At 31.2% G+C, this 115,343-nt stretch carries 86 protein-coding genes and 1 rRNA gene (1 of these 87 running past the window's edge); 46 read left to right on the forward strand and 41 right to left on the reverse strand.

Going from position 1 to position 115,343, the window contains the following annotated elements; genetic code table 11:
• From rrf to bioB, 4 genes are all read left to right on the forward strand, one after another.
• A 5S ribosomal RNA gene (gene rrf / locus QVZ41_RS11495) occupies positions 1–84 on the forward strand; the annotation flags it as partial.
• 176 nt (positions 85–260) lie between these two features.
• Positions 261–839, forward strand: coding sequence for a MarC family protein (locus tag QVZ41_RS11500; protein WP_302884730.1), 579 nt, complete (start codon positions 261–263; stop codon positions 837–839).
• Positions 840–904: 65 nt separating this feature from the next.
• The gene (locus QVZ41_RS11505; RefSeq protein ID WP_302884731.1) at positions 905–2,062 is read left to right on the forward strand and encodes a beta-ketoacyl synthase N-terminal-like domain-containing protein; all 1,158 of its coding nucleotides are present in this window, start codon (positions 905–907) and stop codon (positions 2,060–2,062) included.
• 50 nt (positions 2,063–2,112) lie between these two features.
• Positions 2,113–3,225, forward strand: coding sequence for a biotin synthase BioB (gene bioB / locus QVZ41_RS11510; RefSeq protein WP_302884732.1), 1,113 nt, complete (start codon positions 2,113–2,115; stop codon positions 3,223–3,225).
• A 49-nt stretch (positions 3,226–3,274) separates the two neighbouring features.
• Here bioB and QVZ41_RS11515 read toward each other — a convergent pair whose 3' ends face one another.
• Positions 3,275–4,816 carry a glycerol-3-phosphate dehydrogenase/oxidase gene (locus tag QVZ41_RS11515; protein WP_302884733.1) on the reverse strand — a complete coding sequence of 514 codons (1,542 nt, stop codon included), beginning with the start codon at positions 4,814–4,816 and terminating at the stop codon, positions 3,275–3,277.
• Between the two features lie 130 nt (positions 4,817–4,946).
• On the opposite strand from QVZ41_RS11515, the gene dnaE reads away from it, so the two are divergent.
• Complete coding sequence (gene dnaE, locus QVZ41_RS11520; protein WP_302884734.1) at positions 4,947–9,440, forward strand: DNA polymerase III subunit alpha; 4,494 nt, start codon at positions 4,947–4,949, stop codon at positions 9,438–9,440.
• Positions 9,441–9,479: 39 nt separating this feature from the next.
• Here dnaE and gldJ read toward each other — a convergent pair whose 3' ends face one another.
• On the reverse strand, positions 9,480–11,192 hold the full coding sequence (gene gldJ / locus QVZ41_RS11525; RefSeq protein ID WP_302884735.1) for a gliding motility lipoprotein GldJ: 1,713 nt from the start codon (positions 11,190–11,192) through the stop codon (positions 9,480–9,482).
• 137 nt (positions 11,193–11,329) lie between these two features.
• Between gldJ and porU the strand changes: the two genes are divergently transcribed.
• From porU to QVZ41_RS11540, 3 genes are all read left to right on the forward strand, one after another.
• Positions 11,330–15,193, forward strand: a complete 3,864-nt coding sequence (gene porU, locus QVZ41_RS11530; RefSeq protein ID WP_302884736.1) for a type IX secretion system sortase PorU — start codon at positions 11,330–11,332, stop codon at positions 15,191–15,193.
• Positions 15,194–15,218: 25 nt separating this feature from the next.
• Positions 15,219–16,313: a type IX secretion system outer membrane channel protein PorV gene (gene porV / locus QVZ41_RS11535; RefSeq protein WP_302884737.1), complete on the forward strand. Its 1,095-nt coding sequence runs from the start codon at positions 15,219–15,221 to the stop codon at positions 16,311–16,313.
• 68 nt (positions 16,314–16,381) lie between these two features.
• A complete protein-coding gene (locus tag QVZ41_RS11540; protein ID WP_302884738.1) occupies positions 16,382–17,452 on the forward strand; it encodes a 3-oxoacyl-ACP synthase III family protein in 1,071 nt (356 codons plus the stop codon).
• A 3-nt stretch (positions 17,453–17,455) separates the two neighbouring features.
• Here the strand turns inward: QVZ41_RS11540 and tsaD are convergent, their stop codons facing one another.
• Positions 17,456–18,478 carry a tRNA (adenosine(37)-N6)-threonylcarbamoyltransferase complex transferase subunit TsaD gene (tsaD, locus tag QVZ41_RS11545; RefSeq protein ID WP_302884739.1) on the reverse strand — a complete coding sequence of 341 codons (1,023 nt, stop codon included), beginning with the start codon at positions 18,476–18,478 and terminating at the stop codon, positions 17,456–17,458.
• A 120-nt stretch (positions 18,479–18,598) separates the two neighbouring features.
• Here tsaD and QVZ41_RS11550 point away from each other — a divergent pair, with 120 nt between their 5' ends.
• The 5 genes from QVZ41_RS11550 (at position 18,599) to QVZ41_RS11570 (ending at position 26,569) form a co-directional block, all read left to right on the forward strand.
• A complete protein-coding gene (locus QVZ41_RS11550) occupies positions 18,599–22,924 on the forward strand; it encodes a translocation/assembly module TamB domain-containing protein (RefSeq protein WP_302884740.1) in 4,326 nt (1,441 codons plus the stop codon).
• 42 nt (positions 22,925–22,966) lie between these two features.
• Positions 22,967–23,875 (forward strand): sugar phosphate nucleotidyltransferase, encoded by a 909-nt coding sequence (locus QVZ41_RS11555; RefSeq protein WP_302884741.1) that lies wholly within the window; start codon positions 22,967–22,969, stop codon positions 23,873–23,875.
• Between the two features lie 157 nt (positions 23,876–24,032).
• Complete coding sequence (pfkA, locus tag QVZ41_RS11560) at positions 24,033–25,019, forward strand: 6-phosphofructokinase (RefSeq protein WP_302884743.1); 987 nt, start codon at positions 24,033–24,035, stop codon at positions 25,017–25,019.
• A gap of 46 nt (positions 25,020–25,065) precedes the next feature.
• Positions 25,066–26,061, forward strand: coding sequence for a type I glyceraldehyde-3-phosphate dehydrogenase (gap, locus tag QVZ41_RS11565; protein ID WP_073119708.1), 996 nt, complete (start codon positions 25,066–25,068; stop codon positions 26,059–26,061).
• A gap of 145 nt (positions 26,062–26,206) precedes the next feature.
• Entirely contained in the window at positions 26,207–26,569 is a 363-nt protein-coding gene (locus QVZ41_RS11570; protein ID WP_302884744.1) for a methylglyoxal synthase, read from the forward strand.
• Between the two features lie 33 nt (positions 26,570–26,602).
• Here QVZ41_RS11570 and QVZ41_RS11575 read toward each other — a convergent pair whose 3' ends face one another.
• Genes QVZ41_RS11575 through truA form a run of 4 tightly spaced genes read right to left on the reverse strand, consistent with a single transcriptional unit; the run spans position 26,603 to position 31,801 of the window.
• Positions 26,603–28,900 carry a transglycosylase domain-containing protein gene (locus tag QVZ41_RS11575; protein ID WP_302884745.1) on the reverse strand — a complete coding sequence of 766 codons (2,298 nt, stop codon included), beginning with the start codon at positions 28,898–28,900 and terminating at the stop codon, positions 26,603–26,605.
• A 9-nt stretch (positions 28,901–28,909) separates the two neighbouring features.
• Entirely contained in the window at positions 28,910–29,290 is a 381-nt protein-coding gene (locus QVZ41_RS11580) for a Rid family detoxifying hydrolase (RefSeq protein WP_302884746.1), read from the reverse strand.
• Complete coding sequence (locus QVZ41_RS11585) at positions 29,290–31,062, reverse strand: ABC transporter ATP-binding protein (protein WP_302884747.1); 1,773 nt, start codon at positions 31,060–31,062, stop codon at positions 29,290–29,292. Before QVZ41_RS11585 ends, QVZ41_RS11580 begins: the two co-directional genes overlap by 1 nt.
• Positions 31,049–31,801, reverse strand: a complete 753-nt coding sequence (gene truA, locus QVZ41_RS11590) for a tRNA pseudouridine(38-40) synthase TruA (protein WP_302884748.1) — start codon at positions 31,799–31,801, stop codon at positions 31,049–31,051. The genes QVZ41_RS11585 and truA overlap by 14 nt, the downstream gene beginning before the upstream one ends.
• Positions 31,802–31,911: 110 nt before the next feature.
• Between truA and QVZ41_RS11595 the strand changes: the two genes are divergently transcribed.
• Entirely contained in the window at positions 31,912–32,406 is a 495-nt protein-coding gene (locus QVZ41_RS11595) for a metallophosphoesterase family protein (RefSeq protein ID WP_302884749.1), read from the forward strand.
• On the opposite strand, the gene QVZ41_RS11600 is transcribed toward QVZ41_RS11595, so the two are convergent.
• Positions 32,403–34,178 carry an AMP-dependent synthetase/ligase gene (locus QVZ41_RS11600; protein ID WP_302884750.1) on the reverse strand — a complete coding sequence of 592 codons (1,776 nt, stop codon included), beginning with the start codon at positions 34,176–34,178 and terminating at the stop codon, positions 32,403–32,405. The two genes, QVZ41_RS11595 and QVZ41_RS11600, sit on opposite strands and share 4 nt — an antisense overlap.
• 56 nt (positions 34,179–34,234) lie before the next feature.
• The gene (locus tag QVZ41_RS11605) at positions 34,235–35,179 is read right to left on the reverse strand and encodes a LysR family transcriptional regulator (RefSeq protein WP_302884752.1); all 945 of its coding nucleotides are present in this window, start codon (positions 35,177–35,179) and stop codon (positions 34,235–34,237) included.
• 115 nt (positions 35,180–35,294) lie between these two features.
• Between QVZ41_RS11605 and QVZ41_RS11610 the strand changes: the two genes are divergently transcribed.
• Positions 35,295–35,762, forward strand: coding sequence for a Dps family protein (locus QVZ41_RS11610; protein ID WP_302884753.1), 468 nt, complete (start codon positions 35,295–35,297; stop codon positions 35,760–35,762).
• Positions 35,763–35,834: 72 nt separating this feature from the next.
• Here QVZ41_RS11610 and QVZ41_RS11615 read toward each other — a convergent pair whose 3' ends face one another.
• From QVZ41_RS11615 to QVZ41_RS11640, 6 genes are all read right to left on the reverse strand, one after another.
• On the reverse strand, positions 35,835–36,806 hold the full coding sequence (locus tag QVZ41_RS11615) for a transketolase family protein (RefSeq protein ID WP_302884754.1): 972 nt from the start codon (positions 36,804–36,806) through the stop codon (positions 35,835–35,837).
• 63 nt (positions 36,807–36,869) lie between these two features.
• Positions 36,870–37,445, reverse strand: a complete 576-nt coding sequence (locus QVZ41_RS11620; protein ID WP_302884755.1) for a Maf family nucleotide pyrophosphatase — start codon at positions 37,443–37,445, stop codon at positions 36,870–36,872.
• Between the two features lie 14 nt (positions 37,446–37,459).
• A complete protein-coding gene (locus QVZ41_RS11625) occupies positions 37,460–38,308 on the reverse strand; it encodes a geranylgeranylglycerol-phosphate geranylgeranyltransferase (protein WP_302884756.1) in 849 nt (282 codons plus the stop codon).
• Complete coding sequence (gene smpB, locus QVZ41_RS11630; RefSeq protein WP_302884757.1) at positions 38,309–38,764, reverse strand: SsrA-binding protein SmpB; 456 nt, start codon at positions 38,762–38,764, stop codon at positions 38,309–38,311.
• Positions 38,765–38,775: 11 nt separating this feature from the next.
• Entirely contained in the window at positions 38,776–39,216 is a 441-nt protein-coding gene (locus QVZ41_RS11635) for a hypothetical protein (RefSeq protein WP_302884758.1), read from the reverse strand.
• A gap of 39 nt (positions 39,217–39,255) precedes the next feature.
• On the reverse strand, positions 39,256–39,891 hold the full coding sequence (locus tag QVZ41_RS11640; RefSeq protein ID WP_302884760.1) for a nitroreductase family protein: 636 nt from the start codon (positions 39,889–39,891) through the stop codon (positions 39,256–39,258).
• A 214-nt stretch (positions 39,892–40,105) separates the two neighbouring features.
• On the opposite strand from QVZ41_RS11640, the gene QVZ41_RS11645 reads away from it, so the two are divergent.
• A complete protein-coding gene (locus tag QVZ41_RS11645) occupies positions 40,106–41,497 on the forward strand; it encodes an MFS transporter (protein ID WP_302884761.1) in 1,392 nt (463 codons plus the stop codon).
• A 621-nt stretch (positions 41,498–42,118) separates the two neighbouring features.
• Complete coding sequence (locus QVZ41_RS11650) at positions 42,119–43,750, forward strand: ABC-F family ATP-binding cassette domain-containing protein (protein ID WP_302884762.1); 1,632 nt, start codon at positions 42,119–42,121, stop codon at positions 43,748–43,750.
• 54 nt (positions 43,751–43,804) lie between these two features.
• On the opposite strand, the gene QVZ41_RS11655 is transcribed toward QVZ41_RS11650, so the two are convergent.
• The 6 genes from QVZ41_RS11655 to QVZ41_RS11680 all read right to left on the reverse strand — a co-directional run bounded on the left by QVZ41_RS11655 (position 43,805) and on the right by QVZ41_RS11680 (position 55,417).
• Positions 43,805–49,135, reverse strand: a complete 5,331-nt coding sequence (locus QVZ41_RS11655) for a GEVED domain-containing protein (protein WP_302884763.1) — start codon at positions 49,133–49,135, stop codon at positions 43,805–43,807.
• 509 nt (positions 49,136–49,644) lie between these two features.
• The gene (locus QVZ41_RS11660; protein WP_302884765.1) at positions 49,645–51,138 is read right to left on the reverse strand and encodes a flotillin family protein; all 1,494 of its coding nucleotides are present in this window, start codon (positions 51,136–51,138) and stop codon (positions 49,645–49,647) included.
• Positions 51,139–51,142: 4 nt separating this feature from the next.
• Entirely contained in the window at positions 51,143–51,709 is a 567-nt protein-coding gene (locus tag QVZ41_RS11665) for a serine protease (protein WP_302884766.1), read from the reverse strand.
• A 75-nt stretch (positions 51,710–51,784) separates the two neighbouring features.
• Positions 51,785–54,040, reverse strand: a complete 2,256-nt coding sequence (locus tag QVZ41_RS11670) for an FdhF/YdeP family oxidoreductase (RefSeq protein ID WP_302884767.1) — start codon at positions 54,038–54,040, stop codon at positions 51,785–51,787.
• Between the two features lie 50 nt (positions 54,041–54,090).
• Positions 54,091–54,480 (reverse strand): SMU1112c/YaeR family gloxylase I-like metalloprotein, encoded by a 390-nt coding sequence (gene gloA2 / locus QVZ41_RS11675; RefSeq protein WP_302884769.1) that lies wholly within the window; start codon positions 54,478–54,480, stop codon positions 54,091–54,093.
• A gap of 13 nt (positions 54,481–54,493) precedes the next feature.
• Positions 54,494–55,417, reverse strand: coding sequence for a LysR family transcriptional regulator (locus tag QVZ41_RS11680; protein WP_302884770.1), 924 nt, complete (start codon positions 55,415–55,417; stop codon positions 54,494–54,496).
• A 121-nt stretch (positions 55,418–55,538) separates the two neighbouring features.
• Between QVZ41_RS11680 and QVZ41_RS11685 the strand changes: the two genes are divergently transcribed.
• Complete coding sequence (locus QVZ41_RS11685) at positions 55,539–56,501, forward strand: sodium-dependent bicarbonate transport family permease (protein WP_302884771.1); 963 nt, start codon at positions 55,539–55,541, stop codon at positions 56,499–56,501.
• A gap of 90 nt (positions 56,502–56,591) precedes the next feature.
• Here the strand turns inward: QVZ41_RS11685 and QVZ41_RS11690 are convergent, their stop codons facing one another.
• The 3 genes from QVZ41_RS11690 to clpB all read right to left on the reverse strand — a co-directional run bounded on the left by QVZ41_RS11690 (position 56,592) and on the right by clpB (position 60,300).
• Positions 56,592–57,230 carry a peroxiredoxin gene (locus tag QVZ41_RS11690; protein WP_302884773.1) on the reverse strand — a complete coding sequence of 213 codons (639 nt, stop codon included), beginning with the start codon at positions 57,228–57,230 and terminating at the stop codon, positions 56,592–56,594.
• Positions 57,208–57,597, reverse strand: a complete 390-nt coding sequence (locus QVZ41_RS11695) for a gamma-glutamylcyclotransferase family protein (RefSeq protein WP_302884774.1) — start codon at positions 57,595–57,597, stop codon at positions 57,208–57,210. The genes QVZ41_RS11690 and QVZ41_RS11695 overlap by 23 nt, the downstream gene beginning before the upstream one ends.
• A gap of 114 nt (positions 57,598–57,711) precedes the next feature.
• Positions 57,712–60,300 (reverse strand): ATP-dependent chaperone ClpB, encoded by a 2,589-nt coding sequence (gene clpB, locus QVZ41_RS11700; protein ID WP_302884775.1) that lies wholly within the window; start codon positions 60,298–60,300, stop codon positions 57,712–57,714.
• Positions 60,301–60,561: 261 nt separating this feature from the next.
• Here clpB and ytxJ point away from each other — a divergent pair, with 261 nt between their 5' ends.
• Together ytxJ and QVZ41_RS11710 are read left to right on the forward strand one after the other, a co-directional pair.
• On the forward strand, positions 60,562–60,930 hold the full coding sequence (gene ytxJ / locus QVZ41_RS11705) for a bacillithiol system redox-active protein YtxJ (protein WP_302884776.1): 369 nt from the start codon (positions 60,562–60,564) through the stop codon (positions 60,928–60,930).
• Positions 60,931–61,042: 112 nt separating this feature from the next.
• On the forward strand, positions 61,043–61,411 hold the full coding sequence (locus QVZ41_RS11710) for a toxin-antitoxin system YwqK family antitoxin (RefSeq protein ID WP_302884777.1): 369 nt from the start codon (positions 61,043–61,045) through the stop codon (positions 61,409–61,411).
• Between the two features lie 327 nt (positions 61,412–61,738).
• On the opposite strand, the gene QVZ41_RS11715 is transcribed toward QVZ41_RS11710, so the two are convergent.
• Complete coding sequence (locus tag QVZ41_RS11715) at positions 61,739–62,542, reverse strand: Cof-type HAD-IIB family hydrolase (protein WP_302884778.1); 804 nt, start codon at positions 62,540–62,542, stop codon at positions 61,739–61,741.
• Positions 62,543–62,818: 276 nt separating this feature from the next.
• On the opposite strand from QVZ41_RS11715, the gene glyA reads away from it, so the two are divergent.
• Complete coding sequence (gene glyA, locus QVZ41_RS11720) at positions 62,819–64,093, forward strand: serine hydroxymethyltransferase (protein ID WP_302884779.1); 1,275 nt, start codon at positions 62,819–62,821, stop codon at positions 64,091–64,093.
• Between the two features lie 50 nt (positions 64,094–64,143).
• Here the strand turns inward: glyA and QVZ41_RS11725 are convergent, their stop codons facing one another.
• Positions 64,144–64,308: a hypothetical protein gene (locus tag QVZ41_RS11725; RefSeq protein ID WP_302884780.1), complete on the reverse strand. Its 165-nt coding sequence runs from the start codon at positions 64,306–64,308 to the stop codon at positions 64,144–64,146.
• 816 nt (positions 64,309–65,124) lie between these two features.
• Here QVZ41_RS11725 and QVZ41_RS11730 point away from each other — a divergent pair.
• Positions 65,125–65,751, forward strand: a complete 627-nt coding sequence (locus QVZ41_RS11730) for a Crp/Fnr family transcriptional regulator (RefSeq protein WP_302884781.1) — start codon at positions 65,125–65,127, stop codon at positions 65,749–65,751.
• Positions 65,752–65,807: 56 nt separating this feature from the next.
• On the opposite strand, the gene serB is transcribed toward QVZ41_RS11730, so the two are convergent.
• On the reverse strand, positions 65,808–67,049 hold the full coding sequence (serB, locus tag QVZ41_RS11735) for a phosphoserine phosphatase SerB (protein WP_302884782.1): 1,242 nt from the start codon (positions 67,047–67,049) through the stop codon (positions 65,808–65,810).
• 168 nt (positions 67,050–67,217) lie between these two features.
• Between serB and QVZ41_RS11740 the strand changes: the two genes are divergently transcribed.
• The 11 genes from QVZ41_RS11740 (at position 67,218) to QVZ41_RS11790 (ending at position 85,253) form a co-directional block, all read left to right on the forward strand.
• Positions 67,218–68,942, forward strand: coding sequence for a SulP family inorganic anion transporter (locus QVZ41_RS11740; protein ID WP_302884783.1), 1,725 nt, complete (start codon positions 67,218–67,220; stop codon positions 68,940–68,942).
• Between the two features lie 63 nt (positions 68,943–69,005).
• Entirely contained in the window at positions 69,006–70,418 is a 1,413-nt protein-coding gene (locus tag QVZ41_RS11745) for an MBL fold metallo-hydrolase (protein WP_302884784.1), read from the forward strand.
• Positions 70,419–70,426: 8 nt separating this feature from the next.
• Complete coding sequence (locus QVZ41_RS11750; RefSeq protein ID WP_302884785.1) at positions 70,427–70,804, forward strand: rhodanese-like domain-containing protein; 378 nt, start codon at positions 70,427–70,429, stop codon at positions 70,802–70,804.
• A 152-nt stretch (positions 70,805–70,956) separates the two neighbouring features.
• Complete coding sequence (locus tag QVZ41_RS11755) at positions 70,957–73,746, forward strand: helix-turn-helix and ligand-binding sensor domain-containing protein (protein WP_302884786.1); 2,790 nt, start codon at positions 70,957–70,959, stop codon at positions 73,744–73,746.
• 367 nt (positions 73,747–74,113) lie between these two features.
• Positions 74,114–77,170 carry a SusC/RagA family TonB-linked outer membrane protein gene (locus QVZ41_RS11760; protein ID WP_302884787.1) on the forward strand — a complete coding sequence of 1,019 codons (3,057 nt, stop codon included), beginning with the start codon at positions 74,114–74,116 and terminating at the stop codon, positions 77,168–77,170.
• Between the two features lie 11 nt (positions 77,171–77,181).
• Positions 77,182–78,660: a RagB/SusD family nutrient uptake outer membrane protein gene (locus QVZ41_RS11765; protein ID WP_302884788.1), complete on the forward strand. Its 1,479-nt coding sequence runs from the start codon at positions 77,182–77,184 to the stop codon at positions 78,658–78,660.
• 70 nt (positions 78,661–78,730) lie between these two features.
• Positions 78,731–79,351, forward strand: coding sequence for a glycosyl hydrolase family 16 (locus tag QVZ41_RS11770; protein ID WP_302884789.1), 621 nt, complete (start codon positions 78,731–78,733; stop codon positions 79,349–79,351).
• Positions 79,352–79,382: 31 nt separating this feature from the next.
• Positions 79,383–80,858 carry a hypothetical protein gene (locus QVZ41_RS11775; RefSeq protein ID WP_302884790.1) on the forward strand — a complete coding sequence of 492 codons (1,476 nt, stop codon included), beginning with the start codon at positions 79,383–79,385 and terminating at the stop codon, positions 80,856–80,858.
• Between the two features lie 106 nt (positions 80,859–80,964).
• Positions 80,965–82,059, forward strand: a complete 1,095-nt coding sequence (locus QVZ41_RS11780; protein ID WP_302884791.1) for a family 16 glycosylhydrolase — start codon at positions 80,965–80,967, stop codon at positions 82,057–82,059.
• Between the two features lie 160 nt (positions 82,060–82,219).
• On the forward strand, positions 82,220–84,502 hold the full coding sequence (gene bglX, locus QVZ41_RS11785) for a beta-glucosidase BglX (RefSeq protein WP_302884792.1): 2,283 nt from the start codon (positions 82,220–82,222) through the stop codon (positions 84,500–84,502).
• A complete protein-coding gene (locus QVZ41_RS11790) occupies positions 84,495–85,253 on the forward strand; it encodes a glycoside hydrolase family 16 protein (protein WP_302884793.1) in 759 nt (252 codons plus the stop codon). The genes bglX and QVZ41_RS11790 overlap by 8 nt, the downstream gene beginning before the upstream one ends.
• Positions 85,254–85,257: 4 nt before the next feature.
• Here QVZ41_RS11790 and QVZ41_RS11795 read toward each other — a convergent pair whose 3' ends face one another.
• Entirely contained in the window at positions 85,258–86,916 is a 1,659-nt protein-coding gene (locus tag QVZ41_RS11795) for an RluA family pseudouridine synthase (protein ID WP_302884794.1), read from the reverse strand.
• A gap of 47 nt (positions 86,917–86,963) precedes the next feature.
• Positions 86,964–87,842 (reverse strand): sterol desaturase family protein, encoded by an 879-nt coding sequence (locus QVZ41_RS11800; RefSeq protein WP_302884795.1) that lies wholly within the window; start codon positions 87,840–87,842, stop codon positions 86,964–86,966.
• A gap of 113 nt (positions 87,843–87,955) precedes the next feature.
• Between QVZ41_RS11800 and QVZ41_RS11805 the strand changes: the two genes are divergently transcribed.
• Together QVZ41_RS11805 and QVZ41_RS11810 are read left to right on the forward strand one after the other, a co-directional pair.
• Positions 87,956–88,504 carry a YeeE/YedE family protein gene (locus QVZ41_RS11805; protein WP_302884920.1) on the forward strand — a complete coding sequence of 183 codons (549 nt, stop codon included), beginning with the start codon at positions 87,956–87,958 and terminating at the stop codon, positions 88,502–88,504.
• 12 nt (positions 88,505–88,516) lie between these two features.
• The gene (locus QVZ41_RS11810; protein ID WP_302884796.1) at positions 88,517–88,930 is read left to right on the forward strand and encodes a DUF6691 family protein; all 414 of its coding nucleotides are present in this window, start codon (positions 88,517–88,519) and stop codon (positions 88,928–88,930) included.
• A gap of 42 nt (positions 88,931–88,972) precedes the next feature.
• Here QVZ41_RS11810 and QVZ41_RS11815 read toward each other — a convergent pair whose 3' ends face one another.
• Positions 88,973–89,854: an alpha/beta hydrolase gene (locus QVZ41_RS11815; RefSeq protein WP_302884797.1), complete on the reverse strand. Its 882-nt coding sequence runs from the start codon at positions 89,852–89,854 to the stop codon at positions 88,973–88,975.
• A gap of 7 nt (positions 89,855–89,861) precedes the next feature.
• On the reverse strand, positions 89,862–90,527 hold the full coding sequence (locus QVZ41_RS11820; protein WP_302884798.1) for an NUDIX hydrolase: 666 nt from the start codon (positions 90,525–90,527) through the stop codon (positions 89,862–89,864).
• Positions 90,528–90,698: 171 nt separating this feature from the next.
• Here QVZ41_RS11820 and QVZ41_RS11825 point away from each other — a divergent pair, with 171 nt between their 5' ends.
• A complete protein-coding gene (locus QVZ41_RS11825; RefSeq protein WP_302884799.1) occupies positions 90,699–92,183 on the forward strand; it encodes a xylulokinase in 1,485 nt (494 codons plus the stop codon).
• An 11-nt stretch (positions 92,184–92,194) separates the two neighbouring features.
• Positions 92,195–93,526: a xylose isomerase gene (xylA, locus tag QVZ41_RS11830; protein WP_302884800.1), complete on the forward strand. Its 1,332-nt coding sequence runs from the start codon at positions 92,195–92,197 to the stop codon at positions 93,524–93,526.
• A gap of 131 nt (positions 93,527–93,657) precedes the next feature.
• On the opposite strand, the gene rlmF is transcribed toward xylA, so the two are convergent.
• Positions 93,658–94,506, reverse strand: coding sequence for a 23S rRNA (adenine(1618)-N(6))-methyltransferase RlmF (rlmF, locus tag QVZ41_RS11835; RefSeq protein ID WP_302884801.1), 849 nt, complete (start codon positions 94,504–94,506; stop codon positions 93,658–93,660).
• A gap of 174 nt (positions 94,507–94,680) precedes the next feature.
• Between rlmF and QVZ41_RS11840 the strand changes: the two genes are divergently transcribed.
• The 3 genes from QVZ41_RS11840 (at position 94,681) to QVZ41_RS11850 (ending at position 97,241) form a co-directional block, all read left to right on the forward strand.
• Positions 94,681–95,253, forward strand: a complete 573-nt coding sequence (locus QVZ41_RS11840) for a YceI family protein (protein ID WP_302884802.1) — start codon at positions 94,681–94,683, stop codon at positions 95,251–95,253.
• Positions 95,254–95,257: 4 nt separating this feature from the next.
• Positions 95,258–96,538, forward strand: a complete 1,281-nt coding sequence (locus tag QVZ41_RS11845; RefSeq protein ID WP_302884803.1) for a hypothetical protein — start codon at positions 95,258–95,260, stop codon at positions 96,536–96,538.
• A 103-nt stretch (positions 96,539–96,641) separates the two neighbouring features.
• Entirely contained in the window at positions 96,642–97,241 is a 600-nt protein-coding gene (locus QVZ41_RS11850) for a hypothetical protein (protein ID WP_302884804.1), read from the forward strand.
• A 3-nt stretch (positions 97,242–97,244) separates the two neighbouring features.
• Here QVZ41_RS11850 and QVZ41_RS11855 read toward each other — a convergent pair whose 3' ends face one another.
• Complete coding sequence (locus QVZ41_RS11855; protein ID WP_302884805.1) at positions 97,245–98,057, reverse strand: DUF1853 family protein; 813 nt, start codon at positions 98,055–98,057, stop codon at positions 97,245–97,247.
• Between the two features lie 107 nt (positions 98,058–98,164).
• Between QVZ41_RS11855 and QVZ41_RS11860 the strand changes: the two genes are divergently transcribed.
• From QVZ41_RS11860 to QVZ41_RS11885, 6 genes are all read left to right on the forward strand, one after another.
• Positions 98,165–98,845 carry a response regulator transcription factor gene (locus QVZ41_RS11860; protein ID WP_302884806.1) on the forward strand — a complete coding sequence of 227 codons (681 nt, stop codon included), beginning with the start codon at positions 98,165–98,167 and terminating at the stop codon, positions 98,843–98,845.
• Positions 98,842–100,212 (forward strand): sensor histidine kinase, encoded by a 1,371-nt coding sequence (locus QVZ41_RS11865; RefSeq protein WP_302884807.1) that lies wholly within the window; start codon positions 98,842–98,844, stop codon positions 100,210–100,212. Before QVZ41_RS11860 ends, QVZ41_RS11865 begins: the two co-directional genes overlap by 4 nt.
• A 69-nt stretch (positions 100,213–100,281) precedes the next feature.
• Positions 100,282–101,580: a TolC family protein gene (locus QVZ41_RS11870; RefSeq protein WP_302884808.1), complete on the forward strand. Its 1,299-nt coding sequence runs from the start codon at positions 100,282–100,284 to the stop codon at positions 101,578–101,580.
• 27 nt (positions 101,581–101,607) lie between these two features.
• The gene (locus tag QVZ41_RS11875; RefSeq protein WP_302884809.1) at positions 101,608–102,714 is read left to right on the forward strand and encodes an efflux RND transporter periplasmic adaptor subunit; all 1,107 of its coding nucleotides are present in this window, start codon (positions 101,608–101,610) and stop codon (positions 102,712–102,714) included.
• 3 nt (positions 102,715–102,717) lie between these two features.
• Entirely contained in the window at positions 102,718–105,816 is a 3,099-nt protein-coding gene (locus tag QVZ41_RS11880) for an efflux RND transporter permease subunit (RefSeq protein WP_302884810.1), read from the forward strand.
• A 2-nt stretch (positions 105,817–105,818) separates the two neighbouring features.
• Entirely contained in the window at positions 105,819–106,820 is a 1,002-nt protein-coding gene (locus QVZ41_RS11885) for a bile acid:sodium symporter family protein (RefSeq protein WP_302884811.1), read from the forward strand.
• 205 nt (positions 106,821–107,025) lie between these two features.
• Here QVZ41_RS11885 and QVZ41_RS11890 read toward each other — a convergent pair whose 3' ends face one another.
• The 8 genes from QVZ41_RS11890 to QVZ41_RS11925 all read right to left on the reverse strand — a co-directional run.
• A complete protein-coding gene (locus tag QVZ41_RS11890; protein WP_302884812.1) occupies positions 107,026–107,706 on the reverse strand; it encodes an SIR2 family NAD-dependent protein deacylase in 681 nt (226 codons plus the stop codon).
• Positions 107,707–107,780: 74 nt separating this feature from the next.
• Positions 107,781–109,232 carry a 23S rRNA (uracil(1939)-C(5))-methyltransferase RlmD gene (rlmD, locus tag QVZ41_RS11895; protein ID WP_302884813.1) on the reverse strand — a complete coding sequence of 484 codons (1,452 nt, stop codon included), beginning with the start codon at positions 109,230–109,232 and terminating at the stop codon, positions 107,781–107,783.
• 52 nt (positions 109,233–109,284) lie between these two features.
• Positions 109,285–109,743 (reverse strand): TspO/MBR family protein, encoded by a 459-nt coding sequence (locus QVZ41_RS11900; RefSeq protein ID WP_302884814.1) that lies wholly within the window; start codon positions 109,741–109,743, stop codon positions 109,285–109,287.
• Positions 109,744–109,770: 27 nt separating this feature from the next.
• Complete coding sequence (locus QVZ41_RS11905) at positions 109,771–110,343, reverse strand: YdeI/OmpD-associated family protein (RefSeq protein ID WP_302884815.1); 573 nt, start codon at positions 110,341–110,343, stop codon at positions 109,771–109,773.
• Positions 110,344–110,356: 13 nt separating this feature from the next.
• Positions 110,357–111,751, reverse strand: coding sequence for a TolC family protein (locus tag QVZ41_RS11910; protein WP_302884816.1), 1,395 nt, complete (start codon positions 111,749–111,751; stop codon positions 110,357–110,359).
• The gene (locus tag QVZ41_RS11915; RefSeq protein ID WP_302884817.1) at positions 111,751–113,136 is read right to left on the reverse strand and encodes an HlyD family secretion protein; all 1,386 of its coding nucleotides are present in this window, start codon (positions 113,134–113,136) and stop codon (positions 111,751–111,753) included. The genes QVZ41_RS11910 and QVZ41_RS11915 overlap by 1 nt, the downstream gene beginning before the upstream one ends.
• A gap of 4 nt (positions 113,137–113,140) precedes the next feature.
• Positions 113,141–114,772: a peptidase domain-containing ABC transporter gene (locus QVZ41_RS11920; protein WP_302884819.1), complete on the reverse strand. Its 1,632-nt coding sequence runs from the start codon at positions 114,770–114,772 to the stop codon at positions 113,141–113,143.
• 312 nt (positions 114,773–115,084) lie between these two features.
• Positions 115,085–115,343 carry the 3' portion of a hypothetical protein gene (locus QVZ41_RS11925; RefSeq protein ID WP_302884820.1) on the reverse strand. Its footprint extends 134 nt past the window's final position, so 259 of the gene's 393 nt are visible here — the last part of the coding sequence; its start codon lies off the right edge, out of view; it ends in the stop codon at positions 115,085–115,087.

Here is a 115,343-nt window from a genome sequence, read left to right on the forward strand (position 1 = left end):
ACCTCTTCCCATTCCGAACAGAGAAGTTAAGCCTATTAGCGCAGATGGTACTAGCATTGCTGGGAGAGTATGTCATCGCCTTTTTTTAGAAACCTCATTCATTAAATTGAATGAGGTTTTTTTGTGTCTTTTTTTTGGTGAAGAACTTCCTTAATTAAAGGAGTATAAAAACATATTAGTTAAAATATTTATGATGATTATCTCATGAAATAACTTTGTTTATATTTAAAGATGTTTATTATAAACTGTAAATTTACATCATGAATTTACAGTTTAATTTTAGAGAAATTATTACCGCAACGATGATTCTTTTTGCCGTAATAGATATCATAGGAAGTGTTCCGATTATTATAAGTTTGAGAAAAAAAGTTGGACATATACAGTCTGAAAAGGCTACAATCGTTTCCTCTTTGATTATGATTTTGTTTTTGTTCTTAGGAGATGAAATTTTGAGCTTGATTGGTGTTGATGTTAATTCTTTTGCTGTTGCAGGATCTTTTATTCTCTTTTTTTTAGCGATAGAAATGATATTGGGAATTACTATTTTTAAAGATGAAATGACAGAGTCAAGTTCCATTGTTCCACTAGCTTTCCCTTTAATAGCAGGAGCAGGTACCATGACAACTTTAATTTCTTTAAGAGCTGAATTTGCCGTAGAAAACATTATTATAGCGATACTTATTAATAGCATTTTTGTCTTTTTCGTACTAAAAACTTCTCAGAAAGTAGAAGACATACTAGGTGGTGTTGGCTTAAATGTGTTAAGAAAAGTATTTGGAATAATCCTTTTAGCAATTGCTGTAAAATTATTTACAGGAAATATCAATCAGTTGTTTTAAGACTCATTTTATATGAGTTTATATTACCAATAAATGAATTGCTTTTTTTGAGCTAAAATTTACAGATGAATATTATATCAATTACCGGTTATAGTTCTATTTCTGCCTTGGGTAACTCCTCAGAAAACATATGGAATTCGTATAAAAAGGAAAATCACTTATTAACAAATATTCATCAAAAAAATGTTGAAGGATTAGTTAGTAAATTATCATATGTAATAGAAGATGAGATTCAATCTTTAAAAAAATCAAATTCCAAATATCAAGCTTTAGACAAATCGGTTTTGATGGCTATTTACGTTGGAAGAATAGCTGTTAAGAATGCTAATTGGGGAAACGATTCAGTTTTTGGAATTAATATAGGATCTTCTAGAGGAGCAACAGGATTGTTTGAAGAGTTTTATGATGATTTTTCTAATAATGAACTAGGGAAAACACATCCATTAACATCACCTACAACTACATTAGGGAATTTATCTACATGGTTAGCGGATGATTTGCAATCTACAGGACCAACTATATCACATTCTATAACTTGCTCAACAGGACTACATGCAGTATTAAATGGAGTTGCTTGGATTAACTCAGGAATGTCTGAAAGGTTTATGGTAGGAGCAACCGAAGCTCCTAATACCGCTTTTACAATTGCACAGATGCAAGCGATTAAAATATATACTGACAATAATAATGAATATCCTTGTAGAGCATTAGACTTTAATAAAAAGAGAAATAGTATGTGTTTAGGTGAAGGAGCTGCTGTTTTTTGTTTAGAAGCAGGTGTCAAAGAAAATGCATTGGCTTTTATTGAATCAGTGGGATATGGTACAGAAAAATTAGAACATAATGTTTCTGTAACTGAAGAGGCAGAATGTTTTCAAACTTCGATGAAGATGGCTATAAAAGATATTGACGGAGAGATTGATGTGATTGTGATGCATGCACCAGGAACAATAAAAGGGGATTTATCTGAGATGAAGGCTATTGAAAAAGTTTTTGGAAAAGAAATTCCTGCTTTTACCTCTAATAAATGGAAAATAGGACATACTTTAGGAGCTTCAGGGTCTTTAAGTATGGAATTGGCTATATTGATGTTGCAAAAACAGGAGTTTATAGGAATTCCCTATTTAACTGATTTAAAACTACCTAAAAAAATAGAACGTATTATGGTGAATGCTGTTGGATTTGGAGGGAATGCAGTGAGCATTGTTTTAAAGAGAAATTAGCTTTAAAGAAGCATTTTTTAGTACTTTTACCAGATCAATAAATGAAACTTATGAGTGAAGTAAGACACAATTGGACAAAGGAACAAATCCTTGAAATATATAATAAACCTTTAATGGAGCTTTTATATGAGGCTGCAACAATACATAGATTACACCATGAACCAAATGAGGTTCAGGTATCCACTTTACTATCTATTAAAACGGGTGGTTGTTCTGAAGATTGTGGATATTGCCCGCAAGCAGCTCGTTATCATACTGATATTGAAGGAAATGATTTAATGCCTGTACAGCAAGTAAAAGCACAAGCTTTGAGAGCAAAAGCATCTGGATCTTCAAGAGTTTGTATGGGAGCATCATGGAGAAATGTTAAAGATGGACCTGAGTTTGATGAAGTTTTAGAAATGGTTAGAACTATTAACAAACTTGATATGGAGGTTTGTTGTACCTTAGGTATGGTGACAGAAAATCAGGCAAAACGTTTGGCAGAAGCAGGTTTATACGCTTATAATCACAATTTAGATTCCTCAGAAGAATATTATAAAGAGGTTATTTCTACAAGAGGATATCAAGATAGGTTAGACACGATTGATAATGTTCGTAAAACAAATGTAACAGTCTGTTCAGGAGGAATTATAGGAATGGGAGAATCTATAGAAGATAGAGCAGGAATGTTGGTTGCTTTGTCCTCTTTAAATCCACAACCAGAATCTACACCTATTAATGCATTAGTAGCAGTAGAAGGAACTCCATTAGAAGATCAAAAACCAGTAGAAATTTGGGATATGATTCGTATGGTGGCAACCACAAGAATTGTATTGCCAGAAACTCAAGTAAGATTGTCGGCAGGTAGAACACAAATGAGCCAAGAAGGACAAGCATTTTGTTTCTTTGCAGGTGCAAATTCTATTTTTGCAGGAGATAAATTATTAACAACCCCAAATCCTGATGTAAATGAGGATATGAAGTTGTTTGAAAAGTTAGGGTTAAAAGCGATGAAGCCTTTTACTAAAAAGGTACAGCCTAAATCGGTATCTGCAGAAGAGTCAGAATATCAAGCTTTAGGTGAAAATCCAAAATGGACCAGACCTGAACACAAAATTGCTAAAAACGAAGAAGCCAAGCAAAAAGCAAAAGAAATTAGAGCTGCTGAAAAAGCAGAATAATTTTTTGAAAATAGATTAAAAAAGCTCCTAGAATTTTCTAGGAGCTTTTTTATTTTAGGAGATATTGTTGTGCTAATTTTTTAAAATCAATAATTTGTTTTTCTTTCCATTCCGTACTTTTATTGAGTTCTTTTTGAAGGAGATTTCCAACAATTTCAGCAGATTCAATACTTGCTTGAGCATCTAAAAATAACAAACGAATTCTTCTAGATAATACATCTTCGATTGTTTTGGCATCTTCTTTTTGAACTGCCCAAACAATTTGAACCTTTAAATATGGATGATTAGGATGAATCTTTTCTTTTAATTCAGGGTTAGAAGAACAAAGTCTCTTCATAAGTTTTTCATCAGTACCATAAATAGCCAAAGGATTGGTTTCAGATTTTAATTTTCTGTGTCCATGAATGTTTAGAAATTCAGTTTCAGATTTCACAAAAGGAAGTATGGTAACCATGGTTACTTTGTCAACAACATCTTCTGCCATTTTTCTGTAAGTAGTCCATTTTCCTCCCGCTATACTTACCAATCCACTTTTGCTTACTTCAATAACATGTTCTCTAGATATTTCGGCAGTATCTTCAGCATTTCCACTTTTTACTAATGGACGTAATCCTACAAAAACACTTTTCACATCTTTTTTAGAAGGATTTTTTGTTAAATATTTTGCTGTATGAGTCAATAAAAAATCAACTTCTTGTTCTTGAGGTAAAGGTTCAGAAGAAAACTCCGTTACAGGAGTATCAGTAGTTCCAATCAGAATTTTATCATGCCAGGGAACAGCAAACAAAACCCGACCATCATCGGTATGAGGAATCATAATAGCAGTATCTCCAGGAAGAAATTCTTTATCTAAAACAATATGAACTCCTTGACTACTAGTCATGATTTTATGAATAGTTTTTTGATCTTTTTGTCTAATCGTATCAGAAAAAACACCGGTAGCATTGATGACAGATTTTGCGGTTATGGTATATTTCTCAGAAGTAAATACATCTTGAATAATAGCCCCATTAATTAAACCATCTAAATTTTTTTGGAACTCTAAAAACTGAGTATAATTTAATACTGTTGCTCCTTGTTCTTTGGCTGTTTGCATCATGTTAATAAGCAAACGTGTGTCATCAAACTGACCATCGTGATAAATGACTCCGCCACGTAAACCTTCTTGTGTTACGGTTGGGATATATCCAATGGTTTCTTCTTTGGAAATCAATTCAGAGTCTCCAAAACCTTCTTTTCCAGCTAACCAATCATATAATTTTAATCCAATTCCATAAAATGGACTTTCCCACCAGTCGTAAGTAGGAACCACAAATTTTAAATCGTGAACAATATGTGGAGCATTTCTTTTTAAAATAGCACGTTCTTTTAAAGCTTCTAAAACCAAGGAAAAATTCCCTTGTTGTAAATATCTAACCCCACCGTGAACCAGTTTGGTACTTTTACTAGAAGTTCCTTTACCGTAATCATCTTTTTCAACTAATAAAGTCTTGTAACCTCTAGAAGCAGCATCAATAGCAACCCCAATCCCCGTTGCACCTCCTCCAATAATTAAGATGTCCCAATGTGTATTTTCAAGTTTTTCTTTCATAGTGAATATCTGTGATGATTGATTTAAATATAATATAATTTTAAGTTGATAACTATTTTGTTTGTAAGCGATATCAATAATATTTTACGTGATATATTTTGTATTTTTAAAACTTCCCAAAATAAACTAGATGTATTTAATTTTTGATACCGAAACAACAGGTTTACCTAAGAGTTATAAGGCTCCAATGACTGATATTGATAACTGGCCTAGGTGTATACAAATAGCTTGGCAGTTACATGATGACATGGGACGTGTTATAGAACACGATAATTTTATGGTACAACCAGACGGCTTTAATATTCCGTTTGATTCTGAAAAAATCCATGGGATTTCTACTGAGTTGGCTCAAGAACAAGGAATTTCTTTACAAGAAAGTTTAGAACGTTTTAATGCTGTTTTAGGAAAGACAAAATTTTTGGTTGGTCAAAATGTTACGTTTGACGTTAACATTATGGGAGCTGAGTTTATCAGAGCTGGAATTACGCCAAATTTTAAAGCATTTGAATTTGATAGTTTTGATTTAGAGGAATATAATTTTACATCAAAAGTTCCCAAAAACAGACCCATGGCTATTGATGATTTATCTGAAGAAGATAAAAATATGCTTGGAATTTTGGATACTTGTACCGAGGTTACAGCAAGTTTATGTCAACTACCTGGAGGAAGAGGGGGAAAGTTTAAATTACCTACATTAACAGAATTACATCATTATTTATTTGGAGTTGGTTTTGGAGAAGCCCACAATGCAACTGCCGATGTAGAAGCAACAACACGTTGTTTCTTTGAATTGATTAGAAAAGAAGTTTTTACCAAAGAACAATTAGAGGTTTCTTCAGCATATTTTACAGAATTTAAAACTGTAAACCCAAAGCCTTTTGAAGTCATAGGTTTAAAACATTTAAACTTAAAAAAGGAAAGTGATAAAATCAGAAAACGCCAATCTGAACAAGCAGGAGCAAAAGGAAAAGGTGTTAATGTAAAAGAAAGTTTAGCCAAGTTAGAAGAAGTTTCTTTTGCACATTTACATAACCATACACAGTATTCAATTTTACAATCTACAATAGAAATTGGGGCTTTGGTAAGTAATGCAGGAAAACATAAAATGTCTGCTGTTGCCATGACAGATACTGGAAATATGATGGCTGCTTTTCATTTTACCAATGCCGTGGCAGGTTATAATAGCGGTGTGCAAAGTAGAAAGGTCGAAGCTGAAGAAAAAGGAGAAACTTTTGACGAAAGAGAATTAATACCTATTGTAGGGTGTGAGTTTTTTGTATGTGAGAATCATTTAGATAAAACTAAAAAAGATAACGGTTATCAAGTAGTTATGCTTGCCAAAAACCGAAAAGGATATCAAAATTTAGCAAAAATGTCTTCTACAGCTTTTGTTGATGGTTTTTATTATGTACCAAGAATTGACAGAAAAGTTATAGAGCAATACAAAGAAGATGTTATTGTTTTAACAGGGAATTTATATGGTGAAATTCCAAGTAAAATTTTAAATGTAGGAGAAAAACAGGCTGAAGAAGCTTTGTTATGGTGGAAAGAACAATTTGGAGATGATTTATATATTGAAATCATGCGACATGGTCAGGAAGATGAAAATGTTGTAAATAAAGTATTGTTAAAGTTTGCTAAAAAATATGATGTAAAAATTGTAGCAACAAATAATACTTTTTACATAGATCAAGAAGACGCCAATGCACATGATATTTTATTATGTGTAAAAGATGGAGAAAAACAAGCCACTCCAATAGGTAGAGGAAGAGGATATCGCTATGGTTTACCAAACGATCAATATTACTTTAAGAGTCCCGAAGAAATGAAGGAACTTTTTGTTGATATTCCTGAAGCTATTAGCAACATTCAAGAATTGGTTGATAAAATTACGCCTTTTACTTTGGCAAGTGATGTATTACTACCTGCTTTTGATATTCCAGAAGAATTTAAAGATCCTAAGGATTTAGAGGATGGAGGAAAAAGAGGGGAAAATAATTTTTTAGGTCACTTGGTTTATGAAGGAGCTAAAAAAAGATATGGAGAAATTACTCCTGAAATTAAAGAACGTTTAGATTTAGAATTAGATGTAATTGCCAAAACAGGATATCCAGGATATTTTTTAATTGTAGAAGATTTTATTCGAGCTGCCAGAGATATGGGAGTTTCTGTAGGTCCCGGTCGTGGTTCTGCTGCGGGTTCGGTAGCTGCTTACTGTTTGTGGATTACCAATATAGATCCTATTAAGTACGATTTGCTTTTTGAGAGATTCTTAAATCCAGAACGTGTATCCATGCCCGATATTGATATCGATTTTGATGATGAAGGTCGTGGGAGTGTTATAGATTATGTAATTAAAAAATATGGAGCCAATCAGGTAGCACAAATCATTACCTATGGTACCATGGCAGCAAAATCATCGATTAGAGATACTGCTAGGGTTTTAGATTTACCATTGTTTGAAGCAGATAGAATTGCCAAGTTGATTCCAAATATGAAGCTCAAAAAAATCTTTGGAATGGATGATAAAGAATTATCCTCAAAATTACGTTCCGAAGAAATGGATATGGTGAATGAGCTAAAACGAATTTCTGATGGTGTTGGGTTAGAAGCTGAAACCGTTAATAAAGCAAGAGTTTTAGAAGGTTCTGTTCGTAATACTGGTATTCATGCTTGCGGGGTAATTATTACTCCAGATGATATTACAAAGTTTGTTCCTGTAGCTTTAGCCAAAGATTCTGACATGTATGTTACTCAGTTTGACAACTCGGTAGTAGAAAGTGCAGGACTGTTAAAAATGGACTTTTTGGGTCTAAAGACCCTGACTTTGATAAAACATGCTTGTAAAATTGTAAAAGCCAGACACGGTGTAGATTTAGATCCCGAAAGTTTTCCTATTGATGATGTAAAAACATATGAGTTGTTCCAAAGAGGAGAAACCGTTGGTATTTTCCAATATGAATCTCCAGGAATGCAAAAATATATGCGTGAATTAAAACCGACAGTTTTTGCGGATTTAATTGCGATGAATGCTTTGTACAGACCAGGACCTTTAGAATATATTCCAAACTTTATTGATCGTAAACACGGACGTGAAGAAATTGTGTACGATTTACCAGACATGGATGAGTATTTGGCCGAGACTTATGGAATTACGGTCTACCAGGAGCAGGTAATGTTATTGTCCCAAAGTTTAGCAGGATTTACCAAAGGTCAAGCCGATACCTTGCGTAAAGCCATGGGTAAAAAGCAGATTGCTGTACTAGCCAAAATGAAACCTTTGTTTATTGAACAAGCTGCTGCCAAGGGATATGATCCTGTTAAATTAGAAAAAGTATGGAAAGACTGGGAAGCTTTTGCTTCGTATGCTTTTAACAAATCTCACTCAACTTGTTATGCATGGATTGCCTACCAAACGGCATACTTAAAAGCACATTATCCAGCAGAATATATGGCATCAGTGTTGTCTAACAATATGAATGACATCAAGCAGGTAACCTTTTTTATGGAAGAATGTAAGCGTATGGGGTTAACCGTTTTAGGGCCAGATGTAAATGAATCTTATGCTAAATTCTCTGTAAATGATGAAGGAGCTGTTCGTTTTGGAATGGCAGCTATTAAAGGAGTTGGTGGAATAGCTGTTGATGGAATTATCAGAGAAAGAAAAGAAAATGGACCTTTTACTTCAATTTTTGATGTAGCCAAACGTGTAGATTTAAGGACTTGTAATAAAAAAGCATTCGAAGGTTTGGCCTTGGCAGGAGGATTTGATTCTTTTGGAAATGTTCATAGAGCACAGTTTTTTGCTACTGATGAAAAAGGGATGACTTTTTTAGAAAAAGCGATGAAATTTGGTCATGCTTATCAAGAAAGTATGAATTCGTCTCAAGTGTCTCTTTTTGGAGAAGCTTCGGATGTTCAATTACCAGAACCTTTAGTTCCTCCTTGTGAAACATGGGGAACAATGGAGTTACTCTCTAAAGAAAAAGAAGTTGTAGGAATTTATATATCGGCTCATCCTTTAGATGATTATAGGAATGAAATGAAATTTACCAATTGTGGTGTGAGTATGTTTAAAGAAGATTTAAAAAATCATGTTGGGAAAAACTTTTCATTTGCTGGTATTTTAACAAGTGCAGAACATAGAATTGCTAAGAATGGAAATGGATGGGGATCTTTTGTTATTGAAGATTATACAGATTCACATGAATTTAGATTGTTTGGTGAAGATTATATGCGCTTTCAACATTTATTAGTTCCTAATTCATTTTTATATTTAAGTGGAACTATACAAAGAGGATGGATGCAAAAAGACGGTAGTGTTGGGGAGCCAAGAGTTAAGTTTTCGGACTTTTCTTTACTGTCAGATGTGATGGATAAAAAGTGTAAAAAGATCACCTTTAAATTAAGGTTACACGAAATTAGAAAAGAACGAATAGAACAACTAGAAATGTTGTTGTCTGGTTTTACAGGAGAGGGAGCTAAACAAACTGTTGGTTTTAATTTGATTTCAGATAAAGATAAAATTGACCTTGAAATGCCTTCGAGAACTTACAAGTTAAATATGAATACAGAGCTATTCGATTATTTAGATAAAGAGGGTTTTGAATATAAGTTAAACTAAAAAAAGCGTTTGCAACTTGCAAACGCTTTTTTTAGTTTTTTAATAAGATATATTAAAAGGAGATCTTCTATCTTTTTCATGAGTTTCACCGACCATGCTGAGTACACATCTAAATCCAATATAATTGGTAGACATATATTCCTCTAAATATCTTCTTTGACTAGGGTCTAACCAATATTCTCTATCTTTCCAAGATCCACCTTTATAGACTCTAGAGTAATTGGTAATTAAAGTAGTTCTTTTTTGATCATCATATTTGTATTCTACTTTACCAGTTTCCTCATTGATTGTTGGAGGTAGTAATATTGGAGCATTATACATTCTCTTTCTATTCTCATCATTTTGAGCATAATCTCTGCTTGAAGCTCTATCACCGTTAGCATAGTCTCTATTATCTGCTTTTTGATAATTAAGATTTAAATATACATCGTTATCTGTAATCTCTTCTTTTAGAATTTGCCCAGGCAACACCGAAGGAACTACTTTTCCATTAGGAAGAGTGTCGTATACAATATCATTGAACGAAGCTACAATTACGTTTCCATTTTCATCTAATTTCGGTTTACGATAAATGTTACCTCTAGCGTAATTAAAATCATTTAATTCAGTATCAATAGTTGGTCTATAAACATCAAAAACCCATTCGGCAACGTTACCTGCCATATCATATAAACCAAAGGCATTAGGAGGAAAACTTCTTACAGGCGTTGTAATGTCACCTGTGTCCGAACTCCAACCGGCAATACCACTATAATCTCCATTACCTTGTTTAAAATTGGCATGTTGAGTGTAATATTTGCTTTGTTCATCTCTAGTAGATTCACCTCTCCATGCATATTTTTTTCTACCTCTAATAGAATTCTCATAACGATTTTCTACATCAGCCTTGGCAGCATATTCCCATTCAACCTCTGTAGGTAATCTAAAATCAGGAGAAGGAGATTGTCTATTGATGTTTAGTTTGTTATTTTTTGAGTTGCTAGGAGTTGTATTAATGGTTATAGAATCATTACCATTGTATTCTTCTTCATTAGAATTTGTTACATAATCTGAATAAATAGATTTGTTTCCACCAAATAAGAGATTAGGGTTAGCTTCAAAAACCTCTTTATCAAAATGATTTCTTCCTTCTACAGAAACAGCACCATTGTTATATAGTGGTTTTAAAATACCTTCATCAACTAGCCTTTTTTCAGCAATTCTATCGGTTCTCCATTTACAATAATCATTTGCCTGTAGCCAACTAACTCCAACAACAGGATATTCCTCGTAAGCTCTGTGTCTTAAATAAGTTTTAGGTAAATTACCATCGCTACCTAAAGGATTTCTCCAAACTGTAGTATCTGGTAGGGCAGCAGTATAAATATGCTTGTATTTTGGGTTGTCTTCAGGAAAAACTTTAGCCAGCCAATCAAGATAAATTACGTATTCTTTATTAGATACTTCAGAGTCATCCATATAAAAACTTTGTACATGTACATTTCGGGGTTTATTATGAATGCCACCCATAACATCTTGTTGGGTTTGTCCCATTACAAATTGTCCTCCTTCTATGCTTACCATAGCAGGTGGTATTTCTTGTTCAACTACTTCTGAAAGTCTTGTTAAACCTCCATATTCAGGATTGCTAAAGTCGTATCCAATATTTTCGGAGTACCTGTCTGAACCAAAATCACGTTGTTGGTTAAAACAACTTGTCATAATAAGAATTACACCACTGTAAATCAATGATGTTTTTATGATTTTTTTCATATAAAAAGCGGTCTCTATCATGTTAATTCCCTCGCAAGATATCATATAATACTTAATTACACAATTTAATTATAACAACAAATATCATATAGGTAACAACGTGTAAATTGTTATATTCGTACAATAATTTGCTAAAAATGAAGCTACAATATTTAATCTTTTTTTTTCTAGGGACTTTTTTAATGTCTGCTCAAGAGAATTTAACGTTTTCTGTTGAATGGAATCAACGATATGAGCCTACTATTAATAACAATATTTGGACAGGAAATGATGTTTTTCTTCAGAATGATTTTATTCCATTATATATAAAACAATGGAAAAAGGATAAACCGGGAGAACTTAACAATATCAATTTCACAAACATTGTAACTAAGAGAGTTGTTGCTAATGCTTTGGGAGGAATAGATATAAATTCATTGCCTATTAGTTTTAATCCATCCTTAAAAATTGTAAAAGAGAGGGCAAATGAATATTACAGTATTCAAGCAAATGCAATATACAAGAATACAAAAGGAGAGGTATTCCAAATACAATCTTTTCAGGTGTCTTATGACTTGAATACTACAAGTAAACAAACATCAAACTATAGAATATCGCAAGAAAACGCAGTTTCAAATTCTGTATTAAGTACCGGAACTTGGTATAAAATTGCCATTGATAAAACGGGGGTTTTTAAAATTGATGCGGCATTTTTAAAATCTATAGGAATTGAAACATCATCTTTAGACCCTAAAAAAATTAGAGTTTTTGGAAATGGAGGAGCAATATTACCAGAGATACTTAGTAAACCAAGGAAAGAGGGCTTGACAGAAAATGCTATATACGTAGCTGGTGAGAATGATGGTGTTTTTAATGACAATGATTATGTATTGTTTTATGCTCAAGGACCAATATCATGGGACTTAGAAAGTAGAACAGATATTACTCATAAACAAAATATTTATAGTGAATATGCCTATTATTTTATCAATGTAGATTCTGGAACAGATGGAAAAAGGATTGCAAATGCAGCAACAGTTAACAATCCTAAAACCATTGATGTTACAACTTTTACTGACTACAAATTACATGAAAAAGAATTGTTCAATTATATTCGAGTAGGTAAAAAATGGTTTGGAGAAAACTTCACGGTTAACAATCAACAAGATTTTACATTTAATTTTCCAAACATAGTTAATTCTCAGTCAGTAATAGTAAATGGTAATTTTAGCGCTAAGTCTGCAAGTACTTCTTCAATTTACACAGTTTCTTATAACTCTATAAATGTATTAAACTCAACTATTTCTTCTTCTGGTAATTTTGCTTTTAGAGATACTAAAAGTTCAGGAAGTTTTATGCCAATATCTGATGATATCACTTTAAACGTTCAATGGAATAGTAATGGAGATTTTTCGGCATTGGCTTATTTAGATTATTTGGAAGTTATAGCAGATAGAACTTTAACAGCTACAGGAAAACAGTTTGGATTTGTAAACTTTGATTCTAAAACATCAGGAGAAGTATTAGAATATCATTTAACCAATGATACTGAAATTGATTTTGTTTGGAATGTATCAGATCTTACAAATGTTAAAAGAATAGTTGATACAGATGTAAATACAACAAATTTTAAATTTAAGGAGTTAACTGATGGGGTTTTAGATAAATATCAAATAGTAAAAACGTCAGATGCATATGCTCCTATAAAATTAAGTAGTAGCTCTAATGTTGTGAATCAAAATTTACATGCTCTTCAAGATATTCACTATGTGATAGTGACCAAAAAAGATTTCATTAACGAGGCAAATAGATTAAGAGATTATCATAGGAACAATACGCCAATATCAGAAACAAATTCAGAAAAAATAAAAGTTGAAGTGGTAGATGTAGATCAGATTTATAATGAATTTGGGTCAGGAGCTCCAGACATTACTGCTATTAGAGATTTCGCAAAGTATTTATACGACAATAGTAGTTCTGAAGAGATGAAGCTTAAGTATTTATGTTTATTTGGAGATGCTTCTTTTGATTATAAAGGAATTACTTATAAAGAAACTCAAGTAGTTCCAACTTATTTGTCTACGGTTAGTAATAGTTTGTCAAATTCTTATAGTTCAGATGATTATTATGGTTTTTTAGACGCTAGTGACAATACTCAAGACAATGGGGAATTACAAGTTACAGGTAAGTTAGATATTACTACAGGAAGAATTCCTGTAGGATCTATTACAAAAGCAAACCAATATGTCTCAAAATTATTGAACTATTATTCTACTAAATCTAGAGGCAATTGGAAAACTAAAATAACTCTTTTGGGAGATGATGGACAAGAAGGTTCAGATCAATCTTTGATTAAATATTTAGAAGATTCTGCTTTAAAGATAGAAGCTAATAATCCTAATTTAAATTTATCAAAGTTATATACCGATGCTTTTAAAGAAGAAATTACCTCTGGAGGTGGAAGATATCCAGAGATTACCAAAAAATTTAGAGAGTCATTTAATACAGGCTCGTTAGTTATCAATTATTTTGGACATGGAAATAATTTTAACTTGGGTCAGGAAACTTATTTAGACATTGCGGCTATTAGAAGTTTTAGAAACTTAAATAATTTGCCTTTATTTATTACGGTAACTTGTGACTTTTCAAGATTTGATGATCCCACAATTTTATCTGGAGGTGAAGAATTGATAGAAGGTGCTTATGGTGGAGCTGTAGCGATGATTACCACAACAAGAGAAATCTCAATTTTTGCAGGAAATAGTATCAATAAAAACTTAGCAGACTACTTGTATTCTTTTGATGGAAAAACAAGAACTGCTGCCGAAGCATTGAAAGATGTTAAAAACAATGTTGGATTAAGTAATGAATTTTTTGTGTATTTTTTTGGAGATCCAGCGATGAACCTTTCTTTGCCTAAAGAAGGAATTGAAATTAGTAAAATAGAAAAATATGTAACAGATCCTGTTTCAGAAGAGGTTTCCTTACAGAATGTAACAGAACTAAATGCTTTGTCTAAAGTTAAGGTTACTGGGAGTATAAAAGAAGCAGGAAATGTTTTATCAGATTTTACAGGAACATTATCAGTCACTTTATTTGATAAGGAAATAGATAGAAAAACATTGTTAAATGAAGGATCTGGAACTGTTGTGAATTTTAAATCTTTAGAAAGTAAAGTTTTTGTTGGTGAAGCATCGGTAAAAAATGGTAAATTTTCTTTTGATTTTATTTTGTCTAAAGATGTTAGTGTTTCTCCTGAAAATGCAAAATTTAGTTTTTACGCAGCATCAGATACAAAAGAAAGAATAGGAAGTGATTTTAATTTTAAGGTAGGAGGAATTGATCCTCAAGCACCAGAAGACAACATACCTCCTGTTATCCAATTATATATGGATGATGAAACTTTTGTTGATGGTGGAAATACAAGTACTACGCCTAAATTGCTGGCTAAAATACAAGATGAAAGTGGAATTAATACTTCTTTAAACTCTATAGGACATAATATCACCGTTGTGATTGATGGAGATTTAGCAAATCCTATTTCTTTAAACGAATTTTATACTACTGAAAAAGATGATTTTACCAAAGGGATTGTATCCTACAAATTACCTGAATTATCTACAGGAAATCATACTATTACATTTAAAGCTTGGGACACATACAATAATTCATCAACCCAAACGTTAAGCTTCTATGCTCAAGAAGATAAAGGATTTCAATTAAGTAGGGTTTTAAATTATCCTAATCCATTTATCAATCATACAGAGTTTTGGTTTAAAAATAATAGACAAGGAGATCCTATAGAAATTACCGTTCAAATTTATACTTTGTCAGGGAAATTAATCAAAACCATTCATACCTCTGATAGCAATGTTGATGAGATATCAAGAGTGGTTACATGGGATGGAAAAGATGATTTTGGAAACAAACTAGGAAAAGGAGTATATGTTTATAAATTAACTGTAAAAGAAATAATCACAGGTCAATCGGATGAAAAGATTGAAAAATTAGTAATATTGTAAAAACTAGAATAACTATATGAATTTTATGAAACTAAAAAGTCACTATACTTTGCTGTTAGCCGTTTTAGGATTTCAGACATATGCTCAAAACAACACGATTACAACAGTAGCACCATTTTTAAATATTGTTACAGATGCTAGAGCAGCAGGTATGGGAGACACAGGAGTTGCAACAACTGCCGATGGAAATGCAATTTATCACAACGCCGCAAAAATGGTGTTTCACAAAAAAGAAGTAACAGTAGCCGTAAACTATACCCCATGGTTAAGAAATTTAACAGATGATATTTATGTTGGAAATTTAAGTTACCAACAAAGAATTGATGAAAGAAGTGCTTTTGGGGGAGGAATCAAATATTTTAATTATGGTGAGGTACAAATAAATGACGGATCTAATTCAGCATCTACTACAGCCTCTCCTTATGAATTAGCCATTGATGGAGCTTATTCGTTAAAATTGAGTAACAACTATTCTATGGCTGTTGCCTTAAGATATATTCGTTCTGATTTAACTATTTCAGGAACAAACCTTAATGATAATGAACCAACCAATGCTTTTGCAGTAGATATTTCAGGATATTACATGTCAGATGAAATGGCTTTTGATGGATTTAATGGGGTTGCCAGAGCCGGTTTTAACATTAGTAATGTTGGACCAAAAGTAACCGTTTTATCAGGAGAAGGATTTTTACCCACCAATTTAAAACTAGGAGGTGGTTTTGATTTTATTGTTGATGATTTTAATCAATTAGGGGTAACCTTAGAATTCACCAAACTTTTAGTGCCTGCAGTAGGAGGTGAAGATCAAAACTTTTTACAAGGAATGTTTGGATCTTTTTCTGATGCACCAGGAGGATTTAAAGAAGAATTACAAGAAGTAACTATTGGTATTGGAGCAGAATATTTGTATAACAATGCTTTTGCCTTTAGAGCAGGATATTTTAAAGAAAACGAAAATAAAGGAAATAGAAACTTTTTTACATTAGGAGCAGGTTTTAAAGCAAGTTCTTTTAATGTTGACCTTTCTTACTTAGCAAGTAACGCTGTTGTAAACAATCCACTAGAAAACACGCTTAGATTCTCTATATCTTTTGATTTAGGGGATATTTACGAGTACTAATCATAAAAATATATTTACATTTGAACCGGCGTTATTTTATAACGCCGGTTTTTTGATATTTATAGCGTATGTATAAAAATGTAATCATTACAGGTACAGGTAGTGCCATTCCTAATAAAGTAGTAAAGAATAACGATTTTAATAACCATGTTTTTTTAAATGAAGATGGAACTTTATTTGAAAAAGAGAATGGAGAAATTATCGATAAGTTTCAGGCTATTACAGGAATTGAAGAAAGGAGATATGCCGAAGACAACATTAATACATCTGATTTAGCATCAGAAGCTTCCTTAAAAGCTATTCAAGCAGCAAACATCAACAAAGAACAGTTAGATTTAATTATTGTAGCTCATAATTTTGGAGATGTAAAAAAAGGAAGTATTCAAGGAGATTTTTTACCAAGTATTGCAACTAGAGTTAAGAACAAGTTAGGAATTCAAAATCCTAATTGTGTGGCTTATGATATTTTATTTGGATGTCCTGGTTGGGTTCAGGCCATGATTCAAGCCAATCAAGCTATAAAGGCAGGTGAAGCAAAAAAAGCGTTGATTATTGGAGCAGAAACTTTGTCAAGAGTGGTCGACAAAAGTGATAGAGATAGCATGATTTTTTCTGATGGGGCAGGGGCGACTATTATAGAACTCATAGAGGAGGATAAAGAAAGAGGGATTTTAAGTACCGCAGCTCAAACCTTCGCCATAGAAGAAGCAGGATATTTATATTCGGGTGCAACTTATAATAAAGATCAAGACCAAGATATTAATTATATTAAAATGTTAGGTCGTAAAATATATGAGTTTGCTTTGGTAAATGTTCCAGCAGCCATTAAAGTAGCCATGGACAAAAGAGGTTTAGATATTGATGATATCAACCAAATATTTTTACATCAAGCCAATGAAAAAATGGATGAAGCGATTGTAAAAAGATTATACAGATTATACAGAAAGCCTGTTAAAAAGAATGTGATGCCTATGTCTATTCAAAAACTTGGAAACAATTCTGTAGCTACAGTTCCAATTTTATATGATATGGTTTTGAATAATCAAGTAAAAAATCATACAATAGCAAAAGATGATATTGTAATTTTTGCATCTGTAGGAGCAGGGATGAACATCAATGCAATTATTTATAAATTGTAAAATTTAAGAGTTTACTTTTAATCTAGGGTTTGCAGTAATACTTTGGTCATCAAACAAACCTAATCTATATTTTTGATAAGCAGTTACAGCAATCATGGCTGCATTGTCTGTAGTATATTCAAATTTAGGAATGTAAGATTTCCATCCAAAATGCTTTTGAGCATCAGTAAGACGTTTTCTTATTTCTGAATTAGCAGAAACACCTCCTGCAATGGCTACTTGTTTAATTCCCGTTTCTTTTACTGCCTTTTTTATTTTATCCATTAAAATTTCTGCAATCGTGTTTTGAACACTAGCACAAATATTTTCTAGGTTTTCTTCGATAAAATTAGGGTTCTCTTTTACTTCTTTTTGAATAAAATATAAGATGGCAGTTTTTAATCCACTAAAACTAAAATGATGTTCTTTTACTTTGGGCTTAGAAAAGGTATAAACAGCTTTTCCAGTTTTAGCATATTTATCAATTAAAGGACCTCCTGGGTAAGGCAAGCCTAAAATTTTTGCAGTTTTGTCATAAGCTTCTCCAACAGCATCATCAATGGTTTCTCCTAAAATTTCCATGCTAAAATAATTACTGATTTTAACAATTTGTGTGTGTCCACCACTAATGGTTAAACATAAAAATGGAAATGTAGGTTTTTGCTCGCTAGCATCATCAATAAAATGAGCGAGAATATGAGCCTGCATATGGTTAACGCCAATTAATGGAATTTCTAAAGCCAAAGCCAAAGACTTTGCAAAAGAAGTCCCTACTAATAAAGACCCCATTAATCCAGGTCCTTGTGTAAACGCAATAGCATTTAATTGTTCTTTGGTTATATTAGCTTGTTTTAAAGCGGTTTCTACTACAGGTAAAATATTTTGTTGGTGCGCTCTTGATGCTAATTCGGGAACCACTCCACCATATTTTGAATGTACTTCTTGATTGGCTACAATATTAGAAAGAATCTGTTCGTTACATATTACAGAAGCACTGGTGTCATCGCAAGAAGATTCTATTGCTAAGATGTAGGTTTTATCAAGCATAATTACAGTTTAATTAACTAATTTAGTGGCACAAATTTAACGTTTATAAAAACAATAATAAAAATACTCGGTCGATTTTTACTTGCAGTGGTTGCCCTACTACTTTTGCTAGTTATTTCCTTGCAATTTGGTAAAACACAACTATTGATTACCGAGCGTATTTTTAAATATTTAGAAGATGATTTTGATGTTTCTTTTCAAGTAGAAGCTATTAAAATTAATCCTTTTGGAGAGTTTGAAATCCATAACTTTATAATTAGAGATCATCATCAAGATACTTTAATTTACGCTCAAGATACCAAAGGTAGATTGGTAGATTTACATAATCTTAAAAATAAAATTCTTTCTTTTGCTGATGTAGAAGTTATTAATGGAGGTGTGAATGATATTATTTATCCAGGAGAAGATTCAGGAAGTTTAAGCATTTTTTCTTCTAAGTTTGGTAAAAGCAAAAAAGGTTCTAAACCTTTGGTGTTAAAATTTAATGAAGTTTTAACCACCAATTTAGGATACTCGTTAACCAAGAATGATGATTATGTTGTTGATTTTAACAAAGTATCGGGTCATATAAAAACATTAAAAATTAATGGTCCTGACGTAGAAGTATTAACGGACTCGTTAAGTTTTGAAGATGTTTATAAAATAAAATATCAAAAACTAGAAACAGATTTTAAATATTCTCTGTCGAAAATGAGTTTTGATAAAACCCATATTCTTACAGATCATTCAGATTTATATTTAGATGTAGTGTTTAGTTATACCCCATCTGACTTTTCAGATTTTGTGTCAAAAGTAAATTTAAAAGGTGCTGTTCATCATGGAGAAGTTTCTTTAGAAGATATTGATAAAATTTATCCTCATTTTAATCATTACGAAAAAATAGATATTAGTTCAAAAGTTGAAGGAACACTAAATAATTTAAGATTGACCGATGCTAAAATGATTTCTAGAAATGAATCTTTAATTTTAGAAGGAGATTTGTTTTTAAAAAACAGTATTGATGATAGAGAGAATTTAAGGTTTAGAATTAAAAACGGAAATGTTGATTTAGTTCCAGAATATTTAAAAAAAATTGTTCCAGATCTTTATACTAGCAGTTTGCCAGAGGATTATGTAGGAATTAAAAAGTTAAATTTTCTTGGAGATTTAGAGGTAAGCTTAAAAAAATTAATTGTTAAAGGATTGGCTAAAACCAATATAGGAAACATTAATTTAGATGGTTTTATTAACAAACTTGATACACCTGATAAATACTTAGATGTATTAGTTTCTGATGGTTTTGTTCCGGAATTAAAACAAATTGAAGGATTAAAAAACATTAAATTTAAAGGAAAAGTAAAAGGAAATATAAGTCAAAAAAACCTAGATGTAAATGCAAAATTAGATTTTAGGAATTTGATGTATAAAAAACTAAAATTATCAAAATCAAACATAGATTTTCACATAGATAAAAATTCCTTTATTGCAGATTTTGAATCAAAAGACACTTTGCTAACATTTAAAACCAAAATCACTCAAAATAAAATCAATAAAAAAGAGGAATACAATTTTGATTTAGAAGTTACCAAAGCTAGGATAAGCGATCTTTTTCCAGAAGGGAATCACTATCAAAAAAATGTTACAGGTTCTGGTCAATTGACATTAATAAACAAACCAAACGAATTTTCTGTAAAAGGTTTAATTTCAGGATTGTATGTGGAAACGCCAAAAGATTCGCTAAAGTTAAGCGATATGAAAGTATCGTTACAGTCTAATGGTAAAAACAAAAATATTCTTATAGAGTCAAAAGACATTCTAAGTTTAGAAGGGGAAGGAGAATTTAATTTTGAAGATTTAAAAGTATTGGCAGAAAATGCACTTTACAAATTTATTCCAGGAACCTTAATTAGATCAGAAATAGCTAACCAAACATTGGTTTTTAAAATGCAAGTTTATCCAACTATTGTAAAGGTTTTTACAGATCAGTTTTGGTTAGATAATAATTTAACCATGTCTGGAGTATTAGATGCCAAAGGAGATAAAGGAGCTATTTACGCCAAAGTTCCATCTATTAGTTCAAAAGATTTAAAAGTTGATAATCTTGAGGTAACATTAGACAATTCAAATCTATGGATTAATTCTAATATTTCTATTCAGAAATTTAAATTTAAAAAACAAATTTACGAAGATTTATCTCTTTTAGGTAAAAAGGTAAATGATACACTTTTTGTTAGATCTAATTTTCAAAGTGATAAAATTAACAACCGAGCAGTATTTTATTTAACAACAGAAGATAAAGCAGTTTCTTTAGGAATTGAAAGTGTTTATTTTAAGTATTTAAATTCCTTGTGGGTTAACTTAGAAAATAAACGAAACAAAATACATTATAATTACGAAACAGGAGATTGGGCATTTCACGAAATTTCTTTTGCCAACGGAGAGCAAGAGTTTGAGTTTGATGGAACGGTAAAAAAAGACCATTCAAAAAACTTAAAGCTAACTTTAAAAAATATCAATTTAGAAGAAAATCTTCCAAGTATTGATAGTTTAAATGTTGGAGGAATAGCCAGTGGAGAAGTGTTTTTTAAAGAAAAAAACACCTTGTTAAAACCTAATGGTTCTTTAAAAGTAGAAAAGTTAAAAATCAATGGAATTGATTATGGAAACTTGGTAACGAGCATTGATCCTAATGATAAAAAATTAGGATATAATTTAAACTTTAATATTAGTAATCAAGATACTCAAAATATTGATGCTAGTGGAGAAATTATAGTAGATGAAAACAATTTTGGAGATTCTAAAATTGATTTAAAAGTGAATTTAAACAACTTAAGACTAGCCTCTTTAAGTCCTCTTGGACGAAATGTACTTTCGGCCATTAGAGGAAAAGCCAAAGGAAGTTTTACGGTAATCGGAAGTTTAAATGATTTTAATAGTTATGGAACTATTGATTTAAAAGGAGCAGGATTAAAATTTCCTTATTTAAACGTAGATTATAATTTTGTAGGTGATACAAAAATAGGCATTCAAGGAAAGAAATTTGTCTTTAATAAAATAGCTCTAAAAGATGCTATTTATAATACAGACGGGATTTTAGAAGGGGAAATTAATTACGATAAATACAACAATTGGAATTTAGATTTAAAAATTGATAGTAAGAATTTATTGGTTTTAAATACGGAACAAGAAGAAGATTCTAAATATTACGGAACTGCTTTTATGGACGGATTTGCCACAATTATTGGACCTACTACAGATTTAGCTATTAATGTATCAGGAACTACTTTGCCAAACACAAAATTTGTGCTTCCTATTAGCGATGTAAAGCAGGTTGAAAGCAATAGGTTTATTTACTTTAAAGAATCTGAAACAGATGAAGAATCAGAAGTAATTAATACGGGGACTATAGGAGGAATTACAGTTACATTAAATTTAGATATTACCAAAGACGCTTTGGGAGAAGTGGTTATTGATCAAACCTCAGGGAGTTCACTACAAGGTAGAACTGATGGAAGATTGTTGATTGACATAGACAAATTGTTTAACATTAGAATGTATGGCGATTTGGTGGTAGATGAAGGGCTCTATAATTTTAGATATGGTGGTTTTGTAAACAAACCTTTTGTGGTAAAAAAAGGTGGAACCGTATCGTGGAATGGAGATCCTTATAAAGCTGAATTAAACATAGAAGCGATTCATCATGTAAAGGCAAATCCAAAAGTACTTTTAGAAAGTTTAACTGTAAACCGAAAAATAGATGTTGATTTAATTACCAAGGTTACAGGAGAATTATTTAATTCTAATCAAGAATTTATCATCACCATTCCCAATGCCAGTTCAACTGTTTCTTCAGAGTTAGATTTTAAATTAAATATTGATGAGAATTCTAAAATGAGACAGTTTTTTTCACTATTGGTAACCAAGAATTTTTATGATGAAAACAACATCAACAATACAAGTTCTGTAATTACCAATACTACGTCTGAAATTATTTCAAATGCAGTAACTCAAATTTTTAATAAAGAAGAAGATAAGTTTCATATTAATTTTGGTTATACCTCAGGAGAAACCTCTAATGTAGAAGATCTGGCTATAGATGATCAAATTGATATTGGAGTGGCTACAGAAATTAATGATAGGGTTTTAATTAATGGTAAGTTAGGAGTACCCGTAGGAACAAAAACACAAACGGCAGTTGTTGGAGAGGTAAAAATTGAATTTTTGATAAACAAAGACGGTTCTTTACGTTCTTCAGTTTTTAATAGACAAAATGAAATTCAATATTCTGAAGAAGAACAGGGGTATACCCAAGGAATAGGATTAAGTTATCAGATAGATTTTAATAATTTAACCGAAATGTTACAAAAAATAGGACTTAAACAGAAGAAGAAAGAAAAGGCTAAAAAAGAAGAAGAATTTGAAATTACAGATGATAAATTGTTCTATATACTGCCAGATTTACTATAAAAGTCATATTTTTATCGACCTAATAAAACTTAACTCAAAAAAATGAATACATATACTTTGGTAGTGCTAGCTGCCGGAATGGGAAGCCGTTACGGTGGATTAAAGCAAATGGATACCATGTCTGAGGAAGGAGATACTATTATAGATTTTTCTATATATGATGCCATACAAGCAGGATTTACAAAAGTTGTATTTATTGTAAGAGAAGATTTTATAAAGCAATTTAAAGACATTTTTGATAAAAAATTAGCAGGAAAAATAGAGGTAGCCTATGTATGTCAAGAAATAGATAAAGTTCCAGCTGGCTACCCAATACATCCAGAAAGATCAAAACCATGGGGAACAGGTCATGCTTTATTAATGGCTAAAGATGTAGTAAAAGATAATTTTATAGTTATTAATGGTGATGATTTTTACAGCAGAGAAGCTTTTAAAAGTATTATAGGAGAGTTATCGACATTAGATAAAAATTCCTACAATATGTGTATGGTAGGCTATAGTTTAGACAAAACAATTTCAGACAATGGATATGTTTCTAGAGGTCAATGCTATGTGAATGAGAACCATGAGTTAACAGACGTAATAGAAAGAACTCACATAGAAAAAGTAGGAGAGAACATCATTAGAAAAGATGACGAAGGAAATTCGATAATTATGAAGGATGATACTATTGTTTCTATGAATTTTTGGGGATTTACACCAAAGTTTTTAGAAATTTTAGAGCAGGATTTTGAATATTTTATGAATGAAAGATCTGCTGAATTAAAAAGTGAATTCTTTATTCCTACAGTAGTTAGTAACGTAATACATGCTAATAGAGGAGTTGTAAAAGTACTAACCTCGGAGGCAAAATGGTATGGAGTAACTTATGCTGAAGACAAGCCTGTAGTTACAAAAGCCATTACAGAATTAAAGGAAAAAGGAGTTTATCCTAAACACCTTTGGTCTTAGAAAATAAGAATTATTTAATATAAAAGGAGTTGCTATTAAAAAGACTTTTTTAACTTTAAAAACTACAAAAATGCTCTATATCGTTTTCGTATTTAAATCTCAGCAAAGTTAATCAAGCCTGAATAATTACTACTTTTATGCATTATAAAATAATAATATGAGTACTAAAGTAACTAAAATAGCCGTAATGACTTCTGGAGGTGATGCTCCAGGTATGAATGCTGCGGTAAGAGCTGTTGTAAGAGCCTGTGTATTTAACAATATTGAATGTATGGGGGTTTTAAGAGGTTATCAAGGTTTGATAGATAACGAATTAATTCCTTTAGACTCTAGAAGTGTTAGAAATACTATTAGTAGAGGAGGTACTTTTTTGCAAACAGCACGTTCTGCAGCGTTTAGAACTCCTGAAGGTAGAGAGCAAGCTTATAAAAACTTTAAAGCAAACGGATTAGATGCTTTGATTGTTATTGGAGGTGATGGTTCTTTTACAGGAGGGATGATCTTTAATAAAGAATTTAAAGTTCCTGTCATTGGAATTCCTGGTACTATTGATAATGATATTTATGGAACTCAATTTACCTTAGGGTACGATACGGCTTTGAACACAGTTGTAGAAGCGATTGATAAAATTAGAGATACTGCATCTTCTCACAACAGATTGTTTTTTGTTGAAGTAATGGGACGTGATGCTGGATTTATTGCATTAAATGCAGGTATTGGAGCTGGAGCCGAAGAAATTTTAATTCCTGAGGAAAATTTAGGAATTGAAAGGTTGGTAGAGTCTTTAGAGAATAGTAAAAAATCTGGAAAAACATCAAGTATTGTTGTCGTTGCTGAAGGAGATAAGACAGGAAAAGGAGTTTTTGAATTAAAGGACTATGTTGAGAAAAATATGCCTGAATACGATGTACGTGTATCTGTATTAGGTCACATGCAAAGAGGAGGTTCTCCATCATGTTTTGATAGAGTATTGGCTGGTAGATTAGGAGTAAAAGCTGTAGATTTATTGTTAGGAGGACAATCAAACTTAATGGTTGGTATTAACAACAACGAAATTACGGCCATCAATTTAGAAAAAGCAGTAAAATTACACCACGATATTAACATGGACTTGTTAAGAGTGGCAGATATATTAAGTATCTAAACAAATTAAGAATAAACAAATTAATTAAATATATAATTAAATTATCATGGTAAAAATCGGAATTAACGGATTTGGTAGAATTGGTAGATTTGCATTCAGATCTGCAGTAGCAAGAGAAAACGTACAAGTTGTTGGTATCAACGATTTATTAGATGTTGAATATTTAGCTTACATGTTAAAGTATGATTCAGTTCACGGAGAATTTAAAGGAACTGTTGAGGTTGTTGATGGAGCTTTAGTTGTTAATGGAAATACAATCAGAATTACTGCTGAGCGTAACCCAGCTGACTTAAAGTGGGATGAAATTGGAGCTGATTATGTTATTGAATCTACAGGATTCTTTTTAACTAAAGAAAAAGCACAAGGTCACTTAGATGCAGGAGCTAAAAAAGTTGTTTTATCTGCACCATCTCCAGACGCACCTATGTTTGTAATGGGAGTTAACAACACTGAATTAAAAGCTGATGAGACTATTTTCTCTAACGCTTCTTGTACTACTAACTGTTTATCTCCTATCGCTAAAGTATTAAACGATAACTGGGGAATTTCTGAAGGGTTAATGACAACTGTACACGCTGCAACTGCAACTCAAAAAACTGTTGATGGTCCTTCTATGAAAGACTGGAGAGGTGGACGTTCTGCAATTCACAACATTATTCCTTCTTCTACAGGTGCTGCTAAAGCAGTAGGAAAAGTAATTCCTGCATTAAACGGAAAATTAACAGGTATGGCATTCCGTGTTCCTACTATGGATGTTTCTGTTGTTGATTTAACTGTAAAGTTAGAGAAGCCTGCAACTTATGCTGAAATTTGTGCTGCAATGAAAGCTGCCTCTGAAGGAGATATGGCTGGAGTTTTAGGATACACTGAAGATGCTGTAGTTTCTCAAGATTTCGTAGGTGATACTCGTACTTCTGTATTTGATGCATCTGCTGGTATCGCTTTAAACGATAACTTCGTAAAAGTTGTTTCTTGGTACGATAACGAAATTGGTTATTCTACTAAGATTGTTGACTTAATTGAATACTCTGCTTCTTTATAAGCATTAGATATACATTAAAAAAAGCCTCGTTTCTTAACAGAATCGAGGTTTTTTTATGAATTGATTTATAACAGTTTTATCACTGAAAATTAATAGAGGTTTCTTTTTATAGAAATTGATATATTGCAAGTATAAATATAGAATTATGGAAATAGCAATTATAGCTCATGATGGAAAAAAAGCTGATATGGTTCAGTTTTTAATGGAGCATAAAGAATTATTAAAAGCAAAAGGAATCAACTTGATTTCTACAGGTACTACAGGTTCAAAAGTAGAAGCTGCAGGATTAAATGTACATAGATTTTTATCTGGACCTTTAGGAGGTGATGCACAAATAGCAGCAAGAGTTGCAGAGGGAAAAACAGGAATGGTAATTTTCTTTAGAGATCCTTTAGAAAAGCATCCACATGAACCAGACATTTTTATGTTGATGCGTTTGTGTGATGTGTACAATGTACCTTTAGCAACCAATCCGGCTACGGCAGGTTTATTGATAAAATCAGTATAACAAAAAAGCTCAGTTTTTAACTGAGCTTTTTTGTTATTCAATGCTATCTTTTTCTTCTTCTCCTTCTTCTCCTTCTTCTCCTTCTTCTTCTTTGTTACCACCAAAGAGTCTCGTAAAAAAGTTCCCTTTCTTCTTTTTCTTTTTATCAAAAAGATCAAATATTTTTTCAAAGGTGTTTTCTTCTCTATAGAATTCACAATCACAACTACTTAGAATATCTTCATCAAATGCTGGAAACCCTGCCGATAACTGTTGGTTGATATTTGTATCTTCATAGTTTTTAGAGACGATGCCACCAATAATTGGCAAAGCAGCTACAGAGCCACCACCTATTTTTGAAGGTAAATGGATGCTAGGATATTTACAACCTACCCATGAACCAATAATAATGTCAGAATTAAAACCGATAAACCAAGAATCACTATAATCTTGTGAGGTTCCTGTTTTTCCTGCCCAATCTCCTTTAGCTCCGTATTGAGATTTTAATCTAACAGCTGTTCCTTTATCAACCACACCTTTTAGTAAAAGTTGCATGGTTTCCATGGTTTTTATATCTAAAACAGGTTCTTTTTCTTCTTGACTATCTTTGTGCTGATAAATAATATTCCCTTTTGCATCTTTAATTGCAGTGATATAATATGGATCTACTTTGTATCCTCTAGTCGCAAAAGGAATATAGGCGTGAACAATGGTTTGTAATGAATAATTAGTTGTTCCTAAAGCTGTTGAAGGGACTCTTTTTAATTCTTTATCTAATCCTAATGCGCTAGCAGTTTCTTGCAATTTATCAGCTCCTACTTTAAAATAAGTAGCTACGGTAGGTACATTTACACTTTTGGCTAAAGCTCCTACCATAGTGTAATATCCTCCATCTGAATGATCGTAGTTTTCAGGTTTCCAATCGTCATAATCCGTGTAGGTTTTTACTTCGTTGTTAATCCAATCACAAGGTTTTTCACCGTCTTCTAAAGCAGCTGTGTAAACAATAGGTTTAAAAGTAGAGGCTACTTGTCTTTCGCTAGTAATTAAGTTGTAGGGTAAAAATTCAAAATTATTTCCTCCTACGTAAATTTCTACGGCACCATTGTGAGTATTCACCCCATAAATAGCAGTATTAATCATTTTAAGATAATGACCAATAGAATCTAATTCTGAGTAATTGTTGTCTTTGTCTTCCCAGTTAAATATTAATCTTTTTTGTTTGATGTTACTACTATCTTTAATAGCAGCATTACTCAATCCAGCATTTTTATAACGCTTGTATTTTCTTGTTTGTTGCCATTCTTTCTGAATAATATTTTGGATGTTCTTTTTGTATTTAAGAATATTCCAATAGGAGTCCATTGATTTTTGCAATTTAATCAAGTGAGCTTTTCTTGTTTCTAAAGCAGTTTCTTGTAAAGCAGAAACTAATGTGGTCTCAATAATCAATCCATCATTTTCTATTTCCCATGCACTACCATCTTTCTTCTCAAAGTCTTTTAAAATTAGATCTGCCTTGCTTCTTACTTGTTTTAAAAAATACCCATTTGGATTTTCTATCACCAAGTTACTGTACTGAATGTTTACAGAATCTTTGCTGTGTTTTAAATACTCATCATCATTTAAAAAACCTGCTTTTTTCATTTGAAACAAAACGGTGTTTCTTCTTTTAAAAGCATGATCTGGGTGTTGTCTAGGGTTGTAATAAGTGTTGGCTTTTAACATCCCAACCAAAATAGCGGATTGTTCTAGATTAAGTTTGTTTACAGGAACTGAAAAATAACGTTGTGAAGCAGATTCAATTCCATAGACACCTTCTCCAAAAGGTACAGTATTAAAGTAAAGAGATAAGATTTCTTGTTTGGTGTAAATAGACTCTAATCGGTTGGCTAAAATAGCCTCTTTGGTCTTGTTTACAGGCATTGAAAGTATCCCAAAATCTTTTCTTTTAAATAAATTTTTTGCCAATTGTTGAGAGATGGTACTACCTCCACCAGATGAAGCATCTCCTAATAATATTGTTTTAAACAAAACCCTAAGCATAGCCACTTTATCTATACCATTGTGTTCGTAAAAACGAGCATCTTCAGTAGCAATTAAAGCATTGATTAAGTTTTTAGGTAATTTTTTAAAAGCCACATTGGTTCTATTGGTATGAAAAAATTTACCAATAATTTTATCATCAGCACTATAAACCACACTGGCTTGTGCTTGTTTAATTTCTGTTAATTCTTGTTTGTTAGCAATAGGTCCAAAAGCTCCAATGTAAACCAGTCCTATAAAACTGGCAATTCCCAAGGCTCCTAAAAAAACACTAAAAACAATAAAAATGATGAGTTTACGTATCATGTTGGTTGTTTATATATGTGCAATTACAGATATTTCAACAGATACATTTTTAGGTAATTTGGATACTTCTACACATTCTCTGGCGGGAGCTGTCATTTCATTAAAATAGGTAGCGTATACTTTATTCACATCTGCAAAATCATCCATATTAGCTAAAAATATTGAAGCTTTTACGACATTTTCAAAAGTAGCACCAGCTTCTAATAAAATTGCTTTGATGTTTTTCATGACTTGATTTGTTTCAGCTTGAATATCTTCTGTCACAAAACTTCCCGTTTTAGGATCTATAGCAATTTGACCGGAAACATATAAAATTCCGTTAATAGCTACAGCTTGGTTGTAAGGTCCTACAGGTGCAGGTGCATTTACGGTTTGAAATATCTTTTTCATTATGAGGCAATTTGTTGGTTAGCGAATTGTTTGTCGTATAAATTTTTATAAAAACCATCAGTCGTATTCAGCAATTCTTGATGTGTTCCTTCTTCTACAATATGTCCTTGATCTAATACAATTATTCTATCAGCATTTTTTACAGTTGCCAAACGATGAGCAATTACAATACTGGTTCTTCCTTGGGTGATTTTATCAATGGCAAACTGAATCATTTGTTCTGAATGTGAATCAATAGAAGAAGTGGCTTCATCTAAAATTAAAATACTTGGATTAGATACATAAGCTCTTAAAAAAGCAATTAATTGTCTTTGTCCAGAAGAAAGCATCACACCACGTTCTTTAACATTGTATTCAAACCCACCAGGTAAACTTTCTACAAATTCTTCAATTCCAATTTGTTTGGCAGCATTTTTAATTTCTTCCAAAGTAATTTCTTCTTTTTGTAAACTAATATTGTTTTTAATGCTATCAGAAAATAAGAAAACATCTTGTAAAACAATGGCAATTTCATTTCTTAAAAAGTTTAAATCATAGTCTTTAATTGGTGTTCCATCTATCATAATAGTTCCACTATCAATATCATAAAAACGATTGATAAGGTTTATTATTGTTGATTTACCTGCTCCTGTAGCTCCAACAATCGCAATGGTTTCTCCTTGTTTTACGTTAAAGGAAATTCCTTTGAGTATTTTTTCATCTTTTAAATAACTAAAGATAACATCTTTAAAATTAATATCTCCTTTGATGTTTTTAGGTTTAAAAGTTCCTTGTGCATCAATATGACTTTTGGTATCCATAATTTCAAACACTCTGTCTCCTGCTACCATTCCCATTTGTAAGGTGGTAAATTTATCGGCTATTTGTCTTAAAGGTCTAAATAGCATTTCTGTCATCATAATAAAACCAATAATTTCTCCTGCAGTAACATTGTTGCTTTCAGCCAATTCTTTACCTCCAAACCATACAATTAAGCCTACAGCAATGGATGATAATACTTCTGCAATAGGATAAAATATAGAGAAATACCAAACTGTTTTGATGTGAGCCGTTCGGTGTTTTTTATTGATGTCTTGAAACTTTTGATATTCAATATCTTCTCTGTTAAAAAGCTGTACAATTTTCATTCCCGTAACTCTTTCTTGTACAAAACCATTTAAATTGGCTACTTGAATGCGTACTTCTTGAAAAGCGGTTTTAATAGCTTTTTGAAAAACTTTGGTAGCATAAATTAAAACAGGCAATACCACAAATGCTATCAATGCTAGCTTCCAGTTAATTACAAGCATTACTACAGCAATGATGAACATTTTAAGAATATCATTGACAATCATAAACAAACCTTGACTAAAAAACTGTGCAATGGTTTCTACATCAGATACTACACGAGTCACCATTCTACCAACCGAAGAGTTGTTAAAGTAGGCCATGTTAAACCTTAAAATATGTTTAAAAAGTTTGGTTCTAATATCTTTAATAACACTTTGTCCCAAAACATTGGCTAGGTATATAAAACATAGTTGAAGTAAAACCTCTGCAATAAGAGCAACCAAAATAACAATCACAAAGTTTAAAAAACCTTCTTCGGTTTTTGTGTAAACATACCTATCAATTCCATTGATAATTAAGTAAGGTCTAACTGCAGAAACAGCTGCCAATAAAATGGAAAATATAGCGGTAAAAATAAATAATCCTTTGTATGCCATGGCATAACTCATAATTCGACTAAAAATATTTACGTCGAGTACTTTTATTTTTTTATTCGTTGACATTCTTGATGTTTTCAGGGTATATAATTTCAGTTAAAAATAGACCGTGGGCTGGGGCAGAGGCACCTGCATTAGATCTTTCTTTACTGTTAATAATTTCTTTAATAGTTTCGGGCATTATTTTACCAAGTCCAACTGCATATAATGTGCCAACGATGGCACGAACCATGTTTCTTAAAAAACGATCTGCAGAGATGTGAAATACCAATTGATTTCCGTTTAAAACAAATTCTGCTCTGGTAATATCACAATTATAAGTTCTTACATCTGTTTTAGATCTAGAAAAACATTTAAAATCAGTAAAATCTAATAAATATTTAGCGGCTTGATTCATGGCATCAATGTTTAATTGTTGATTTATTTGCCATTCCGTATCAGTCGTAAAAGGACTTTTACCTAACAATATTTTGTATTCGTAACTTCTTTTAATAGCATCAAAACGGGTGTGAGCTTCTTTGTTTACTTGAAATATTTTATGAAATACAATATCATCGGGTAATAAAGCATTGATTTTATAACAATAAACTTCGGAGTCTAGTTCTAGTTCTGTATCAAAATGAATAAACATTTGAGAGGCATGTACTCCTGCATCGGTTCTACCAGCAGCAACTATTTCTATTGGCTTTCTTAAAATTGTAGAAAGGCTTTTTTGTACCACTTCTTGTACACTAATGGCATTTGGTTGTATTTGCCATCCGTGATAATTTTTACCTAAATAAGAGAGTTCTGCAAAGTACCTCAATTGCTTGTTTTTTTAGAGTATAAAGGTATTGAATTATGGGGTTACAATCAACACAAACTATGAAGTAAGAAAGTGGATGAAATTGAATAAAAATATCGATTTTTGTAAGTATGAAAATATTATTACTTTCTGATACCCATAGTTTTTTAGATGATACAATTTTAAAATATGTAAAATTAGCAGATGAGGTTTGGCATGTAGGAGATATTGGAGAAATAACGGTGACAGATGCGATAAAAAAACTAAAGCCTTTACGAGCTGTTTATGGTAATATTGATGGGACAGAAGCTAGAGCAGAATTTCCTTTAGACAATCGTTTTGTAATTGATGGACTTGATGTTTGGATGACTCATATTGGGGGATATCCTAATAGATACAATTTGAGGATTAAAGAAATGATAAAAGAAAACCCACCAAAATTATTTATTAGTGGGCATTCACATATTTTAAAAGTTCAGTACGATCAAAAATTACAATTGTTACACATGAATCCTGGAGCAGCAGGAAAACATGGATTTCATCAGGTGAGAACTATGTTGCGTTTTGAAGTTTTAAAAGGAGAAATAACCAATTTAGAAGTGATAGAATTAGGAAAACGTGCTTAACGAATTCCGTATATTTTTTGATACAAATCTTTATAAATTTCTAAAACTATTTTACGTTTAACCTTCATTGTAGGAGTTAAATGACCTCCATCAATACTCCACTCATCAGGGGTTAACTCAAATCTTTTGATTTGTTCCCAATGTCCAAATTTTTGATTGCAAACTTGTATTTCTTGATGTATTCTATCAATTACCAAAGGATTTAGAATTAGTTTTTCATTGGTTTCTACTCCCTCTATATTTTTAATTTTACACCAGTTACGCATAAAATCAAAATTAAGTTGAATAAGGGCTGCTGGCATTTTTTCACCTTCTCCAATGACCATGATTTGTTCTATAAACTTAGATTGTTTTAAATCATTTTCTAACAAAGTAGGTACAATGTATTTACCACCAGAAGTTTTAAAAATTTCCTTTTTACGATCGGTGATTTTTAAAAAACCTTCACTATCCAACTCTCCAATATCTCCTGTATGAAAATAATCGCCTGTCATTACACTTTCTGTTTTTTCAGGATCTTTAAAATATCCCAACATTACATTAGGTCCTTTGACTAAAATTTCACCATCATCGGCAATTTTTACTTCTACGTTATCAATAGGTTTTCCTACAGTTCCAATTTTAAAGGCTTTGTTTTTAATGTCGTTTACTGCAATTACAGGAGAAGTTTCGGTTAATCCATATCCTTCTAAAATGGTCATTTCTGCAGCAGCAAAAACTCTAGCCAATCTAGGTTGTAAGGCAGCGCTACCAGAAACTAAGGTGCTTAAATTTCCGCCCAAAGCTTCTCTCCATTTACTAAAAATTAATTTTCTAGCAATTTTTAATTGAAATTCGTACCACCAACCATTGGCACCAAAAGGCTCATATTTTAAACCAAGGTCTACAGCCCAATAAAATAAAGCTTTTTTTATTCCTGTTAATTCATGACCTTTTGCATAAATTTTATCGTACACTTTTTCATATAAACGAGGAACTCCCGTCATAATATTTGGCTTGATCTCTTTTAAGTTATCACTAACTTTTTCAATAGATTCTGCAAAATAAATTTCAATACTTTCATATAGATATAAGTATAAAATCATTCTTTCAAACACATGACAAACAGGTAAAAAACTCAAAGCTTTGGTTTTACCTCTTTCCAAAGGCATTCTAGGAGAACTGTCTATGGTGTTAGAAACTAAATTTTGATGACTCAACATCACACCTTTAGGTCTTCCAGTTGTACCTGAAGTATAAATAAGCGTTGCTAAATCATTGGTTACAATGCTATTTTTTCTTTCTTCTAATAATAAATCTTTGTTAGAATTTTTACCAGACTCAATAATTTCTATCCAGTTTTTAACATCTTTAATTTCATCAAAAGAGTACACTTCTTTGATTGCAGTTTTGTCCTTAATAAGGTTTATTTTTTCTAATACTTCAGTATCAGAAACAAAACAATAGATAGCACCAGAATGATTTAAAACATATTCATAATCATTGGCAGAGATAGTAGGATAAATAGGAACACTTTGTGCACCTGTTTGTAGAATTGCCATGTCTAGAATATTCCACTCTGTTCTGTTATTAGATGAAATAATTGCAATTTTATCATTTTTTTTAATTCCTAATTCTAACAGTCCTTTTGAGGCATAATGATACTGTTCAACAAATTGTTGAGTAGAAATAGAAACCCATTCACCATTGTATTTTGTGGTGAATGCTTTTTTTAACGGTAGATTTTCTAGTTGATATATTGGAAAATCAAAAATCCTAGTTACAGATTGCATTATTTATAATTTAATAAGGTATTTTAAGATATAAAATTAAAATATGATAAACAATATTAATTTACTGATTTTAAAGGACTGATAATATCTACATCAGTAAAGGCAATAAGTCCTCTAATAACTCCTGATACTTCGTCTTTTAAAGCATTTATAAGTTGTAGCTTTAGTTCAGATTTATGATAAATCATGCTAACTTCTCTTGCAGGATAAGGTTTTTTAAATTCTCGAATTAATTTTTTGTCTTCATCACTTAAATCTAAAGAGTGTAAATAGGGCAAAAGGGTCATTCCCATTCCTTCTTTAGTTAGTTTAATTAAAGTATTAAAACTACCGCTTTGCAAGGCAAATTGCTTTTTGGTATTAGGACTTAGAGAGCTACAAATATTTAACACACTTTCTTTAAAACAATGTCCGTCTTCTAACAACAACAAATCGTCTAAACTTAGGTCTTGAGGATCTAAGAATTTATCATTATACAATCTATGATTTGGGTTAACCAAACCAATAAAAGGCTCGTAATATATAGGAGATTCTACAATACTATCATCATTTAAAGGAGTTGCAGCAATGGCTGCATCTAAATATCCATCTTTCAGTTTTTGAATGATTTCTGCAGTAGTCAATTCGTTAATAACCAATTCTACTTTTGGATATTTTTTATTAAAGTTTTTAAGAAACAAAGGCAGTAAACTAGGCATGATGGTTGGAATGATTCCAATTCTAAATTCCCCACCAATGTATCCTTTTTCTTGGTCTACAATATCAGTAATCCTATTACTTTCATTTACAATAATTTTAGCTTGTGCTACTATTTTTTTACCAACATCAGTCAATTCAATAGGTTTTTTATTTCTATTAAATATTTGAATATCTAAAGATTCTTCTAACTTATGTATTTGCATACTTAATGTAGGTTGGGTCACAAAACAGTGCTCTGATGCTGTGGTAAAATTTTGATATTTAGCTACTGCTAAAACGTATTTTAATTGAGTAATGGTCATAAAAACAGAATGTGTATCGATATTATTTATAAATATATTAAAATTATCAATTATAATTATGGATTTAACTTCTTAATTCCTCCTAATTTTGGAACATAATTAAAAATCATATATAATGAAAACATTAGTAGGAATTGAAACAAAGAGTGCAAATATAATCATTGACAATCTAAACGATTTATTAGCAAATTTTCAAATTCATTATCAAAATTTAAGAGGATTACATTGGAATATTAAAGGAAAAAACTTTTTTGAATTACATGTAAAGTTTGAAGAATATTATACAGATTCTCAATTAAAAATTGATGAGATCGCAGAAAGAATTTTAACTTTAGGAGGAACACCATTACATACTTTTACCGATTATTTAGAAGTTTCTAAAATAGGAGTAGGTAAGAACATTACCAATGATGTGGAGGCTGTAAATTTAGTAGTAAAAGGCTATAAACAGTTATTGGAAATTGAAAGAGAATTATTAGTTGTTTCTGATGAAGCAGATGATGAAGGAACCAATGCTATGATTAGTGATTTTGTGAGCGAGCAAGAAAAAACTTTATGGATGTTAAATGCTTGGTTAGGGTAAAATATAATCTATCATAAAATAAAAAAGGCATCCAATTTGGATGCCTTTTTTATAATGATTGATAAAAAAAAACTAGGTTCTTTTAATCGCTTTTTTAGATGCAGCAACAATTGCAGTAGCATTTAAATTGTATTTTTCCATTAATTGAGCAGGAGTACCAGATTCTCCAAAAGTATCTTTAGTACCCACAAACTCTTGTGGAGCTGGATTGTTTAGTGCCAATGTTCTAGCAACACTTTCTCCTAAACCACCAATAATATTGTGTTCTTCAGCAGTAACAACACATCCAGTTTTAGCAACAGACTTTAAAATCAATTCTTCATCTAAAGGTTTAATGGTGTGTATGTTAATTACTTCAGCAGTAATACCTTCTTTTTCTAATGCTTCAGCAGCTTGTAAAGCTTCCCAAACCAAGTGTCCTGTTGCAACAATTGTTACATCATTTCCTTCAGTCATTTGAATACCTTTACCAATCACAAATTTATTTTCGTTTTCAGTATCAGTAAACTTAGGCATAAAAATAGGCACTACAGGTCTACCAAAACGTAAGTAAACAGGTCCTTCATGTTCTGCAATTGCAATAGTAGCAGCTTCTGTTTGATTAAAGTCACAAGTATTGATTACTGTCATTCCAGGAATCATTTTCATCAATCCTATATCTTCTAAAATTTGGTGAGTAGCCCCATCTTCTCCAAGTGTTAAACCAGCATGAGAAGCACAAATTTTTACGTTTTTGTCAGAATAAGCAATAGACTGTCTAATTTGATCGTAAACACGACCCGTAGAGAAAGCAGCAAAAGTTCCAGTAAAAGGAATTTTTCCTCCAATAGTTAAACCAGCAGCAATTCCCATCATGTTAGCTTCTGCAATACCAATTTGGAAAAATCTTTCAGGATTTTCTTTGATAAATTCATCCATTTTTAATGAACCAATTAAATCGGCACATAATGCTACTACATTAGGATTTGTTCTACCTAAATGAGCCAAACCAGTACCAAAACCTGAACGAGTATCTTTTTTCTCTGTGTATGTGTATTTTTTCATTTTACAGTTCTAACATTTAATTGTCGGCAAAAGTAATAATTTTATATGGTTACAGGAATTATATTAAAAGTTTTTAAGCTCTTTATATAACTTTTGCACAGGTAAGCCTACTACATTTGCATAACTACCTTCAATTTTGGTAACGCCAATCATACCAATCCATTCTTGAATACCATAACTACCTGCTTTGTCAAAAGGTTTGTAGTTCTCTATGTAGTAGTTAATTTCTTTTGAAGTTAGTTCTTTAAAATATACCGTAGTTTTGTCTGTAAATACTTTGGTTTTTTTAGTAGTGGCAATACAAACAGAGGTAATTACTTCATGACTGCTGTTAGATAACTCTTCTAACATTTTAAAAGCATCAAGATTATTCTTGGGTTTTTCAAGTGCTTTGTTGTTAGACCACACAATAGTGTCGGCAGTAATTAGTAATTCATCATCTGCTAAATGAATGGCATTCGATTTAAACTCAGCTAAAAATTCAGTAATTTCTTCTGCTTTAAAATGGTGAGGATAAATTTCCTGACTATCTATTGTTCTGCTTTCAAATGGAATGTTTAAATCTTTTAAGAACTGCTGTCTTCTTGGTGATTTAGAACCTAAAATAACCTTATAGTTTTTAAGAATATCTAATAGCATGTATGTTGTTTATGTTAAGTAAAAAGTATGGTAAAAATTCCAAAGGCTATAATAAATTTAAGAATCTTACTAATTTTTGAAAAATCGTGTTTTTTCTGAATCTTTTTTAAGATAACAAAAATATAAGATAGTGGTAGTATTAATGTGATAAAAATGTAAATTTTGAATAGCATTTTATCAGATAGATATAATAATATCATTAAACAAGCAATAGTAATAAAGGTAATTATTCTTGCGATGTTCGAAGTACGTTTACTACCAATTAAGATAGGAAGTGTGTTTAGGTTTGCTTTTTTATCACCTCTCATATCTTCGATATCTTTAATAATTTCTCTAATCCAGTTTATTAAAAAAGCAAACAAAGCAAGAATGCTTATGATATGTTGTTGTTCTAATGAATTAGGAATTAAAATGATAAAAAACAATAAAGAAAAACTGGTAAAAGAAGCTATAAGGATGTTTCCAATAACAGGAACTCCTTTTAAGTATTTACTATAGAGGTATAATAAAATCATGACAGGAACTCCGTATATACAAAAGATATAATTTTTAAGGAGTAGACTAGCCCAAACAACAAATACAATACCGATGAAGTTGAAGGCGTAATAAGTGAAGTAACTTTTTTTTACAGAAATTTTGGTGCCTACAATTAATTTGTGGGGTTTGTTAATTTCATCTGGAACAACATCAAAAATATCGTTAATGATATTTCCTCCTGCTGCAAAACAAAAAGTACAGATGAGGTAAAAAAATACAGGTAAGGTAAGTTGATTAAAAGAATAGATACTCCAAATAATAATGACTTGACAAATACTAATTAAGACCAGGTTTTTCCATCTTATTAATTGGAGTATAGCAATCATTTAGTAAGCTTTTTTAACTCTGTCTAATGATATTTTGTTTTCTCTATCTTTAATAGTTTGTCTTTTATCATATAATTTTTTACCCTTACATAGCGCAATTTCTAATTTAGCCAAACCTTTGTCGTTTAAAAACATTTTTAGAGGTACAATGGTCAATCCACCTGCTTGTACTTCTTTGTTCAGTTTTTTTAACTCCTTTTTATTTAAAAGTAATTTACGAGAACTCTTGGGCTTATGATTATACGCGTTTCCATATAAATATTCTTCTATAAACATATTGATGGCAAACAATTCTCCCTGATCATTAAATTCACAAAAGCTATCTGTAATTCTAGCTTTACTCAATCTAATAGATTTAATTTCGGTACCTGTTAGTACAATTCCAGCTACGTATTTATCAAGAATCTCATATTCAAATCGAGCTCTTTTGTTTTGTATGTTTATTTTTTTTTGCATGAATTTTTTAGTTATAATTCGTTAATTCTGTAACGAATGTTAAGCCCAAACCTTAAAATATCAATAGAGGTTTTGGTAATGATATTTAATTGTGGTCTCCAATCTAAACCAAAGGTGATTGGTGTGTTTTTTAAAAGATATTCTACTCCAGTTTCTCCATTCACTCCTAATATAAAAGGATCTCCTATAAAAGTACCAATTCCTACACCAAAATAATATTGAAAACTAGGATTATTTTCGTTAAGTGGTTTTACTTTAAAATCATAAAGTAAATTGGCTCCAATTCCATTCCCAAAAGTAATATCTCCATGTAATCTGGTTTGGTCGTCAAAGTTTACAATTCCGTCAACAGCAACATTACTGTCTCCAAAACTCCCTAGTCTAACTCCTATTTCTTGAGAAAATAATTGAGTGCTAAGCACAAAAAACAAAATGGTAATTATCTTTTTCATGTTTATTTTTTTGAGTTGCGCAAAAATACAAGTTTAGATTTAGATACTAACAAAAGTACTAAAGTCTTTAATGTTTCCTTGTTGATCTCTCCAAGCTCCTGTAATTTGTGTAGAACCCTCTATGTTGTTTTTATTAAAAATAAAAATACTGCCTAATAATTGTTCGTTTATAGGAATGTTAAGAAGTTTTTTAAAAGCCTTTTCTCTTAAACTACCGCCACTAGACCAATAAGTTTCATAGTTTTTTTCAGTAGTAACTAATAGTAAGTTTTGAATGGCAGCACTTGTGGCAGCAATATGTTCTATGTTTTTTTGATTCAGTTGAATCTCATCATTTTCTAAAGGTTCTGGAATCCAAGTTGCTTGAATTAATGCCGAAGCAGTGTTTAGCATTTGTACAATTTTACCTCCATCTATATTATTGTCTTTATAATAATTAGCCAAATCTCTACAAGTTTTAGTGTCTAGTATATAAAATCTCCATGGAGCTACAGATTTTAATTGATGAGTATCAATGGCTCTTTTATTTGCTGGATAGTGAAAAGGAGCTTTACCTGCATAAGCAATGATTTCTTCTAAGTCAGAAATAGAAATTTCGGTATCAGTAATTGCTTTAGGTTCATTGCTTAAAACTTTTAAAGTTCTTCTTTTATGTATAATGTTCTTGATAGACATAGATTTTGTTTATTAATATGAATGATAATGAAAAATAATTAATAATTAAAGAATTCAAAAAACTGTTTTTTAGTAGTTTTTGGTTTGTTTCACCTAGGTAATTTCGATTTTTTTAAATAATTATAAGAATGATTTTTTTTTGTCTTAATAAATCACGTATATTTGCAGGTATAAATACGTAGTTTTATACGTATTTGTTTTAGAATAAATTATTATGTCAGTATCATTAAAATCAACAAAATTAGATTTATTTAATTTTAAAAGTAAGCCAATTCAAACTTTCTGGATCACCTCTATAGCATTTTTTATGTGTTTCTTTTCGTGGTTTGGAATCGTACCATTTATGCCATTTGTAGTAAAAGATTTAGGCTTAACCCCAGATCAAAAATGGAACTCAATCATCTTAGCAGTTACAGGAACTGTTTTTGCTCGTTTGTTAATCGGTAAATTATGCGATAAATATGGACCTCGCTTATGTTACACTTGGTTATTAATATTAGGGGCAATTCCCGTTATTTTAATAGGTTTGGTGCAAACACCATTACAGTTTTTAATTTGTAGATTTTTAATAGGTTTTATTGGGGCTTCATTTGTTATCACACAGTTTCATACTTCTATTATGTTTGCTCCCAATATTGTAGGTACAGCCAATGCGACTTCTGCAGGATGGGGAAATTTAGGAGGTGGAGCTAATCGTTTAGGAATGCCATTAATTGCTGCAGGTGTGATTAGTTTTGGCGTTGCTGAAACAGAAGCGTGGAGGTATTCTATGATTGTTGCAGGAAGCATCTGTTTTTTAATGGGATTGGTTTATTACTTTTTTACACAAGATACTCCGGAAGGAAATTTTAAAGAATTAAAAGCATCGGGTGATATGCCAGAGCTTAAAAAAGATGAAGCTGGGTTTATGGTCGCTGTTAAAGACTACCGTGTTTGGATTTTATTTTTAGTATATGCAGCTTGTTTTGGAATGGAGTTAACAGTGTATGGTACAATGGATGATTATTTACAAAACACCTTTCAGTTAGAAAGAGTTACGGCAGGAAACCTAGTATTGTCTTTTGCTTTAATGAATATTTTTGCAAGAACTTTAGGAGGTTTCTTCGGAGATAAGTTTGGAAAGTTAAAAGGTTTAAAAGGTAGGGTGCTTTTTTTAGCTGTTATTTTAACTATAGAAGGGGTGATGTTAGCAACTTTCTCAGGATCTCAAAACTTTATCGTTGCTTTTATTTTCTTAATCTGTTTTAGTTTGTCTGTACAAATGGCAGAAGGAGCAACTTTTTCTGTAGTCCCTTTTATCAATAAAAAAGCTATTGGATCTATTAGTGGTATAGTTGGAGCAGGAGGAAATGTAGGAGCTTTTTTAGCGGCTATTTTATTAAAATCTAAATCTGCTATTGCGGAAAAAGAAGCCATCATGGCAACCCAAGGAGCAGCTAAAGAGGTTATTAAATTAGCACAATCCGCAGCCTCTTCTAGCGCAGTATCAAGTGGTTATTTTATCATTGGTGTTTTGGTGGTCATCACTGCTTTAATAGCTTTAACTATTAAGTTTTCTGAACAAGATGAATTGGCAGTGGTACCAAATAATGTAAAAACAGCATAGTATATAATAAACCAACTAAACTATATTTTTTCAACCCTTGATTTAATTTTAAATCAAGGGTTTTTTATGCTGATGAATAAAAGATAGGTATTGAATTAAGAATAATCTAAAAAAAACAAACTTATTCTTTGGTGTAACTATATTTATTACTTAGTTTTGCAGGTATAAATACGTAGTTTGTTTGCGTATTTGTGTTTTGGTAAATCTTTTAAATTTTTACTAAAAATTACCTGTAGAGTGTTGTGTATTATTAAACAAGCAAACGTAAAATAAAGAATTGGGAGGTTTTTTAAATATTTGTTAGTTATGTAATAGTGTTAAAACTATTATATATCAATATTGGATTAGGTTGAACACATCGCAAGTTGATAATTTTTTAAGTTTTATTTTCATGATAGAGTTTAATTTATGTCATAAAACATCAACGCTTTGCAGGTTTATTAAATTGTATTATCCTATGCTTATGTACTTAAGCTAGTTTTAATAGTTTCTAGTTATCTCTTGCCATTTCAATAGTCAGGAATGGCAAGTATTTAATTTATTTCACGTATAAAATAGAGTAGCCCTAGACATTAGTCTGGGGTTTCTTTTTTGTATTTTTGTGCTTTTAAAAAACTTTTTATGATTTCTGTAGATAATTTAGCTGTTGAGTTTAGTGGACATACCCTTTTTAGTGATGTTTCATTTGTCATCAACGAAAATGATAAAATAGCCTTGATGGGGAAAAATGGTGCTGGAAAGTCAACCATGATGAAAATTATTGCAGGAATGCAAACACCTACTCGAGGAGGAATCCGTTGTCCTAAAGATACTGTTATTGCATATTTACCTCAGCATTTGTTAATGGATGATGATTGTACAGTAGTAGAAGAAGCTTCAAAAGCTTTTAAAGAGGTTTTTGAAATGAAAGCTGAAATGGAAGATTTGAATAAGCAGTTAGAAACCAGAACTGATTATGAATCTGACGAATACATGAAAATCATAGAACGTGTATCGGACTTAGGTGAGAAATATTATGCTTTAGAAGATGTTAATTTTGAGGCAGAAGTAGAAGTTGCTTTAAAAGGATTGGGATTTACTCAAAACGATTTTAATAGACCTACTTCAGAATTTAGTGGGGGGTGGAGAATGCGTATTGAGTTGGCAAAGATTTTATTAAAAAAGCCAGACTTAATTCTGTTAGATGAGCCTACCAACCACGTAGATATTGAATCTGTAATTTGGTTAGAAAATTTCTTGCTAAACAAAGCAAAAGCAGTGATTGTAATTTCTCACGATAAGGCTTTTGTTGATAATATTACCAATAGAACTTTAGAAGTTTCTATGGGGAAAGTTTATGATTACAAAGCAAATTATTCTCATTATTTAGAGTTGAGAAAAGAACGTAGAGCCAATCAACAAAAAGCCTATGATGAGCAGCAAAAAATGATTGCTGATAATAAATCATACATAGAGCGTTTTAAAGGAACTTATTCTAAAGCTTCTTCGGTTGCTTCAAGAAAAAGAATGTTAGAAAAGTTAGAACTTATAGAGGTTGATGAAGTAGATACTTCTTCTTTAAGATTGCGTTTTCCTCCCTCTCCACGTTCTGGTGATTATCCAGTAAAGGTCGAGAATATGAGTAAATCTTATGGAGATCATGTAATCTTTAAAGATGCCAACATGGCTATTGCCAGAGGAGAGAAGGTAAGTTTTGTGGGGCAAAACGGTCAAGGAAAATCGACCATGATTAAAGCAATTATGGGGCAAATAGATTTTGAAGGTTCTTGTGGTTTAGGTCATAATGCTAAAGTTGGATATTTTGCTCAAAACGAAGCATCTTTGTTAGATAATGATTTAACCATTTTTGAAACGGTTGACAATGTTGCAGTAGGTGATATTAGAACTCAAATTAAAAACATCTTAGGTGCCTTTATGTTTAAAGGTGATGATATTGAGAAAAAAGTAGGAGTGCTTTCTGGAGGAGAAAAAACACGTTTGGCCATGGTAAAGTTGTTATTAGAACCTGTGAATGTTTTAATACTAGATGAGCCTACCAACCATTTAGATTTACGTTCTAAAGATGTGATCAAAGAAGCATTACAAAATTTTGATGGAACCTTGATTTTGGTTTCTCATGATAGAGATTTCTTAAAAGGATTATCAGAAAAAGTATATGAGTTTAAAGAAAAAAGAGTGGTGGAGCATTTTGAAACTATTGATGCTTTCTTGGAAAGAAATAAAGTGGAGAGTTTAAAAGAAATGGATTTGTAATTTCTGAATAATCAATATAAAAAAGCACCTCAATTGAGGTGCTTTTTTTATGTTTTAAGATTTCTTTTGAATGTATATCTTTTTAGAAATTTCTCCTTTATCAGTATAAATTTTCAGAATATAAATATTTGGAGCGATATTACTTTCTAAGTTTATGTTAATGTTTTTCTCATCAGTAAAGTCTGACCAACTATTTGTTTTTTGACCAACAATATTAAACAGCACTATATCATTAATTTTTAAAACTCCATCATTTTGTATGATAATACGATTGCTTTCTGAAAGATACTTTGTATATATTTTGTATGTATTCAATTCATCAACATTAAGAGCTTTACCTTCTTTGAAAGCAAGAACAAATCTATCGGTGTATGTTCCTTCTATTAAATTAAGTGTTGCTTGTTCATTACTTATTAATTGGGTTACCTCTGTGTTTTTATCTTTCAGATAAACATTTCTATTTATGTTTTGCCATTCATCAATACTAATTTTAATCTCACCATCATATCCCATTACAATTTCTAAAGGAACTTCTAGTTCATCATTAATTTCTTGAACACCAGCAATTGCATATTTTTTTTCATCATTAGGAAATTTCCAATAAATATCTGTTTTTCCGTCATTATATGACTCTGAATCATAGCCAGGATCATAGGCAAAAGAATTATTTTGGTTAAAAGAAACTCCTATTTGTCTGTGTAGGTTTTTATCATCAATATTCTTGAAATTCATTCCTAATTTGATAATAGGTAGGTTGTTCTCTTCATTTTTATGTTCTATAATTGGTAGGATTTTAGAAGTCTTAGCAGACATACTACTAATGTCTTTTCCCGCTGTTTTAAAGAATACAGATTGAGTGCCTTCTGTAATATATTCTCTTTGGCTATTATTAAATGTAAGGGTTCCTCCATCAGCATCACCTTGTACAAAAAAAGCTTGCCCCACAGGTATGTATGCTTCTGGGGTTGTATAGGTTCCGTTACCTAAGGTTGGAGTTCCATTATTTTCATTGTTGTTTGTAGCCACTTGATCTGCTGCTAATCCCATGGTTTTGTTTCTAGTAGCATAACCACCAACATAGCCTGCGTAGTCATGTCCATAAATACCAGTTGCATTTTTTTCTCCAACATGTTCCCAGAAATATAAAGTACCAGTTAGAACATTTTCATTGTCTTCTAGAAATTTCTTTGCACTTAAAGCAGATGGATAAGGGTTTCCTGTAAGATAATGCTCTTCACCAGCAATGCTAGTTGTAATTGTTCCGTCTTTAGGAGTTCCTACATAGGTATAATTTTGCACAACACCTGTTCCTTTCATGGTAAATCCATCTGTTTGTTGCATGTATAAGTTAGATCTTCTTTGAACATATCCACCTTCGTTATTTTCTGTGGTTTTGTATGTGTTCACCCAATAATCCGCTATGGTAATTGGGCTGGTCGCTGCACCATCATATACTTTACCTCCAACAAAATTAATGTCTACTATTTGAGAAGTGGCAGAAGTTGGAATCGTTCCATCTTTTAAAATATCCTCAAGGGTAAAAATAGTCTGACCAATAGAATTAACAGGTGAAGAGAAAAAACTATACCTGTAAATGCTAGGATTAGTGGTCTTTCTATCTATGAATAATTTTCCTGATCCAGTAAGTTGTTTAATTCCTGTGTGTGTTTGTATCAATTGCGAAGTTCCAGCCAGTCTTAAACTTGCTAAAAGGTTAATGTTGATATTATTACTTATGATTAAAGGTTGGTCTGTAATTGTAAATATATTACTACCAGTTATACTTAATTTACGAGCTTTTAAAGGATTGCTACTTTCTTCATAATTTTCATTAATAATTACATATCTAGATCTGTCAGGAGTTCCATTACTCCATGCGTTAGATGTTCTTGTAGTAGAACCAAAATAATGTTCTCCAAGTCTTATGTTTTTTCCTGTACTAGCCATGGTTACTTCTGATAATAAAGGAGCATTTGGGTGTCTTTCTGGACCACCATTTTCTTGATCTCTGTAAGGATCTAAATTATCATTCACAAAAGCAGTCCATTCACTTGCTGTATAGGTATTGTTATAGGTTAAAACATCATCATTACGAACATAAGAACTGTTGTTTTCTATGTTTGAAACTACGTCAAATCTGTTTTCCCAAGCAATATTTCCCATCTCAGAAACTATAGCAATAATGTCATCTGCACCATCAAAATTTGTAACATTATTATTGTCTAATGGCGTAATAGGTTGAACATTAATAGAGGAAGTGTTAGACTTGATTAATGTAGTAGCTCCAGGGTCTAAGCTAGTGTTTACAATATATGTTTCTGAAGGAGAAATTCCTGTTTGGTCTCCAGAGGTATTTTTGTAAAGAGCAACTATAACTGTATTTGTAGGTATGGTAGCGGCTCCTTTGTTTGTAATTTCAATCCATCTTTCTCCTAGTTCAGTGTGGTATACCTGCGTAATCATAGCAGATTCATAGGGTGTTGTGTCTCTAGGTTCTATATATAGGTCATAATCTTCTATATCTCCATTATTGTTAGAGTAATTACATGCATTTAAAGGAATTTGGTTTTGTAACATCGCAAAACGAATTCTTGTTTTTCCAGTAGCAGCAGAATTTGGTATTGAAATATTGGAAAAGGTTTCTGCAACGGTTGTTGTATTTTCTGTATTTAAGCTACTGTATATTTCTTCACCAGCATCCTCAAAATCTCCATCTTGGTTAAAATCTATCCATATGATAAAACCTACATTAGAAATACTTGATTTCTGATAAGTTACAGTTCCTGAAATAGTTCCTCCAGCAGTAACTGTGGCTGAATTTCCGCTAAAGTATTGATATGGTCCGCTGTTATCACCAGTAACTTGGTTTATTTGTCCAGAGTTTATATTGGTATTACTAATGTAAAAATTGGTGTTTAGATTAATATTGGCATTACTGTCATTACAGTATTGAATAGCAATAGTATTAAAAACGGCAAGAGAAGTAGTGGTGCTACCACAAGAACTATCTAGATTTAAACTTACTCTTACTTCATATTCTTCACCATTGTTTAGTCCTATTAGTGTAACGTTTGTTTGTGAAGATGTTGTTTCTAACCATGTACTAGACCCCGTTTCTCTGTACTCAATAATATAATCTGTATTGTCTACAGAGTCCCAGTTTACGATAGCAGTTGTTTCTGTAATATTTGTAACGCTTAAGTTTGTAGGTGTTGTAGGTGTTTTTATTGTAATGTTTTGTATACTCTCTGCTGTTGTACTACCGTTGTTAAAAAGCCAAGTAATAGTTCCAGAACTTGTCAGTGTGATGGGCTCTGATGTTGTTGCTGTTATTTGTGTTCCACATAAATAATCCATTACAGGAGCAATTGCTGTGTAAGTACAGTAAGCCTCGATATCTTCTAAATTAGGAGCGGTGAATGCTCCAGAAAAAGGTGAGATATTTACAATTGCAGTGCAAGAATCTGATAAACCATCTGGGTCAGTTACGGTTAAAGTAACTGCATTGTCTCCTAGGTCATTACAGGTAAAGGTGGTTTTGTCTAATGAAAAAGTTAAATCACTTTGTGCATCAAAATCGTCATAAGAACCATTATCTATTTGATCTGGAGTTATAGTTACATTTCCAGCTACATCTAAATTAATGTTTATGTTTCCTACACAAACTGCAGTTGGAGCTGTAGGTACAGGCCTAATGTAAAGATCGTAATCCTCAATATCTCCTTCTTCATAGTTAAATTGACATGCACTAGTTGGAGTATTATGACTCATTGCAACACGTATTCTTGTTTTTCCAGAACTAGCACTGGTCGGAATGGTAATATTTAAATTTTCAATTACAGTAGTAATTCCACCTGGAGTTGAGTTACTGTATACAAGTTCATTGCCATCGTCAAAATCACCATCTTTATTGTAATCAATCCATATAGAACATACAGTAGGAGTAGCCCAACTTGGTTTTTGATACGTAACTGTTCCTGTAAGATTTTCTCCTGCGGTTATAGTATTTGATATATCATTATAATATATGTATGGTCCGTCATTTTTAGTACTACTTTGTTTGATAGTTCCTATGGAGGTTTCACTAATGTAAAAATCGTTACTCTTACTAATGTCAGAGGTTTGCCCAACACAATATTCAACCTGAATAGTATTGAATGTTATAGAGTTGGTAAATGTAGCACAAGAGGCATCAACAGATATTTGTACTTCATATTCGCTTCCGTTGTCTAAATTAGACAAGTCAATGTATTTGTTGTTTGTTGTGTTTTCTAGCCATGAACTACTGTTTGTACGTTTGTATCTTACTTTAAAAGGACCATCATCTATAGCATCCCAACTTATTTTTGCCGTAGTTTCTGTGACAAATGTGCTTGTTATATTGGTAGGTGTTGTTGGTGTTGTAATATTAATAGTTTGTAGACTTGTTTGTATATTACTGCCATTATCAAATTTCCACGTAATGGTTCCAGAACTTGTAAGTGTAGTATTATCTGTAGTGGTAGCTGTAATTAATTGTCCACATTGATAATCCATTATTGGTGCCACTGCGGTATAACTACAATAGGCTTCTATGGTTGGTAATATTGGTGCTGTAAAAGAACCTGAATAGGGAGAAACATTTACTGTTGCAGTACAGCTATCTGTTAACCCATTAGTATCAGTTACTGTTAGTGTTACCGTGTTTGATCCTATATTTTCACAATTAAAAGTACTCTTACTTAATGAATATTTTAAATTTTCTGGAGCATCAACATCATCAAAAGATCCATTGTTTATTTGAGAAGGAGTGATGGTAACAGAACCAGAAACATCTAAATTAACATCTAAATTTCCAACACACAGTGATGTTGGTGGAGTTGGTACAGGTAAAATATTAATATTATAATCTTCAACTTCACCGTTTTGAAATCCTAAATCTTGAGGAGTGGGGGCTCCGTTCTGTTTTATAGCCATTCTCATTCTAGTGGTAGCTGTTGCAGCTCCACTTGGTATTGTAAAACTAAAGGCTTTTGAATTAGTTGAGTTGGTATTAGACTGTTCTGTAAATGAATAAATTTCTTCATCAACATCAACAAAGTCTCCGTCATTATTGTAATCAATCCATATTTTTATAAAGTATGTGTTCCACTTTTGGGCTCTATAATTTATGATTCCCGTATAGTTAATATTTTTGTTTACTGAGGTTGTACTATTACCGTAATAGGTATATTTATTATCGGCATTAGTATTGTTGTTATCAATATCACCAAACAAAAGCCTAGTAATGTAGAATTGATTATTGTTACTAATATTTATAGGGTCTGTATAAGTTTGTGCATTTGCAAAATTAAAAGCAAATAATATGAATGAAATGGTTAAGTATAGTTGAGATTTGATTTTCATAATATCAAAATAAGTATTTTGTTAGTTTTTTAAGTAGTTAAAGTACTCTTAATAAAGTTTAAATAGTTGACTTTTAAAGTGTTGTTTGTTCTGTTTTAATCGTTACAAAAGTACAAATTTCTATATTGAATCATTGATATTTGTTAGATTTTATACAAATACATTTTATAAATTGTGTTTGTTTTTTACAAAAGGACTTTATAAGCATGCAAAGATAAGTTATCGCTTTTTTATGAGTTAAAACGATGTGGTTTTAATCTAATAAATGTTATGAATTTAATATTTATTAAGTTCATTTAGAAAGACTTAAAGTGTTGTTTTGTGATTTTTTAAAATGAGTTAGTGAATTAGTCATAAATTCAAGGAGTTATTAATTACACAGAAAATATATAGAGGCTATATTGTATTAATTACTCTAGAATTAGAAGCCTAAAAAAGCCTCATAAAATTTTATGAGGCTTTTTTAATGATAAGAATAAATAAAGTTTATTCGTTCTTAAGTTCTTCGTTTATTTTTTAGGTTCACTAGATTCAGTATTGATTTCCTTTTTTAAATAAGTAGGTAAATCCAAACCAGCCATGTTAAATAAATCGTTTAAAGGGGGAACAGATTTCATCATTCCTGAAACAAAATTCGCGGTTGATCCACCGCTTTCTGCGTTGTTTCCAGAATCCCAAACAGTTACTTTGTCAATCTTAATATTCTTCACAGCTTCTACTTGAGTTCTTACCAATTCAGGTAATTTTTCAATTAATAATAATTGGAATGCTTTTGATGGATCTCCACCTGCAGCACTAACAACATCTTTATATCCTTCTGCTTGTTTTGTTAAAATTTCAAATAATCCTTTTGCTTCAGCTTCCATTTTTGCATAAATAGCGTCTGCTTCACCTTTGGCTTGTTCTCTGGTAGTTTCGGCTAAAGCTTGGGCTTCAATAATGGCTCTTTTCTTCGCTACTTCGGCAGGAATTAAAATGTTTGCATATTGTGTAGCGCGTTCTCTTTCTGCTCTTGCATCTTCTGCTTTTTGTTCTGCTACATAAGATTCTTCTAGTGCTCTTGCTGATTGTACTTTTTCTGACGCCGAGGCTATTCTTAAAGCTTCAGCTTCTTTCTCTCTTCTTGTTGCTTCTGATTGTGCAATGGCAATTCTAGCTTCGTTTTCTCCTTTAATCGCTATCGCATTGGCTTCAGATGTTTTTACACGAGTGTCTCTTTGTGCTTCTGCTTTACCAATAGACTCATCTTTAGCAGCCGAAGCAATACTAATTTCTCTATCTTTTTGGGTGATGGCAATTTTTACATCTCTATCTCTATGTGTTTCTGCAATTTGAGTGTCTTTTTCTCTATCGGCCAAAGCTTTACCTGTTTCTCCAATTTTTTCTTGTTCGGCAACACTAATTTTTGCTTCGTTAATGGCTTTTGCAGCGGCCTCTTTTCCTAAGGCTTCAATATATCCTGACTCATCTTTAATATCAGTAACGTTTACGTTGATTAATTTTAACCCTATTTTTTTAAGTTCGCTATCCACATTTTTAGAAATGTTTTCTAAAAATTTATCTCTATCAGAATTGATTTCTTCGATAGACATAGTAGCAATCACTAAACGTAATTGACCAAATAAAATATCTTTAGCCAGTTCTTGAATTTGATCATGCGTTAACCCCAATAATCTTTCTGCTGCAGTGTTCATACTGTCGGTTTCTGTAGAAATAGCAATGGTAAATCTACAAGGAACATCTACACGAATGTTTTGTTTACTTAAGGCATTGGTTAAGTTGGCTTCTATAGAAATGGGTTTTAAATCTAAATAAGCGTAGTCTTGAATTACAGGCCAAATAAAAGCACCTCCACCATGCACACATTTTGCAGAGGTTCCTCCTGTACGTCCATAAATGACTAATATTTTGTCGGATGGACATCTTTTGTACCTAGCAATTAAGGCAGTAATGGTAACGAACAATACAATTGCAGTTACAATAAAAATAAAAATAGGTTCCATAAAATTAAATTGATTCAACGATTAATATATTTTGATTGATAATTTTTATAATTTTAACAGTACTACCACTTGAAATTTTTTCGTTTTCTGTCATGGCATCTAACTCGTGATAAGCCCCGTTTACACTGACTAATATTTTCCCTTTTCCAGATTTTTTTTCAGGAATAGGGGTATAGACTTCCGCTGTTCTGTTAATGGTATTGGTTATTTTAAAAGTATTATCTTCGGCTAGTTTTGTAATTTGTTTGATGACAATAAAAAACAAAAACACAAAAAATATTCCCACAAGAATACTCAAAGCATATAGGTAAGTTGTGTTTTCAATTTGATTAAAAAATGAAATCCCTGTCCAGCTAAAACCTAAAAGAAAGTTGATTAAATTTCTGAAAGAGAAAAATTGAAAAGGAGCATTGTCTCCATCAAAATCTCCATCAAAGTCCGCATCAATTCCATCGGTAGCATCAGCACCAATAAAAGTTAAAATAGTTTGAATGATAAAAATTCCGCTAGTAGGAATGGCCACATACCAAAAGATTCGAAGTACAGGATCTAAATTGTCTAAAAACTCCATAAAATTATTTTTATCGAAATATAGCTCATTGCCTAATAATTCGATGAAAATAAAAGCTGAGTCTTTCCGTAGTTTTTAGTTCTTTTTTATTTTTACTTTCACCGATTTTGAAGATGGGGTGTGACTTAAACGAGCGGTTAATTCTATAGGAACTAAAGGATTAGATTCAGGATAATAAGTGGCTACACATCCTTTAGGGATGTTATAAGGTACCACGCTAAAATTATCAACTTGTCTTTTTATGTCGTTATAGTTGTTATAAAGTGATACTTTGTCTCCCTTTTGTAAGCCTAATTTTTGTGCATCTTTAGGGTTCACAAAAACCACCATTCTACCATTGTAAATTCCTCTATATCGATCATCCAAACCATAAATAGTAGTGTTAAATTGATCGTGACTACGAGTAGTCATCATGATGAAATCATCAGCATCCAAAGCAATATCACTTAATTTATTAACGGTAAAATTTGCTTTTTTATTAGGGGTTGTAAAGTTTCCTGTTCTGGCTCCATTAGGTAATTCAAATCCTATAGGTTGTTTTACACGTTCGTTGTAATTTTCAAATCCATTAATTGTTTTGGCAATTAAATCTCTAATATTATTGTAGTCCTCAGTTAAAAAATCCCAATCAACTCTACTTTGTTGGAGGGTAGCTTTGGCGATATTTGCTACAATTACGGGTTCGCTTTCTACAAATTCAGAAGGTGGTGTTAGCGCTCCTTTACTACTATGAACCACTCCCATAGAGTTTTCTACGGTGACAAATTGTGCTTTTCCGTTCTTAATGTATTTGTCGGTTCTTCCCATAGATGGAAGAATTAAAGCTGTTTTTCCAGTAGTTAAATGTGATCTATTTAATTTGGTAGAGATGTGTACGGTTAAATTACAATTTTGTAATGCTTGGCTTGTGTAATTAGTGTCTGGAGCAGCACTTAAAAAATTACCTCCCATTCCTATAAAAACTTTTACTTTTTTTTGATACATGGCTGTAATAGTATCAACCACAGAATATCCATGTTCTTTAGGTGGAGTAAAACCAAAGTTCTCTGCTATTTTATCTAGTAATTCTTTGCTTGGTTTTTCGGCAATTCCCATGGTTCTGTCACCTTGTACATTGCTATGACCACGAACGGGACAGGTTCCGGCACCTTCTTTTCCAATACTTCCTTTAAGTAAAAGTAGGTTTACAACTTCTTGGATGTTGTCTACACCATTAACATGTTGTGTTAATCCCATTCCCCAACAAGTGATGATTTTTTTTCTTTGCGCAATGATGTCAACCAAAGCATCAATTTCTTGAGTAGACAAACCAGTTCTATTGATGAGGTTTTCTAAATCATAAGACAATAAATCTTTTTTAAATTCATCAAATCCAGCAGTTTTTTGATTGATAAACTCTTGGTCTAAAATTTCAGGATGTTGTTTAGATATTTCAAATAATTTAATCATCACAGCTTTTAATAAAGCTACATCTTCATTAATTTTTAGTTGAAGATATAAATCAGCGATATCAGTTCCTCCTCCAATAATTCCCTTAGCTGTTTGTGGATTTTTAAAATTGGTTAATCCCGCTTCTTTTAAAGGATTGATGGCAACTACTTTTGCTCCGTTCTTTTTAGCTTTTTCTAAGCAAGACAACATTCTAGGGTGATTGGTTGCAGGATTTTGACCAAAAATAATGATTAATTCTGATTTGTATAAATCATCTAAAGTTACCGATCCTTTACCAATTCCAATAGTTTTACTTAATGCTACTCCACTTGATTCGTGACACATATTGGAACAATCTGGTAAATTATTGGTTCCGTACATTCTAACAAAAAGTTGATATAAGAATGCAGCTTCGTTACTGGTTCTCCCTGAGGTGTAAAAAGCAGCTTCGTTTGGATTGTCAAGTTTGTTTAACTCTTGTCCAATAATTTTATTGGCTTCTTCCCAAGAAATAGGGGTGTAGTGTGTTTCATTTTCTCTTAAAATCATAGGGTGTGTTAACCTTCCTTGTTGTCCCAACCAATAATCACTTTGTTGTTGTAATTCTTTAATAGAATATTTTGTGAAAAAATTGGGATCAGCCAGTTTTTCCATAGCTTCTTCTGCAATGGCTTTTACTCCATTTTCACAAAACTCACCCAATTTAGATCTGTGAGAGGGATCTGGCCAAGCACAACCAGGACAATCAATTCCTTCTTTTTGATTTAATTTACTCAACACTTTAAAAGAATTCTTTACAGACATTCTACTCAGAATTTGTTGTAAAGAAATATAAACCGCTTTGATTCCGGCTGCACTTTTTGAAGGATGATTAATTATAAGATTGTTGTCCTTTTTCATGAGATATTATTGATAGCCTAAATATAGAAATACAAAGGCTTGATTAAAAATTAAGCTTCATAAATTTCAATAGGTAAGTCATCAGGATCTTGAAAAAAGGTGAATTTTTTATTTGTGAGTTCATCCACTCTAATTGGTTCTACAGCAATGTTTTTGTTTTTTAAATCCGCAATAGACTCTTCAATATTATTAACTTCAAAAGCCAAATGTCTTAATCCTAAAGCTTCAGGTCTACTAGGTCTTTTGATAGGATTTTGAAAAGAAAATAATTCAATTATATATTCATTGTTTAGACATAAATCTAACTTGTAAGAATCACGTTTTTTTCGATAAGTTTCTTGTTTAATATTTAATCCTAAAACTTCAGTATAAAATTTTTTTGATTTTTGATAATCGCTACAAATAATAGCAATGTGATGGATTTTTTTGAGGTTTAGCATTCAAAAAAAATGATTAAAATTTTCGATACCAATCGAAATGTTTATGTATAATATTGTCTTTGTTTTCTTTGATGAAGTTTAAATAGGCAATACCACTAGGAGGGAGTTGTTTGTCTTTTAGCCAAATTAAGTTCCATTGGGTTTCAATAGGCAGATTAGGGAGTGATACAATTTCTAAATCATCATTGAGTAGTTCATTACGCATTCCTATTAAAGGCATAATAGAATATCCCATGTCAGCCATAACAGCTTGCTTAACAGCTTCATTAGAAACCAATTCAACCGTTTTTTTTGTTTTTATAGATAGTTTACTTAAATATTTTTCCATGGCTTGCCTTGTTGCAGAACCTTCTTCTCTGTAGATTAATGAAATATTATTTAAATCAGATAACTTAAACTTTAAAGTTGGAGCTTTTGGATTGTGTTTTCTAACTAAAAATAATTTATTGCTCATTAACTCAACTCTATTAATATTTAAGTTTTCTGGAATGGTAGATACCAATGCAAAATCTGTTTCATTTTTTTCGATACTTTCTATAACTCTAGATTTATTGGTAACATCAATAGTAATTTCTATACCAGGAAATAACTTAGAAAATTTAGTTAAAAAATAAGGAATTACATATTTACCAGTTGAAACTACAGATATTTTAATTTTACCAGCAACCATCCCCTTGTAAGCCATAGCTTTATTTTGAATGTCTGACATTTGATTGACAATTTCTTGACAAGCTGTGGCAATTTCTTGTCCAAATTCTGTAACATGAACTTTTCTTCCAATAATTTCAATCAAAGGCACATCAAATTGTTCTTGTAATTTTTTTATTTGAATAGAAACAGCAGGTTGGGTAAGGTGTAACTCTTCTGCAGCTTTGGTAATGCTGTTTTTTTGAATCACTTTTAAATAAACAATTAATTGATGTAAAGTATAGTTCATAACTTTTGTTTATGATTTGTATGTAAAATATAAATATAAATATATGAATTATAATTCGGAATTTTGAACCATCATAAAAAAGAATAGTAGAGATTAATTAAAAAATTATTAAAGTGTAGTTATGAACTTAGATTTGTTATTAGATAATTTAACCAACCCTGCGTTGTTGTTTTTTTTACTGGGAATTATAGCGGTCCAGTTAAAGAGTGATTTAGCCATTCCTAAGAACTCTGCAAAATTTATTTCTTTGTATTTATTGTTTTCTATTGGTTTTAAAGGAGGACAAGAATTGGCTCATAGTAACTTAGGATGGGATATTGTTTGGATTTTGTTATTTGGAGTTTTTTTAGCAACTGTTGTTCCTTTGTATACTTTTTTTATTATCAAAAAGAAACTTGGGGTTCAAAATGCTGGAGCCATAGCAGCAGCTTATGGGTCTGTAAGTGCAGTTACTTTTGTGACTTCAGTGTCGTTTTTAGAAATGCAAAATATTGATTTTGGTGGTCATATGGTGGCTGTAATGGCTTTAATGGAGGCACCTGCTATTATAGTTGGAGTTTTACTAATGTCGTTTTATAAAAATGAAAAAACAGGAGAAGTTAGTTTTAGTCACATTGTAAAGCATTCTTTTACCAACGGAAGTGTGTTGTTAATTATGGGAAGTTTGGTAATTGGGTTTTTAGCAAGTGAAAAACAAGCAGCAGGAATATCACCATTTACAACAGATATTTTTAAAGGATTTTTAGCAGTATTTTTATTAGATATGGGAATTACTAGTGGAAAAAAGTTAGCAGCCTTTTGGAAAAATGGATCATTTCCATTAGTATTTGCTGTTGTAATACCGTTGATTAACGGAGTAGTTGTGTCTTATCTTTCAAGATACGTTACAAGTAGTCATGGAGATCAGTTGTTGTTTGCCATATTAGCTGCAAGTGCCTCTTATATTGCTGTACCAGCTGCCATGAAAATAGCGGCTCCAAAAGCCAATCCGGGATTGTATTTACCTATGGCATTGGCCATTACTTTTCCATTTAATATTACCTTGGGTTTACCATTATATATGTATATAGTAGAATATTTTTAGTTATTGATGGATGTGTAAACATATTTAAATTAAGTTTAAAAGAAAAAGCTCCATGAAATTCATGGAGCTTTTTCTTTTAAAAAATGTTTTTTAAATGTTTGGTTGAGGTGTTGTTCTTAAATAAGGTTTAATCTCTTTATGTCCTTTTGGAAATAAATTTGGAATTTCTTCATTGGTTACCGCAGGAGAAATTACGACCTCTTCACCATGTTTCCAGTTAGCAGGAGTAGCTACTTTATGGTATGCTGTTAATTGTAAAGAATCAATCACTCTTAACAACTCATCAAAATTCCTTCCTGTTGATGCAGGGTATACAATCATCAATTTTACTTTTTTGTCAGGTCCAATAATAAATACAGAACGAACAGTTAAAGTATTGTCTGCATTTGGGTGAATCATATCATATAAATCTGATACTTTTTTGTCTTCATCTGCAATAATTGGAAAATTAACAGTGGTGTTTTGAGTTTCATTAATATCATTAATCCATCCATTATGAGATTCAATACCATCTACACTTAAAGCAATTACTTTGGTGTTTCTTTTGTCAAATTCCGCTTTATATTTTGCTACAGTTCCTAATTCCGTTGTACAAACAGGCGTGTAGTCTGATGGGTGTGAAAATAAAACTCCCCATCCATCTCCTAACCAGTCGTGAAAATTAATCTCTCCCTCTGTAGTTTGTGCTGTAAAGTTTGGTGCAGTATCACCCAATCTTAATGTGCTCATCGTTATTATTTTTAATATAATTAAACAATTTTTTCTTTGATTTTACTACATACATCCAACAGACGGTTCCAGAGTTTGTTATTACTTGTACTCTTTCACAATCATCTGTTATACATATTTCTTTTGTTTTTATTTCTTCTTCGTTAATTTCATAAATAGTTCCACTTATTTCATCATTAGGGTCCTCACTAGGAGTTGCTAATGGGTGACAATCTTTTTCGGAAATAGCAATTGCTTCAGGGTTTACAAAGTGGAAAATCCCCAATTTGTATCCTTTTACAATATCATCTTTACCCTGTAAAACTTTTCCAAAAATTTCTGTTTGTACTTTCTCTAATTTTAAAGTACCGTAAGTGAATAATAGCATTTATCTTTTTTTTAAATAAATATAGGTTTTTTGTATAGGAATAAAAAGGATGAAAGGCCATTATTTTTATAAAGCTCTTTATTGTATTGAAATAAAGAGCTTTAAATGGTTCATTTATTTATTTTTAAAGAATAGCTTATCATCAATAGCATCTAATTCTACATGGCTATGATTGTGTATGTTACCTGCTAAAATTTCTTTAGATAACAGATTTAATACTTCTTTTTGAATGACACGTTTTACGGGTCTTGCTCCAAATTCTGGATCATATCCTTTTTTTGCTAACGCTAATTTCGCATGTTCTGTTGCGTTTAAGGTAATTTCTTTACCAGCTAACAAATGAGATAATCCTTTTAAATGTAATTCAACTATTTGACTAATTTCGTTGATGTCTAACGGAGTAAACATCACAATTTCATCAATACGGTTGATAAATTCAGGTCTTACAATTTGTTTTAAGTTTTGTAAAACCTCTCCTTTTGCAATTTCAGATATTTCTACACGGTTTTTAGCGGTGGCTTTATCAAAACGTTCCTGAATAATTTCAGCTCCCATGTTAGATGTCATAATAATAATGGTGTTTTTAAAATCTGCTAAACGACCTTTGTTATCTGTTAATCTACCTTCATCTAATACTTGTAATAAAATATTAAAAGTATCTGGGTGTGCTTTTTCAATCTCATCTAACAGAACTACAGAATAGGGTCTACGTCTCACGGCCTCAGTTAATTGTCCACCTTCATCATAACCTACATATCCTGGAGGTGCACCAACCAATCTACTTACAGAATGACGTTCTTGATATTCGCTCATGTCAATACGAGTCAATGCGTTTTCATCATCAAATAAATATTCTGCTAAGGCTTTAGCTAACTCAGTTTTACCGACTCCTGTTGTTCCTAAGAATAAGAATGTTCCTAAGGGTTTTCTTGCATCTTGTAAGCCTGCTCTTGAACGTCTTACTGCATCAGAAACTGCTTCAATAGCATCTTCTTGTCCAACAACTCTTTGATGTAATTCGTCTTCTAACTTTAAAAGCTTTTCTCTTTCACTCTGTAACATTTTTTGAACAGGAACACCAGTCCATTTTGCTACAACTTCTGCAATATCATCTTCAGTTACTTCTTCTTTTACTAAAGAACCTTCCTGATTTTGACTCATAGTTTCCTGAGCAGTTTCTAAACGAGTTTGAGCATCTTTAATTTTACCATATCTTAATTCTGCTACTAAACCGTAATTTCCGTCACGTTCTGCTTTGTCTGCTTCTTGTTTGTATTGTTCAATTTCATCTTTAATGGTTTGTATATTGTCTACTACTTCTTTTTCAGATTTCCATTGAGTGTAAATTGCATCACGTTGTTCTTTAATATTGGCTAAATCTTTACGTAAAAGAGATAATTTTTTCTCATCTTTTTCACGCTTGATGGCTTCAATCTCAATTTCAATTTGCATTACTTTTCTATCTAACACATCAAGTTCTTCAGGTTTAGAGTTGATTTCCATACGCATTTTTGCAGCAGCCTCATCCATTAAATCGATGGCTTTGTCTGGTAAAAAACGTGAAGTAATATAACGTTGACTTAATTCTACAGCAGCAATAATAGCACTATCTTTAATTTGTACTTTGTGATGTGCTTCATATTTTTCTTTAATACCACGTAAAATAGAAATAGCACTTTCTGTATCAGGTTCGTTTACAATTACTTTTTGGAAACGTCTTTCTAAAGCTTTGTCTTTTTCAAAATACTTTTGATATTCATCTAAAGTAGTCGCTCCAATGGCTCTTAATTCTCCACGTGCCAAAGCCGGTTTTAAAATATTGGCTGCATCCATGGCACCCTCACCACCACCAGCTCCAACAAGGGTGTGAATTTCATCAATAAATAAAACAATATCTCCGTGTGCAGAGGTGACTTCTTTTACCACAGATTTTAATCGTTCTTCAAACTCCCCTTTGTATTTTGCTCCAGCAATTAAGGCTCCCATGTCTAAAGAAAATACCTGTTTGTCTTTTAAATTTTCAGGAACATCACCTTTTACAATTCTGTGTGCTAAACCTTCGGCAATGGCTGTTTTACCTACACCAGGTTCACCAATTAACATTGGGTTGTTTTTTGTTCTACGAGATAGGATTTGTAAAATTCTACGAATTTCTTCATCACGACCAATTACAGGATCTAGTTTTCCGGTACTTGCTAGCTCGTTTAAATTTTTAGCATATTTATTTAAAGAATTATAAGTTTCTTCTGCATTTTGTGAAGTTACTTTTTGTCCTTTTCTAATCTCATCAATAGCCGCTCTTAAACCTTTTTCGGTAACACCTTGATCTTTTAATAATTGACTTACGGTATCTTTATTATTTAAAATGGCTAACAATAAATGTTCAATAGAAACATATTCATCATCCATTTTTTTAGCAATATTATTTGCATCAGTTAAGGTTCTAGAAGAAGTGTTTGATAATCCTATTTGTCCTCCGGTTACTTTCGGAAAACTCTCTAGTGTTTTATCTAAAATTTGTGGAAGAATATCAAAATTGACTTGTAATTTTTTTAAGATAAAAGGCGTTACGTGCTCATCTACTTCTAAAATAGCTTTTAGTAAGTGAGTGTTCTCAATTTGTTGATGTCCTAATCCTTGTGCAATTTGTTGTGCTTGTTGAACAACCTCTTGCGATTTTATGGTATAATTGTTAAAGTTCATAAGTTGCTTTTTTAGGTTGATAATCCTTTTTCAATTTTATTACTTGATAGGAAATAGTCAAATGACATTCCCTTTTGATTTTTCGGTTAAAATGTCTGTTATCAGGACTTTTTGTCTGTATAAATTGATAGATTTTCACTTTAATCTGTTTTTTTGACAGAGGAAACACTTTGTAAGGATACTAATGATAATCGACCATAAAGGAACAAGAAATTAAAATGAAACGAGTATTTTAGTACTCACAAACAATAAATAATGGGTATGGGATTATTAGATAGTTTTTTAGGTAAAAACAAAGAGGAAAATAAAGACGCAAAGGTTAATTGGATTCCTTTGACAGATATTTCTCAATTAGATGATGTTGTTAAAGCATCAAAAAACAACAAAGTTGTCATTTTTAAACACAGTACACGTTGCAGTATTAGTGCTAGCGTTTTAAATAAGTTTGAAAAAAAAATAGGGGACAGTTATCAATTATATTTTTTGGATTTGATTAGCTACAGAGATATTTCTAATGCCATTGCAGATAAATTTAATGTGGTGCATCAGTCTCCACAAGCTATATTTTTAGAAAATGAAAAAGTAGTACAACATGATTCTCATTATGGAATTTTAGACTTAACGTTTTAAAGTTTAGTACTATGTTAATAAAAATACTCTAATGTTAAATTAATGTTAAATTAATATTGTTTGAATGTGAAATGTTTTGTAAATTTGAGTTATCAACATAAAAACAATTATTATGAAAGCATTCACATTAATATTATCACTATTTGTAGGTTTGTTTACTTACGCACAAAATGACGTTAAAATTGTAAAACAAGGAGATATGTATAAAGTAACTTATTTTCATGAAAATGGAAAAGTTGCGCAAACAGGTTTTATTGATGCAAATAAAAAAATGCAAGGAACTTGGACTTCATATGATCTTAACGGAGAAAAGAAATCTGTAGGAGAATATAAAAATGGTAAAAAAACAGGAACTTGGTATTTTGGAAAAAACACAAGTTTAGTTACTCAAGTAGATTTTGGAACTGACTATAGAGTAGCAAGTGTTTATCAATTAAAATCAGATAAATCTCAGTTAGCAGATAGTGATACTGAAGAATAAATAAACATTATAAAATTTAAAAAGCCACTCATTTGAGTGGCTTTTTTTATGATGAGCTATTAGCTATTTTTTCAGGAATTCCAGCTTTAACACATATTGATTTATTAATACCTTTAATCCATGCATATAAAGTGTCGCAGTTAGAACACGAATACATTTTTACGAAAAATAAGAGTTTAGAAGCGTTTTTTTTTTGTCTTCTAAATCTTAAGGTAGAATTACAACAAGGGCAGTGTTTTTTTTTCATGGTTTAATTAATTATTTCACCATAAATGTACCCTATATAAAAAACTTTTTTATTGATATTTGTTAGTATTTTTAAAATTTTTACAACAAATATTTCTCTATCACTTCGGCCACTCCGTCATTATTGTTTGAGGCTACTATTAAATTTGCTTTATCTTTTAATTCAGGTGTTACATTATCAACCCAAACGCCTAATCCAGCAAATTCTACCATAGTTAAATCATTTTCTGCATTTCCCACAGCAATAGTCTCTTCTTGTTTAATTCCTAATTGATCAATCAATCTTTTTAAAGTAGCAGCTTTGTCTATTCCTTGTGGCATTACTTCTAAAAAGAAAGGTTTTGATAAGGAAACACTTAAATCAGCTCTATAAGATTTAAGTTTGGTTTCTACTTGTTTTAAATAACTAGGTTCTTCAAGTAACAAACATTTAACACAGTTTTTGGTTATGTTAGCTCTTAAATCATTTACCACTACATAGGGCATTCCTGTAATTTTTTTTTCAACATCAATATATTCAGATTCTTGAGTCCCTATAATTTTTCCATTGTGGTAGGTAATAAAAGCCGTTTTGTGTTCTTGACTAAAATCATATAATTGATGAATATCTTTTACCGCTAAAGTTTGTTCAAAAATGCAAGTTTCATCAGTCATATTAATAATTTGTCCACCATTGAAAGAGATGATATAAGAATTGTACTTGTCTAATTCCAATTTTTTAGCATAGTTAACCATTGCAGGAGTAGGTCTACCTGAGGCAAGAACTACATATTTTCCGGCTTCTTGAGCTGCTTTAATAGCTTTTTTATTTCTTTCAGAAATGGTGTGATCGTCTTTTAGCAAAGTATCATCCATATCTAAAACAATCATTTTATAATTTATCATTATGGTTTATAGTTTTTTCATCATTAGTAAGATGTCAACAAAGGTACTTAGATTTTTATTTTGACTTAATTTTAGTTGAAAGTTTAATGGTAAAATAAAGGCTTAAAAAAATAATAGAAGTATAATTTTCTGTTTTTACATCTTATTTAACTACGAAAAGGATAACTTTCTTTTTAAAATAGAACTAAAGAAATATATTCTTACTTGTTTTGGTTATGTGTGCGTAAATATTTATTATTTTTGCAACTCATTTTCAACCTCAAAAACACCTAGAATATGAAACGTGATCAAATCATATTTGATTTAATTCAAGACGAAAAAGAAAGACAATTAAAAGGAATTGAATTAATTGCTTCTGAAAACTTTGTTAGCGAACAAGTAATGGAAGCGCAAGGTTCTGTTTTAACAAATAAATATGCTGAAGGGTATCCTGGAAAAAGATATTACGGAGGATGTGAAGTTGTTGATATTGTTGAACAATTAGCCATAGACAGAGCTAAAGAATTATATGGTGCAGAGTACGTAAACGTACAACCTCACTCAGGTTCTCAAGCCAATGCTGCAGTATATTTTGCAGTATTAGAGCCAGGAGATAAAATTTTAGGTTTTGACTTATCTCACGGTGGTCATTTAACTCACGGTTCTCCGGTAAACTTTTCTGGTAAAATTTACCAAGCAGTTCATTATGGTGTAGATAAAGAAACTGAGGTTTTAAACTACGATAACATTTTAGAAATTGCAAAAGCAGAAAAGCCAAAAATGATTGTTGCTGGTGCATCTTCTTACTCAAGAGATATGGATTTTGCTAAATTCAGAGAAATTGCTGATGAAGTGGGAGCTTATTTATTGGCCGATATTTCTCACCCTTCTGGAATGATTGCAAAAGGAATCTTAAATGATCCAATGCCACACTGTCACTTTGTAACTACAACTACTCACAAAACTTTAAGAGGTCCAAGAGGAGGAATGATTATGATGGGTCAAGATTTTGACAATAAAGATGGTATTACTTTAAAGAACGGAGAGTTAAAGAAAATGTCTGCAATACTTAATAGTGCTGTATTCCCAGGAATGCAAGGTGGACCATTAGAGCATGTAATTGCTGCAAAAGCAATTGCTTTAGGAGAAGCTTTAACCGATGAGTACTTACATTACCAAGTTCAAGTTAAAAAGAATGCTGCAAGATTGGCTAAAGAATTAGTAGCTAAAGATTATAAAATTATTTCTGGAGGTACAGACAATCACTGTATGTTAATAGATTTAAGAAATAAAAACTTATCTGGTAAAGATGCTGAGCAAGCGTTGGTAAAAGCTGATATTACAGTAAACAAGAATATGGTTCCTTATGATACCCGTTCTCCATTTGTAACTTCAGGAATCCGTTTAGGAGCTGCTGCAGTAACTACTCGTGGATTAAAAGAAGATGATATGGCAGTAATTGCTAACTTTATTGATGAAGTAATTAACAACTTTGAAGATGAAGCGTTATTAGAAGCAATTGCTGATAAAGTAAATGAGTTTATGAAAGATAGACCATTGTTTCAATGGTAATATTTTAAATAGATGAAATATAAAAGAGCCGCTAATTATAGCGGCTCTTTTTATTTTGGAGGTAAGGTCTCTATCTTTTTTTGGTGATATAATTTTCCAGTATCCTTTGTATAATCACAATCTTGAAAAATACCACAAGAAGTATTTGCTCTTACCAAAGATTTACTGCTTTGAAGTTTAGATAAAGCCTCAATATTTTCATTTAAGTATTTCATAATTTCTTTTTTAATGGGTCATTTTTTTTCTGCAAACTTACATAGAAAAGAAATTTTATAAAATGTTTAAATTGTTATTAAAATGCTAAACTACGTGGTCCTTGCCCAGATTCTTTTACTAAAAAAATATTAAAATCAGATATTTTAAATATACCTTCTGAACTTGATCGGTTAGCCAATGACTTATTGGATATTGACTTAGTAGAAGGCTCGATGTTTTTGTTTAAGTAATTCATAATTTAAATATTTTATAGGTTATTAATTTCTTACTAAATAATTAAGGTTTATTGTTTTCAAGAAAACTCCTTACAGTTGGACTATTATATTCGTGTTTTTGAAATATACCACAGGACGTTGAACGATCTACTAGCGATTTTTCATTGGCTCTTTTACCAATTTCTTCAATGTTTTTGTTTAAATATTTCATCTTTAAAATGTATAATAAATTGCAGTTTTTTATTTAATTCTTTTCTGTATTACATTTTATTGTGCTGAAGATAATTTTTTACGATAGGACTATTATAGTCGCAATTTTGAAATATACCACATGATGTTGAATGATTCACTAGTGATTTTTCACTAGCTCTTTTACCAATTTCTTCGATGTTTTTGTTTAAATACTTCATAACTTCAGCTTTTTTAAATGTTTGTACTATTTCATACAGTAAAGCTAAAAAACATTGACAGTAACCAATCTGTGTTATAACAGTTTAACTACATCTTTTTATCAAGTAGGTTTGTTAAGGTAGGTATGTTTTTTCGCAGATTAGCTATAAATGTAGACTTATTTAATACATTTGATATATATACCACCATATGTTACAAGAATTACAATTGCATTACGGTCATCTTTTTGAAAAAGAGTTGATAGAAGAAATAGATAGAGTAGCTACGCTAAAACAAGTTCTTGCAGGAACCAAAATAATGGATATAGGACAATATATAAAGTCTATGCCATTGTTAATAGAAGGGGCAATAAAAATACTAAGAGAGGATGAGGAAGGTGATGAATTATTGCTATATTTTCTAGAAAAAGGAGATACTTGTGCCATGACAATGACTTGTTGTGTAGGAAATCATAAAAGTGAAATTAGAGCTATTACAGAGTTAGATACCGTATTGATTATGATTCCTATTGAAAAAATGGAAGAGTGGACAGGTAAGTATAAAAGTTGGAGACGTTTTGTTTTTGATAGTTATCACAATAGATTGATGGAACTTTTAGAAACCATAGACAATGTGGCTTTTAAAAAAATGGACGAAAGGTTGCTTAAATATTTAAAAGATAAAGTAGCTGTGACAGGAAGTAATATTGTAAAAAGCACACATCAAGAAATAGCCTATGAGTTACATACTTCTAGAGTGGTTATTTCAAGATTGCTTAAAAAATTAGAAAATCAGAAAATAATAAGTTTACACAGAAACTCATTAGAAGTATTATAAGAAAAAAGCTCGTGAATATTCACGAGCTTTTTTCTTATTTATTTTTTGAGTATTGATTACTCGATGTCTTCCATCAAATCAATGTATTTATCGTGGTATCCTAGTAAATAAAGAACGCCATCTAGTCCTAAGCTAGAAATAGAACTTTCTGCACTTTCTTTTACCTTAGGTTTTGCATGGAAAGCAATTCCTAAACCAGCTAAATTTAACATCGGTAAATCGTTTGCTCCATCACCTACAGCAATGGTCTGGCTAATATTAATTCCTTCTTTGGCTGCAATTTCTTTTAAGAATTCGGCTTTTTTATTACCATCAACAATTTCTCCAATGTATTTACCTGTTAAGGCACCATCTTTTATTTCTAATTGATTAGCATGTACATAATCAATTCCTAATTCTTTTTGTAAATAATGTCCAAAGTAAGTAAACCCTCCAGATAAAATAGCGGTTTTAAACCCGTAGTATTTTAAAGCTTTCATCAAACGTTTAGCTCCTTTGGTAATCGGTAAGTTTTTAGCAACTTCTTGTAAAACATCTTCACTCAACCCTTCTAACAAAGCCATTCTTTTCTTAAAGCTTTCACTAAAATCAATTTCACCTTGCATGGCAGATTCTGTAATGGCTTTAACTTGTTCACCAACACCTGCCAATTCTGCTAACTCATCAATAACTTCAGTCTGAATCAAAGTAGAATCCATATCAAAACAAACCAAACGTCTATTTCTTCTATAAATATTGTCCTCTTGGAAAGATAAATCCACATCTAACTCTCTAGAGATACTCATAAACTTAGCTGTTAATTCAGATTTGTTTTTAACTTCTCCTCTTACAGAAAGTTGAATACAAGCTCTAGGATATTCATTCTTTTTAACCAATGAGGTACGACCTGTAAGACGTTTAATAGCATCAATGTTTAAGTTCAAGTCAGACAATACACTTGTTACTGCAGCAATTTGTTCAGCAGCCATTTCTTCTCCTAAAATGGTAATGATATATCTATGTTTTCCTTGAGAACTCACCCAATTTTCGTAATCTTCTAAAGTTACAGGCGTAAACTTTATATTGATTTCTAATTCGTAGGCTTTAAATAATAATTCTTTTAAAATAGGAGCAGAACTAGATCCAGATTTAACAGAAAATAGAATTCCTAAAGATAAAGTATCGTGAATATCAGCTTGACCAATATCTAAAACTTGTGCATCATATTGAGCCAATACATGGGTTAAACCAGCAGTAACTCCAGGTTTGTCTTGTCCCGATACTTTTAATAAAATAATCTCATTTTCTTCTTTTGCCATTGTAAAAGTGAATTGTTTATAACAGGCGGTAAAAATCGGCATTCTATTCTTTATAAAAAAGGATATGGAATGTTTTTTTACATCTAATTAATAGCTTGTTTGGTTCTGTAACATATGTTACTGCATAGCCTTTTAATTGCGCTTACATTTGCTTTAAAATAAAGCAAAATGAAATTGATTATTCCCATTTTAGAATGGATTCCTAATTATAAAAAAAGCGACGCAAAGAGTGATATAATCGCAGGGATTACTGTGGGTGTTTTATTAATCCCACAAGGAATGGCCTATGCTTTAATAGCGGGTTTACCACCTGTTTTTGGATTATATGCAGCTTTGGTGCCTCAAATTATTTATGCAATTATGGGAACATCCAAACAATTGTCTGTGGGGCCTGTGGCTATGGATTCTTTATTGGTGGCCTCAAGTTTAACAGCTTTGTCTTTAACGGGTTTAGATAGTTATATTACCATGGCTATTTTCTTGGCCTTATTTACTGGAGTCATTCAATTATTAATGGGATTTTTTAAAATGGGATTTTTGGTTAATTATTTATCAAAACCTGTTATTAGTGGATTTACCTCTGCTGTAGCCATTGTTATAGGATTAAGTCAGCTAAAGCATTTAACAGGATTGAGTTTTCCAAGAACTTCTGGAATGATAAATCTTTTAAAAGAGTTTTTTAATCATATTTCTCAAATTCATGTACCAACGTTACTGATGGGAATATTAGCCATGACCACTATAGTATTTATTAAAAAGTTTATTCCCAAGATTCCATCGGCTTTGATGGTAGTTTTTTTAGGAATTATAAGTGTTTATTTTTTAGGGTTGAATAGCTACGGAGTAGAAATTGTAGGAAATATTCCAAAAGGATTACCAGTGTTTCAATTACCGAATTTTAGCGATATTCCAATATTAACATTAGCACCCATGGCTTTAACATTGGCTTTGGTAGGGTATATGGAAGCAAGTTCAATCTCTAAATCTTTAGAAGAAAAAAATGAAGATTATGAAGTAGATGCCAATCAAGAATTAGTGGCATTAGGTTTTTCTAATATGATCGGGTCTTTGTTTCAATCTTACCCAAGTACAGGAGGATTTGCAAGAACAGCGGTAAATCATCAAGCGGGAGCAAAAACAGGAATTGCATCATTGGTGGCAGCAACGGTAGTAGGATTTACGTTGTTGTTTTTAACGCCTTTATTTTATTATTTGCCTTTAACGGTATTGGCAGCTATGATTTTAGTAGCGGTGTTTTATTTGATAGATATTGAATATCCTGTTCAATTGTACAAACATCAAAAAGATGAGTTTTATTTATTGGTAATCACGTTTATCATCACTTTGTTTTTAGGAATTACCCAAGGGATTTTAGTAGGAGTTATTTTGTCTTTAATATTGGTTATTTACAGAACTTCTCAGCCACATATTGCGGTTTTGGCTAGGGTAGAAAACAGTAATTATTTTAAAAATATTGCTCGATTTAACACAACTACACAAAGAGATGATTTGTTAATTGTTCGTTTTGATGCACAATTATACTTTGGAAACAAAGATTATTTTAAGAAAAAAATGAACCAATTAATAGCAGCAAAAAAAGAAACCTTAAAAGCTGTAATTATTAATGCAGAAGCCATTACTTATATTGATAGTAGTGCCAGCGTAATGTTGATAAGATTTATTAAAGAATTAAATCATCAAAACATAAAAATAATGTTGACAGGTGTTATTGGTCCTACAAGAGATGTTTTGTTTAAAAATAGAATTGTAGAAGTATTGGGAAAAGAAAATCTATTTGTAAGAACTTATGAAGCTGTGGATTGTTTTGATGGAATTATATGCAAAGACGATTTACAAAATCAAATATGTCAACAAACAAAAAATAACATGTAACAAAAGTTACTGTAGCTTAAAGGGAAGACCTTTAATTTTGTAAATTATAAAATAAAAAGAAAGATGAAAATAGAACAGATTTATACAGGATGTTTAGCACAAGGTGCTTACTATATTGAAAGTGAAGGAGAAGTAGCGATTATAGATCCTTTAAGAGAGGTGCAGCCATATATTGATATGACTGAGAAAAACAATGCCAAAATAAAGTACATTTTTGAAACACATTTCCATGCAGATTTTGTGAGTGGACACGTTACTTTGTCTCAAAAAACAGGAGCACCTATTGTTTATGGTGAAAATGCAAATCCTACTTTTGATGCGATTATCGCTAAAGACAATCAAGAATTTAAATTAGGAAAAATAACCATAGTGGCTTTGCATACGCCAGGGCATACCATGGAATCTACTACTTATTTGCTGAAAGATGAAAACGGTAAAAACCATGCTTTGTTTACAGGAGATACTTTGTTTTTAGGAGATGTTGGTAGACCAGATTTAGCTCAGAAAGCAGCAAGTATGACTCAAGAGCAATTGGCAGGAACGCTTTACAATAGTTTGCGTAACAAAATAATGCCATTAGAAGATGAATTAATTATTTATCCAGGACACGGTGCAGGTTCTGCTTGTGGTAAAAATCTAAGTAAAGAAACCAAAGGAACTTTAGGAGATCAAAAAGAGAATAATTATGCTTTAAGAGCTGATATGACTCAAGAAGAATTTATAAAAGAAGTAACTAGTGGGTTAATGCCACCGCCAAAATATTTTCCTTTAAATGTAAAAATGAATAAGGAAGGGTACGAAGATATTGCAGATGTTATTGAGCAAGGAACACATGAATTAACTCCTGATGAATTGGAGTTGTTAGCAAATGAAACTGGAGCTTTGGTGTTAGATGTTAGATCTCAATCAGAATTTGCAAAAGGACACATTCCTCAATCTATTTTTATTGGAATTGATGGTAGTTTTGCTCCTTGGGTAGGTGCTTTAATAGGAGATGTTAAACAGCCAATAGTGTTGGTAATTCCAGAGGGAAGAGAAGAAGAAACCATTACTCGTTTGTCTAGAGTTGGTTTTGACAATACTTTGGGATATTTAAAAGGAGGCTTTGAGGCTTGGTTAAATTCGGGAAAAGAATATGACACGGTGAATCAAGTAATACCAGCTTATTTAAACGCTACAATTACAGATAAATCTCCAATTTATGATGTAAGAAAACCAACGGAATTTATTTCAGAAAGATTGCCTCAGGCAGTAAATACGCCATTAGATGATATTAACAATCATTTAAAAGATTTTCCAACCAAAGGAAACTTTTTTATTCATTGTGCAGGAGGGTATAGAAGTATGATTGCTGCCTCAATTTTAAAAAGTAGAGGAATTCATAATTTTATAGATATTACAGGAGGGTTTGCAGCTATAAAAGAAAATGGAATCAAAACCACAGATTATGTTTGTCCATCAACCATAAAAGAATAAATATGCGTATGATACTTAATATATTAATTGTAGCTATTTTAGGATGGTTTGTTTTTAATTTCATTGGAAATCAAAAACTGAAAGGGAATAGACTGGAAGTAGCAGATTTTAATGAAGCTATTCAAGTCAAAAATGTTCAATTGATTGATGTTAGAACTCCGTCAGAATTTAAGAGCGGACATATAAAAGGAGCTAAAAATATTGATGTTTTTTCTAGTGAGTTTAAACAAAAGATTAATGAATTAGATAAGTCCAAGGCTACATATATTTATTGCAGATCTGGTCAAAGAAGTCAAAAAGCATTGAAAATAATGTTAAAGGAGGACTTTGAAAATATACACGATTTAAAAGGTGGTTATATGACTTGGAAGTCAAATCAAAATTAAAATATGTTTTATATGTAATAGTAAAAAAGAGATGTTATAAAAATATCTCTTTTTTTATTTATAAAAATTCAGAATAAACTTTAAACGTGTTGTTATAGTTAAGTTCTCTTCATTTATTTTTATCTTAACTAAGCTTTATGAAAAACAAAAAAATGAAACTTATCAATTACTTAGTTGTAATTCTTTTTGCTATAAATTCTATATATGGACAGGAAATCCCACCTATTAGTGTTTATACCTCTAAAGATTATAATGCAGAAAATCAAAATTGGGGAATTAGTCAAGCAACAGATAAGCATATTTATATAGCCAACAATAAAGGGCTTTTAGAATTTGATGGAGCTTCATGGAGACTGTATTCATCTCCTAATGAAACAATTGTAAGGTCTGTAAAGGCTATTAATGATAAAGTTTATATAGGTTTTTATAATGGATTTGGGTATTGGCAAAAAAACAGTAAAGGAGTTTTAGAGTATACTTCTTTATCTTCGGATATTGATTTGTTAGAAGACGAACAATTTTGGCATATTGAAACTTTAGAAGGTTGGGTATTGTTTCAATCTCTACAGAGAATTTATCTGTACAATTTAAATACAAAAGAATTTAAAGTAGTTCAATCAGAGTCTCAAATAACTTCAATGTATAAAGTTAGAGGTTCTATTTACTATCAAGATCATCAAAAAGGGATTTTTAAACTAGAAAAAGGAATATCAAAACTAGTAACAAAAAGTGATTTAGTTATTAAACATGATGTTATTGCTATTTATGATATTGATAATAAATTGGTTTTTGTAACAACTAATAAAGGTATCTATTACTTGGATGATGATTTATTAAAACCATGGAACGAATTATTAAATAAAAAGATCAAAGATTATACTTTTTATAGTAGTATTAAGCTATTGGATGATGGTTTGGTGCTTGGAACCATATCTGATGGACTAATTATTGTAAATAAAGCAGGAAGTATTCTCTATATTATAAATCACAAAAAAGGACTTACTAATAATACTGTTCTGTCTCTTTTTCAGGATGTAGATCTAAATATTTGGTTAGGGTTAGATGATGGAATTAATACCATTGATATTAATTCTCCATATAGGGTTTATAAAAATGCTAGTGGTGTTTTGGGAACAGTATATGCTTCTATTGTACATAATGATATTCTTTATTTAGGAACCAATCAGGGATTGTTTTACAAGAAAAATAAGTCAGAAGACGATTTTAAATTTATAGAAAATACAGAAGGTCAGGTTTGGACATTGAAAACTATAGGAGAAGATTTATTCTGTGGTCACAACTTGGGAACATTTTTAGTTAAAAACAACAAAGCCAGTTTGATAGGGAATGTGATGGGAGCATGGAAAATAGAGGAGTTGTCTCCTAATACTTTCATTCAAGGAAATTACACGGGACTTTATGTTTTTGAAAAACAACTTGGAAAATGGAACTTAAAGAATAAAATTGAAGGATTTAATATTTCTAGTAGGTATTTTGAATTTTTAGATAAGCATACCATCTTTGTAAATCATGAGTACAAGGGAGTTTATAAATTATTAGTTAATGAAGATTATACCAAAGTATCTAATGTTGCAATAATTGGCTCTATAGAAAAGGGAATTCATTCCGCTTTGTTAAAATATAGAGGAGATATACTTTACTCTTATAAAAAAGGCGTTTTTAAATATAGTTTGAAAGAAGAAGCTTTTGTAAAAGATGATATACTTTCAACTTATACAAGTCCGGAGAATTATAATTCGGGTGTTTTAATTAATATGCAGTCGGAGAATAAACTATGGGGATTTTCTAAAAAAAATGTGGTTTATGTAGAGCAAGGTGAGTTAAGTGCTAAGCCTATTATAAACAGATTGTCTATTCCTTTTAAACTTAGAAAAGGAATTTCTGGCTTTGAAAATATATGTAAAGTTTCTCAAGATAAATATTTAATAGGTACTTCTAATGGCTATATCACTTTAAAATTAAACAATGCAAGCCAAAACAAATCATTTCAAGTAGTAATTAATCAAATAAAAAACGCAACACTAATAGGTGATTCTAAAAATGTGAGTTTATTAGGAGAAGGTGTTTTTGGTAATGGAGAAAATAATTTCGAATTTATTTGTAGCGTACCTGTTTTTGATGAATTTTCTCAGGTAGAGTATCAATATCAACTAGAAGGCTTAAGCAATGTATGGAGTCAATGGAAGTCTAGTGGAAATGTACTGTTTGAAAATTTACCTTTTGGAACGTATCAATTTAAAATCAGAGCGAAAGTAAATGGTGTTTTAACATCTAATACAGCTATATATGCCTTTAAAATAGCAAAACCTTGGTACATATCAACTGTCATGCTTTTTGTGTATCTGTTGGTTGTTATTGTGTTTTCAATTTTTATGCACACCATGTATACTATGTATTATACTAAACAGAGAGAAAGATTACTTGCAAAAAAGCAAAGAGAGTTTGAGTTAGAAAAATTAGAAAATAAGCAAAAATTAACCTTGTTAGAAAATGAAAAACTAGAAGCGGATGTTGAAGTTAAAAATAAAGAACTGGCAGGTTCTACTATGAATCTTATTAAGAAAAATGAATTGTTAAATAATATTAAGGATGAACTTTTAAAAGGAGAGCAAAAAAATATCAATACTGTTATTAAGATTATAGATAAAAATTTGAATCATACAGATGATTGGAAAGTTTTTGAAGAGGCTTTTAACAACGCTGATAAAGATTTTACAAAAAAAATAAAAGAACTTCATCCATCACTAACTTCTAACGATTTAAGATTGTGTGCTTATTTAAGACTAAACTTGTCTTCAAAAGAAATTGCACCTTTACTTAACATCTCTTCTAAAAGTGTTGAGGTAAAAAGATATCGACTAAGAAAGAAAATGAATCTTGAGAACGATGAAAATTTAACCGACTATATATTGAAAATTTAAACATCGTAAATTAATAACATAGTATTGTGATTAAAACCCTGAATATTTTATGGAATATCCAGGGTTTTCTTTTTGTAGTAAATGTAGTTCTTCTCTACATATTATTTCAAATTAGAGTTTTTTAGGTCAATAACTTAGTAAATACTCTTGGGTGTTTGTGAGTTTTAGCACTACAATACTCGATATCACCTATACAATACCACTACAAACTGTTTTTTCAAGAGGTTCTAAAGTGCTCTAAACAAAGTAAAACCTACTAGTATGCTTTTTTTAGTCTCTTGTATGTTTTTTGTAGTGGGTATTTTTGGTGAATTATCATTAATGTGACCTTAAATTTGTGATAAACATAATCTAAACTATTATACAGATGAAAAAGTTTATAATTCTAATCTTTTTATTATTAATGTCACTTGTGGGTTTTTCACAAACGAGAACAATCAGTGGTATTGTAACTAATATAGATACTGGAGAAGTTTTACCTGGAGTTAGCATCTTAGTAAAAGGTACAACTAATGGTACTTATTCTAATTTCGATGGAGAGTACAGTATTTCAAATGTAAGTAATGAACAAATAATTGAGTTTAGTTACATAGGGTTTGAAACTAAAGAAATTTTAGCAAATAAAGCAACTATAAATGTTCAATTAAAAGAAAACGTACAGCAACTAGATGGAGTTGTATTAATAGGATATGGATCTCAATCAGTAAAAGAAGTTACAGGTGCTGTAACGATTGTTGACAGTGAAGCTATAGAAAAATTAAAACCAACAAGAATTGAAGAAGCATTACAGGGTCAAGCTGGAATTAGCGTAACTCCTTCATCTGGTTCCCCAGGATCTGCACCAAAAATTAACATTCGTGGTATATCAACAAACGGAGATAGTAGACCTTTAATATTAGTTGACGGAGCAGTGGTAGAAGATTTAAGTGTTATTAATCCTTCTGATATCGCATCTATGAGTGTTATTAAAGATGCAACTGCTGGTATTTATGGAGTAAGGGGAGCTAACGGTGTTATTTTAATCACTACTAAGTCGGGACGTAAAAATTCAGATTTAAAATTCAGATTTGATGCCTATACAGGAATACAACAAACCACAAAAAAAATGGATTTGTTGCAACCTAGAGATTATGCCATTTTGGTAAATGAAGCAGCAGCAAATGGAGGAGATTCTCCGGTGTTTACTCTATATCCTACAACAGGTACGGATTGGCAAGATCAAGTATTTGAAAACGCACCCATGTCAAGTGTCAACTTTGGTGTAAATGGAGGAACTATAAAATCTACATATGATTTTAGTTTATCACATTTAACGCAAGATGGTATTGTTGGGGGAGATAAATCAAATTTTAACAGATCAACAGTTAGGTTAAACTATAGTATTGATTTGGTAAAGAATTTAAAATTATCAACCACTACAACTTATATGAATACCAACAGAAAAACATTATCAGAAAACGCGTTGGGTTCTGTATTGTTTAATGCATTAAGTGCTCCACCACAATTATCAGTAAGAAATACAAATGGTGACTATACAAAATTACCAAACACAGGTTTAGGGATTGAAGTAATTAATCCATTGGCTCAAATAGAAAATACGTTTAACCAATCTCAAGTAAATAAAATTTCAGGAAGTTATGGGGTGAACTACAAGTTCTTAGAATATTTTCAAGCAGAGTCTAACATACAGATGAACTATGCAGATGTTAGAAGTAAGAGTTATTTCCCAGAATTATATTTCGGTTCAGGAAAAGTTTTTAATACAGTATCAAGTGAAGCAGATTTAACTGATGATGTAAATAGTGCTACTGTAAATGAATCTGGTACAGTTTATAAAGATTACACCTTTGATGCTTTTATCAAATACGAAAGAAAATTTGATAAGCACGATGTGAAAGCATTGTTAGGTACTTCAGTATTTAGAACTGTAGGGGTGAATCTTTTTAACGAAAAGGGATATGGGCCTACAGGGACAACTTTAAAGAGTGCAAGTATAGAGAACTCAGCAACTGTAGATAATAATTTAGAACTAAATAATACGCCTAAAAGATTTTTTGACGATAGATTGTTGTCTTATTTTACCCGTATTCAATATGCTTATGATGGTAAATATTTAGCATCTGCAGTATTAAGAAGAGACGGTTCTACCAAATTTGGACCTAAAAATAAATTCGGTTTTTTTCCAACTGCATCTGTAGGTTGGGTGATTTCTGAAGCAGATTTTATGAAGGATATTGAATTTGTTAATCTTTTAAAATTAAGAAGTAGTTATGGTATTCTTGGAAATGATAGAATTAATTCTTTCGGATTTGTTTCTCTTCTAAGCGGTGAAGGAGTATATGTGTTAGATGATGCCTTGACTTATGGAAAAGCAATTGGGGCACTATCAAATCCTGAAATTCGTTGGGAGCAACAAAAACCATTTGATATCGCGATTGACTTAAGTCTGTTTGATAAAATAGATATTACAGTTGATTATTTTAACAAAAGGACAGAAGATTTATTAGTAACACCTCAGGTATCGGGAATTTTAGGAGTCTATGCGCCAGGATCTGGAGCACCAACCATTAATGCCGGTACAGTAGAAAACAAAGGGCTTGAATTTTCTATAGGATATAATGAGAAAATTTCAGAGGATTTTAATTTCAATATAAAATACAACATCACTTCATTAAAAAACAAAGTGTTATATGTAGGTAGTGATACAGGAATTATAGAGTCAGGTTCTTTTGGCGTTGGTCAAGATCCAATTGCGAGAATGGAAGCTGGTAAGCCAATTGGTTATTTCAATGGATACAAAACCAACGGAGTTTTTCAAACCCAAGCAGAAATAGATGCTGCTCCAACTCAATTAGATGCAGAACCTGGAGATTTACGTTTTGTAGATGTAAGTGGTGATGGTAAAATAGATGCCGATGACAAAACAGATTTAGGAAATCCTATTCCAGATTTTACAATGGGATTCAATATGTCTGTAGATTATAAAAACTTTGATTTTAGTTTATATGCTTTTGCATCCATAGGAAATGATATCGTTAGAGATTATGAAAGAAACCTACCCTTGGTTAATAGACCTACATATTTCTTAGACAGGTGGACGGGAGAAGGAACTAGTAATTCTTTCCCTCGTGTTACCACAGAGGCGACTCAAAACTCATTGTTTTCAGATTTTTATGTAGAAGATGGTTCGTATTTAAGATTACAAAATATTCAACTTGGATATACAGTTCCAGAAAGTTTAATTACTAAAATAAAACTAGATAAAGTTAGGGTATATGCATCAGCAACCAATTTATTAACACTAACAAATTACAGAGGATATGATCCTACGGCATCTACAGGAGAGCCTATAGGTGGAGGGATTGATAGAGGTTTTTATCCAACTCCTAAAACATTTTTTGTAGGTGTAAATGTTAATTTTTAAAAAATAAACTCATGAAAAATTTAACTATAAAAATAGTAACAATCATAGCAACATCTTTATTTGTTGCTTGTACTGATGATTTTGTAGATGTAGAATCTCCAATTACAAATTCAGAAAATTACTTTAACACAGAGCAAGATTATCAGGATGCATTGGTAGGGGCTTATGATGTATTACAATCCACCTATTTAAATGTTATGATGGGAGAAATTGCTTCAGACAATACATTGGCTGGAGGAGAAAGTCCTAATGATGCTGTAGGAATTCAAGAAGTTGATGATATGACTCATACTTCATCAAATCAACAATTGAGAGATATTTTTGGATGGATGTATGGAGGTGTAAATAGAGCCAATTATATTTTAGAATTTAAAGACAAAATTGATTTTGCAAACAAACCAGTAGTATTAGCAGAAGCAAGATTTTTAAGAGCATATTATTATTTTGAATTGGTTAAATGGTTTGGAGATGTGCCTTTGGCGGTAGATAAAAGAATTCTTTTTGGAGAAGAAATTTCCATAGATAGAACTCCTAAAATACAAGTTTACGCACAAATTGAAGCAGATTTACTTTTTGCTATCAATAATTTGCCCGCTATTCAATCTCAAGTAGGGAGAGCAACTAAAGGTGCGGCACAAGCTTTATTAGGTAAAGCATATTTGTATCAAAATAAATTTACAGAAGCTGCTTCGGTTTTAGAAGATGTAATTACAACAGGACCTTATGATTTGGTTACAAATTACAATACAATTTTTGAAAATGCTGGGGAAAACAATATAGAATCTGTATTTGAAGTTCAGTACACTGAATTAGAAGGTGCCTCATTTGATTGTTTACAATGTAGTGAAGGAAATGTTGCTGTTGGTTTTAGTGGAGTGAGAGATTATGTAGGACCATTGTTTACCTCTGGGTTTAGTTTTAATGTACCAACACAAGAAGTTGTAGATGCTTTTGAGGCTGGTGATCAACGTAAAGATGTAGCCATTTTAGACATTGTTCAATGGGCATCAGATAATGCAAGTGTTTCTTATGGAACAGGATATGAACATACAGGGTATTTTAATAGAAAATACATTCCAAGATTAAGAGGTCCAAACGCAACGGGAGATAGAAACTTAACCAATCCCAATAATTATAGAGCTATTCGTTTTGCAGATGTATTGTTAATGGCTGCCGAAGCAAATAATAGAGCAATACCAAGTGATGATATTAAAGCTCAGACTTATTTAAACAGGGTAAGAAGACGTGCTTTCGGAGATTCATTACATGATATTTTATTAACAGGATCAGCTTTAACAGATGCTATATATGCAGAAAGAAGAGTAGAATTGGTCGGAGAAGGGCATAGGTTTTTTGATTTGGTAAGAACAGGAAAGGCAGCAACAGAAATTACTGGATTTATAACAGGAAAGAATGAAGTTTTTCCAATACCTCTAATTGAAATAAAGTTGGCAGGAAATAGATGGTCACAAAACCCTAATTATAATTAAACAAATGCAAATAGCTCTATGAATTAGCAACCAGAAAGCTTAAATAATTTAAACTAAAACAATAGAAATTATGAAGATTTTAATATCAAGCTTACTGGTAGTTTTCCTTTCAATGTCAATGATTTCATGTAGTGAATCAAATGATTCAATTGATGCTGAAAATAAAAATACAGAAGATGTGTTGTCAGAAATGCCACCGTATTATCCAATCAATTTTGAAGCTGATGGCTATGGAGCAACTTGGACTTGGTCAGTATTTGAAAACGGAAATAATCCAGCGGTTGAAATTGTTGATAACCCAAGTAAAACAGGTGTCAATACATCAAACAAAGTTGCAAAAATAACAGCTTTACAAGTAGGATCTCCATATGTAGGATGTGAAACAAAACACGGAAGTGATATTGGAAGTTTTACGTTTGATGAAACCAATACTACTGTTAAAATAATGGTTTACAAATCTGTGATTAGCGATGTCGGAATTAAGTTTTCAGAATCTAATGGAGAGGCACAACCAGAAATAAAAGTATCGAATACAAAAATAAATGAATGGGAAGAATTGACTTTTGATTTTTCAGGAAGTATAGGAAAAGGTATTTCAGGGATCATAGATCAAATCATCATTTTTCCAGATTATCAATCAAGAAACGCAGATCATGTGGTTTATTTTGATCACATCACCTTCGGAAATTAAAATAAAATATTAACCTAAATAAAATGAAATCATGAAACTATTAAAACAAGGAAAGTATGTTCTTTTAGCATTAAGTATTATTGCATGTTCAAAAGACGAAGACGTAGCTGGATCAGGTTCGGCTACCATTACAAATTTAACTTTTACTTCTGTGGGTGTAGATGATACAGGTAAAGTGGTGGGAGTAACACCAACATCATCAGGAGGATCCAATACTGTTTATACGGTAGACTTTGGAGATCCTTCAGCAGTAGGTGATAGCGATGTTAAACAAACAAGTGGACCACAAGTTACTTATGAATATCCAGCTGCAACAGCTACTTATGATATTACGGTAACTGCAGATGCTGATAAAGCAGCCCCAGTATCGGTAACCAAACAACATACGGTAACTTTTGAAGCAGCAACGTCAATAGCAGACTTTGAAGATGAAGCTAGCTTAAATTTAAGAAATGATACTAGTGGTTCTGCAGCAACAATTGTAGTAGAATCTAAAACAGGTAAAAATGGAAGTGCTTCTAACGTTGGAGTAATTACTAATGTTGGTTCAGCTTATGAAGCGGTAAGTATTAACCTAACTAAGCATATTGATGTAAAAAGTAAGTCTATTCTTACTTTAGATTTTTACCAAGCTACAGCCACTGAAACTCCAGTCTTGTTAAAGTTTGAAGGAGCAAAAACAGCAAATGGATTTGATATTGAAGTTTTAACGAATTCAACAGCAACAGCTGGGTGGCAAACATTAACTTTTGATTTTGGAAAAGATGCTGTAAACAGTTACCCAAATCAAGAAAATACAACAGTTACTTTAGATGAGTTTCAAAAATTAGTTGTATTTGTAGGTTTTGCAGTAGAGCAATCAGGTGTTTTTTATGTTGACAATATAGCAGGTAGTACTGTAGGTACAGATGTGCCAGATACAGATAGCGATGGTGTTATTGATTCTATTGATAAATGTAAAACAGTAGCGGGAAACAGTGAGAACGATGGTTGTCCTGATGTTAGTGAGCCAACTGATGCACCAACAACACCAACTGTTTTAGAAACTAACGTTATTTCTTTATTTAGTGATGCTTATACTGATGTAAATGTAACTACATGGAGAACCGATTGGTCAATGGGTAACTATGAAGAAAAAACAATTGCTACAAACCCTGTGAAAATATATACATCATTGGATTATGCAGGAATTGAAACTGTAGGAGATAATTTAATTGATGCTTCTGAAATGACACATGTACATGTTGATATCTGGTCAGGTAGTGCTACAGGATTTCAATTAAAAATAGTAGACTTTGGTGCAGATAAAGCTTATGCAGGAGGTGATGATAGTGAAGGGCTTAAATTAATGGAAGGTTTTGCACAAGGACAGTGGGTTTCTTTTGATTTCCCTTTAAGTGATTTTACTGGCTTAGCGAACAAAACTAACATTGCTCAGTTCGTTATAAACGGATTTCCAAGTGGACAAGTTGATGTTGTTATTGACAATTTCTATTTATATAAATAAGATCTAATTGAATTTAAACCTCACTCATACTGTGTGATGAGTGAGGTTTATTTATCAAATAATAACTGTTAGTTACTGTATAAACAATCAGCAAAATAGAAACACAATGAATAAAATTTTAAAAAACATAGGGATATTAGGATGCATGTTTTATTTGCTTGTTGCTTGTTCTAGTAATGCTAATGATAATATTGACAATGGAGGAGGAAGTGAAAACGGAGCTCCAACAGATTTAACAATTACAGCCTTAATTTCAGGAGTTACAACAGAAAGTCCCGAAGGGGATGGTTCTGGATTGGTAAATTTTACATTATCGGCAACCAATGCCGTTTCTTATAAAATCACTTTTGGAGACAATACTGAAGCAACTTCAACAACAGGAGCTGTATCTCATACCTATAATGAAAATGGCACTAATAATTATTTAGTGACTGTTTTAGCGTATGGAGAGAATGGAAGTTTTATAAGTGAATTTGTACGAATTAATGTTTTGGTAGATGAAAACGTACTCTCTTTAGTTTGGTCTGAAGATTTTGACGTTGATGGAAAACCAAATGAAGATAATTGGGATTATGAAATTGGACGAGGTAATGGTGGTTGGGGAAATAATGAAGCTCAATATTATACAGCAAGAAGTAGTAATGTTTCTATAAGTAATGGGATTTTAAAAATTACGGTAAAAAAAGAGAATTATTATGGTGCTGAATACACATCAACCAGAATAAGAACAAAAGGAAAATTTGAATTCAAATATGGAGTCATAGAAGTAAGAGCAAAACTACCTAGTGGTGGTGGAACTTGGCCTGCTATCTGGATGTTAGGAGCAAATTTTGAAGCTGTTGGTTGGCCTAGTTGTGGGGAAATAGATATTATGGAGCATGTAGGAAATGACCAAGATAGAATACATGGAACTTTGCATTATCCAGGTAATTATGGAGGAAGTGCAAATACAAATAGTACCATTATACCAAATGTTTCTTCAGAGTTTAAAACATATAAAACCATTTGGAATGAAAATGAGATTAAGTTTTATACAGACGATCTTCTTATTCATTCATTTTCAAATAGTTCATCAGTGCCTTTTAATCATCCTTTTTATATGATTTTAAATGTAGCGATAGGTGGTTCTTTCGGAGGACAAATAGATTCAGATTTTACTGAATCATCAATGGAGATAGATTACATAAAAGTATATCAATAGATAATGTTTGTTAAGTACAGTTTTTATATGTGGTAGAGGTATTTATAAAACCTCTGCTACACATAAAAAAGATTCAATAAGAATAAAAAAAACATATCAGGATCATAACGATATATCATGTATCATTTCTAAAATGAATAATACTTGTAAAATTAGAAATATGAAAAATTTTATAAAATTAATAAGCACATTCTTAGTTCTGTTAAGTGTGTTTTCCTGCCAAGAAAAAGATCAATTGATTTATAAAAATCAAGAGCTGTCTATTGATGAAAGAGTAGACGATTTGATGTCCAGAATGACTCTAGAAGAAAAAATTGGTCAAATGAATCAATATAATGGTTTTTGGAACGTAACTGGTCCATCTCCAATACAAGGAGATGCGGCAAAAAAATACAAAGACTTGCGTAAAGGTTATGTAGGATCTATGCTAAATGTTAGAGGAGTTGATGAGGTAAAAGCTGTTCAGAAAATAGCAGTAGAAGAAACCAGGTTAGGAATTCCTTTAATTATTGGTTTTGATGTTATTCATGGATATGAAACACTAAGTCCTATTCCTTTAGCAGAAGCTGCTAGTTGGGATTTAAAAGCGATTAAAAAATCAGCAGAAATGGCAGCTTTAGAGGCTTCGGCAGTAGGAATCAACTGGACGTTTGCACCAATGGTAGATGTATCAAGAGATGCTCGTTGGGGACGTGTCATGGAAGGAGCAGGAGAAGATACTTATTTGGGAAGTAAAATTGCCTATGCAAGAGTCAAAGGTTTTCAAGGCGATGATTTGTCTAAAGAAAATACCATTGTGGCTTGCGCTAAACATTTTGCAGGATATGGTTTTGCTGAATCAGGTAGAGATTATAACACTGTAGATGTAGGTACCTCAACTTTATATAATATTATTTTTCCTCCATTCCAAGCAAGTATTGATGCAGGGGTAAAAACATTTATGAATTCTTTTAACGAATTAAATGGAGTACCTGCTACAGGTAATAAATTTTTACAACGAGATGTTTTAAAAAGAGATTGGAATTTTGATGGATTTGTAGTTTCCGATTGGGGTTCAATTGCAGAAATGATTGCTCACGGTCATGCTAAGAATTTAAATCACGCAGCAGAAATTGCGATAAATGCAGGTTCTGATATGGATATGGAATCTTATGCGTATGTAGATGAGTTGACAAAATTGGTAAAAGAGGGAAAAGTAAAAGAAGCTTTAATTGATGATGCTACCAAAAGAATTTTAAAAGTAAAATTTGAATTAGGACTGTTTGATGATCCTTATAAATATTGTAATAAAGAACGTGAAGAAAAAGTTTTAGGAAGTAAAGAAGTGATGGATGCTTCTTTAGACATGGCTAAAAAATCAATTGTACTACTAAAGAACAATCGTAACATTTTACCATTAAAAAAAGAAGGTCAAAATATAGCTGTAATAGGTGCTTTGGCAAGTGATAAAACCAGTCCTTTAGGAAGTTGGAGGATTGCTGCAAAAGACAGTACGGCGGTATCTGTTTTAGAAGGTTTATCAGCTTATAAACAAAATAAAATCACCTATGCAAAAGGAACTGAACTAGTTTTAGGAACACCTGATTTTACCACTGAGGTAAAAATAAATACTACAGATAGGAGTGGTTTTGCTGAAGCAAAATCAGTTGCTAAAAATGCAGATGTTGTGATTATGGTTTTAGGAGAACACGGTTTTCAAAGTGGAGAAGGACGTAGCAGAACTGAACTTGGTTTGCCTGGATTACAACAAGAGTTGTTAGAAGAAGTTTACAAAGTAAATTCTAACATCGTTTTGGTTTTAAATAACGGAAGACCTTTAACTTTAGGTTGGGCAGATGCGCATATTCCATCAATTCTAGAATGTTGGCAATTGGGAACACAAAGTGGAAATGCCATTGCGCAAGTATTGTATGGCGATTATAATCCTAGTGGAAAGTTACCCATGAGTTTTCCTAGAAATGTTGGACAATTACCATTGTATTACAATTACAAAAATACAGGAAGACCTACTTTACCAGGAAAAGACATCGTTTTTTGGTCTCATTATCAAGATGAAAAAAATAGTGCTTTATATCCTTTTGGTCACGGATTAAGTTATACACAATTTGCCTACGAAAATTTAAAAGTAAAACAAGAAGGCGATAAGTTTTTTGTAAAGATTGATGTAAAAAACATAGGGAAAGTAAAAGGAAAAGAAGTGGTGCAAATCTATATTCAAGATGTCTTTGCTAGTGTAACAAGACCTGTAAAAGAATTAAAAGGATTTGAAATGGTATCCTTATTACCAAATGAAGAAAAAACAATAAAGTTTACTTTATCAGATAAAGAGTTAGGTTTTTATAATAATCAAGGAAATTTTGTGGTTGAACCGGGAAAGTTCAAGGTTTTCATTGGAGGTAGCTCTAAAACAGTTATTGAAACAAGTTTTGAAATTTATGAATGAGTCACTATTATATAGCTGTTTGTTGTTCTTAACAATATCAGCATACAGTCAAGAAAAAATCATTTTTGATGATGATTTTAATAAATCTGAATTAGATACTACTTATTGGAGTTATGATTTAGGTGATGGTTGTCCCAATTTATGTGGTTGGGGAAATGAGGAGTCACAGTGGTATCAAAAAGAAAATATTAAGGTAAAAGATGGCTTTTTACATATCAAAGCTTCTAAAAAAGAGCAACAATATTTTTCAGGAAAAATAACCACAAAAGATAAAATATCATTCCAATACGGAACGATTGAAGTCAGAGCCAAAGTTCCAAATGGAAAAGGTTTGTGGCCGGCAGCATGGTTGTTGGGATCTGACATTAGTGAAGTTGGTTGGCCAGCTTGTGGTGAAATAGATATGTTAGAGTACTTGGGTAGAGATCCTAATTATTTATATACATCTTTACATACGCCTGCAAGTCACGGAGAAACCATTAATACCAAAAGAACTTTTGTAGAAGCCATTGATAAAGGTTTTCATACTTATAAAACGATTTGGACCAAAGAGGCTATTTCTTTTTATGTAGATGATTTGTTATTGTATACTTTTTCACCTGAAATAAAGAATGATCAAACGTGGCCTTATGACAAACCTTTCTATTTGATTTTAAATTTAGCGATTGGTGGTAATTTTGGAGGAAAAGAAATTGATGATACTGCTTTGCCACAGGAATTTGTGGTAGATTATATTAAAGTAACTCAATAAAATATCAAAAATTAGCTTTGGCTTTAAATTCTATTTTCTCTTTGGTAACCGGATGAGTTAAAGAAATATGTTCGGCGTGCAAATACAATCGATTAGATTTAGAGCCATATAAATCATCCCCAACAATAGGAGTGTTTAAACCATTTAGATGTGAAGCATGTACCCTTAATTGATGCGTTCTACCAGTAACAGGGTAAAAATAGATTCTAGTTTTGTTGTTAGTTCTATTTATAACCTTCCAAAGTGTTTTGGCAGGTTTTCCATGTTCATAACAAACCAATTGTCTAGGTCTGTCGTCAATATCTAAACGTAAAGGCAATTCAATGGTTCCTTTATCGTCTTTTACAATGCCGTCTAACAAAGCCAAATAACGTTTTTTTACTTGTCTTTTGATAAACTGACTTTGTAATTTTTCGTGCGTATTTTTATCTAAGGCAATCAACATAATTCCAGAGGTAGACATGTCTAATCTATGAACAATTAAAGGTCCAGTCGCGTTTGGATATTTTTGCTTGATGCGCAAATATACTGAGTCGTTAATGGTTTTCCCTGGGACTGATAAAAATTCAGCAGGTTTATTGACCACAACCATAAACTCATCTTCATACAAATATTCTAATTCTTTACCAATGGCAGGATTTTCTAATAATGGATTTTCATCTAATGCTATTCCTTGTAACATATGACCTAAAATAGGTTTGCATTTTCCTTGGCAAGCTGGATAAAATTGACCGTGTTTTCTGATTTCTGAATTTGGAGCATTTCCCCACCAAAATTCAGCCATACAAATAGGTATTAAGTTGTTGGTAAAAGCATACTGTAATAATTTTGGAGCAGCACATTCACCCGCGGCAGCTGGAGGAGTTTTTAATGGTGTATCTTTAAAAATATCAATGACTCCTTTGGCAATTCCTTCTTTGTTTAAAAATTGATATTGATTAAAAAGGAATTGTTGTAAAGTATTAGATTGTTCTTTTCTTACTTTTTTTAGTTGATGAATTTGATTTTCGAAAACAGCTAATTCTTTTTTCTTTTGATTGATTTCATCTTCCCAGAAAGTCGCTAAATCTCTTTTCTTAAGTTTGTAAATAATGCTTTGTTGGTCTAATTCAGTAAGTTTTTCTTTTAAAATGTCATCACTAAAAATAGTGGTTAATTCAGCTCTTTTAACTTTTCTGCTTTTTTTAGCTTCAATCATTTCCAAGCGTAAATCTTCTTTTTCTTGCAAAGCTTTTTTTTGAACAAGTTTTAGATTTTCTATTGCTTGTAAATAAGCTACATCGTTTTGTAACGTTTCAATTTTTTTGGTTAACAAATTTAGTTTCTCTTCTTCTATTTTGTAATATCCATCAGCAGGAAGCATATCAAAAATAGGAGGAACAAAATAAGTATGTGTATTGCTATTTGCTAATTTACCTGAGACAGCTGCTAAGAAGCCAATTTCGTTTTGTTGATTTTTCACCACTAAAACACCAAACATTTTTCCAGTTTCAGAAAAATCATGAGTAAAATCTGTTTGATGATTTAAATATTCTTGCAGTTGTGCTGTTGCCAATTTACTCAACGGATGAGGTTCGTAGTAAAAAGGATACGTAAACTTTTTAGGAATAGAAATATCAGAAATTTTCTGCTGAAAAGAGTGAAAATAATGAAGAGCAGACATTGATAAAATAATTTAAAGGCAAAGATACAATATAAAGCAATTTTCTGTTATTCAATCTTAGGTCTTTTGTAGGGTTTAAATCCAACCCAAGCCTGTTTTTCAAAAGTTTTAGGAATTTTATCATCTCCCTCAAAACCCAATTTGACATATTTGTCAACTTCTGGAATATAATTAGTCCTAAAAATATAATCCCAAACACTTAAACTAATTCCATAATTGACTCCATGTTTTTTATGGGTTGGAAGATGATATGCGTGATGGTATAAATGCATTACAGGATTGTTAAAAATATATTTAAAAGGACCCCAAGTGATTTTTAAGTTAGCATGATTAATGTGTCCAATAGTAATAGCAACAAAATGAACAATATAAGCTTGTTCAGGTTCAAACCCACCTAAAAGCATAATTGCTAGTATTTTTAAGGGTTTGTATAAAATATTTTCCATCCAATGATATCTAAAGTGAACAGGAAAACTCATCAATTTTGCACTGTGATGTATTTGATGAAATTTCCATAAAAAAGGAACTCTATGTAATGTTATGTGCGTAATCCATTGAAAAAAATCACTCACTAGAAAAAAAATAATTAATTGTAATATAGGATTGAATTCTTTAAGATTGATAACTGTAAAACTATCCATAGACAAGCCATATTCATGAACTTTTTTACCGATCAAAGCATATACACCGTTAATGATGAGTGCAAATAAAAAGAAATTAAAAAACATGTAAAAAAGATCTAATCCCAATTCTTTTCTAAAGATTTTTTGTTGTTTTCTCCATGGGATAAAAATTTCAAACATCCATATAGTAAAGGAAATAACAATTAGTCCCCAAAAATAATTTTTAGACCAGTTTACCTGAAAACTAATCATGTTTAAAATCCAATAAAGGGTGTTTTCAAAACTATTTAGAAAGGTATCCATTGTTTTATAGACATAGGTTTAGGTAGCTTGTAACAAATGTTACTGATGATCGTTCGGATGTGAATTATCTTTGCATCCAAATTAAGTATAATATTAGAAATAAGATAAATATGATAGATTTTATTTTGGAACCTTGGGCATGGTATGTTTCCGGTTTTTTAATAGCCTTGGTAATGTTTTTATTAATGATGATGGGAGATAGATTTGGGTTGTCATCAAACCTAAGAACTTTGTGTACTATTTGTGGTGCAGGTAAAAAAACAGACTTTTTTAGCTTTGATTGGAAATCTCAAAAGTGGAATTTATTGGTAATGATAGGAGCTGTAATAGGAGGTTTTATTGGAGCTCATTTTTTATCAAACAACACTGGTGTAAATATTAGTTCAGATACCATAGAGCAATTACAGGAAATTGGAATTAATAGTTCAAACACCTCTTATTTACCAACGGAAATTTTTGGATTATTCACTTTTAAAAACATTTTGTTGTTAGCTGTTGGAGGATTCATGGTTGGTTTTGGGGCTCGCTATGCAGGAGGTTGTACATCGGGTCACGCTATTTCGGGGTTAAGTAATTTACAAATCCCTTCTTTAATAGCAGTTATTGGATTTTTTATTGGTGGATTATTTATGATTCACGTATTGTTCCCTTTTATTTTTTAATGATTTATTGATATGAAGAATTTAGCATATATAAGTATTGGTGTTTTGTTTGGTATTACCATGTACAAATCAGAAGCAGCCTCTTGGTTTAGAATTTATGAAATGTTTAATTTTCAAGCATTTCATATGTACGGAATTATTGGGGTAGCTGTGGTTTTAGGTGTTTTAACCATTCAAATAATTAAGAAATATAATATTAAAACATTTTTTGGAGTTCCTATTGTGTTGGAAGATAAAGACAAAAGTTTTAAAAGATATTTCTGGGGAGGTATTATTTTTGGTTTGGGTTGGGCTTTGGCTGGAGCTTGTCCAGGTCCAATGTTTACTTTGGTAGGTGCAGGTTTTTATAGTTTGTTAATTGTCATAGCTTTTGCCATGCTTGGAACTTATTTGTATGGCGTTTTAAAAGATAAATTACCACATTAACACATAAAAAAAAGCGACTTAACAGGTCGCTTTTTTTATGTATTATATTTTAGGAGTAATTAGTTTTTCGCTAACGCCCCATTCGTAAAATCTTTCTATCCAATTGTCAGAGGGTAATCCATGTTTGTTCATACCAAAACCATGTCCACCTTTTGCATACATATGCAATTCAGCGTTTAAGTTTAATTCTTTCCAAGAACGATATAAATTGATACTTCCCATAGACAATCCTAAAGGATCATCTGAAGCACAAACCACAAATAATGGAGGTTCATTGTTTTTGGGTTTTTGAACAGGATATTGACTTGTCCATGGATATATTGGTACAATAAAATCAGGTCTGTTTTCAGAAGTGTAGCGGTAAGCAACTCCCATAGTTACTGCACCACCAGCAGAAAATCCCATCATTCCAATTTTATCAGGCGCTATGTTTAATGAATCGGCATTATCTCTCACATATTTAATGGCATTTAAAGCATCTTTAATAGCATAGGGCAGTACCAATTGCACTTTTTGGGATAAGAGCTCCTTATTATTTTTTGCAGTATGTTCATATTCTGCAACCCCATCATGTTCGGTGGGAACTAGTCTGTATTTTAATATAATAGCTGTGATCCCTTTATTCACTAACCAATCGGCCACCATAGTTCCTTCGCTTTTAATACTTAACGCATACAATCCTCCTCCAGGAGCAATGATTACGGCTGTTCCTGTATTTATGTCTAGAGTAGGTTTGTGTATTTCTATGGTTGGAATTGATACGTTGGTAATTACTGGAGTATTCCAGTTTTTTGACATTTCGCTTTTTTCACTTCCTTTCCAAGTAACGTCCGTAACAACATCTGTTGGTAGCTTAATAATTTTTTGAGCAACTAAGGGAAATGAGAGAATTATAAGGAGGAATGATAGATTTTTTAGTAACATTTTTTACCTACAAGTTAAAATAAAATCCTTCTTCTTTTAGCTTTTCGTAAATATTTTCATCAAATCTATATAGTTTGGCAGGTTTATGAGCTACGTTTTCTTGCTTTTTACCTGTGTCAATTAATAGTTTCATTTGATTTATTTTAGTTCTAAAATTACGCTTATTAAGTTCCATTTGTAAAATAGCTTCATATAATTGTTGCAAATTTGTCAAACTAAATTTTTCTGGTAATAAATTAAAACCAATAGGCTCAGTACGCACCCTTCTTTTTAATCTTTTATGAGCAATAGCGATAATTTCTTTATGATCAAAAGCAAGTTTTGGCAAAGAATCTATATCGCACCATTCTAATTTTTCTGCAGTGTAACCAGCTTGTGGTGTGTAATGTTCTATGTTGATTAAAGCGTAATAACTAATCGTAATGACTCTTTTTCCGGGATACCTATCTATTTCCCCAAACGCTCTAATTTGTTCTAAATAAATATTTTCTAAAGAGGTTAACTCTTTTAAAGTGTTTTGAGCGCTAGCATAAATACTAACTTCTGAATCTAAAAAATCACCAGGCAGAGCCATCAATCCTTTTTGAGGTTCATTGTTACGTTTTATTAATAACACTTTTAATTTTTCATCTTTAAAACCAAAGATCACACAGTCAACAGAGTTATAAATCATTCTAAGATTATTAAAGGTTTTTGTATAGAATAGCTGTAAAGATAAAAAAATACAGATAGTTTTAAAAATAAACTAAGTCTTTGTTTGTGATGTAAAAATTACTCTATATATTTGCTTAGTTTAATTAGTAAACTAAGTTTCGTTTTAATAAGTAATTATAAAATATAAATTATGCTGTTAATAGGTTATGATTTAGGAAGTTCATCAGTTAAAGCTTCTTTGGTTGATAGCAAAACAAAAAAAGTTATAGCCATGGCTCAATATCCTGAGCGTGAAATGCTTATTGATGCTCCTAAAGAAAATTGGGCAGAACAACATCCAAATGATTGGTGGGCAAATATTAAGAAAGTAACCCAATTACTTTTTGAAAAGGTAGCAGACAGCAAGAGTGATGTAGTGGCTATTGGAATTGCATATCAAATGCATGGCTTGGTTACTTTAACACAAGAAAACGAACCTGCTAGACCAGCAATTATTTGGTGTGATAGTAGAGCTGTAGAAGTTGGAAATAAAGCTTTTAAAGAAATAGGAGAAAAAAAATGTTTAGAAAGTTTATTAAATTCTCCAGGAAATTTCACAGCATCTAAATTAAAATGGATTCAAGAAAATGAACCAGAGATTTACAAAACGATCAAAAAAATAATGTTACCTGGTGATTTTATTGCTTATAAATTCACAGGAAAACATACCACTACGAATACTGGATTGTCTGAGGGGATTTTTTGGGATTTTAAGAAAGAGCAATTAAGTGAAACTATTATGAATCATTATGGTTTTGAGGCTAATTTAATTCCAGAAATAGTTCCTGTATTTGCTAATCAAGGACAAATAACCGCTGAAATGGCTGCTGAGTTTGGATTCAACCCTAATGCTGTGGTTTCTTATAGAGCAGGAGATCAGCCAAATAATGCCTTTTCTTTAAATGTTTTAAAACCAGGTGAAATAGCTGCTACTGGAGGTACCTCTGGAGTAGTTTATGGAGTGGTAGACCAGCTAAAATATGATCCAGAAAATAGAGTAAATACATTTGCGCATATCAATCATACCCAAGAAGAAAGAAGATTAGGAGTCCTTTTATGTATCAACGGAACGGGAAGTGCTTATGCTTGGTTAAGAAATAACTTAGCAGCAGATAAAGACTATTTTGAGTTAGAAGCTTTAGCATCATCTGTAGAAGTTGGAGCTAACGGATTGTCATTTTTACCTTTTGGTAATGGAGCAGAACGTATGTTGCAAAACAAAATTATCGGAGCTCAGTTTGATGGTTTACAGTTTACCAAACATAAATTGGCTCATATGGTAAGAGCTTGTTTAGAAGGAATTGCTTTTTCTTTTGTTTACGGAATTAGATGTATGAAAGACTTAGGATTGTCTCCAAGTGTAATAAAAGTAGGAAGTGATAACATGTTTCAGTCTAAAATTTTTGCCACAACGATTGCTACCTTAACAAATGCGGAGATTCAGGTTAAAGAAACCAATGGAGCTGTTGGAGCAGCTATTGGAGCAGGTTACGGAGCAGGAGAAATAGCAAGTTTAGAAGAAGCTTTTGTAGAGGAAAATATCATCAAAACATATCAAGCAGACTCATCAAAATTAGAAGCTTATAATAAAGCTTACGATAAGTGGCTAACCTCATTAGAAATAAAAATAAAATAATATATCATATCATGTCAAAATTAACCATAGGAAACAAAGAATATTTCCCAGGAATTGGAGAAATTAAGTTTGAAGGTAAGGAATCTAAAAATCCTTTAGCGTATAAGTATTATAATCCAGATCAGGTAGTGGCAGGAAAAACAATGAGAGAACACTTTAAGTTTTCTATTGCTTACTGGCATACTTTCTGTGGACAAGGTTCTGATCCTTTTGGACCAGGAACTCAAAATTTTGAATGGGATCAAAACCCAGATCCAATTCAGGCTGCAAAAGACAAAGCAGATGCGGCTTTTGAATTTATTACTAAAATGGGATTTGATTATTACTGTTTCCATGATATCGATTTAATTCAAGAAGGAGATTCTTTTGAAGAGTTAGAGGCAAGGTTAAAAATAATTGTTCCTTATTTAAAAAAGAAACAAGAAGAAAGCGGTGTAAAATTATTATGGGGAACAGCCAACTGTTTTTCTAATCCACGTTACATGAACGGAGCAGCAACTAACCCAAATTTTGATGTAGTAGCAAGAGCTGGAGCACAAATTAAATTGGCTTTAGATGCTACCATGGAATTAGGTGGAGAAAATTATGTGTTCTGGGGAGGTCGTGAAGGTTACATGTCTTTATTAAATACTGATATGGGACGTGAATTAAATCACATGGGACAATTTTTAGGATTGGCTAAAGATTATGCAAGAGGAAAAGGATTTAAAGGAAATTTCTTTATTGAGCCTAAGCCTATGGAACCAACAAAACATCAGTATGATTTTGATGCTGCAACTGTAATTGGTTTCTTAAACAAGCATGGTTTACAAGATGATTTTAAAATCAACTTAGAAGTAAATCACGCAACTTTGGCAAGTCACACCATGCAACATGAAATGGATGTGGCTGCACAAGCCGGAATGTTAGGTAGTATTGATGCTAACCGTGGAGACTACCAAAACGGATGGGATACAGATCAATTCCCGAACAATATTCAAGAAACTGCAGAAGCCATGTTGGTTTTCTTAAAAGCTGGTGGATTACAAGGAGGTGGAGTTAACTTTGATGCTAAAATTAGGAGAAACTCTACAGATTTAGAGGATGCTTTCTTAGCTCACATTGGTGGTGCTGATACGTTTGCAAGAGGGTTGTTGGTTGCTGATAAAATCATTAGAGAATCTCAATACGAAGCTTTAAGAGCAAAACGTTATGCCTCTTTTGATAGTGGAAATGGAAAAGCTTTTGAAGAAGGTAAATTAACTTTTGAAGATTTTTATAGGATAGCAAAAGAAAATGGAGAATTACCAAGCATTAGTGGTAAACAAGAATTGTTTGAAAACATCATTAATGAAAATATATAAGTCTTTCGGATAAAAAATATTTTATCATTATTTACAAAATAGGTGTTGGTTAATAGTTTTTCCTGTTTAAATAATTTAGAAAGATAGTTTAGTTAGTTTTTCCCTTCTCTTTTAAAAGAGAAGGGATTTTTTTATTGATATCTCCAAGCGATAAATCTGCTTTTTTTGTTTCCTTGTTCCATGTCTACAATTTTAACCTCAAGAGGCATGGTTTTGTTAATGGCTCTTTTAATATTCTTTAAATTTTCTTTTTGAGAAACCAAGCTGGTAAACCATCCTACTTGATTTTTAAACTGTACACTTTCTATAGCCATTTTTTTTATAAAAGCTTCTTCACCGCCTTTATACCATAGCTCATTAGCTTCTCCACCAAAATTCAACTTTTCAGTATTTTCTAGTTTTAAATTTTTATTTTTCTTTTCATTTTTTTGTGCTGCCTCAAAAGCATTTTTATAAAAAGGCGGATTACAGACGATTACATCAAAATAATCACTAGCTTGTATAATATTCTCCAAAATGGAGTTTTTAAATTGTTGAGATCTTAATTCAATGGTCTCTAAAATTTTATTCTTGTCAATAATAAGTTGGGCATTTTCTAAAGAGGTTTTATCTACCTCACTTGCGGTACATTTCCAGTTAAAATGACAAGTTCCTAAAATGGGGTAAATAAGATTTGCACCTGTTCCTATATCTAATAAATGAACATCACTCTTTTGTTCAAGTAAATCTTTTATATATAAAAGATAATCCAATCTTCCTGGAATGGGAGGGCAAAGATTTTTCTCTGGAATGTCCCAGTATTTTAACTGATAATGTTGCTTTAGCAAAGCTTTGTTTAATTCCTTAACAGCTTTATTGTTTCCGAATTTAATAGTTTCTGTTCCGTATTCGTTGGTAAATACGTAGGGTTTTAAATCTGGATGAATTTTTATGAGTTCATCAAAATGATAAGCTCTTTGAAAAGGGTTTTGTGGATGCATAATGATTTTTAATCTATACCAAATGTAGTCATTATATATACTACTTGTTAACCCTTAAATAGCGTTAATATTGTAGTATGAAACATAAAAGATAAAAAAATCTTTTATTATGATTTTTGTCATAGTCTTAGCTGTAAATGCACCCTAAATTTGTTCATATAAAAACAATTAAACATGTATAAAAAAAGTAAAATATTAGTAATGTCTTTATTGTTCGGATTGTGCATTGGTGTATATGGGCAAGAATATAAAGTACAAAAAGAGGGTAGTAATATTAAAGTGTTGGGAACTTCTACCGTGCATGATTGGCACGAGGATGTAGAAAAATTTTCGAGTACACTAACTATTAAGAATACAGAACTTTTTGAAATTTCAGCTTTAGAGTTAAAGGTAATAGCAGAAAGTTTAGAAAGCGGAAAGTCTTTAATGAACAAGCTTACTTATGAAGCTTTAAAAACCGACAAGCATCCTAATATTTTATTCTCTTTACTTCATCAAGAAAAAGTATCAAAAGTAAAAGATGGAGTTTACAATGTTGAGCTAAAAGGGAATTTAAGCATTGCAGGAGTAAAAAAAGAAATCAAAATCAAAGTAGAAATCATACAAATGGCATCAGAAATAATTTTAAAAGGTAGTAAAACTATTAAAATGACTGATTTTGGAATGGAACCTCCAAAAGCCATGTTTGGTACTATTAAAACAGGAGATGAAGTAACAATAGAATTTAAAACAATTTATAAAAATTAATATTATGAGAACAATTTTAAAACAAGCAATGTTAGTCGCTGTGATGTTATTAGGGGTTACAGTATTGGGACAAAATAATAGCAGAGATATAGATAATTTTAAAGATGTAGGAGAAAAAGGTGTGAATGTTTTTGAAGCTCCGAAAACGCAAGATTATATTTTTGATGGTTTAAAAGTTAGGATTGGAGGATCATCTACCTTACAATTTCAGGGAGTAAATCACGAAAATTCTGGAGCAGTTCCTATTGTAGAAATTGGAGATAACTTTAACCTTGCCACAGCCAATTTAGATATTGATGTAGCATTGGCTAAAGGTTTAAGAATGCACTTAAGAACTTATTTGTCTTCCCGTCACCACAACGAACCTTATGTAAAAGGGGGATATTTACAGGTAGATCGACTTGATTTTATTCAAGAAGGTTTGTTTGAAGATATGATGCAATATGTTACGGTTAAAGTTGGACACATGGAAAATAACTATGGAGATGCTCACTTTAGAAGAACAGACAATGCCATGGCAACTCACAACCCATTTGTAGGAAATTTAATTATGGATGCATTTACAACAGAAGTTGGAGCTGAGGTTTATTATAGAAACAATGGTTGGTTAGCAATGGTAGGACTTACCAATGCCAAATTAAATCAATCTGTAGAAAATCCAGGAAAAACAAGAGCATCTGTATTGGCAAAAGTTGGTTTTGACAAACAATTGAGCGAAGATTTAAGAGTAAGATTAACAGGATCTGTTTATCATAACAACAAAGTAGCAAGTTCATATTTATACACAGGAGATAGAGCAGGAGCTAGATACTACTCTGTATTAGATAAAGATGAAGTTGCTTTATCACAAGCTGCCAAAGCAGATTTTAGAACAGGTAGATACAATCCAAACTTAAAAAATCAAATTACAGCGTTAATGTTTAACCCTTTTGTAAAATATAAAGGATTAGAATTTTTTGGAACAGTAGAACGTTCTTCTGGAAAAATGACAGCTGAAACAAAAGATAGGGTTGCAACTCAACTTGCAGGAGAAATCATTTACAGATTTGGATCAAATGAAAAATTTTATTTAGGATCTAGATATAACAAAGTATCTGCAGAGGATGCTACTTATGGAGACGTAGATATCGATAGAATTCAAGTTACAGGAGGAGTATTTTTAACTAATAATATTTTAGCAAAATTAGAATATGTAAACCAAAACTACGAGGGATTTGGAGCTACTAGTGAATATCAAGACGGAAAATTTAATGGAATTATGTTAGAGGCTGCTATTAGTTTTTAATCAAACAGTAACATTCGTATAGTTGATGATAAATCATGTCTTGATACTTCTAAAAACATATTAGTAGATTAAGACATGATTTTTTAATTTAAAAAACAAAAACATGAAAAAAATAGTCATCATTTTTACAGTATTTATTTTTTTAAGTTTTAATAATAAAAGTATCTATAGAACAACATTAGGAGTGCTTCCAGAAAGCGAGATTATTGTTTCTGGAAAATCTAATGTCAATAGTTTTGATTGTGAGTATAAAATACAAGATCTATCAAAACCAATTACGGTCTCTTTTAAACAAACAAAGGATGATGAAAATAAAGACCAATTAGAATTTACCAATGCCAAGTTCTATTTAAAAAATAAGTGTTTTGACTGTGGAAATAATTTAATTAATAAGGATTTTCATAAAATGTTAAAAACGGATGAGTATCCACAAATTTTAATAGCATTATTGTCTGTTTGTGTTGCCGAGGATGGTTGTAGTGCTTTGGCTACCATGGGAGTTAAAATAGCAGGTATTCATCACGAATATTTAGTGCCTATTCGTTTTTATTACGAGAATCATATTTATGAAGTAGGAGGGGTTATTAATGTAAATCTTGATGATTTTAAAATTAAATCACCCAAAAAAGTATTAGGATTGATTAAAGTTGACAATCATGTAAAAGTAAATTTAGATTTAAAATTAAAAGAATTAAAACCTTAAAATTTACCAAAATGTAATAAAAAAACGTTCGTAAATAGTACCTCTTTTAATCCAAACTAGTGGACTGTGATTTACTGATATTTGCTCTAAAATAATAGGTTTTACATCTACAAAAGGCAACCAATTAGTATTGTGTTTAGGATCTATTAGCCAATCTTGTTTTATAGGTACATGGTACAATGCCAACGGAAATAAATAATCTATTTCTTTATAACTGATGTAATATCCTTGAATACAATTGTTGTTAATGTGTGGAAAAGTATGATTCATCAAACTCAACGGAATATACAACTGAGCTTTAAATTGTACAGATTGCTGAATTTTTTTAACGTCTAACCCTTTACTTTTTAACAATTCTTTACAAATAGGATGATGTAACATTGGAAATTGTTTTTCCTTTAATTTTTTAAGTTTCTGAACCAAAGAATCTTTTAAATTAGGACCCACCCAACGATCCATTTCATAAGGAATATCTGTTTTGTACAAGTAAAATTTATAAGTCAATTCTATATGATAAATGCCGGTTGGAGTATCACAAATAAAATCTAACTCACCTAAAGTTTGATGTTTGTCTACCTGAATTTGAATGTTATTCTCTATAGAAGTATAACCTGGTATAGCTTCGATGTTTTTTTGATAAAAGACTTCTACCAATTTTCCTAATCGATAATGTTTACTAATATCTATCGTTGAAAAATCAATATTTTCTAGAAAAGGGATGTCTATTTGTGGATATTCAAAAAAAGTACTTTGACTCCATAAATTAGGTTGATTTTTAAATCCTTCGTATTGATGTTGTAATTTTTTTAAATCCATAACTGATGAAGTAAAAGTAAAGAAAGAAAAAGGATCTAGACAGAAATTAAACATAGAAAAAACAACAAAATTATAAAACTAAGGAGATTAGTTTTATTTTTACAGGGATGAATATATTAATTATAGAAGACGATTTAACGTTAAGTCAAAATATTAGCCAGGCTTTACATGCGGAAACCTATCACACAGAGGTAGTGTATGATGGTTTTTTAGCTAAAAGATTGTTGAAAAAAACAGCTTTTGATTGTATAATTATGGATATTAATTTACCTGGTAAAAATGGATTTGAATTGTGTAAATATTTTAGACAATTTAACACCACAACACCTGTAATAATGCTAACCGCTTTTGGTGAATTAGAAGATAAAATAGAAGGTTTTAATTGTGGAGCAGATGATTACTTAACCAAACCCTTTTATATGAGAGAGTTGATTATTAGAATTAACGCTTTGTTAAAAAGAAACAAAACTTCATCAAATCAAAATAATACTGTTTTAACAACGGAAGATATTACACTAAATCAATCAACTAAAAAAGTCACAAGACAAGGAACAGAAATTGTATTGACTCCAAGGGAATATCAAATATTACTTAAGTTGTTAGAAAACAAAGGAGAAATTATTTCTAAATCAGATTTAATTAAGGAAATATGGGGAACATCTTTTGATACCAATACCAATACGATAGAGGTGTATATTAATTTTTTAAGAAATAAATTAGACAAGCCTTTTGGTAAAAAAACAATTAAAACAAAAGTTGGATACGGATATTATTTGGATTTAGAATGAAAATAAGAAATAAAATAGTTCTTTATTTTACCACAACGGTTATAGCATTATCGGCTACATCGCTTACCATTGTTTATTTTTTATTTGCAGAGTATAGAGAAGAAGAGTTTCAACAACAACAAAAGAAAAAAATAGAGTTTACGGTAAAACAAATAGCCAAGTATAAAATCATGAGTGAAAATTTAGCTCATATTATGGATGAACTCACTATACATGATTTTTATGATGAGAAAATGCTCATTTACGATGGACAAAAAAAACTTATTTTTTCTAGTATTGATGATTTGCCCATAAACAAACACAAAACGATATTAAAAAAACTATCAGTTTCTAAAGATTGGATAGAAACTAAAGAAGAAAACTACGACTTAATAGGATTGTACACAGAGTATAATCATAAAGGATTTTATGCCATAAGTAAGGCTTACGATGCTTTTGGTTATTCAAAAATGTACTTTTTAAAAACAGTATTAATAGGGATTTTTGCTTTTATTACGCTGGTTATTGTATTGATATCTCTTTATATTTCCAATAAAATATCAAAACCATTAACTGTTTTGTCAGAAAAACTTTCAAAGTTTGATTTGGGTAATGAATCAATAATGCAGCTAGAGGTAGAAACTTCTTCTTATGAATTAACCCATTTAACCAATAGATTTAATGAGTTAATTAAAAGAACAAATGAAACTTTTGCTTTTCAAAAACACACAACTCATCATATATCCCATCAGCTAAAAACACCTATAGCTATATTGGTTTCTGAGTTAGAGAGAATTAATCTTTACAATAATATTGATGAAATAAAGCCTGAGATTGAAGCTCAAATTAACAGAGCAAAGTTTCTGGGAAATATTATTAATGTTTTGTTAGAAATTTCAAAAGTTGAGTCGGGACAAAAAATAAAAGAACAATCTTTTAGAGCTGATGAACTTATATTTGACATCATGGATGAGCTAATAATTGTTTATCCAAACTTTAATTTTGAAATAAATTATGAGCCCAATAACATTGAAGAAAAGAGTTTGATAATTAAAGGAAATAAAATGCTAGTAAGGCAAGCATTTATGAATTTAATGGTAAATGCTGTAAACTATGCTCATTATTCAAAATCAGAAATAAAACTAGATTGCACCTCTAATGAACATTTAAAAGTATCATTTTTAAATCATGGAACTCCAATATTAAAAGAAGAACAAAAGTATCTATTCAAACACTTTTTTAGAGGAGAAAATAGTAGGAACAAAGCAGGTTTTGGTTTGGGGCTTGTTTTAACTAAAAAAATTATAGACTTAAGTAATGGAAATATTACCTATGATTCTCCTTTTGACAATTTAAATGTTTTTGAAGTAAATTTTCCCTTAAGATAATCTTTATCCATTTTAAGTTCTTTTTAAGGTTGTTGTACGGATTTTCGTAATTCAAAACAACTATTAGAAATGAATATTATTAAATCGGGTAAACTTTTGTGGTTTTTTCTACTGTCAAGTCCTTTTATTCACGGGCAAGAGGTTTTAGAAATTAAAAGAGAACAAGGAGAGGCAATTTTTTTAAAAGAGAACTTATTGCTAATTGCCCAGAAATTAGAAATTTCACAAGCAGAGGCACAAGTAATACAGGCTAAATTGTGGCCAAATCCTACTTTAACTGTAGATCAGGTAAATTTATGGGCAACAGAAAAACAAACTTCAGATGGACAAGGAATTCCAGCTTTAGGAAATATTCTTGGAGAAAATAGACAGTTTTCCTTTGAGTTTGAACAACTAATTCAAACCGCAAATAAGAGAAAAAAACTAATAGCTTTAGAAAAAGTATCTGTAGAAAAATCTAAACAATATTTTGAAGATATTTTAAGAAATTTAAAAATTGAATTTAGAAACAGCTTTACCGATCTTGAATACTTACAACTTAGTAAACAAGTATATCAAGAACAAATATCTTCTCTAGAAACACTAACAAGTGCTTATGAAAATCAGGTTGTACAAGGGAATTATTCAAAAGCAGAATATATTAGAATTAAAGCTTTAGAACTAGAACTTAAAAAAGAATTAAATTCTTTAATAGAACAAGAGAATGAAGTACAACAAGAACTTAAAAACTTAATGCATGTACCTTCTAATATTGTTTTAAAAATAAAAGAAGAAGGATTTTTAAAACCAATAAATAAGGTAGAAGATTTACTATTAAACTCACTTTTTTTAGAAGCTCAAAAAAATCGTCCAGATTATAAGCTAAGCAAACTTCAAATTGAGTATGCAGATAAATTATATGCATATGAAAAATCTCAAAAAGTTCCAGATGTTACTTTTATTGCCGGTTATGATAGAGGTGGTAACGCTTTATGGGATTTTGTAGGCTTTGGACTTTCTATAGACTTACCCTTTTTTAATAGAAATCAAGGTAATATTAAAAAGGCCAAGGCAGAACAAAGTCAGGCAAATATACTTTTTCATCAGAAAGAATTAGCCTTAGAAAATGAAATATTTAAAGGTGTTAAAAACTTACAAAATGCAATAGATTTTTATAGTGAAATCGACCTGGATTATGACGAAAGTTTAAATATGTTGATAAAATCTTACACCAAAAATTTTAGAGATAGACAAATTAGTTTGTTAGAATATAAGGATTTTTTAGACGCCTATTTAGAAAATAAGATCATCATACTAGAAGCTCAAAAGGAAATAAACGAAAAGGTTGAGGAGCTTAATTATATCATTGGCTTAGATGTGATTAAATAATTAAAAACATATTTAGAATAAAAAATTATGAATGTATATAAACACATTGTTCTTGCAGCAATATCATCTTTAGTAATTTATGGATGTAAAAATGAAAAAACAACTGCGGTTAAATCTGAAAAAAAAGCTTATTGCTTAAATAAAGATACCAAAAGTAAATTAACATTTTACAATGTTGCAACTAGCCCAGTAACGCAAAGCATTCCTTTAACGGGTGTTGTAGAGGCAAATCCAGATAAAGTAATTCCATTTATTAGTTTGGTGGGTGGAATTGTTTCTAAAACCAATTTTTCTTTAGGAGATAAAGTAATTAAAGGTCAAATATTAGCAGAATTAAGAAGTACGGAGTTAAGTGCTCTAAAAGCTGAGTTAAATAATATAGAATCTCAAATTACAGTAGCTAAAAAAAACTTAGCATCTGTAGCATCTATGTATAATGATGGTATTTCTTCTGAAAAAGAATTGTTAGAGGTTAAAAGTGAATTAAATATTCTTAATGCGGATAAAGACAAGGTAGCTGCTAATTTAAATTTATTTAGTGCTAGTTCAGAAAAAGGTGTTTTTCAGATAAAATCTCCTACTACAGGATTTGTTACTCAAAAATCAATTACAGCAGGTTCGCAAATATCCGCAGAAGGAGATCCTTTATTTACAATTTCTGATTTAAGTGATGTTTGGGTAATGGTAAATGTATACGCAAGTAACATTCAAAATATTGAAGTAGGAATGGATACAGAAATAAAAACATTGTCTTATCCAGATGAAATTTTTAAAGCTAAAATAGCCGCCATTTCTCAGGTATTTGATGTAGATGCTAAAGTTTTAAAAGCTAGAGTTGTAATAGAGAATGACAATTTAAAATTAAAACCAGGAATGTTGGTAGATGTTACAGCATTAAAAGAAGTAAAGTTAAATACATTATGTATTCCAGAATCAGCTTTGGTATTCGATAATAGTCAGCATTATGTGGTTGTCTATAAAGAGGATTGTTTTATAGAAAATAGAGTTGTACAAGTTTTAACTACAGGACATGGAAAAGCATTTATATCTAGTGGTTTGACATTAAATGAAAAGATTATATCTAAAAATCAAATTTTGGTATATGATCAAATAAAAAACACTCAAAAAAAATAAAATATGCAAAAGTTCGTTCAAAGCATCGTAGCTTTTTCTTTAAAAAATACTGTTTTCACTTTTTTTTTAACAGCATTACTTTTTGTTGGAGGGATTTATAGTTACATGCACACTCCCATAGAAGCTTTTCCAGATGTTACCAATACCAGAGCTAGAATTATTACACAGTGGCCTGGAAGAAGTGCAGAAGAAGTTGAAAAATTTGTAACATTACCTATGATGAAGGTAATGAATACCATACCTAAAAAAGCAGAAGTAAGATCCATTTCTCTTTTTGGTTTATCAGTAGTAACTGTAATTTTTGAAGAAGAAATAGATGATTTTTATGCACAACAGTACGCTTCTAATAGGTTACAAGGAGTAGATTTACCCGAAGGAGCTGATCCTGAAATAGATCCTCCCTACGGAGCTACGGGAGAAATTTTTAGGTATGTTATTAAAAGTGAAAGACCAATAAAAGAACTCACTGCAATTCACGATTGGGTAATAGAACGAGAATTAGTATCAGTTCCCGGTGTAGCCGATGTGGTTAGTTTCGGTGGAGAAGAAAAAATATATGAAATAAAAATAAATCCAACAGAATTGGCTAATTATGATCTATCTCCTTTAGAGGTTTATGATGCCGTATCTAACAGTAATGTAAACGTAGGAGGAGATATTATAGAAAGAGGAAGTCAGGCATATGTAGTAAGAGGTGTAGGTTTATTAGAAAGTGTAGAGGATATAGAAAATATTTTAATTGAAGTGAGAGGAACTACTCCCATTTTGGTTAAACATGTTGCGGAAGTAAAAATAGGAGCTAAACCAAGACTAGGAGTAGTAGGTTTACAAGATGATGATGATCTTGTAGAAGGAATTGTAGTCATGCTAAGAGGAGAAACTCCTAGCGAGGTTATAAGTAGGTTAAAAGAAAAAATAGCAGATTTAAATGATCGTATTTTACCTAGTGACATTCAGATAGAACCTTTTATAGATCGTACAGAATTAGTAGATACCACCGTAAATACCGTAACAAAAAACCTAGTAGAAGGTATTCTGTTTGTGTCTATTATTGTTTTTGTCTTTTTGTACAATTGGCGACTTACTTTAATTGTAGCCTCTGTAATTCCATTAGCATTTTTGTTTTCTATTATCATGTTAAGAATTATGGGAATGCCTGCCAATCTTATCTCTATGGGATCTTTAGATTTTGGTTTGTTGCTCGAGGGATCTTTGGTCATTTGTGAAGTTGTTTTTGTCGGGCTCGAGAAAAGAGCTCATCAATTAGGAATGGAAAGATTTAATAAAAGTTCTAAAGTTGGAATTATTAAAAAGAGCGCAGGAAGTGTAGCGTCCTATATTTTCTTTGCATTATTTATTCTAATGATTGCTTTGTTACCTATTTTCTCATTTCAAAAAGTAGAAGGTAAAATGTTTACACCTTTGGCTTACACACTAGGATTTGCCTTACTAGGATCTTTAATTTTAAGCTTAACATATGTGCCTGTTATGTGTAAGGTGTTACTAACCAAAAACATTGTAGAAAAAGACAATATAATTACACGAAATTTTAGAAATGGTTTATTTAAAATGTTTCTTTTTTCATCAAAACATAAAAAGACAACCATATATGCTTTTATAGCGCTTTTTATAGTTTCAATTATTGGATTTCTTAACCATGGTTCAGAATTTTTACCAAAATTAAATGAAGGAGCTATCTACATTAGAGCTACACTTCCCAATAGTATAAACATAGAAGAATCAAAGCGTTTAGCTAAGGAAATGAAAACAGATTTAAGAAATTTTAAAGAAGTAAAATTTGCCTTAAATCAAGTAGGAAGACCTAATGATGGTACAGATCCAACAGGTTTCTTTAACATAGAATTTCATATTCAGTTATTTCCAAATTCCGAATGGGAAAGGAAAATAACTAAAGAAGATTTGATTGAAGAAATGAGATTGGTACTTAATAAATATCCAGGAGTTGTTTTTGGATTCAGTCAACCAATTCAAGATAATGTAGAAGAATACGTAGCAGGAGTCAAAAGTTCTTTAGTCATTAAAATTTTTGGTGATGATTTGTTTGAATTAGAAAAATATGCAGATCAAGTAGCAAATAGTATTGAAAATGTTGAAGGAATTGAAGATTTAAATGTTTATAGAAACATAGGTTTACCAGAACTACGCATTAAGTTAGATGAAAAGAAAATGGGTAAATACGGTGTGTCTATGGCAGATGCACAAGCAGTTGTAGAAATGGCAATTGGTGGTCAGGCAGCAACAACTTTTTATGAAAATGAAAGAATGTTTGATGTGAGGATTCGTTTTCAAAAATCATATAGAGATGATAAAGATAAAATCGCCGAAATTTTAATTCCGTCTATGAATGGAAAAAAAATACCATTACGCGAGATAGCTGAAATTAACTTTATCACAGGACCTACGTTTATTTACAGAGAGGGAAGTAGCAGATACATTGCGGTAGGTTTTAGTATTGAAGGAAGAGATTTAGGAAGTACTATTGCCGAAGCAAAAGAAAAAGTAGCAGCTCAGGTTCAATTACCAAAAGCAAATAAAATGGTTTGGGCAGGAGAATTTGAGTCAAAAGAAAGAGCAACCAAACAATTAGCTATGATTGTTCCAGTGTCTTTATTGTTAATAATGTTTTTATTGTGGTTAAATTTTAAAGGAAATTTACACGATACTGTTGTTTCATTCTTGGTAATTCCATTTGCATTTATAGGAGGATTTATATCATTGTGGGTTACGGGAACTACTTTTGGAATTTCAGCAGGAATAGGATTTATTATTCTTTTTGGTGTAGCAACCATTGATGGAATTGTATTAATAGGAAACATAAGAGAAAATTTAAATAATAAAGCACCCTTAAAAGAAGCTATTTCAAATGCTGTTTTTAGTAGAATTAGACCTGTTTTAATGATTGCTTTAATGGGAGCTGTAGGTTTGTTGCCAGCTGCTTTATCAACTGGAATGGGATCAGAAGTACAAAAGCCTTTGGCTATTATGATTGTTGGTGGATTGATTGTTTGTATGCTTTTATCATTAACGGTTCTTCCTCAAGTATACTATTTGGTGTTAAAAAAATCTAAAGAAAAACGATAAGTATGAAAATAGATAAGTTTGTTATTTGTATTGTTTGTGTAGTTATTATGGCTTATTTATTTCCACAATACGGAAGTAGTTCAAGTAGTATACCATTAGATGCTATTGGTAGTATTGGAATTTCTTTGATTTTCTTTTTTTATGGAGTAAAATTAAGTCCTGATAAAATTAAATCAGGTTTAAAAAATTGGAAGTTGCACATTTTAGTGCAGCTTACCACTTTTTTAATTTTTCCTATTTTTATTTTTATTTTTTATCCATTTATAAGTTCTAATGGTTTTATGGATATATGGATTGCTTTTCTATTTTTAGCAGCACTGCCATCAACAGTATCATCATCAGTGGTCATGGTTTCTATTGCAAAAGGAAATATTCCTGCAGCAATTTTTAACGCAAGTATTTCTGGTTTAATCGGAATTTTGGTAACACCACTTTGGATGGGGATGTTTTTAAATCAAATGTCAACGGATTATAGCTTAACAGAGGTTTATTTAAAACTATTAATAGAAGTTGTTTTACCAGTTGTATTAGGGGGGATATTACAAAAGTATTTAGGGACAAAGGTTAGCAAATACAATAAAGCATTAACATTGTTTGATAAATCTGTGATTTTATTAATTATATATAAAAGTTTCTCAGAATCTTTTGAAAAAAATGTTTTTAGTGGAATTGATAAAGCAGATTTTTTTTATATCATTTTAGGAGTTTCTATGTTGTTTTATGGAGTCTATTTTTTTACTGGATTTATCAGTGACAAATTAAAATTTAATAGAGAAGATAAAATTACAGCACAATTTTGTGGAACCAAAAAATCATTGGTACATGGAACAATTTTTTCAAAAATTTTATTTCAAAACGCAATGTCTGTAGGATTTGTATTGCTTCCTTTAATGATGTTTCATGCCTTACAAATACTAGTCATCAGTATTATAGCTACAAAGCTAACCAATAGAAAGAGTCTTGAGCCTAAAATAAATAGAACTAAAATTAAATTAGTTTCATAAATCAAAATATCACAAAGAAAAGGTGATAAATAATCAAACACTGTTTTGTAACCGTAAAACTTTTATATTAAAGTTTGTTTTGTTTTTTGATAGGCGAGGAGACTTGTTTTTAATAGTCTCCTTTGTCTTAAAACATTTTTGTATTATTAGTTTAGTTTTTTGATAGACGGGAGGTTATCGCTATAATGATAACTTCCCTTTCTTTTTAATTTAAATACTGTTCTAAAATTTTAACTCCCGCTACGGCTGTTGCTTTGATACAAGTAAAATGACTGGGCACATGGATTTCATCAACTTTAGGATCTATAATAAAAACAGGACAATTGTTGGGGATATTATGGATTAATCCTGCAGCAGGATATACTTGTAAACTGGTTCCAATAATCACAAAAATATCGGCAGATTCACAAATTTTGGCAGCTTTTTCTAGCATAGGAACTTCTTCTCCAAACCAAACTATGTTAGGTCTTAATTGATGTCCTTTTGGGCAAACATCTCCCAGATTAATTTCCTTTCCTGAAATATCAATCACATAATTATTGTCTACTTCACTTTTGGCTTCAGATAATTTTCCGTGTAAATGAGTCACGTTTTCAGCACCTGCTCGTTCGTGCAAATCATCTACATTTTGAGTAATAATCTGCACGTTGAATTTTTCTTGTAAATCAGCTAAAAATAAATGGGCTGCGTTAGGCTGTACACTTTCTGCTTGCGCTCTTCTTTTGTTATAAAAATCTAAAACCAAAGCAGGATTTTGGTGCCAGCCTCTAATAGAAGCTACTTCCATTACATCGTGGTTTTCCCACAAACCATTGCTGTCTCTAAACGTTTTAATACCACTTTCGGCACTAATTCCTGCACCCGTTAAAATGACTAATTTTTTCATAAGCTTAAAGATAAAAAAAAGCCTCTTTACTTTCGTAAAGAGACTCAAGAACTGGGAGGTTCTTAATCATACTTTTATTTTTCAAAAAGTATAATACTTTCAATATGTGCAGTATGAGGAAACTGATCAACCAAACTCATTTTTGATATTTTGTAACCAGCTTGTCTTAAAATTTCGGTATCTCTGGCTTGTGTAGCAGGATTACAAGAAACGTAAACCATTCTGCTCGCACCAATTTTAATGACTTTATCTAATGTTTTAGGAGCAATTCCTGCTCTTGGTGGATCTAAAACAATGGTTTCTATTTTTCCTTTGTATTGTGGATATTCTACTAAGAATTTACCAACATCGGCTGCGTAAAAATCTACACCTTTGATTCCGTTTCGTTCAGCATTCTTTTTAGCATCTTTAATGGCATCAGCTACAATATCAACTCCAATAATTTGCGTTCCTGTGGTTTTAGAAGCTAATATTTGTCCAATAGTTCCTGTTCCACAGAATAAGTCCATTACTATTTTTCCGTTTACAGTTTCTGCTTTTTCTAAAGCGTAATCTATGACTTTACTATAAAGTTTTTCGGCAGATTTTGGATTGGTTTGGAAGAAACTCTTCATAGAAATTTCAAAGTTTAATCCTAGTAAATTTTCTACAATTCTGTCTTCTCCAAAAATTAAACGTTCGTTACCAGTAACAGCCAAAGTTCTGTCACCAATTTCATCGTTGGTAGTGTGAATCAATCCTGCAATTCTATCTCCAAACAATTCTTTTAATAAGGCAACAAATCCATCCATATCAAAATGAGAGATTTGTGGAGATGTTGTTACCAAATTACATAAAATTTGATTGGTTTTGTAACTTTTACGAATTACAAAATAACGGAAAAATCCTTTTTTTTGTGGAGCATGCCAAGGTTCTAGACCAGAATCAATACAAAATTGACGTATGTGTTTTAAGTTGTTTTCTACTTGCGCATCAAACAAACCAGAATCTTTGTCTAAATTTTCTGCACACCACCAAGTACCACGTTTTTTGAATCCTAAAGCAAATTCATCAACATCTGTTTTTTGTTCAAAATCGTAACGGATGGCAGAAAATCCATATTCCATTTTGTTACGGTAATGGAAAACTTCTGGCGAAGCAATAAATTCATCAAACAAGTCTTCTATATTTTCAACTTTACCAATACGTTTAAACAATTCTAAGGTGCTTGTTTTTTTGTATTTGTGTTGAATCTCAATAGGTAATTTAATATACGGAGCTCCTGGAATGGCTTGAAAAGGCACATCTTTTTCTTGATCAGAAGTCTCTAAAACATCAAACAATTTAGCCTCTGCATAACGTTTGCTTGTTTTGTTTATTTGACATCTAACTGTTTGACCAGGTAAGGTATTGGGCACAAAAACCACAAATTCACCTTCCTCGTTTCTAATTCTACCGATTCCTTTTCCTCCAAAGGCGTAGTCTTCTATTGTAATAGAAATGATTTCACCTCTTTTTACAAATTTGTTTCGTTCTCTTTTTGGCATTCGGCAAATTTACCTTTTTATTGGCACAAAAAAACGAGAGAACCTCAAAATTTTAATTCATAAAAACAATGTAAGCATTTAAAGAAGTGGCTATAAGTAACCACAGAAAATAAGGAGCAATCCAAAGAGATTTTAACTTTAGCAAATCATAGTTCTTAAATAAGAAAATTCCCACCACAATGGTTAAAGCGATAATAGTAATCAATCCTAGAATGGTTTGATGGAAATAGAAAAAAATAGGATTCCAGCTAACATTCAAAATCCATTGAATAGCAAATAAGGTAATCAACATTTTTTTGTTTTCATGTTTTGGGTAAATGGAAGACATGTAAATGGCAAAACAAACCATAATGGTAGACCATGCAATTCCAAACATATAACCAGGAGGTGTCCAAGGGGCTTTGTTGGCATTGGCATACCAATCTGAATTTACGCCTGCATTGGTAAACAAACCACCAATAGCTAAAGCGGTAAAATTGATGACTAAAAACAATAAAATTTTTTTAAACATAGTTTATAATTTTAGTAATGAAAACGATTATGGTTTTTGATGATTTTCCATTTGTAAGGCAATTTCATCAATACGTTTTTGTCTTGTTTCAGGTTTTTTAGCTGATATGATTTTGTATAAGAGTATTTTACGTAATGATTTACTCAAGCTCATAAAAAAGTCTTTGGCATTTTTGTGTTTACTTAAGGCTATTTCTAAATCTTGTGGAATTATAAGCGCTTCTACCGTATCTAAAATAGTCCAAGAACCATTTTGTTTAGCCGTTTTAACACTTTCCATACCAGCTTCTTTCATCAATCCTTGTTTGGTTAAAGTTTCAATTTTATCCTTGTTAACTTTGGACCAATTGCTTTTGGGTTTTCTTTTGCAAAAGTACTGTATGTATTTTTCGGAGTCTATAGGTTTTTTGGTACTATCAATCCATCCAAAACATAAAGCTTGGTCTACAGCATCACTCCAACTAATAGTTGGTTTGTTAGTGTGTTTTTTATAGAATAACACCCAAACAGAGTCTTTACTTATATGATTATTTTCAAGCCAAAGCCTCCATTCTAGTTGATTAGATGGATAAAAACTATTGATTTTCTCTTTTTTAGTCATGCAGTAGCTATCATCATAAATCGTTTGGCACAATGTTGTTGGTTAGCAATAAATAATCTAAATAATTAAGAATTAATTTGTTCTGACTGCTCAATAATTTTAGTTCTGATTCAATTAACTTTTCTTGTCTTTTGTTGATTAAAAACAGAGAACTTTCACCATACTCAAACTTTTTAGATTCTGCAGCCAATAAGGTTTGGTATCCAATAATGTTTTTTTCTAACAAACTTATTTGTGTAATTAAAGCTTGTTGATTTCTTTTATTGGCGACTATTTTATTGTTGATCTCAGTTTTCTTAAAAGCTATTTCGTAATTAATTTCTTCAACGGCATATTTACTTTCTTGTAACTTTCCTCTTTCATTTCTAAAAAAGATAGGAAAAGTTAAACTAGCTCCCCATTTGTAATTGTCTGCTGATAAAGCTGCAACACCAACATTGTCATCATTGGTTTTTAAAAGCTGATTATATTTTAGTTTTAATTTAGGTTTTAATTTTTCTCGATTTAGTTTTTGTTTTAAAATCAAGGATTCTTTTTTAGCACTTTTTTCTGCAATAATTGGAATGCTGTCTAAATTGTTGTTTAAAGGAATTTCATCAAACTTATGAGGGATAATGTTGCTTTCTGGCTCTACATTTGGTTGTAATGAAACAGGTACATTTTCTAACCATAAATGATTTTCTACCTTTAATCTTTTTTCATTTAAAAGCTGTTGATATTTAACCAAATCTATTTGATTATTTTGTAAATATACAGTAGCTTCTAAAGTATCAATAGTAGTTTTTTCACCACTTGCCAAGGCACTTTTTACGTTTTTTAAATATAGCTCACTCAGTTTTAAATTGTCTTTTAAAATTTCACAAATAGAACTGTATTGCTGCCATTCAGCATAAGCTTTAGACGCTTCATACACCAAGTTGTTTAATAATTCTAACTGTTGATTTTTAGCAATTTCTTGATAAACTTTGGCTTGTTTTAAAGCAGTTTTTCTTGGGTTGGTTAATAGTCCTTGTAATACGTCAATTTCTACTCCTGCACTCCACAATCCGCTATTGCTTGTTTTGTTTTCAGGATTTAAATTATATCCAGAATTGTTGTCAAAACCTCCAGTAATAGCAATTCCTAAGGATGTTGGAATGGTGATTTTATTTTTAAAAAGATTGTAATATTGTTTTCCTTCAAAATCTTTTTGATCGATGCTAGAAGTTAAATATGGATCTAATCCTCCTTTGGCACTTAATAATTTTGCTTTGGCAACTTTTTCTTTTAATTGTGCACTTTTGGCAATAGGATGTTCACTAATTACATTGTATATAAACTCGTTATAGGTTAATGTATTTAAGGAATCTGTTTGCGCATAGCTATTAAATCCCAAAATAAGTAAAAGTATATAAATAGCTTTTTTCATTATTTTACAGATTTTATAGGAGCTTTAGTTTTTACTTCAGATTCACCACTATTATGATCCTCATTTGCTCTATAAAAGTCTGGAGGGAATCCGTTTAAGTTTCTCCATAATTCATACCAAATAGGTACATCTTTTAGTAATACAAAAGTATAAGTACCTGTTCCAACTCTTAAGTTTTCAGGCCATTTTTTTTCTTTTTCATCTGGAGCTATTAACACACGATATTTTCCATTATTACTAATGTGTTGGTCTAAAGCAAAAATTTTTCCAGAAAAAATACCTGTAGACTTTTCAGGCCATCCACTAATGACCATGGCAGGCCAACCATCAAATTGCAAACGACAGTGATCATTGATTCTCAGCAATGGTAAATCTTGCGGTTTTACATAAATTTCAACTGCCAAATCGTAACTGGCAGGCATAATGGTTAAAATATCTGTTCCTTCTTTAATTAATTGTCCCGTTCCCTTTTTAATGGTTTTGGTAATATACCCATCGGTAGGAGAGGTAATGTAGTACAGACTTTGTCTTTGTTGATAATTACTTAATTGGTTTTGTAATTTTGAGGTGTTAGAGCGTGCATCTAGCTTTGCTGATAAAGCACTCTGAATATCAGAATTTGTTTTAGAAATTTTTTGATTGTAATCTTGTTCTGTTGATGATAATTCTAATTTAAAATTAATCAACATGTTTTTTTGGTTTTCTAACTTGTTTTGTTGAGACAAATAAGCTGCATAAACCTCTTGTTTTTTTAACTCCTTTTCTTGTAATTCAGATAATGATTTTAATCCTTGATCATGAAGTTCTTTGGTACGCTTATATTGGTTAGCAGCAATTTCGTACTTAATTTTATATGCGTTTAAATCAATGCTATCAATGTTAATTTTGTTTTTGGTTTGAATAATTTTATTACGAACCTGTTCTAATTTTAACATTCTACTTTCTCTAATAGAAGCCAGTTGTGCTTTTAATGCAATAACTTTATCATCATAAGAAGTAATGCTTTCACTTTTAGCATCTACTTGTTCTTGCGTTCTAGAAATTAAATTAGGATCAAAATAATCATTTTTAACTTCGGTAATATAAATAAGAGTATCTCCTTTGCTTACATAATTTCCTTCTCTAACATACCATTTTTCTAACCTCCCCGAAATAATAGACTGAATAGGTTGTGGTCTTTGTTCAGGTAAAAGTGTGGTTACATATCCTTTTCCTTTAATATTTTGTGTCCATGGCACAAAAATAATAATGAGGAATAAAACAATAATCACAATACCATTATAAACCCTTTTCTTTTTAGGGTCTTTATCGTTTAAATATTTATGTGATTTATAGTTGTTTAGCTTCACAAATTTGCTAATGCTATTTTCTGATATATTTAACATGAGCTTATAATTTTATGATTTGATTAGCCTTGTCTGCCCAATATAAATAATCGGCAATAACAATAACGGTCCATGATTTTTCTTCATCCATAATAAAATCTATGATGGCTTTTTTCTCTGTTTCATCAATAAACTGTAAAGGATCTTCTAACAATAAAATTGAAGGATTGTTGACTAAATATCTGGCCAATATAATTTTTTGAATCGTACTTTTTGGCATACGTCTACCTCTAGAATCTACTTTGGTTTTAATTCCGTCTTTTTGTTTAGAAATAAAATCAGTTAAAAATAATTTGCTTAAAACAGTGTTTAATTCCTTATCCTCTACCTCTCTATTCATTAAAATATTTTCTTCAATGGTTCCTTCAAACAAACCAGTATTTGGACTGATAAATCCAATTTGATTGTGTAAAGATTCAAGAGAATAATATTCTGATGGTCTATTGTTAAACAAAACAGTACCTGTGTCTAAAGTTTGTATTCTAGCAATAATATTTAATAAAGTAGATTTTCCTTTACCAGTATTTCCTTTTAGCCAAACTTTAGATTTTGGTTTTATCTTTACTGATAAATTTTCAAAAACATAATTTTCTTGATTTGGATATTTAAAAGAAACATCAGCAAGTTCTATAGAAACACCATTAGTATTCTGTTCAAATTCTCCATTACCATTATCTTGGTCTAATTCTAAATCGGTAACATGACCAATTTTATCTAGAGCGGTTAAAACATCATAAATGGTTTCTACAATTCTAGTGATTTTTTCTACAGAGTTAATAATCATAATAATAATGATTTCAGAAGCCACAAACTGACCAATGTTCATTTCTTGATTAAAAACCAGAACTCCTCCTAGAACCAATAAACCAGCTGCCACCCAAACTTTAAATCCTACAAAAAGAACAAATTGTTTAATTAATATTTTAAAGTGTTTTTCTCTATTTTCTAAATAATGTAAATTAACATCATCTGTTTTTTCTAAGTGAAGATTTCCTTTGTTTAATACTTTAAATGTTTTGGTGTTACTAGCTATTTCTTCTAACCAGTGAGCCAACATATATTTGTATTTACTTTCTTTAATACTTGTTTCTAGCCCCTTAGGTCCGGTAATTTTAAAGATTAAATATATAATTAGGATAAGAGAAATTCCTAACATAATAAAGTAAGAACTGTAGAAAGTAAGGAGTATCAAACCAAAAGTGATTTGAAAAGCTGCCATAGAAAAATCTATCAAAATTTTAGGCAATCCTTTCTGAATCGTCAATACGTCAAAAAATCGATTGACTAGTTCGGGTGCGTGAACTTTATCTAAATTAATTTGTTTTATTTTAGGAATTCTATAAGCAAATTCAAATGCTGATTTTGCAAAAATATCTTGTTGAATATCTTCAACAATCCTAAGTTGATTGATTTGTATTTTTCCTGTAATTGCAATACCAATTAAAACAAAAGCGACTAAAACAATCCAAGAAGTTGTTAACTCCCCTGTTTGTAAATAATTAATAATAGCTTGTATTCCTAAAGGTAGAGATAGGTTTACTACCCCACTAATTATGGCATAATAATATATAAGTCTTATTGGTTTTTTATAGGGTTTAATTAAATTCCAAAACCTGACTAATGGCGATAATGTCATATGATTTTTTTTATTCAAAAATAGTGAATAGATTGCTTTTTGATAAGAATATGCTTAGCAATATTTATGCCTATTTTGTTGTTGATTAATAGCTTGTCTAAATATTAAGATGTTCTATAAGTTAGCTTTCTTTATAAAAACTAGTTGGTTGGTTGTTCGTTTAATAATCAATAAACTAAATTTAAAAGATTAAAAAAGGTCTTTTTTTAGAGTAATGATTAATGGCAAGGATATTTATAACAAGTAATATATTTAATAAATAGCAATTAAATCCTATAGTTATAAAAACAAGGATTTTGTCTAATATATTATTTATAAATTATACTTTGGTGGAGGAGTATCCAATTGAATATGACCATCAGTAACTTGCACAATAAGTTCATGGAATTTATGCTTTGTTTCTTTTAGTCGTGTCAGTTTTGTTTTAAAAAAAGTTCCCCTAGCTGAAATTAACTCAATATTTAAATTGTTTTTTTGTTTGCAGTCACCAGTTTCATTAGTTTCTTGCTCTTCAATAGCATTTTCAAAATCTAAAACTTTTTCTAGTAAAAACGCAACAATACTATCTTGA

Origin of the sequence: Wenyingzhuangia gilva (assembly GCF_030519655.1) — a bacterium.
Taxonomy (GTDB): Bacteria; Bacteroidota; Bacteroidia; order Flavobacteriales; family Flavobacteriaceae; genus Wenyingzhuangia; species Wenyingzhuangia gilva.

Bases quoted from the DNA above. Each gene is read 5' to 3' on its own strand.
- QVZ41_RS11500 (WP_302884730.1), top strand. From the start codon at position 261: ATGAATTTACAGTTTAATTTTAGAGAAATTATTACCGCAACGATGATT.
- QVZ41_RS11505 (WP_302884731.1), top strand. From the start codon at position 905: ATGAATATTATATCAATTACCGGTTATAGTTCTATTTCTGCCTTGGGT.
- bioB (WP_302884732.1), top strand. From the start codon at position 2,113: ATGAGTGAAGTAAGACACAATTGGACAAAGGAACAAATCCTTGAAATA.
- QVZ41_RS11515 (WP_302884733.1), bottom strand. From the start codon at position 4,816: ATGAAAGAAAAACTTGAAAATACACATTGGGACATCTTAATTATTGGA.
- dnaE (WP_302884734.1), top strand. From the start codon at position 4,947: ATGTATTTAATTTTTGATACCGAAACAACAGGTTTACCTAAGAGTTAT.
- gldJ (WP_302884735.1), bottom strand. From the start codon at position 11,192: ATGAAAAAAATCATAAAAACATCATTGATTTACAGTGGTGTAATTCTT.
- porU (WP_302884736.1), top strand. From the start codon at position 11,330: ATGAAGCTACAATATTTAATCTTTTTTTTTCTAGGGACTTTTTTAATG.
- porV (WP_302884737.1), top strand. From the start codon at position 15,219: ATGAAACTAAAAAGTCACTATACTTTGCTGTTAGCCGTTTTAGGATTT.
- QVZ41_RS11540 (WP_302884738.1), top strand. From the start codon at position 16,382: ATGTATAAAAATGTAATCATTACAGGTACAGGTAGTGCCATTCCTAAT.
- tsaD (WP_302884739.1), bottom strand. From the start codon at position 18,478: ATGCTTGATAAAACCTACATCTTAGCAATAGAATCTTCTTGCGATGAC.
- QVZ41_RS11555 (WP_302884741.1), top strand. From the start codon at position 22,967: ATGAATACATATACTTTGGTAGTGCTAGCTGCCGGAATGGGAAGCCGT.
- pfkA (WP_302884743.1), top strand. From the start codon at position 24,033: ATGAGTACTAAAGTAACTAAAATAGCCGTAATGACTTCTGGAGGTGAT.
- gap (WP_073119708.1), top strand. From the start codon at position 25,066: ATGGTAAAAATCGGAATTAACGGATTTGGTAGAATTGGTAGATTTGCA.
- QVZ41_RS11570 (WP_302884744.1), top strand. From the start codon at position 26,207: ATGGAAATAGCAATTATAGCTCATGATGGAAAAAAAGCTGATATGGTT.
- QVZ41_RS11575 (WP_302884745.1), bottom strand. From the start codon at position 28,900: ATGATACGTAAACTCATCATTTTTATTGTTTTTAGTGTTTTTTTAGGA.
- QVZ41_RS11580 (WP_302884746.1), bottom strand. From the start codon at position 29,290: ATGAAAAAGATATTTCAAACCGTAAATGCACCTGCACCTGTAGGACCT.
- QVZ41_RS11585 (WP_302884747.1), bottom strand. From the start codon at position 31,062: ATGTCAACGAATAAAAAAATAAAAGTACTCGACGTAAATATTTTTAGT.
- QVZ41_RS11595 (WP_302884749.1), top strand. From the start codon at position 31,912: ATGAAAATATTATTACTTTCTGATACCCATAGTTTTTTAGATGATACA.
- QVZ41_RS11600 (WP_302884750.1), bottom strand. From the start codon at position 34,178: ATGCAATCTGTAACTAGGATTTTTGATTTTCCAATATATCAACTAGAA.
- QVZ41_RS11605 (WP_302884752.1), bottom strand. From the start codon at position 35,179: ATGACCATTACTCAATTAAAATACGTTTTAGCAGTAGCTAAATATCAA.
- QVZ41_RS11610 (WP_302884753.1), top strand. From the start codon at position 35,295: ATGAAAACATTAGTAGGAATTGAAACAAAGAGTGCAAATATAATCATT.
- QVZ41_RS11615 (WP_302884754.1), bottom strand. From the start codon at position 36,806: ATGAAAAAATACACATACACAGAGAAAAAAGATACTCGTTCAGGTTTT.
- QVZ41_RS11620 (WP_302884755.1), bottom strand. From the start codon at position 37,445: ATGCTATTAGATATTCTTAAAAACTATAAGGTTATTTTAGGTTCTAAA.
- QVZ41_RS11625 (WP_302884756.1), bottom strand. From the start codon at position 38,308: ATGATTGCTATACTCCAATTAATAAGATGGAAAAACCTGGTCTTAATT.
- smpB (WP_302884757.1), bottom strand. From the start codon at position 38,764: ATGCAAAAAAAAATAAACATACAAAACAAAAGAGCTCGATTTGAATAT.
- QVZ41_RS11635 (WP_302884758.1), bottom strand. From the start codon at position 39,216: ATGAAAAAGATAATTACCATTTTGTTTTTTGTGCTTAGCACTCAATTA.
- QVZ41_RS11640 (WP_302884760.1), bottom strand. From the start codon at position 39,891: ATGTCTATCAAGAACATTATACATAAAAGAAGAACTTTAAAAGTTTTA.
- QVZ41_RS11645 (WP_302884761.1), top strand. From the start codon at position 40,106: ATGTCAGTATCATTAAAATCAACAAAATTAGATTTATTTAATTTTAAA.
- QVZ41_RS11650 (WP_302884762.1), top strand. From the start codon at position 42,119: ATGATTTCTGTAGATAATTTAGCTGTTGAGTTTAGTGGACATACCCTT.
- QVZ41_RS11655 (WP_302884763.1), bottom strand. From the start codon at position 49,135: ATGAAAATCAAATCTCAACTATACTTAACCATTTCATTCATATTATTT.
- QVZ41_RS11660 (WP_302884765.1), bottom strand. From the start codon at position 51,138: ATGGAACCTATTTTTATTTTTATTGTAACTGCAATTGTATTGTTCGTT.
- QVZ41_RS11665 (WP_302884766.1), bottom strand. From the start codon at position 51,709: ATGGAGTTTTTAGACAATTTAGATCCTGTACTTCGAATCTTTTGGTAT.
- QVZ41_RS11670 (WP_302884767.1), bottom strand. From the start codon at position 54,040: ATGAAAAAGGACAACAATCTTATAATTAATCATCCTTCAAAAAGTGCA.
- gloA2 (WP_302884769.1), bottom strand. From the start codon at position 54,480: ATGCTAAACCTCAAAAAAATCCATCACATTGCTATTATTTGTAGCGAT.
- QVZ41_RS11680 (WP_302884770.1), bottom strand. From the start codon at position 55,417: ATGAACTATACTTTACATCAATTAATTGTTTATTTAAAAGTGATTCAA.
- QVZ41_RS11685 (WP_302884771.1), top strand. From the start codon at position 55,539: ATGAACTTAGATTTGTTATTAGATAATTTAACCAACCCTGCGTTGTTG.
- QVZ41_RS11690 (WP_302884773.1), bottom strand. From the start codon at position 57,230: ATGAGCACATTAAGATTGGGTGATACTGCACCAAACTTTACAGCACAA.
- QVZ41_RS11695 (WP_302884774.1), bottom strand. From the start codon at position 57,597: ATGCTATTATTCACTTACGGTACTTTAAAATTAGAGAAAGTACAAACA.
- clpB (WP_302884775.1), bottom strand. From the start codon at position 60,300: ATGAACTTTAACAATTATACCATAAAATCGCAAGAGGTTGTTCAACAA.
- ytxJ (WP_302884776.1), top strand. From the start codon at position 60,562: ATGGGATTATTAGATAGTTTTTTAGGTAAAAACAAAGAGGAAAATAAA.
- QVZ41_RS11710 (WP_302884777.1), top strand. From the start codon at position 61,043: ATGAAAGCATTCACATTAATATTATCACTATTTGTAGGTTTGTTTACT.
- QVZ41_RS11715 (WP_302884778.1), bottom strand. From the start codon at position 62,542: ATGATAAATTATAAAATGATTGTTTTAGATATGGATGATACTTTGCTA.
- glyA (WP_302884779.1), top strand. From the start codon at position 62,819: ATGAAACGTGATCAAATCATATTTGATTTAATTCAAGACGAAAAAGAA.
- QVZ41_RS11725 (WP_302884780.1), bottom strand. From the start codon at position 64,308: ATGAAATACTTAAATGAAAATATTGAGGCTTTATCTAAACTTCAAAGC.
- QVZ41_RS11730 (WP_302884781.1), top strand. From the start codon at position 65,125: ATGTTACAAGAATTACAATTGCATTACGGTCATCTTTTTGAAAAAGAG.
- serB (WP_302884782.1), bottom strand. From the start codon at position 67,049: ATGGCAAAAGAAGAAAATGAGATTATTTTATTAAAAGTATCGGGACAA.
- QVZ41_RS11740 (WP_302884783.1), top strand. From the start codon at position 67,218: ATGAAATTGATTATTCCCATTTTAGAATGGATTCCTAATTATAAAAAA.
- QVZ41_RS11745 (WP_302884784.1), top strand. From the start codon at position 69,006: ATGAAAATAGAACAGATTTATACAGGATGTTTAGCACAAGGTGCTTAC.
- QVZ41_RS11750 (WP_302884785.1), top strand. From the start codon at position 70,427: ATGATACTTAATATATTAATTGTAGCTATTTTAGGATGGTTTGTTTTT.
- QVZ41_RS11755 (WP_302884786.1), top strand. From the start codon at position 70,957: ATGAAACTTATCAATTACTTAGTTGTAATTCTTTTTGCTATAAATTCT.
- QVZ41_RS11760 (WP_302884787.1), top strand. From the start codon at position 74,114: ATGAAAAAGTTTATAATTCTAATCTTTTTATTATTAATGTCACTTGTG.
- QVZ41_RS11765 (WP_302884788.1), top strand. From the start codon at position 77,182: ATGAAAAATTTAACTATAAAAATAGTAACAATCATAGCAACATCTTTA.
- QVZ41_RS11770 (WP_302884789.1), top strand. From the start codon at position 78,731: ATGAAGATTTTAATATCAAGCTTACTGGTAGTTTTCCTTTCAATGTCA.
- QVZ41_RS11775 (WP_302884790.1), top strand. From the start codon at position 79,383: ATGAAACTATTAAAACAAGGAAAGTATGTTCTTTTAGCATTAAGTATT.
- QVZ41_RS11780 (WP_302884791.1), top strand. From the start codon at position 80,965: ATGAATAAAATTTTAAAAAACATAGGGATATTAGGATGCATGTTTTAT.
- bglX (WP_302884792.1), top strand. From the start codon at position 82,220: ATGAAAAATTTTATAAAATTAATAAGCACATTCTTAGTTCTGTTAAGT.
- QVZ41_RS11790 (WP_302884793.1), top strand. From the start codon at position 84,495: ATGAATGAGTCACTATTATATAGCTGTTTGTTGTTCTTAACAATATCA.
- QVZ41_RS11795 (WP_302884794.1), bottom strand. From the start codon at position 86,916: ATGTCTGCTCTTCATTATTTTCACTCTTTTCAGCAGAAAATTTCTGAT.
- QVZ41_RS11800 (WP_302884795.1), bottom strand. From the start codon at position 87,842: ATGGATACCTTTCTAAATAGTTTTGAAAACACCCTTTATTGGATTTTA.
- QVZ41_RS11810 (WP_302884796.1), top strand. From the start codon at position 88,517: ATGAAGAATTTAGCATATATAAGTATTGGTGTTTTGTTTGGTATTACC.
- QVZ41_RS11815 (WP_302884797.1), bottom strand. From the start codon at position 89,854: ATGTTACTAAAAAATCTATCATTCCTCCTTATAATTCTCTCATTTCCC.
- QVZ41_RS11820 (WP_302884798.1), bottom strand. From the start codon at position 90,527: ATGATTTATAACTCTGTTGACTGTGTGATCTTTGGTTTTAAAGATGAA.
- QVZ41_RS11825 (WP_302884799.1), top strand. From the start codon at position 90,699: ATGCTGTTAATAGGTTATGATTTAGGAAGTTCATCAGTTAAAGCTTCT.
- xylA (WP_302884800.1), top strand. From the start codon at position 92,195: ATGTCAAAATTAACCATAGGAAACAAAGAATATTTCCCAGGAATTGGA.
- rlmF (WP_302884801.1), bottom strand. From the start codon at position 94,506: ATGCATCCACAAAACCCTTTTCAAAGAGCTTATCATTTTGATGAACTC.
- QVZ41_RS11840 (WP_302884802.1), top strand. From the start codon at position 94,681: ATGTATAAAAAAAGTAAAATATTAGTAATGTCTTTATTGTTCGGATTG.
- QVZ41_RS11845 (WP_302884803.1), top strand. From the start codon at position 95,258: ATGAGAACAATTTTAAAACAAGCAATGTTAGTCGCTGTGATGTTATTA.
- QVZ41_RS11850 (WP_302884804.1), top strand. From the start codon at position 96,642: ATGAAAAAAATAGTCATCATTTTTACAGTATTTATTTTTTTAAGTTTT.
- QVZ41_RS11855 (WP_302884805.1), bottom strand. From the start codon at position 98,057: ATGGATTTAAAAAAATTACAACATCAATACGAAGGATTTAAAAATCAA.
- QVZ41_RS11860 (WP_302884806.1), top strand. From the start codon at position 98,165: ATGAATATATTAATTATAGAAGACGATTTAACGTTAAGTCAAAATATT.
- QVZ41_RS11865 (WP_302884807.1), top strand. From the start codon at position 98,842: ATGAAAATAAGAAATAAAATAGTTCTTTATTTTACCACAACGGTTATA.
- QVZ41_RS11870 (WP_302884808.1), top strand. From the start codon at position 100,282: ATGAATATTATTAAATCGGGTAAACTTTTGTGGTTTTTTCTACTGTCA.
- QVZ41_RS11875 (WP_302884809.1), top strand. From the start codon at position 101,608: ATGAATGTATATAAACACATTGTTCTTGCAGCAATATCATCTTTAGTA.
- QVZ41_RS11880 (WP_302884810.1), top strand. From the start codon at position 102,718: ATGCAAAAGTTCGTTCAAAGCATCGTAGCTTTTTCTTTAAAAAATACT.
- QVZ41_RS11885 (WP_302884811.1), top strand. From the start codon at position 105,819: ATGAAAATAGATAAGTTTGTTATTTGTATTGTTTGTGTAGTTATTATG.
- QVZ41_RS11890 (WP_302884812.1), bottom strand. From the start codon at position 107,706: ATGAAAAAATTAGTCATTTTAACGGGTGCAGGAATTAGTGCCGAAAGT.
- rlmD (WP_302884813.1), bottom strand. From the start codon at position 109,232: ATGCCAAAAAGAGAACGAAACAAATTTGTAAAAAGAGGTGAAATCATT.
- QVZ41_RS11900 (WP_302884814.1), bottom strand. From the start codon at position 109,743: ATGTTTAAAAAAATTTTATTGTTTTTAGTCATCAATTTTACCGCTTTA.
- QVZ41_RS11905 (WP_302884815.1), bottom strand. From the start codon at position 110,343: ATGACTAAAAAAGAGAAAATCAATAGTTTTTATCCATCTAATCAACTA.
- QVZ41_RS11910 (WP_302884816.1), bottom strand. From the start codon at position 111,751: ATGAAAAAAGCTATTTATATACTTTTACTTATTTTGGGATTTAATAGC.
- QVZ41_RS11915 (WP_302884817.1), bottom strand. From the start codon at position 113,136: ATGTTAAATATATCAGAAAATAGCATTAGCAAATTTGTGAAGCTAAAC.
- QVZ41_RS11920 (WP_302884819.1), bottom strand. From the start codon at position 114,772: ATGACATTATCGCCATTAGTCAGGTTTTGGAATTTAATTAAACCCTAT.